Annotated in this window: 117 protein-coding genes and 2 pseudogenes (2 of these 119 running past the window's edge); 59 read left to right on the top strand and 60 right to left on the bottom strand. The window is 59.6% G+C overall.

From position 1 onward, the window contains the following. Together F2P67_RS03630 and F2P67_RS03625 are read right to left on the bottom strand one after the other, a co-directional pair. Positions 1–626: the 5' end (the start) of a ShlB/FhaC/HecB family hemolysin secretion/activation protein gene (locus F2P67_RS03630; protein ID WP_166217411.1), read on the bottom strand. 1,081 nt of this gene lie to the left of the window's left edge; 626 of the gene's 1,707 nt are visible here — the first part of the coding sequence; it begins with the start codon at positions 624–626; its stop codon lies off the left edge, out of view. Positions 627–718: 92 nt separating this feature from the next. After that, a complete protein-coding gene (locus F2P67_RS03625) occupies positions 719–1,168 on the bottom strand; it encodes a winged helix-turn-helix transcriptional regulator (RefSeq protein WP_166217409.1) in 450 nt (149 codons plus the stop codon). Between the two features lie 163 nt (positions 1,169–1,331). Between F2P67_RS03625 and F2P67_RS03620 the strand changes: the two genes are divergently transcribed. The 3 genes from F2P67_RS03620 to F2P67_RS03610 all read left to right on the top strand — a co-directional run bounded on the left by F2P67_RS03620 (position 1,332) and on the right by F2P67_RS03610 (position 4,489). Then, positions 1,332–2,150 (top strand): alpha/beta fold hydrolase, encoded by an 819-nt coding sequence (locus F2P67_RS03620; RefSeq protein WP_166217407.1) that lies wholly within the window; start codon positions 1,332–1,334, stop codon positions 2,148–2,150. A gap of 202 nt (positions 2,151–2,352) precedes the next feature. Next, positions 2,353–3,192, top strand: coding sequence for a glutathione-dependent disulfide-bond oxidoreductase (gene yghU / locus F2P67_RS03615; protein WP_166217404.1), 840 nt, complete (start codon positions 2,353–2,355; stop codon positions 3,190–3,192). Positions 3,193–3,295: 103 nt separating this feature from the next. Next, positions 3,296–4,489 (top strand): GAF domain-containing sensor histidine kinase, encoded by a 1,194-nt coding sequence (locus F2P67_RS03610; protein WP_166217401.1) that lies wholly within the window; start codon positions 3,296–3,298, stop codon positions 4,487–4,489. A gap of 15 nt (positions 4,490–4,504) precedes the next feature. On the opposite strand, the gene F2P67_RS03605 is transcribed toward F2P67_RS03610, so the two are convergent. Beyond that, positions 4,505–5,146, bottom strand: a complete 642-nt coding sequence (locus F2P67_RS03605) for a LysE family translocator (protein WP_166217398.1) — start codon at positions 5,144–5,146, stop codon at positions 4,505–4,507. Between the two features lie 130 nt (positions 5,147–5,276). On the opposite strand from F2P67_RS03605, the gene F2P67_RS03600 reads away from it, so the two are divergent. The 5 genes from F2P67_RS03600 (at position 5,277) to argE (ending at position 9,721) form a co-directional block, all read left to right on the top strand. Next, positions 5,277–5,774 (top strand): PaaI family thioesterase, encoded by a 498-nt coding sequence (locus F2P67_RS03600; RefSeq protein WP_166217396.1) that lies wholly within the window; start codon positions 5,277–5,279, stop codon positions 5,772–5,774. A gap of 201 nt (positions 5,775–5,975) precedes the next feature. Then, the gene (locus tag F2P67_RS03595; RefSeq protein WP_166217393.1) at positions 5,976–7,295 is read left to right on the top strand and encodes a flavin-containing monooxygenase; all 1,320 of its coding nucleotides are present in this window, start codon (positions 5,976–5,978) and stop codon (positions 7,293–7,295) included. Between the two features lie 58 nt (positions 7,296–7,353). Continuing rightward, positions 7,354–7,770 (top strand): RidA family protein, encoded by a 417-nt coding sequence (locus F2P67_RS03590; protein ID WP_166217390.1) that lies wholly within the window; start codon positions 7,354–7,356, stop codon positions 7,768–7,770. Between the two features lie 128 nt (positions 7,771–7,898). Then, on the top strand, positions 7,899–8,576 hold the full coding sequence (locus F2P67_RS03585) for a DUF1028 domain-containing protein (RefSeq protein WP_166217387.1): 678 nt from the start codon (positions 7,899–7,901) through the stop codon (positions 8,574–8,576). Next, positions 8,573–9,721 carry an acetylornithine deacetylase gene (argE, locus tag F2P67_RS03580; protein WP_166217384.1) on the top strand — a complete coding sequence of 383 codons (1,149 nt, stop codon included), beginning with the start codon at positions 8,573–8,575 and terminating at the stop codon, positions 9,719–9,721. Before F2P67_RS03585 ends, argE begins: the two co-directional genes overlap by 4 nt. Positions 9,722–9,740: 19 nt before the next feature. On the opposite strand, the gene F2P67_RS03575 is transcribed toward argE, so the two are convergent. After that, positions 9,741–10,652 (bottom strand): LysR family transcriptional regulator, encoded by a 912-nt coding sequence (locus tag F2P67_RS03575; RefSeq protein ID WP_166217381.1) that lies wholly within the window; start codon positions 10,650–10,652, stop codon positions 9,741–9,743. 267 nt (positions 10,653–10,919) lie between these two features. Here F2P67_RS03575 and F2P67_RS03570 point away from each other — a divergent pair, with 267 nt between their 5' ends. Further along, positions 10,920–12,335, top strand: a complete 1,416-nt coding sequence (locus tag F2P67_RS03570) for a purine-cytosine permease family protein (RefSeq protein ID WP_166217378.1) — start codon at positions 10,920–10,922, stop codon at positions 12,333–12,335. 94 nt (positions 12,336–12,429) lie between these two features. Next, complete coding sequence (locus tag F2P67_RS03565) at positions 12,430–13,053, top strand: glutathione S-transferase family protein (protein ID WP_166217375.1); 624 nt, start codon at positions 12,430–12,432, stop codon at positions 13,051–13,053. 60 nt (positions 13,054–13,113) lie between these two features. Here F2P67_RS03565 and F2P67_RS03560 read toward each other — a convergent pair whose 3' ends face one another. From F2P67_RS03560 to ptrR, 3 genes are all read right to left on the bottom strand, one after another. Beyond that, positions 13,114–13,542 (bottom strand): TOBE domain-containing protein, encoded by a 429-nt coding sequence (locus tag F2P67_RS03560; protein ID WP_166217371.1) that lies wholly within the window; start codon positions 13,540–13,542, stop codon positions 13,114–13,116. A gap of 185 nt (positions 13,543–13,727) precedes the next feature. Continuing rightward, positions 13,728–14,390 carry a M24 family metallopeptidase gene (locus F2P67_RS03555; RefSeq protein ID WP_166217368.1) on the bottom strand — a complete coding sequence of 221 codons (663 nt, stop codon included), beginning with the start codon at positions 14,388–14,390 and terminating at the stop codon, positions 13,728–13,730. A gap of 83 nt (positions 14,391–14,473) precedes the next feature. Continuing rightward, a complete protein-coding gene (gene ptrR, locus F2P67_RS03550) occupies positions 14,474–15,352 on the bottom strand; it encodes a putrescine utilization regulator PtrR (RefSeq protein WP_166217642.1) in 879 nt (292 codons plus the stop codon). A gap of 103 nt (positions 15,353–15,455) precedes the next feature. Between ptrR and F2P67_RS03545 the strand changes: the two genes are divergently transcribed. Next, entirely contained in the window at positions 15,456–16,847 is a 1,392-nt protein-coding gene (locus tag F2P67_RS03545) for an aldehyde dehydrogenase family protein (RefSeq protein WP_166217365.1), read from the top strand. Between the two features lie 47 nt (positions 16,848–16,894). Here F2P67_RS03545 and F2P67_RS03540 read toward each other — a convergent pair whose 3' ends face one another. Beyond that, a complete protein-coding gene (locus tag F2P67_RS03540) occupies positions 16,895–18,439 on the bottom strand; it encodes an MFS transporter (protein ID WP_166217362.1) in 1,545 nt (514 codons plus the stop codon). 79 nt (positions 18,440–18,518) lie between these two features. Further along, positions 18,519–19,349: an oxidoreductase gene (locus F2P67_RS03535; protein WP_166217359.1), complete on the bottom strand. Its 831-nt coding sequence runs from the start codon at positions 19,347–19,349 to the stop codon at positions 18,519–18,521. A 130-nt stretch (positions 19,350–19,479) separates the two neighbouring features. Between F2P67_RS03535 and F2P67_RS03530 the strand changes: the two genes are divergently transcribed. The 3 genes from F2P67_RS03530 (at position 19,480) to F2P67_RS03520 (ending at position 21,779) form a co-directional block, all read left to right on the top strand. After that, on the top strand, positions 19,480–20,370 hold the full coding sequence (locus tag F2P67_RS03530; protein ID WP_166217356.1) for a LysR family transcriptional regulator: 891 nt from the start codon (positions 19,480–19,482) through the stop codon (positions 20,368–20,370). Between the two features lie 126 nt (positions 20,371–20,496). Continuing rightward, the gene (locus tag F2P67_RS03525) at positions 20,497–21,093 is read left to right on the top strand and encodes a paraquat-inducible protein A (RefSeq protein ID WP_166217353.1); all 597 of its coding nucleotides are present in this window, start codon (positions 20,497–20,499) and stop codon (positions 21,091–21,093) included. Further along, positions 21,090–21,779, top strand: coding sequence for a paraquat-inducible protein A (locus F2P67_RS03520; RefSeq protein ID WP_166217350.1), 690 nt, complete (start codon positions 21,090–21,092; stop codon positions 21,777–21,779). The genes F2P67_RS03525 and F2P67_RS03520 overlap by 4 nt, the downstream gene beginning before the upstream one ends. Here F2P67_RS03520 and ydiJ read toward each other — a convergent pair. Then, positions 21,712–24,738, bottom strand: coding sequence for a D-2-hydroxyglutarate dehydrogenase YdiJ (gene ydiJ / locus F2P67_RS03515; RefSeq protein ID WP_166217347.1), 3,027 nt, complete (start codon positions 24,736–24,738; stop codon positions 21,712–21,714). The genes F2P67_RS03520 and ydiJ overlap by 68 nt on opposite strands. A 158-nt stretch (positions 24,739–24,896) precedes the next feature. Here ydiJ and F2P67_RS03510 point away from each other — a divergent pair, with 158 nt between their 5' ends. Then, the gene (locus F2P67_RS03510) at positions 24,897–25,781 is read left to right on the top strand and encodes a LysR substrate-binding domain-containing protein (RefSeq protein WP_166217344.1); all 885 of its coding nucleotides are present in this window, start codon (positions 24,897–24,899) and stop codon (positions 25,779–25,781) included. A 12-nt stretch (positions 25,782–25,793) separates the two neighbouring features. Here the strand turns inward: F2P67_RS03510 and F2P67_RS03505 are convergent, their stop codons facing one another. From F2P67_RS03505 to F2P67_RS03495, 3 genes are all read right to left on the bottom strand, one after another. Continuing rightward, positions 25,794–26,390 (bottom strand): RNA polymerase sigma factor, encoded by a 597-nt coding sequence (locus tag F2P67_RS03505; protein WP_166217639.1) that lies wholly within the window; start codon positions 26,388–26,390, stop codon positions 25,794–25,796. A 326-nt stretch (positions 26,391–26,716) separates the two neighbouring features. Next, positions 26,717–27,322: a DUF6338 family protein gene (locus F2P67_RS03500; protein ID WP_166217341.1), complete on the bottom strand. Its 606-nt coding sequence runs from the start codon at positions 27,320–27,322 to the stop codon at positions 26,717–26,719. 204 nt (positions 27,323–27,526) lie between these two features. Continuing rightward, on the bottom strand, positions 27,527–28,732 hold the full coding sequence (locus tag F2P67_RS03495) for an NAD(P)/FAD-dependent oxidoreductase (protein ID WP_166217338.1): 1,206 nt from the start codon (positions 28,730–28,732) through the stop codon (positions 27,527–27,529). Positions 28,733–29,012: 280 nt separating this feature from the next. On the opposite strand from F2P67_RS03495, the gene F2P67_RS03490 reads away from it, so the two are divergent. Beyond that, a complete protein-coding gene (locus F2P67_RS03490; protein ID WP_166217335.1) occupies positions 29,013–29,561 on the top strand; it encodes an RrF2 family transcriptional regulator in 549 nt (182 codons plus the stop codon). 75 nt (positions 29,562–29,636) lie between these two features. Here the strand turns inward: F2P67_RS03490 and F2P67_RS03485 are convergent, their stop codons facing one another. Continuing rightward, positions 29,637–29,972: a hypothetical protein gene (locus F2P67_RS03485; protein WP_166217332.1), complete on the bottom strand. Its 336-nt coding sequence runs from the start codon at positions 29,970–29,972 to the stop codon at positions 29,637–29,639. A gap of 185 nt (positions 29,973–30,157) precedes the next feature. Here F2P67_RS03485 and F2P67_RS03480 point away from each other — a divergent pair, with 185 nt between their 5' ends. Together F2P67_RS03480 and F2P67_RS03475 are read left to right on the top strand one after the other, a co-directional pair. Continuing rightward, positions 30,158–30,397, top strand: a complete 240-nt coding sequence (locus F2P67_RS03480) for a hypothetical protein (protein ID WP_065259780.1) — start codon at positions 30,158–30,160, stop codon at positions 30,395–30,397. A gap of 255 nt (positions 30,398–30,652) precedes the next feature. Beyond that, complete coding sequence (locus F2P67_RS03475) at positions 30,653–31,015, top strand: NUDIX hydrolase (protein ID WP_166217329.1); 363 nt, start codon at positions 30,653–30,655, stop codon at positions 31,013–31,015. A 4-nt stretch (positions 31,016–31,019) separates the two neighbouring features. On the opposite strand, the gene F2P67_RS03470 is transcribed toward F2P67_RS03475, so the two are convergent. The 3 genes from F2P67_RS03470 to F2P67_RS03460 all read right to left on the bottom strand — a co-directional run bounded on the left by F2P67_RS03470 (position 31,020) and on the right by F2P67_RS03460 (position 33,351). Beyond that, positions 31,020–31,262, bottom strand: a complete 243-nt coding sequence (locus F2P67_RS03470) for a DUF1652 domain-containing protein (protein ID WP_166217325.1) — start codon at positions 31,260–31,262, stop codon at positions 31,020–31,022. 110 nt (positions 31,263–31,372) lie between these two features. Next, positions 31,373–32,272, bottom strand: coding sequence for a polysaccharide deacetylase family protein (locus tag F2P67_RS03465; RefSeq protein ID WP_166217322.1), 900 nt, complete (start codon positions 32,270–32,272; stop codon positions 31,373–31,375). A gap of 131 nt (positions 32,273–32,403) precedes the next feature. After that, positions 32,404–33,351 carry an ABC transporter substrate-binding protein gene (locus F2P67_RS03460; protein WP_166217319.1) on the bottom strand — a complete coding sequence of 316 codons (948 nt, stop codon included), beginning with the start codon at positions 33,349–33,351 and terminating at the stop codon, positions 32,404–32,406. A gap of 293 nt (positions 33,352–33,644) precedes the next feature. Here F2P67_RS03460 and F2P67_RS03455 point away from each other — a divergent pair, with 293 nt between their 5' ends. The 4 genes from F2P67_RS03455 (at position 33,645) to F2P67_RS03440 (ending at position 36,807) form a co-directional block, all read left to right on the top strand. After that, positions 33,645–34,631, top strand: coding sequence for an aliphatic sulfonate ABC transporter substrate-binding protein (locus F2P67_RS03455; protein WP_166217316.1), 987 nt, complete (start codon positions 33,645–33,647; stop codon positions 34,629–34,631). Between the two features lie 62 nt (positions 34,632–34,693). Beyond that, positions 34,694–35,536 carry an ABC transporter permease gene (locus tag F2P67_RS03450; protein ID WP_166217313.1) on the top strand — a complete coding sequence of 281 codons (843 nt, stop codon included), beginning with the start codon at positions 34,694–34,696 and terminating at the stop codon, positions 35,534–35,536. Between the two features lie 48 nt (positions 35,537–35,584). Then, positions 35,585–36,265 (top strand): SOS response-associated peptidase, encoded by a 681-nt coding sequence (locus F2P67_RS03445; RefSeq protein ID WP_166217310.1) that lies wholly within the window; start codon positions 35,585–35,587, stop codon positions 36,263–36,265. Between the two features lie 269 nt (positions 36,266–36,534). Continuing rightward, on the top strand, positions 36,535–36,807 hold the full coding sequence (locus F2P67_RS03440) for a hypothetical protein (protein ID WP_166217307.1): 273 nt from the start codon (positions 36,535–36,537) through the stop codon (positions 36,805–36,807). Between the two features lie 45 nt (positions 36,808–36,852). Here the strand turns inward: F2P67_RS03440 and F2P67_RS03435 are convergent, their stop codons facing one another. The 3 genes from F2P67_RS03435 to F2P67_RS03425 form a co-directional block, all read right to left on the bottom strand. Continuing rightward, entirely contained in the window at positions 36,853–36,999 is a 147-nt protein-coding gene (locus tag F2P67_RS03435; protein WP_166217304.1) for a hypothetical protein, read from the bottom strand. 63 nt (positions 37,000–37,062) lie between these two features. Further along, the gene (locus tag F2P67_RS03430; RefSeq protein WP_166217636.1) at positions 37,063–37,374 is read right to left on the bottom strand and encodes an AzlD domain-containing protein; all 312 of its coding nucleotides are present in this window, start codon (positions 37,372–37,374) and stop codon (positions 37,063–37,065) included. Further along, positions 37,374–38,072: an AzlC family ABC transporter permease gene (locus F2P67_RS03425; protein ID WP_166217301.1), complete on the bottom strand. Its 699-nt coding sequence runs from the start codon at positions 38,070–38,072 to the stop codon at positions 37,374–37,376. Before F2P67_RS03425 ends, F2P67_RS03430 begins: the two co-directional genes overlap by 1 nt. 154 nt (positions 38,073–38,226) lie before the next feature. Here F2P67_RS03425 and F2P67_RS03420 point away from each other — a divergent pair, with 154 nt between their 5' ends. After that, positions 38,227–38,613, top strand: coding sequence for a DUF2784 domain-containing protein (locus tag F2P67_RS03420; RefSeq protein ID WP_166217298.1), 387 nt, complete (start codon positions 38,227–38,229; stop codon positions 38,611–38,613). Here the strand turns inward: F2P67_RS03420 and F2P67_RS03415 are convergent. After that, positions 38,610–39,137 (bottom strand): DUF3087 family protein, encoded by a 528-nt coding sequence (locus F2P67_RS03415; protein ID WP_166217295.1) that lies wholly within the window; start codon positions 39,135–39,137, stop codon positions 38,610–38,612. The genes F2P67_RS03420 and F2P67_RS03415 overlap by 4 nt on opposite strands. Positions 39,138–39,360: 223 nt before the next feature. On the opposite strand from F2P67_RS03415, the gene ppnN reads away from it, so the two are divergent. After that, positions 39,361–40,734, top strand: coding sequence for a nucleotide 5'-monophosphate nucleosidase PpnN (gene ppnN, locus F2P67_RS03410; protein ID WP_166217292.1), 1,374 nt, complete (start codon positions 39,361–39,363; stop codon positions 40,732–40,734). Positions 40,735–40,782: 48 nt separating this feature from the next. Here the strand turns inward: ppnN and F2P67_RS03405 are convergent, their stop codons facing one another. Beyond that, positions 40,783–42,177 (bottom strand): FAD/NAD(P)-binding protein, encoded by a 1,395-nt coding sequence (locus F2P67_RS03405; protein ID WP_166217289.1) that lies wholly within the window; start codon positions 42,175–42,177, stop codon positions 40,783–40,785. Beyond that, positions 42,178–42,741, bottom strand: coding sequence for a helix-turn-helix domain-containing protein (locus F2P67_RS03400; RefSeq protein ID WP_166217286.1), 564 nt, complete (start codon positions 42,739–42,741; stop codon positions 42,178–42,180). An 85-nt stretch (positions 42,742–42,826) separates the two neighbouring features. Between F2P67_RS03400 and F2P67_RS03395 the strand changes: the two genes are divergently transcribed. From F2P67_RS03395 to F2P67_RS03365, 7 genes are all read left to right on the top strand, one after another. Continuing rightward, positions 42,827–43,762: a DMT family transporter gene (locus F2P67_RS03395; RefSeq protein WP_166217283.1), complete on the top strand. Its 936-nt coding sequence runs from the start codon at positions 42,827–42,829 to the stop codon at positions 43,760–43,762. A 243-nt stretch (positions 43,763–44,005) separates the two neighbouring features. Then, positions 44,006–46,924 (top strand): monovalent cation/H+ antiporter subunit A, encoded by a 2,919-nt coding sequence (locus F2P67_RS03390; RefSeq protein WP_166217280.1) that lies wholly within the window; start codon positions 44,006–44,008, stop codon positions 46,922–46,924. After that, the gene (locus tag F2P67_RS03385) at positions 46,924–47,268 is read left to right on the top strand and encodes a Na+/H+ antiporter subunit C (protein WP_007910763.1); all 345 of its coding nucleotides are present in this window, start codon (positions 46,924–46,926) and stop codon (positions 47,266–47,268) included. The genes F2P67_RS03390 and F2P67_RS03385 overlap by 1 nt, the downstream gene beginning before the upstream one ends. After that, positions 47,265–48,944 carry a monovalent cation/H+ antiporter subunit D gene (locus tag F2P67_RS03380; RefSeq protein WP_166217277.1) on the top strand — a complete coding sequence of 560 codons (1,680 nt, stop codon included), beginning with the start codon at positions 47,265–47,267 and terminating at the stop codon, positions 48,942–48,944. The genes F2P67_RS03385 and F2P67_RS03380 overlap by 4 nt, the downstream gene beginning before the upstream one ends. Continuing rightward, on the top strand, positions 48,941–49,429 hold the full coding sequence (locus F2P67_RS03375) for a Na+/H+ antiporter subunit E (RefSeq protein WP_166217274.1): 489 nt from the start codon (positions 48,941–48,943) through the stop codon (positions 49,427–49,429). Before F2P67_RS03380 ends, F2P67_RS03375 begins: the two co-directional genes overlap by 4 nt. After that, positions 49,426–49,704: a K+/H+ antiporter subunit F gene (locus tag F2P67_RS03370; RefSeq protein WP_003225959.1), complete on the top strand. Its 279-nt coding sequence runs from the start codon at positions 49,426–49,428 to the stop codon at positions 49,702–49,704. The genes F2P67_RS03375 and F2P67_RS03370 overlap by 4 nt, the downstream gene beginning before the upstream one ends. Further along, the gene (locus tag F2P67_RS03365) at positions 49,701–50,063 is read left to right on the top strand and encodes a Na+/H+ antiporter subunit G (protein ID WP_166217271.1); all 363 of its coding nucleotides are present in this window, start codon (positions 49,701–49,703) and stop codon (positions 50,061–50,063) included. The genes F2P67_RS03370 and F2P67_RS03365 overlap by 4 nt, the downstream gene beginning before the upstream one ends. 152 nt (positions 50,064–50,215) lie before the next feature. On the opposite strand, the gene F2P67_RS03360 is transcribed toward F2P67_RS03365, so the two are convergent. Beyond that, on the bottom strand, positions 50,216–50,656 hold the full coding sequence (locus F2P67_RS03360) for a DUF3995 domain-containing protein (RefSeq protein ID WP_166217268.1): 441 nt from the start codon (positions 50,654–50,656) through the stop codon (positions 50,216–50,218). Between the two features lie 93 nt (positions 50,657–50,749). Between F2P67_RS03360 and F2P67_RS03355 the strand changes: the two genes are divergently transcribed. Together F2P67_RS03355 and F2P67_RS03350 are read left to right on the top strand one after the other, a co-directional pair. Beyond that, positions 50,750–51,139: a DUF2946 domain-containing protein gene (locus tag F2P67_RS03355; RefSeq protein ID WP_166217265.1), complete on the top strand. Its 390-nt coding sequence runs from the start codon at positions 50,750–50,752 to the stop codon at positions 51,137–51,139. A gap of 93 nt (positions 51,140–51,232) precedes the next feature. Next, entirely contained in the window at positions 51,233–53,365 is a 2,133-nt protein-coding gene (locus tag F2P67_RS03350; protein WP_166217262.1) for a TonB-dependent receptor, read from the top strand. 88 nt (positions 53,366–53,453) lie between these two features. Here F2P67_RS03350 and F2P67_RS03345 read toward each other — a convergent pair whose 3' ends face one another. The 3 genes from F2P67_RS03345 to F2P67_RS03335 form a co-directional block, all read right to left on the bottom strand. Beyond that, positions 53,454–54,470 carry an ABC transporter substrate-binding protein gene (locus F2P67_RS03345; RefSeq protein WP_166217259.1) on the bottom strand — a complete coding sequence of 339 codons (1,017 nt, stop codon included), beginning with the start codon at positions 54,468–54,470 and terminating at the stop codon, positions 53,454–53,456. A gap of 127 nt (positions 54,471–54,597) precedes the next feature. Next, the gene (locus F2P67_RS03340; RefSeq protein WP_166217633.1) at positions 54,598–54,795 is read right to left on the bottom strand and encodes a hypothetical protein; all 198 of its coding nucleotides are present in this window, start codon (positions 54,793–54,795) and stop codon (positions 54,598–54,600) included. A gap of 8 nt (positions 54,796–54,803) precedes the next feature. Beyond that, a complete protein-coding gene (locus F2P67_RS03335) occupies positions 54,804–55,253 on the bottom strand; it encodes a hypothetical protein (protein ID WP_166217630.1) in 450 nt (149 codons plus the stop codon). Positions 55,254–55,677: 424 nt separating this feature from the next. On the opposite strand from F2P67_RS03335, the gene F2P67_RS27710 reads away from it, so the two are divergent. Beyond that, the gene (locus tag F2P67_RS27710) at positions 55,678–55,953 is read left to right on the top strand and encodes a hypothetical protein (protein ID WP_166217256.1); all 276 of its coding nucleotides are present in this window, start codon (positions 55,678–55,680) and stop codon (positions 55,951–55,953) included. A gap of 48 nt (positions 55,954–56,001) precedes the next feature. Beyond that, positions 56,002–56,238 (top strand): DUF2789 family protein, encoded by a 237-nt coding sequence (locus F2P67_RS03325; RefSeq protein ID WP_166217253.1) that lies wholly within the window; start codon positions 56,002–56,004, stop codon positions 56,236–56,238. On the opposite strand, the gene F2P67_RS03320 is transcribed toward F2P67_RS03325, so the two are convergent. The 3 genes from F2P67_RS03320 to F2P67_RS03310 all read right to left on the bottom strand — a co-directional run bounded on the left by F2P67_RS03320 (position 56,239) and on the right by F2P67_RS03310 (position 58,783). Next, on the bottom strand, positions 56,239–56,442 hold the full coding sequence (locus tag F2P67_RS03320; protein WP_166217250.1) for a hypothetical protein: 204 nt from the start codon (positions 56,440–56,442) through the stop codon (positions 56,239–56,241). Between the two features lie 112 nt (positions 56,443–56,554). Further along, entirely contained in the window at positions 56,555–57,778 is a 1,224-nt protein-coding gene (locus F2P67_RS03315; RefSeq protein WP_425511012.1) for a methyl-accepting chemotaxis protein, read from the bottom strand. A 600-nt stretch (positions 57,779–58,378) separates the two neighbouring features. After that, complete coding sequence (locus F2P67_RS03310; protein ID WP_003225981.1) at positions 58,379–58,783, bottom strand: TraR/DksA family transcriptional regulator; 405 nt, start codon at positions 58,781–58,783, stop codon at positions 58,379–58,381. A gap of 403 nt (positions 58,784–59,186) precedes the next feature. Between F2P67_RS03310 and F2P67_RS03305 the strand changes: the two genes are divergently transcribed. The 3 genes from F2P67_RS03305 (at position 59,187) to F2P67_RS03295 (ending at position 61,871) form a co-directional block, all read left to right on the top strand. Then, entirely contained in the window at positions 59,187–60,095 is a 909-nt protein-coding gene (locus F2P67_RS03305; RefSeq protein ID WP_166217244.1) for a MurR/RpiR family transcriptional regulator, read from the top strand. Between the two features lie 61 nt (positions 60,096–60,156). After that, positions 60,157–60,762 (top strand): glutathione S-transferase, encoded by a 606-nt coding sequence (locus F2P67_RS03300; protein ID WP_166217241.1) that lies wholly within the window; start codon positions 60,157–60,159, stop codon positions 60,760–60,762. Positions 60,763–60,764: 2 nt separating this feature from the next. Next, entirely contained in the window at positions 60,765–61,871 is a 1,107-nt protein-coding gene (locus tag F2P67_RS03295) for a DNA alkylation repair protein (protein ID WP_166217238.1), read from the top strand. A gap of 149 nt (positions 61,872–62,020) precedes the next feature. Here the strand turns inward: F2P67_RS03295 and F2P67_RS03290 are convergent, their stop codons facing one another. After that, on the bottom strand, positions 62,021–63,247 hold the full coding sequence (locus F2P67_RS03290) for an NADH:flavin oxidoreductase/NADH oxidase family protein (RefSeq protein ID WP_166217235.1): 1,227 nt from the start codon (positions 63,245–63,247) through the stop codon (positions 62,021–62,023). Positions 63,248–63,321: 74 nt separating this feature from the next. Then, complete coding sequence (locus F2P67_RS03285; protein WP_166217232.1) at positions 63,322–64,401, bottom strand: saccharopine dehydrogenase family protein; 1,080 nt, start codon at positions 64,399–64,401, stop codon at positions 63,322–63,324. A gap of 195 nt (positions 64,402–64,596) precedes the next feature. On the opposite strand from F2P67_RS03285, the gene F2P67_RS03280 reads away from it, so the two are divergent. Further along, entirely contained in the window at positions 64,597–65,403 is an 807-nt protein-coding gene (locus F2P67_RS03280) for a type 1 glutamine amidotransferase domain-containing protein (RefSeq protein WP_166217229.1), read from the top strand. A 115-nt stretch (positions 65,404–65,518) separates the two neighbouring features. Beyond that, positions 65,519–66,445 (top strand): acetoacetate decarboxylase (ADC), encoded by a 927-nt coding sequence (locus F2P67_RS03275; protein WP_166217627.1) that lies wholly within the window; start codon positions 65,519–65,521, stop codon positions 66,443–66,445. 15 nt (positions 66,446–66,460) lie between these two features. On the opposite strand, the gene F2P67_RS03270 is transcribed toward F2P67_RS03275, so the two are convergent. Continuing rightward, entirely contained in the window at positions 66,461–66,940 is a 480-nt protein-coding gene (locus tag F2P67_RS03270) for a MerR family transcriptional regulator (RefSeq protein WP_071495498.1), read from the bottom strand. Positions 66,941–67,167: 227 nt separating this feature from the next. Between F2P67_RS03270 and F2P67_RS03265 the strand changes: the two genes are divergently transcribed. After that, complete coding sequence (locus tag F2P67_RS03265) at positions 67,168–67,998, top strand: alpha/beta fold hydrolase (RefSeq protein ID WP_048390108.1); 831 nt, start codon at positions 67,168–67,170, stop codon at positions 67,996–67,998. 216 nt (positions 67,999–68,214) lie between these two features. Here F2P67_RS03265 and F2P67_RS03260 read toward each other — a convergent pair whose 3' ends face one another. From F2P67_RS03260 to F2P67_RS03195, 14 genes and pseudogenes are all read right to left on the bottom strand, one after another. Beyond that, entirely contained in the window at positions 68,215–68,871 is a 657-nt protein-coding gene (locus F2P67_RS03260) for a DUF2931 family protein (protein WP_166217226.1), read from the bottom strand. Positions 68,872–68,882: 11 nt separating this feature from the next. Beyond that, positions 68,883–69,539 (bottom strand): DUF2931 family protein, encoded by a 657-nt coding sequence (locus F2P67_RS03255; protein ID WP_166217224.1) that lies wholly within the window; start codon positions 69,537–69,539, stop codon positions 68,883–68,885. 135 nt (positions 69,540–69,674) lie between these two features. After that, on the bottom strand, positions 69,675–70,328 hold the full coding sequence (locus F2P67_RS03250) for a DUF2931 family protein (RefSeq protein WP_166217221.1): 654 nt from the start codon (positions 70,326–70,328) through the stop codon (positions 69,675–69,677). Continuing rightward, on the bottom strand, positions 70,328–71,869 hold the full coding sequence (locus F2P67_RS03245) for a phospholipase effector Tle1 domain-containing protein (RefSeq protein WP_166217218.1): 1,542 nt from the start codon (positions 71,867–71,869) through the stop codon (positions 70,328–70,330). The genes F2P67_RS03250 and F2P67_RS03245 overlap by 1 nt, the downstream gene beginning before the upstream one ends. A gap of 135 nt (positions 71,870–72,004) precedes the next feature. Then, positions 72,005–72,367, bottom strand: a pseudogene (locus tag F2P67_RS03240) (DUF6124 family protein). A 358-nt stretch (positions 72,368–72,725) separates the two neighbouring features. Then, a complete protein-coding gene (locus tag F2P67_RS03235; RefSeq protein ID WP_166217215.1) occupies positions 72,726–73,244 on the bottom strand; it encodes a GNAT family N-acetyltransferase in 519 nt (172 codons plus the stop codon). 56 nt (positions 73,245–73,300) lie between these two features. Then, on the bottom strand, positions 73,301–74,119 hold the full coding sequence (gene dapF / locus F2P67_RS03230) for a diaminopimelate epimerase (RefSeq protein ID WP_166217212.1): 819 nt from the start codon (positions 74,117–74,119) through the stop codon (positions 73,301–73,303). Positions 74,120–74,240: 121 nt separating this feature from the next. Then, positions 74,241–74,456: a DUF4287 domain-containing protein gene (locus F2P67_RS03225; RefSeq protein WP_166217209.1), complete on the bottom strand. Its 216-nt coding sequence runs from the start codon at positions 74,454–74,456 to the stop codon at positions 74,241–74,243. 105 nt (positions 74,457–74,561) lie between these two features. Next, positions 74,562–75,140: a LysE family translocator gene (locus F2P67_RS03220; protein WP_166217206.1), complete on the bottom strand. Its 579-nt coding sequence runs from the start codon at positions 75,138–75,140 to the stop codon at positions 74,562–74,564. A gap of 69 nt (positions 75,141–75,209) precedes the next feature. Continuing rightward, positions 75,210–76,049, bottom strand: a complete 840-nt coding sequence (locus tag F2P67_RS03215) for an AraC family transcriptional regulator (RefSeq protein ID WP_166217203.1) — start codon at positions 76,047–76,049, stop codon at positions 75,210–75,212. Between the two features lie 99 nt (positions 76,050–76,148). Beyond that, positions 76,149–76,847, bottom strand: a complete 699-nt coding sequence (gene arsH / locus F2P67_RS03210) for an arsenical resistance protein ArsH (RefSeq protein ID WP_166217200.1) — start codon at positions 76,845–76,847, stop codon at positions 76,149–76,151. A 12-nt stretch (positions 76,848–76,859) separates the two neighbouring features. Beyond that, positions 76,860–77,330 carry an arsenate reductase ArsC gene (locus F2P67_RS03205; protein WP_166217197.1) on the bottom strand — a complete coding sequence of 157 codons (471 nt, stop codon included), beginning with the start codon at positions 77,328–77,330 and terminating at the stop codon, positions 76,860–76,862. Positions 77,331–77,356: 26 nt separating this feature from the next. Next, the gene (locus F2P67_RS03200) at positions 77,357–77,704 is read right to left on the bottom strand and encodes a metalloregulator ArsR/SmtB family transcription factor (protein WP_166217194.1); all 348 of its coding nucleotides are present in this window, start codon (positions 77,702–77,704) and stop codon (positions 77,357–77,359) included. Between the two features lie 194 nt (positions 77,705–77,898). Then, a complete protein-coding gene (locus F2P67_RS03195) occupies positions 77,899–78,783 on the bottom strand; it encodes a LysR family transcriptional regulator (RefSeq protein ID WP_166217191.1) in 885 nt (294 codons plus the stop codon). 133 nt (positions 78,784–78,916) lie between these two features. Between F2P67_RS03195 and F2P67_RS03190 the strand changes: the two genes are divergently transcribed. The 3 genes from F2P67_RS03190 to F2P67_RS03180 all read left to right on the top strand — a co-directional run bounded on the left by F2P67_RS03190 (position 78,917) and on the right by F2P67_RS03180 (position 83,173). Next, a complete protein-coding gene (locus tag F2P67_RS03190) occupies positions 78,917–80,566 on the top strand; it encodes a GMC family oxidoreductase (RefSeq protein WP_166217188.1) in 1,650 nt (549 codons plus the stop codon). A gap of 199 nt (positions 80,567–80,765) precedes the next feature. Further along, the gene (locus F2P67_RS03185) at positions 80,766–82,388 is read left to right on the top strand and encodes an MFS transporter (protein WP_166217185.1); all 1,623 of its coding nucleotides are present in this window, start codon (positions 80,766–80,768) and stop codon (positions 82,386–82,388) included. 134 nt (positions 82,389–82,522) lie between these two features. Beyond that, complete coding sequence (locus tag F2P67_RS03180) at positions 82,523–83,173, top strand: hypothetical protein (protein ID WP_166217183.1); 651 nt, start codon at positions 82,523–82,525, stop codon at positions 83,171–83,173. Between the two features lie 40 nt (positions 83,174–83,213). Here the strand turns inward: F2P67_RS03180 and F2P67_RS03175 are convergent, their stop codons facing one another. Together F2P67_RS03175 and F2P67_RS03170 are read right to left on the bottom strand one after the other, a co-directional pair. Further along, on the bottom strand, positions 83,214–83,582 hold the full coding sequence (locus tag F2P67_RS03175; RefSeq protein WP_166217181.1) for a DUF427 domain-containing protein: 369 nt from the start codon (positions 83,580–83,582) through the stop codon (positions 83,214–83,216). 219 nt (positions 83,583–83,801) lie between these two features. After that, on the bottom strand, positions 83,802–85,208 hold the full coding sequence (locus tag F2P67_RS03170) for a serralysin family metalloprotease (RefSeq protein WP_166217179.1): 1,407 nt from the start codon (positions 85,206–85,208) through the stop codon (positions 83,802–83,804). Between the two features lie 276 nt (positions 85,209–85,484). Here F2P67_RS03170 and F2P67_RS03165 point away from each other — a divergent pair, with 276 nt between their 5' ends. From F2P67_RS03165 to F2P67_RS03150, 4 genes are all read left to right on the top strand, one after another. Further along, on the top strand, positions 85,485–87,404 hold the full coding sequence (locus tag F2P67_RS03165; protein WP_166217177.1) for a DNA topoisomerase III: 1,920 nt from the start codon (positions 85,485–85,487) through the stop codon (positions 87,402–87,404). Between the two features lie 60 nt (positions 87,405–87,464). Next, positions 87,465–87,968: a GNAT family N-acetyltransferase gene (locus F2P67_RS03160; RefSeq protein WP_166217176.1), complete on the top strand. Its 504-nt coding sequence runs from the start codon at positions 87,465–87,467 to the stop codon at positions 87,966–87,968. Positions 87,969–88,013: 45 nt separating this feature from the next. Beyond that, on the top strand, positions 88,014–88,304 hold the full coding sequence (locus tag F2P67_RS03155; protein ID WP_166217174.1) for a hypothetical protein: 291 nt from the start codon (positions 88,014–88,016) through the stop codon (positions 88,302–88,304). 175 nt (positions 88,305–88,479) lie between these two features. Then, positions 88,480–88,809 (top strand): hypothetical protein, encoded by a 330-nt coding sequence (locus F2P67_RS03150; protein ID WP_166217172.1) that lies wholly within the window; start codon positions 88,480–88,482, stop codon positions 88,807–88,809. Between the two features lie 75 nt (positions 88,810–88,884). Here F2P67_RS03150 and cynR read toward each other — a convergent pair whose 3' ends face one another. Then, positions 88,885–89,763, bottom strand: coding sequence for a transcriptional regulator CynR (gene cynR, locus F2P67_RS03145; protein WP_166217170.1), 879 nt, complete (start codon positions 89,761–89,763; stop codon positions 88,885–88,887). A gap of 121 nt (positions 89,764–89,884) precedes the next feature. Here cynR and cynS point away from each other — a divergent pair, with 121 nt between their 5' ends. Both cynS and F2P67_RS03135 read left to right on the top strand, forming a co-directional pair. After that, positions 89,885–90,349 (top strand): cyanase, encoded by a 465-nt coding sequence (cynS, locus tag F2P67_RS03140; RefSeq protein ID WP_166217168.1) that lies wholly within the window; start codon positions 89,885–89,887, stop codon positions 90,347–90,349. A 58-nt stretch (positions 90,350–90,407) separates the two neighbouring features. Continuing rightward, the gene (locus F2P67_RS03135; RefSeq protein WP_166217166.1) at positions 90,408–91,067 is read left to right on the top strand and encodes a carbonic anhydrase; all 660 of its coding nucleotides are present in this window, start codon (positions 90,408–90,410) and stop codon (positions 91,065–91,067) included. Between the two features lie 155 nt (positions 91,068–91,222). On the opposite strand, the gene F2P67_RS03130 is transcribed toward F2P67_RS03135, so the two are convergent. Both F2P67_RS03130 and glsB read right to left on the bottom strand, forming a co-directional pair. Then, complete coding sequence (locus F2P67_RS03130) at positions 91,223–92,725, bottom strand: aldehyde dehydrogenase family protein (RefSeq protein WP_166217164.1); 1,503 nt, start codon at positions 92,723–92,725, stop codon at positions 91,223–91,225. A gap of 59 nt (positions 92,726–92,784) precedes the next feature. After that, positions 92,785–93,693, bottom strand: a complete 909-nt coding sequence (glsB, locus tag F2P67_RS03125) for a glutaminase B (protein WP_166217162.1) — start codon at positions 93,691–93,693, stop codon at positions 92,785–92,787. Positions 93,694–93,940: 247 nt separating this feature from the next. Here glsB and F2P67_RS03120 point away from each other — a divergent pair, with 247 nt between their 5' ends. Continuing rightward, positions 93,941–94,453, top strand: a complete 513-nt coding sequence (locus F2P67_RS03120; protein WP_166217160.1) for an HvfX family Cu-binding RiPP maturation protein — start codon at positions 93,941–93,943, stop codon at positions 94,451–94,453. A 3-nt stretch (positions 94,454–94,456) separates the two neighbouring features. Here F2P67_RS03120 and F2P67_RS03115 read toward each other — a convergent pair whose 3' ends face one another. Beyond that, positions 94,457–96,064, bottom strand: a complete 1,608-nt coding sequence (locus F2P67_RS03115; protein WP_166217158.1) for a L,D-transpeptidase family protein — start codon at positions 96,062–96,064, stop codon at positions 94,457–94,459. A 150-nt stretch (positions 96,065–96,214) separates the two neighbouring features. Here F2P67_RS03115 and F2P67_RS03110 point away from each other — a divergent pair, with 150 nt between their 5' ends. From F2P67_RS03110 to F2P67_RS03095, 4 genes are all read left to right on the top strand, one after another. Next, a complete protein-coding gene (locus F2P67_RS03110) occupies positions 96,215–96,925 on the top strand; it encodes a murein L,D-transpeptidase catalytic domain family protein (protein ID WP_166217156.1) in 711 nt (236 codons plus the stop codon). Positions 96,926–97,103: 178 nt separating this feature from the next. Then, complete coding sequence (locus tag F2P67_RS03105; RefSeq protein ID WP_166217154.1) at positions 97,104–97,361, top strand: DUF2790 domain-containing protein; 258 nt, start codon at positions 97,104–97,106, stop codon at positions 97,359–97,361. A 12-nt stretch (positions 97,362–97,373) separates the two neighbouring features. Further along, on the top strand, positions 97,374–98,045 hold the full coding sequence (locus F2P67_RS03100; RefSeq protein ID WP_166217152.1) for a heavy metal response regulator transcription factor: 672 nt from the start codon (positions 97,374–97,376) through the stop codon (positions 98,043–98,045). Then, a complete protein-coding gene (locus F2P67_RS03095) occupies positions 98,042–99,448 on the top strand; it encodes a heavy metal sensor histidine kinase (RefSeq protein WP_166217150.1) in 1,407 nt (468 codons plus the stop codon). The genes F2P67_RS03100 and F2P67_RS03095 overlap by 4 nt, the downstream gene beginning before the upstream one ends. Before the next feature lie 51 nt (positions 99,449–99,499). On the opposite strand, the gene F2P67_RS03090 is transcribed toward F2P67_RS03095, so the two are convergent. Next, entirely contained in the window at positions 99,500–100,903 is a 1,404-nt protein-coding gene (locus tag F2P67_RS03090; protein WP_166217148.1) for an MFS transporter, read from the bottom strand. Between the two features lie 100 nt (positions 100,904–101,003). Between F2P67_RS03090 and F2P67_RS03085 the strand changes: the two genes are divergently transcribed. Beyond that, on the top strand, positions 101,004–101,891 hold the full coding sequence (locus F2P67_RS03085; RefSeq protein WP_166217624.1) for a LysR family transcriptional regulator: 888 nt from the start codon (positions 101,004–101,006) through the stop codon (positions 101,889–101,891). Here F2P67_RS03085 and F2P67_RS03080 read toward each other — a convergent pair. Then, on the bottom strand, positions 101,888–102,508 hold the full coding sequence (locus F2P67_RS03080) for a cell wall hydrolase (RefSeq protein ID WP_166217146.1): 621 nt from the start codon (positions 102,506–102,508) through the stop codon (positions 101,888–101,890). The two genes, F2P67_RS03085 and F2P67_RS03080, sit on opposite strands and share 4 nt — an antisense overlap. Positions 102,509–102,708: 200 nt before the next feature. Between F2P67_RS03080 and F2P67_RS03075 the strand changes: the two genes are divergently transcribed. Continuing rightward, positions 102,709–103,560, top strand: coding sequence for a CAP domain-containing protein (locus F2P67_RS03075; RefSeq protein WP_166217143.1), 852 nt, complete (start codon positions 102,709–102,711; stop codon positions 103,558–103,560). A gap of 172 nt (positions 103,561–103,732) precedes the next feature. Here the strand turns inward: F2P67_RS03075 and F2P67_RS27705 are convergent. The 5 genes and pseudogenes from F2P67_RS27705 to F2P67_RS03055 all read right to left on the bottom strand — a co-directional run bounded on the left by F2P67_RS27705 (position 103,733) and on the right by F2P67_RS03055 (position 109,417). Next, positions 103,733–104,191: pseudogene (locus F2P67_RS27705) on the bottom strand (REP-associated tyrosine transposase). Between the two features lie 228 nt (positions 104,192–104,419). Continuing rightward, positions 104,420–104,575 (bottom strand): DUF2474 domain-containing protein, encoded by a 156-nt coding sequence (locus F2P67_RS03070; protein ID WP_166217140.1) that lies wholly within the window; start codon positions 104,573–104,575, stop codon positions 104,420–104,422. After that, positions 104,562–105,578 (bottom strand): cytochrome d ubiquinol oxidase subunit II, encoded by a 1,017-nt coding sequence (cydB, locus tag F2P67_RS03065; protein ID WP_166217137.1) that lies wholly within the window; start codon positions 105,576–105,578, stop codon positions 104,562–104,564. Before cydB ends, F2P67_RS03070 begins: the two co-directional genes overlap by 14 nt. A 3-nt stretch (positions 105,579–105,581) precedes the next feature. Then, the gene (locus F2P67_RS03060; RefSeq protein WP_166217134.1) at positions 105,582–106,985 is read right to left on the bottom strand and encodes a cytochrome ubiquinol oxidase subunit I; all 1,404 of its coding nucleotides are present in this window, start codon (positions 106,983–106,985) and stop codon (positions 105,582–105,584) included. Between the two features lie 107 nt (positions 106,986–107,092). Next, entirely contained in the window at positions 107,093–109,417 is a 2,325-nt protein-coding gene (locus F2P67_RS03055; RefSeq protein WP_166217131.1) for an FdhF/YdeP family oxidoreductase, read from the bottom strand. A 357-nt stretch (positions 109,418–109,774) separates the two neighbouring features. On the opposite strand from F2P67_RS03055, the gene moaA reads away from it, so the two are divergent. Both moaA and F2P67_RS03045 read left to right on the top strand, forming a co-directional pair. Beyond that, positions 109,775–110,773: a GTP 3',8-cyclase MoaA gene (moaA, locus tag F2P67_RS03050; RefSeq protein WP_166217128.1), complete on the top strand. Its 999-nt coding sequence runs from the start codon at positions 109,775–109,777 to the stop codon at positions 110,771–110,773. A gap of 35 nt (positions 110,774–110,808) precedes the next feature. After that, positions 110,809–111,362: the 5' portion of a bestrophin family protein gene (locus F2P67_RS03045; RefSeq protein ID WP_166217126.1), read on the top strand. 346 nt of this gene lie beyond the right edge of the window; 554 of the gene's 900 nt are visible here — the first part of the coding sequence; its start codon is at positions 110,809–110,811; its stop codon lies off the right edge, out of view.

Raw genomic sequence — 111,362 nt, 5'->3', positions numbered from 1 at the left:
TTCTTGCCCGGCGCCAGCTCCATTTTCGCCTGATTGGACGGCAAGCGATTGAGCTGATCGACCATCTGCTCGATCTCGCGCAGGTTGACCAGTTCACCGCTCTTCCCAGGGAACGTCATGGCCAGCTCGCGCTCCGAGAGCTGACTGTTTTCCGCGCCTTTCATGCCTTCGAGCTTGCCTTCGACCACCAACACTTTCAGGTGGCCGCCAGACAAATCCTGTTGCGGCAAGTAGGCGCGACTGGTGACCAGACCTTTTTCAATGTAGTGATCGGTGATGACTTTCAGCAGTTCATTGAGCTGCGGCACGCCAAGGCATTCACCGATGTAAGGCTTGAGCAGGCGCGATTTTTCATGTTCGGACAGGCTGTCGGCGCCCTTGAGCTCGATGTCCTTGATCGGGAAACAGCGGCTATCGGCGGGAGCCGTCGGTTGCGCCGGCGTGGCGGCTTTGCCGGGCAAATCCTTGAGTTCTTCGAGACGTCGCTGCTGCTCTTCGAGCAGGCGATTCTGGCGGTCGCGGATCAGGTCGGTTTCACCGGGGGTGGGAGCAGCGGAGGCAATCTGAAGCGGAGAAAGGCACAGCAAAGCTACGCACAACCTCGCCACGAGGGCGGGTGGGTACATGTTCGATCCCTCGAGACGGAAGTGACATCAAAATAGTGGCGCGATATTAGATGGCCATCATTTTGACGTCAAACTAATGTTGTAACCGCCCGTCAGTGTTCAACTGCCAATCTCGTCGCGACCTCCCCTGGCCCGAGCGTGCGCCCGTCCTCGGACATCAACTGCAGTTTGCGAATCGGCTGGCGATGCTTCGCGTCGACCATCACCGAGCCCGGCTCGCCCGGCGCGTACATGAACTCACCGCCCCATTGCGACAGAGCAACGATCACCGTCTGCAGGGCTTTGCCGCGCTCCGTCAGCACGTATTCCTTGTAAGCCCCGCCGTCAGCGGCGGGCACCGTTTGCAGGATGCCCTGCTCCACCAGTGCCTTGAGGCGGGCGCTGAGCATGTTTTTGGCGATGTCGAGGTTCTTCTGGAAATCGCTGAAACGCCGAATTCCGTCCAGCGCATCGCGAATGATCAGCAACGACCACCAGTCGCCGATCAGATCCAGTGTCCGGGCAACCGGGCACGCCGCGCCCTGCAGGCTTTTGCGCTTCACTTCAACGTACTCCTTCAAATCGGTGATCGGCCTTGCGGCTCAGGGTTGCATCATACAACTCTGCCCGACGCGGGTGACCCAGCACTTGCGTACAAGTGGCCCGTGCACATTGCGCAGATAGTGGACGCAGCCAATTCGGCCACCACCGACGCAAGGAGTTTGCATGAGCACGTTCACCACCCAAGACGGCACAGAAATTTATTACAAGGACTGGGGTAGCGGCAAACCAGTGCTGTTCAGCCACGGCTGGCCGCTCGATGCCGACATGTGGGAATACCAGATGGAATACCTGAGCAGCCGCGGCTACCGCACCATTGCCTTCGACCGCCGCGGTTTTGGCCGCTCCGATCAACCGTGGACCGGCTACGACTACGACACGTTCGCCGACGACATCGCGCAACTGATCAATCATCTGGACTTGCGTGACGTGACGCTGGTGGGCTTTTCCATGGGCGGCGGCGACGTCAGCCGCTACATCGCCCGGCACGGCAGCGAACGCGTCGCCGGCCTGGTATTGCTGGGCGCGGTAACGCCGCTGTTCGGCAAGAAAGCCGACTATCCGCAAGGCGTCGACACGTCGGTGTTCGACGGCATCAAGGCCGGGCTGCTCAAGGATCGCGCGCAATTCATCGCCGATTTCGCCGCGCCGTTCTACGGCACCAATCAGGGCCAGACAGTCTCGGACGGCGTGCTCACACAAACCCTCAACGTAGCGCTGCTGGCCTCGCTCAAAGGCACCGTCGATTGCGTCACCGCGTTCTCGCAAACCGACTTCCGCCCGGACATGGCAAAAATCGATGTGCCAACGCTGGTGATCCACGGCGATGGCGACCAGATCGTGCCGTTCGAAACCACCGGCAAACAGGCAGCGGCGCTGATCAAGAACGCAGAACTGAAAGTCTACGCCGGCGCACCCCACGGTTTTGCGGTGACCCACGCCCAAGCCTTGAATGAAGATCTGTTGGCGTTTCTCGCTCGCTGAATGCAGCGTTGGCGCTGGCGGCACTCAATCGCCATAGTGCTTCCAGCGCCAGAACATTGCCCATCGTGCGGCGCGTAATTGCCCGCGACACCTTCCGCCGGGTACGCTGGCCAGCAGTCAATCCCCCGTACCTGACCGGTCGACTTCGCGGTCACTCAAGCAGACTCAACACTCTGCGCCTTCAAACGATGAGGTTTGTTTCATGAGCAAAGCGCCCTACGTTCCGCCCAAGGTCTGGAAAAACACTGCGCCGTCCGGCGGCCAGTTCGCCAACATCAACCGCCCGATTGCCGGGCCGACGCACGACAAGGCGCTGCCGGTGGGCAAACAGCCGCTGCAGCTGTATTCGCTGGCCACGCCCAACGGCGTGAAAGTGACGATTCTGCTTGAGGAGTTGCTGGCGCTCGGGCACAGCGATGCCGAGTACGATGCGTGGCTGATTCGCATCAACGAGGGCGATCAGTTCTCCAGCGGCTTCGTCGAGATCAATCCGAATTCGAAGATTCCGGCGCTGCTGGATCGCAGCGTGCAACCGCCGATTCGGGTATTCGAATCCGGTTCGATTCTGCTGTACCTCGCGCAGAAGTTCGGCGCTTTTTTGCCTTCCGATCCTGCCGGACGCACCGAAACCCTCAACTGGCTGTTCTGGCAGATGGGCGCGGCGCCCTACCTGGGCGGCGGCTTCGGGCATTTTTATGCGTACGCGCCGGAGAAGCTCGAATACCCGATCAACCGGTTCACCATGGAAACCAAGCGTCAGCTCGACGTGCTCGACCGACGCCTCGGCGAAAGCACCTGGTTGGCGGGCGACAGCTACACCATCGCCGACATCGCTGTCTGGTCGTGGTACGGCCAACTGGTGCGCAACACCGTTTACTCGGCGGCCGAGTTTCTCGCGGCCCACGAATACACCCACGTGCAACGCTGGGCCGAGGCCATCGCGCAACGGCCTGCAGTGATCCGTGGACTGCGGGTCAACCGTACGTGGGGCGATGAAGCGAGTCAGGTGGCCGAGCGCCATTCGGCGCAAGATCTGCAGTGAAATTCCGGCGCCAAAAAGGCGTTGGTTGCGTGGGGGGCAATCTATTAGTCAGCGCTTTCGATAAACGCTACTCTCTGAGCAAAATCACCACAAAGCACCCGACATGACCCACTCAGCGTTTTCAGCCGACCTCGAAGCCATCCGCAATATCGACGCGGTGCCCGTGATTCTGAGCATGGTCAAACACCTCACGGGCATGCGCTTTGCGGCAGTCGCCAGGGTGACCGAAAAAAACTGGGTGGCCTGCGCCGTCGACGACTCCATCGATTTTGGCCTCCAGCCCGGTGGTGAGCTCGTCCTCGAATCGACAATTTGCCATGAGATCCGCCAGCATCAGCAGCCGGTGATTTTCGGCCACGCCAGCGCGCACCCGATCTTTTCGTCCCATCACACGCCCAAAACCTATGGGCTGGAGAGTTACATCTCCATTCCGATCGTCAGAGCCAATGGCGATTTTTTCGGCACGCTCTGCGCCATCGACTCGGTGCCGGCCAATCTCGACGAACCGGCCATCGCCAAAACCCTCACGCTGTTTGCCCAACTGATTGCCATGAGCCTGGACACCCAGAGTCACCTTCAGGCCACCCAGCTCGAACTCAAGGACGCCACTGAACTGGGCCGGTTGCGTGAGCAGTTCATCGCGGTGCTGGGACATGACCTGCGCACACCGCTGAGCGCGATTCGCATGAGCACCGATCTGCTGGAGAGCAGAACCGAAGAAAAGCGCTCGCTCAATCTGCTGTCGGCCATTCGCAGCAGTTCGGTGCGCATGGGCGTGCTGATCGAGAACATTCTGGACTTTGCCCGGGGACGTCTGGGATCGGGCATTCCGGTGCAGCGAACGCAAGTGGATGACCTGCAACACACGCTGCAGACCACGCTGGAAGAAATCAGGGCTTCGCATCCGCGCGCGGTAATCATTGATTCGCTGCAGGTGCCGGGGGGCGTGCATTGCGACCCGTTGCGGATCAGCCAGTTGCTCTCCAATCTACTGGGCAATGCGGTGATTCACGGGGCGAGCACGGCGCCGATCCTCTTCAACGCCTGGTCGGAGAACAACGAAATCGTTTTGTCGGTGACCAATCAGGGCACGCCGATTCCGCCGCAATTGATGCCGTTACTGTTCGAACCGTTCTCCCGAGCCGAGGCCGGACAGCGCTGTGAAGGTCTGGGGCTGGGGCTGTACATCGCCTCGCAAGTGGTGACGGCACACAACGGAACGTTGAGTGTCACCTCCAGCGCGGAATCGGGAACCTGTTTTGTGGCCAGGTTCCCCGCGCAGTTCAAATGGGTTTGAGCAAGCGCCTGAGCGTTACGCCGTTTGCCGGCGCATGGTCAGAATCGCCGCGCCGAAACCGATGAAGGTCGTCCCCACGACCCGACTGACCCAGCGCGACAGCGCCGGACGGGTAAGCACGCCTTTGGCCCGCGAGGCGAGCGCGGCGTAAAGGGTCAACGACGACACCGACAACGCCATGAAAATCGAGGTAAGGATGAAAAATTGCGGCAGCAGCGCCGCGCTCTGATCGATGAATTGCGGGAACAGTGCGGTGAAAAACATCGTCGCCTTGGGGTTGGTCACCGCCGTCAGAAACGCCGATTTATACAGCTTGATTCGCGTGGGCTGGTGTTTTTCCACGTCGCTCTGCGGGCCGTCCGGCAGCATCGGGCCTTTTTTCAACAATTGACGGATGCCCAGATAAAACAGGTAGCCGGCACCGAGAATTTTCACTGCGTTGAACAGCCATTCGGAGCTGGCCAACAGCGCGCCCAATCCCAACATGGCTGCCGCCGACAGGCAGAACAGACCACTGGCGTTGCCCAGCGACGACCAGATCGCGCTGCGTTGGCCGTGGGTCAGGCTGTTGTTGATCGCCATCAGTGTGGCCGGCCCCGGGCTGGCAATGGCAATCGCGGCAACCACGGTGAACGTCAAAATCGAGTGAGAATCCATTTTCCAGGCTCGTGAAGTGAAGGCGTCGCATGTTACAGAGCCGGCGAGCGAAAAGGCTAGCCGTCGCCCGACGTGCCAAGGCGCGCTACCATCGCGCTGACCGTTTTCACTCTTTCAGAAGGATCTCGCCATGTCCGAACCCGTTACTTCGCTGCAAGACACCGCCGCCCCCGAAGGCGTCTGCTACGGTTGCGGCGGTCGCAACCCGCACGGGCTGCACGTCAAAAGCCACTGGCACGAGGACGGTGTGCACGTGATCGCTGAGCATTTGCCTGAGGCCAAATATTGCGGCTGGCCGGACCTGGTCTATGGCGGCTTGATCGCCATGCTCGTCGACTGCCATTCCAACTGGACAGCCATGGCGTATCACTACCGCAACGAACAACGCGAACCCGGCTCCCTGCCGCGCATCGACTGCGTTACCGGCAACCTCGGGATCAAATTCATCAAACCGACGCCGATGGGTGTGCCGCTGACACTGCGGGCAACCGTCGAGGGTGAAGTCGGGCGCAAAACCCGGGTGATCTGTGAGGTGTACGCCGGTGATGTGCTCACGGCGATGGGCGATTCGGTGTTTGTCCGCGTCGATACCGGGCAACTGGCAGCAGCGGCTCACGGGCGGCAATAATTTACCGTCACGTCACAACTATTCGGCGCCTGAAAGCCCCGTTTTATATGGCTTCTGGCGCTCTGCATCAGAATTTTATCTTCACATCCCAGCTTAATAATATTTTACCGATACCCCCCCTCTCCCTAGTCTGACCTCAAGCAAAACGGACAAGCCAAAACGCGCTCCGAATCCAATTGCCTTGCTAGGAAGGATGTAGAGATGACCACCGAAATAATAAAAACAGACACGCTCGTCGTGGGTGCCGGCCAGGCTGGCGTGGCCATGAGTGAACACCTGAGCAAACTGGGCGTGCCGCACCTGGTGCTGGAGCGCAGCCGCATTGCCGAGCGCTGGCGCACCGGGCGTTGGGACTCGCTGGTCGCCAACGGTCCGGCATGGCACGACCGCTTCCCGGGGCTGGAATTCGACGACGTCGATCCCGATGGATTCGCTCATAAGGAGCGCGTCGCCGATTACTTCGAAGCCTATGCCAGAAAATTCAACGCACCGATCCGCACCGGCGTCGACGTCAAAAGCGTCGTGCGTAACGTTGGCCGTCCCGGCTTCACCGTCGAAACCAGTGAAGGCGTGATCGAGGCCAGCCGTGTAGTCGCCGCGACCGGGCCGTTTCAGCGCCCGGTGATCCCGGCGATTGCACCGCAAGACGAACGCCTGCTGCAGATTCACTCCGCCGATTACCGCAATCCGCAGCAGTTGCCGGAAGGCGCGGTGCTGGTGGTCGGCGCCGGCTCCTCGGGCGTGCAGATTGCCGATGAGCTGCAGCGTTCCGGCAAGCAGGTCTACCTCTCGGTCGGCGCCCATGACCGTCCGCCCCGCGCGTACCGCAACCGGGATTTCTGCTGGTGGCTGGGGGTGCTCGGCGAGTGGGATCAAGCGGCGATGAAACCCGGCCGCGAGCACGTGACCATCGCGGTCAGCGGTGCCCATGGCGGTCGCACCATTGATTTTCGTGGCTTGGCTCATCGCGGCATGACGCTGGTTGGCGTTACCGAATCGTTCAACAACGGCGTGGTCACGTTCAAACAGGATCTGCTCGATAACCTCAAACGCGGTGACGAAAACTACCTGGCCCTGCTCGACGCCGCCGACGCATATATCGAGCGCAACGGCCTCGACTTGCCGGAGGAACCGGAGGCTCGCGAAACCTACCCCGACCCGGAATGCGTGAAGCATCCACTGGCCGATCTGAATCTGGCCAAGGCCGGGATCACGTCGATCATCTGGGCGACCGGGTTCGCCGTGGATTACTCGTGGCTGAAGGTCGGCGCGTTCGATGACAAGGGCAAGCCGCAGCATCAGCGCGGCGTGTCCAGCGAGCCGGGCGTGTATTTCCTCGGTTTGCCGTGGCAGTCGCGACGCGGTTCGTCGTTCATCTGGGGCGTGTGGCACGACGCCAAACACGTCGCCGATCACATTGCGACCCAGCGTAAATACCTCGACTACCGCGATGCCGAGCAACGCGAAGCCGAGCTGCACTCCCCTGTCCACAACAAGGCTGCCGACACCGTCGACGCTTGATCACCCTCGTGTACCCCGGCGCCGATTGCGCCGGGCCAATTTTTCCCAGGAGTTCCCCATGAGTCAGCCCACTCACACCCGCATTCGCATGTTCAACACCAAGGACACCTACCCGAACCAGACACTGGACAACGACTTGTGCCAAGCCGTGCGCGCTGGCAACACGGTGTACGTTCGCGGTCAGGTCGGCACCGATTTCGACGGCAATCTGATTGGCCTTGGCGATCCGCGTGCGCAAGCGGAACAAGCCATGCGCAACGTCAAGCAACTGCTGGAAGAGGCCGGCAGCGACATGAGCCACATCGTCAAGACCACCACTTACCTGATCGACCCGCGCTACCGCGAACCGGTCTATCAGGAGGTCGGCAAATGGCTCAAAGGCGTGTTCCCGATTTCCACCGGGCTGGTGGTCTCGGCACTCGGGCAGCCGCAGTGGCTGATGGAAATTGATGTGGTGGCGGTGATTCCCGAGTAAATCGGCAGACCGCGTCGCGGCCTTCGCGAACAAGCCCGCTCTCACATTGAAATGCATTCCAGGGTGGGAGCGGGCTTGCTCGCGAAGAGGCCGGCAAGGACAACACATTCCTCGAAAGGAGTAAGACCATGACCTTTTCAATCGCCGCCCGTTGCGCCGACACCGGCCAGTTCGGCATCGCCATCAGTTCCTCCAGCATCGCCGTGGGCGCCCGTTGCCCATGGCTGTTGCCGGGGGTTGGCGCGGTGTCGAGCCAGAACATCACCCTTCCGTCGCTCGGCCCGGAAGTCCTCGCGCTGATGGAGCAAGGCCTCGCCCCTGACGCCGCACTGGACAAGGTGCTGACCCGCAACGGCTACAGCCAGTACCGCCAGATCACGGCAATCAACCACCTCGGCCAGACCGCGCATTTCAGCGGTGCGCAGACCCTCGGCGTGCATAACGCGGTGTCGGGCGAACAATGCGTGGCCGCCGGCAACATGCTCGCCGCACGCTCAGTGATCGAGGCAATGGTCAGCGCTTTCGAGGACGCTGAAGGCCAACTCGCCGACCGCCTGATCAAAGCCCTGCACGCCGGTCAGGCCCTCGGCGGTGAGGCCGGCCCGGTGCATTCCGCGGCGGTGGTGGTGGTCGGCGAACTGACCTGGCCAATCGTCAACTTGCGTGTGGACTGGGCCGATGAAGACCCGATCGGGCAACTGCAACAACTTTGGGATGCCTACCGCCCGCAAATGCAGGATTACATCGACCGCGCCCTCGACCCGGCGAAGGCGCCGGGCTATGGCGTGGCCGGAGACGATCGATGAACAGCATCGAACTGCTTCGGGCGCTGGTGGGGTTTGACACCACCAGCCGCGAATCGAATCTGCAACTGATCGAGTTCGTCCGGAACTACCTCGAAAGCTTCGACGTACCGTGCGCGCTGATCTACAACGAGGAGCGCAGCAAGGCCAACCTGTTCGCCACGCTTGGCCCTGCGGATGTGCCGGGCATCGTGCTGTCCGGGCACACCGATGTGGTGCCGGTCGATGGTCAGCCGTGGACTCTGCCACCGTTCGAACTCAGCGAGCGCGACGGTAAACTGTTCGGCCGTGGCACGGCCGACATGAAGGGCTACATCGCCTGCGTGCTGGCCCTGGTGCCGTCGTTGGTGAACACACCGCTGCGCATGCCGGTGCATATCGCGCTGTCTTATGACGAAGAAGTTGGCTGTCTCGGCGTGCGTTCGTTGCTCAAGGTATTGGAGCAACGCCCGGTCAAACCGCTGCTGTGCATCATCGGCGAGCCCACCGAGTTGAAACCGGTGCTCGGGCACAAAGGCAAACTGGCGATGCGCTGCGACGTGCAGGGGCATCCCTGCCATTCGGCGTACGCGCCGCTGGGTGTCAACGCCATCGAATACGCCGCTGAACTGATCGCCGAGCTAGGCCGTTTGGGTCAACAGTTGAAAGCGCCGCAGCACCACGACCCGCGCTTCGACCCGCCCTACTTGACGGTGCAGACCGGCGTGATCAGCGGCGGCAAGGCGTTGAACATCGTGCCGGCCGACTGCCGCTTCGACTTCGAAATTCGCGCCCTGCCCTCGCAGGATCCGGCCGTTGTTGCCCAGTCACTGAAAACCTACGCCGAACAACAGATACTGCCGCGCATGCGTGCCGTCAGCGAACACAGCGCTATCCGTTTCAGCGAGCTGTCGGCCTATCCGGGCCTGGCCACGGAGGCGCAGAGTGAGGCCGCCGAACTGGTCGCTGCGTTCTGCGGTTCGCGGGATTTTGGCACCGTGGCGTTCGGCACCGAGGGCGGACTGTTTGATGCGGCCGGTATTCCCACCGTGGTCTGCGGCCCCGGCAGCATGGATCAGGGGCACAAACCCGATGAATTCGTCAGCCTCGATCAGCTCAATGCCTGCGATCAGATGCTGCAACGTTTGCTGACGTTTATTCGTTCCTGAAATCGGCCCGACTGTGCCCTCAGGCGTACAGTCGGGCCAGTTCTTCGCGGCAATGATCGACAAACAACTGCACCGGTTTGGTCAGTTGCACCCGCCGCAGCCACGCCGCCGACAACCCCGACCCGGTTACGCTTTCCGCCAGCGGTACGCAGACGACTTTCTGACCGTCGTAGGTGTAGTCGCTGAATGGTTTGGTCACCAGAATCGAGAAGCCGAAACCGTTGCCGACCATGCCGCGCACCATCTCGATTGAAGGTGAGCTGAAGACAATGTTGGGGGTCAGTCCACGCTCCTCGAAGATGCTCACGAAGTAGGTCCGGCTCGGCACTACGTCGAGCAGAATCATCGGTTCCAGCACCAGGTCGTGCAGCGAAACTTTCGCTTGCTGGGCGAAGCGATGATCGGCCGCAAGCAAGGCGTAGGGTTGTTGCGCCGGCATCAGTGAAGTGGTTTCGATGGTGCTGTCGAGGTCGTGTTCGAACAGCATCGCCAGGTCGATGCTGCCGGCGGTCAGCGCCTGCACCAACTCCTGTTGCTCGCCGTCACGAATACGGATTTCCACTCCCGGCCAACGTGCCTTGAACCCGGCGATCAGGCGCGGCAGATAGAGCGGCGCGACCGTCTCGAAGCAGCCGATATCGATGTGTCCGGCGACCACATCGTTGTCGGCCAACGCGTTCTGCTCGAACTCATGAGCGACCCTCAGCAGCTCCAGAGCCTTGCGATAAAACCGCGAGCCGCTCGGCGTCAGGGAAACGCCCTGGGCGTGATGACGGATGAACAACTGCACACCGAAACTTTCTTCCAGATGCTTGATCGCGGTGGAGACCGACGGCTGGGCGATGTAGAGCTTGCGCGAGGCTTCGGCGACGCTGCCGCAATCGGCGGTGGTGACGAAGTATTTGAGTTGGCGCAGGTTGTAGGCGGCCATGGGAAACCTCCGGTAGATCAGACTGGCATCACTTTTATGGCAAAAGGACTTATCTGTGGCGAGGGGCACATCCCCATAAAAGAGAAGCCTCAACATACCGGACAGCCTTCAGACCCGGGGCATACTTTTTTTAAGGTCTGTAGCAACAAACTTACTAATTTATCTATCCCGCACCTTTGCACATGATCGCTTCAACAAGAAATGCGCCGTCCGTGTCGGCGCTTACCGAAGTACGTCCACGTACTCATCCTTGCCTTGGAGTTCGTCATGTCCACCTCTGCAACAACGTCCGCCCCGCTCATTGAAAAACACACGATAGGATACGTGCCCCCCGAAGATCGCCACGGAAAGGTCAGGGATCTGTTCACGCTGTGGTTCGGCGGCAACATCGCGCCGTTGCCCATCGTTACCGGCGCGCTGGGCGTGCAGCTGTTTCATTTGAATCTGGTGTGGGGCATCGTCGCCATTCTGGTCGGTCACCTGGTCGGCGGCGTGCTGATGGCCCTGCACTCGGCGCAAGGCCCGCAGATGGGCATTCCGCAGATGATCCAGAGCCGCGCCCAGTTCGGCTCGCTCGGCGCGCTGCTGGTGGTGCTGATTGCCGGCGTCATGTACATCGGTTTCTTCGCTTCCAACATCGTGCTGGCCGGCAAGTCGCTGCACGGCGTGGTCGACAGCGTGCCGGTGCCGGTCGGCATCGTCATCGGTGCCCTCGGTTCCGGGATCATCGGCATCATCGGTTATCGCTTCATCCACGTGCTCAACCGCATCGGCACCTGGGTGCTGGGGATCGGCATCGTCGTCGGTTTCGGCTACATCTTCACCCACATTCAGACTGAGGACTTCCTCACCCGAGGCAGCTTCAATCTGTCCGGATGGCTCGCCACTGTGTCGCTGGCAGCGCTGTGGCAGATCGCGTTTGCGCCGTACGTGTCCGACTACTCGCGTTATTTGCCCGCCGATGTGAAAGTCTCGTCGACCTTCTGGACGACCTACCTCGGTTCGGCGTTGGGTTCGAGTCTGGCGTTCATCTTCGGCGCCGTCGCTGTGCTGGCGTCCCCCGTGGGCATGGACACCATGGACGCGGTCAAACTGGCCACCGGCTCCATCGGCCCGCTGATGCTGGTGCTGTTCCTGCTCAGCGTGATCAGCCACAACGCGCTCAATCTGTATGGCGCGGTGCTGTCGCTGATCACCCTGGTGCAGACCTTCGCCTACCGCTGGATCCCGACCGCCAAGAGCCGCGCAGTGATCTCGATCATCGTGTTGCTGGCCTGCTGCTTCGCGGCAGTCGGCGCATCGAAGGACTTCATCGGCCACTTCGTCGACATGGTGTTGGTGCTGCTGGTGGTGCTGGTGCCGTGGACGGCGATCAACCTGATCGACTTCTACGCGATCCACAAAGGCAAGTACGACATCCAGTCGATTTTCCAGGTCGATGGCGGCATCTACGGGCGTTACAACCCGCAGGCCTTGCTCGCCTACGCCATCGGCATCGCCGTGCAAATCCCGTTCATGAACACGCCGCTGTACGTCGGCCCCGTGTCGGCACACATCAACGGCGCTGACCTGTCGTGGCTGGTGGGCTTGCTGGTGACATCGCCGCTGTATTTCTGGCTGGCCAATCGGGACAGCGCCTACCGTCGGCGGATGACCGGTGGCAAGTTGGCGAGCAGCCTCTGATATTGCTTCGATGAGCCCAGAAGGCCCGCCGTGTGCGGGCCTTCTGTATTGTGGTATTGATTGACGACCGACAATCACCGGACAGGGAAATCCAATGCTGCGAATCCTCGGTAAAGCTTCATCGATCAACGTGCGCAAAGTGCTGTGGACGTGCACCGAATTGCAGATTCCGTTCGAGCGTGAGGACTGGGGCTCCGGGTTCAAATCCACCGAAACGCCTGAGTTTCTCGCACTGAATCCCTGCGCCATGGTTCCGGTGATTCAGGATGGCGATTTCACTCTCTGGGAATCCAATTCGATCATTCGCTATCTGGCCACCCGCGACTGCGGCTCGCCTCTCTATCCAGCCGATGCGAAAACCCGAGCACGCATCGATCAGTGGATCGACTGGCAGGCTTCAGAGCTGAATCGCTCGTGGTCGTATGCGTTTATGTCGTTGGTGCGCCAATCGCCGAAGCATCAGGACAGCGCCGCGCTGGCCGGCGCAATTGAGCAATGGTCGCAGAACATGGCAATTGTGAATCGGCAGCTGGAATCGACCGGGGCTTACATCGGTGGCAATCAGTTTTCACTGGCGGACATCCCGATCGGACTGTCGGTGAATCGCTGGTTCGAAACGCCGCTCCAGCACCCGCACCTGCCCGCCGTCAGCGCCTACTACGACCGTTTGAATCAACGCGAAGGCTTTCGCCTGTACGGGCGCAACGGTACGCCATAAAGTAAAAAACCTCTGATCCGGGAATCGGTATCAGAGGTTTTTCTCAGCCTGAAAAACCAATCAGGCCGGCACGCCCAGAATGATGTGCGAAGCCTTGATCACCGCCGTCGCGCTGACGCCTTTGGCCAGGCCCAGCTCGGCCACGGCATCGCGGGTCACGATCGAGTACACCTTCGAACCACCGGCCAACTCGATCACCACCTCAGCGTTGACCGCACCGTCGGTGACGCTGAGCACTTTGCCTTCGAGGCAGTTGCGCGCGGAGAGGCGGATGTCGCTGGATTCGGTCATCAGCATTACCCAGGGAGCCTTGACCAGCGCGACGGCTTCTTTGCCGACGGCGATGCCGAGGCTCTTGATGCTTTCCATGGTCACGACGGCAACCAATTGCTCGCCACCGGCGAGGGTCAGCACCACTTCGGCGTTGACCGCACCCGCCTGAACCTGGCTGACCTGACCTTTGAATACGTTGCGTGCACTGACTTTCATGCTGGACGTCCTGTTTTTTGACTTTGGAGTTAGGAAGCGGCGTGCATCATCAAAGTTGCCGCTATATAAAAACAACTATAGCGCTGCGCCTTGTTGTCACGCCTGTACATAAACCCATGCATCGACTCCAGACTTTAGCAGCACTGTTGAGGGTGTCGGGGGGACGTTATGGAGGAGTACCTTGATCAGATCAGCAAATCTTCATAAAACGCGCCGAACGGACGCGACGGATGGGCGATCTGGATTTCCAGAATCCACACACCGGCATTCGGTGCCTGTTCGAAATCACCCAGATCACCGCCACGGTGAATGGCATGCGGGAAATCACTGACACGATGGCCCTTGATATTCAGGTTCAGCACCCAGCCCATCGCCTCGGCCTGATCGCTGGCATAACGGTAAAGTTCGACACCGGACACCCCCTCACGCCAGAACGCCTCGACGCGCTCGAACAGCACTTTGGCCGCCGCCGCGCAGGCAATCATCTCCGGGTCGGCACCTGTCGTGTACGTCGCCCCGGCATCGCCTTCGTGCCCTTGCCAGACCACGCCCATGTCGATGAAGAAAATGTCGTCTTCACCCAGCACCGGATCACCGTCGGAGCGCTGCTTGAAGGTCTTCAGGGTGTTGGCGCCGAAGCGGATCAACAGCGGGTGCCAGATGCGGTCCATACCCAGCTCGGCGAGAATTTCCTTGCCGCGGGCCGTGGCTTCGGACTCCAGCATGCCGGGTTTGATCACCGCGGCAATCGCGTCGACGGCTTTCCAGGTCAATTGCTGGGCGTGGCGCATCGTTTCCAGCACAAAACGTTCGCCGACGGCTTCTTTTCCGCTCAGGGCTGTGGTCATTTGCGTGTTCCTCATGGATGCGCTGTATAGTTTTTTATATTACGAAACGCCGACAAAGATACAGCCATGACACAACGTGTCAATTACTCTTCTGCACGCACCACGCCGCGCTCCTCCAGCAAGCGCACGAACATGCTCAAACTGCGCGACACCGTGCCCCGTCGCCACACCAGCCAGGTGGTCAGATAGCGAAAGTCCGCCGCCAGCGGCCAGACACTCACCGTCGCGCTGCCGGGCATGCTCTGCAGCATTTTGCGCGGCATCAGGGCCAGCCCTGCTCCGGCACTGACGCAGGCAAGCATGCCGTGATAGGACTCCATTTCGAAGATCTTGCCGGGGACGGCGGCGTCGGTGCTGAACCATTTTTCGAAGTGATGTCGGTACGAGCAGTTGGAGCGGAAGGCATAAATGCTCTCGCCGTTGACGTCCGCCGCACGCTGCACCGGCGCGTGATTGAGCGGTGCGATGATGACCATTTCCTCCTCGAAGGCCGGCACGCCTTCCAGCGTCGGGTGCAGCACCGGGCCGTCGACAAAGGCAGCGGCCAGACGCCCGGAGAGCACGCCGTCGATCATCGTCCCGGAAGGCCCGGTGGACAGGTCGAGGTCGACTTTCGGGTGCAGTTGGTTGTACGCCGCCAGCAACTCGGGAATGCGCACCGCCGCTGTGCTTTCCAGTGAACCGAGGGGAAATGCGCCTTGCGGTTCTTCACCGGCCACGGTGGCCCGGGCTTCCTGGACCAGATCGAGAATCCGCCGCGCGTATTCGAGAAAACTCCAGCCCGCCGGCGACAGGCGCAAACGGCTTTTCTCACGAATGAACAGATCGACGCCCAGATCCTGCTCCAGTTGTTTGATGCGCGTGGTGAGGTTCGACGGCACCCGATGAATTTGCGCCGCCGCCGCACTGATGCTGCCGTGCTCGGCCACGGCTTTGAAGATTTCCAGCTGAACCAGATCCACAGTCATTCTCCAATCGTGAAAGAAACGCTCTTTATTATTCAGTTTCCAGAAAACAATCGCCACCCTACTCTAGGCCCATCCACTGAACATGCAGGACGAAGCCATGAGCCAGATTTCCAGCCAGACCCACGCCATCTCGATCAACCCCGCCACCGGCGAACAGATCGGCCACTACGCGTTTGAATCCGCACAAGCCCTCGACGCCGCGCTGACCCGCGCCGCCTACGGTTTCGGCAAGTGGAAACGCAAACCCTTGCAGGATCGTTCGCGCCTGTTGACCGCTCTCGCTGGCGCGCTGCGTGAAACCGCAGACGCCATGGCGACCATGATCACCCTGGAAATGGGCAAGCCGATTGCTCAGGCCCGTGGCGAAATCGAGAAATGCGCCAAGCTCTGCGAGTGGTACGCCGAACACGGCCCGGCCATGCTCACGGCGGAACCGACTCAGGTCGAAGGCGGCAAGGCGCGCATCGAGTACCGGCCGCTCGGCCCGATCCTCGCGGTGATGCCGTGGAATTTCCCGATCTGGCAAGTGCTGCGTGGCGCCGTGCCAGCGCTGATCGCCGGCAACACCTACGTGCTCAAGCATGCGCCGAACGTGATGGGCAGCGCCTACCTGCTGCGCGACGCCTTCACCCGCGCCGGGTTTGCAGATGGTGTGTTTGAAGTGATCAACGTCACCCCGGACGGCGTTTCCAGCGCCATCGCCGACCCGCGCATCGCCGCCGTGACCCTCACCGGCAGCGTCCGCGCCGGCATGGCCATCGGTGCGCAGGCAGGTGCCGCGCTGAAGAAATGCGTGCTGGAACTGGGTGGCTCCGATCCGTTCATCGTGCTGAACGACGCGGATCTGGATGAAGCGGTGCAAGCCGCGGTGATCGGTCGCTACCAGAACTCCGGTCAAGTCTGTGCCGCCGCCAAACGACTGATCATCGAAGAAGGCGTGGTCGAAGAATTCACCCGCAAATTCGTTGAAGCGACGCGCAAACTGAAAGTCGGCGATCCGTTGGCCGCTGACACTTACATCGGGCCGATGGCGCGTTTCGATCTGCGTGACGAGCTCGATCAACAAGTGCGCGACACCCTCGAAGAAGGTGCGACCCTGCTGCTCGGTGGCGGCAAGGCTGCAGGTGCCGGCAACTACTACGAGCCGACCGTGCTGGCCGACGTCACCGACCGCATGACCTCGTTCAAACAGGAACTGTTCGGCCCGGTCGCCTCGATCATCACCGCCCGCGATTGCGCGCATGCCATCGCCCTGGCCAACGACAGCGAGTTCGGCCTGACTGCGACCATCTACACCGCCAACGTGCAACTGGCCCAGCAACTGACCAGCGAACTGGAAACCGGCGGCGTGTTCATCAACGGCTATTCCGCGAGTGATCCACGCGTGACCTTTGGTGGCGTGAAGAAGAGCGGTTTCGGTCGCGAACTGTCGCACTTCGGCGTGCGTGAGTTCTGCAACGCGCAGACTGTGTGGCTGGATCGCAAATAAAAAACATCTGTGGGAGCGGGCTTGCTCGCTCCCACAGGGATGGCGTGTTATGCCACTGCCCGTTGCGGCTCCGTGACGGTGCGATCCTTGCTCAACAGTCCCAACACCACCGCTGCTGACAGCAACGTAATAACCGTCAGGATGTGCAGCACCGACTGGAACGCCGAAGCGTAACCTTGCACCAGTCGTTCGCTGTCCAGCCCCGCCACGATGTTGATCGCATGAGCCATGTCCCCCGTGATCACACGCTGCGCCGTTTCGCCAATCAACTGCGCTTCGGCGCTGCCAGCCGCTACGTGCAGCGCACTCGCCAGATCGCTCTGCAACAGCGAAGCTAGCATCGCTGCCACGCACGCCAGTGCAATCCCCTCGCCCGCCACTCGCACGGTATTGAAAATTCCCGCCGCCATGCCGGCGCGCTCAGTCGGCACCACGCTTACCGACAAGCCATCCATCAGGCCCCACGGTAATCCGGCGCCGATACCGATCAACACCATCGGCGCTACCAGAGCGAATCTAGCTTCGCCGACGTTGTACAGACTCAGCCAGTGCAAACCCGTCGCAGCAATCAGCAAACCCACGCCGGACAATAGGCCCGCCGAGATAAAACGGGTCAGTGATGCCGCGAGCAAAGGCACCACCAGCATCGGTGCCGACAACGCCAGTAACAGCAGACCGGCATCGATTTCGCTCAATCCTTCCACGCCGATAAAACGCAGCGGCAGCATCACCACCAGCACGATGTAGCAAAAACAGGTGCCGATCGGCAGCATCTGCACACCGACGAATCGCGGAAAACGAAACAGCGTCAGGTCGAGCATCGGCCGTTTGACGCGCATCTCGACGAGCACAAAAGCCACCAGCAAAACGCCCGACAGGGCCAGCAATCCAACAATCAACGGACTGCCCCAGCCGTGCTCCGGCGCCAGGATCAGGCCAAACGTGAACAATCCGAGCATGGCACTGAACAGAACGGTGCCCGGCCAGTCGAGACCCTTGGCATCCGGGTCGCGGGTTTCGCGCATGCGCGGCAGACCGAAGATCATCGCGACAATGCCGATCAACGCGGTAAAGACAAAAATCGCCCGCCAGTTGAACGCCTCGATCAACGCCCCGGCCAGCAATGGCCCAAAGGCCAGACCGATGCCAAACGTGGTGCCAAGCAGGCTATACGCCCGCGTGCGGGCATGGCCGTCGAACTCCTGCGCCAGCGCCGCCGAGCCGCTGGCCAGTGCCGCCGCACCGGCCACACCCTGAACGGCACGCAGCACATCCAGCCAGAACACCGAAGGCGCAAGACTCTGCGCAATCGAGGCCGCGGTAAACAGCGACATACCGAAAGTGAACAGACGTTTACGCCCATAAACATCAGCTAATGCTCCCGCCGCCATCAGCAAACTGCCGAACGACAACATGAACGCATTGGTGATCCAGGTCAGCGCCGCGGGGCTACCGCCCAAGTCACGGCCAATCGCCGGTGTTGCCACCGCGCCGCCGGTAAAACTCAAGGGAAGAACCAGTGCCGACAGGCACACCGCCGCAAGGATCAGCCACTTGTCGCGCGTTCCTTGCTGCCCGGTTGAAGAAGTCATGAGGCAATCCTTTGTCAGAAAAATAGTCGTTGCGTGAAGGCACCAGTGGGAGCAAGACTGCTTTCCCTGGATCTGCCATTCAGCTTTTGAAGTCCGTGGACAGCGCCAGCTCATTCCACTCGGCCAACTCTTGCGCCACCAAGCGATTCTTCGCCTCGATGCGCGCCACGGTGTCGCTGCCCAGTGCCAGCCGTTGCGGCGGATTCGGGGCGTTGACCAGCGCCAGAATTGCTTCGGCGAATTTCTGCGGATCACCCGGTTGGGCGTGGTTGGCAGCCTCGGCGAAGGCGCGCATCTTGCCGACGGTTGCGTCGTAGTCCGGTAACACCAGCGTGGTTTTGATCAGCGATTGTTCGTCGAGAAAGTCGGTGCGGAAAAAGCCCGGCTCAACCACGGTGGCCTGAATGCCCAGCGGCGCCAGTTCCTGATGCAACGCTTCGGTGATGCCTTCGACGGCGAACTTGGTCGAGCCATAAACGCCCCAGCCCATGTACGCCTGATAGCCGCCAATCGAAGAAATATTGATGACCCGCCCGCTGCGTTGCGCGCGCAGGTGCGGCAGTACGGCGCGCGTGACGTTGAGCAGGCCGAAGACGTTGGTGGCGAACAGGCGCTCGGTCTCGCTGGCACTGGTTTCTTCGACGGCACCGAGTACACCGAACCCGGCGTTGTTGATCAGTACATCGATGCGTCCAAAACGCTTGATGCCGGCGGCGACCGCTTGATGGGCTTCGTCTTCGCGGGTGACGTCGAGGCGCACGGCCAACAGATTCGGATGATCGCCGAGGCGCTCAATGATGTCCTGCGGATTGCGGGCCGTCGCGATGACTGCGTCGCCGGCCTGCAAAGCACGTTCGGCGATGAGGATGCCAAAACCACGGGAAGCGCCAGTAATGAACCAGGTACGCATTTCAACTCCTCCTGTCAGCGACCCTGGCGACGGTGCCGGGCCTTCTCGATGAGTTGATGCGACTTTAAGGCCGTGCTACTGATGTGATAATCCCAACAAATTTGCATGACTTTGTGAAAGGCATTCACAGATGAAAACCCCTTCAGCAGCAGACCTCGCGTTGTTTCTGTGCTCCGCCCGGCACTTGAACTTCAGCAAGGCAGCCGTCGAACTGGGCCTGACGCCCTCGGCGCTGAGCCATTCGGTGAAAGCCCTGGAAAACCGCCTCGGCGTTCGCCTGTTCAACCGCACCACTCGCAGCGTGGCCCTGACCGAAGCAGGCGAGCGGCTTTACACGCGGCTGAAACCGGCGTTCCGTGACATCGACGATGCGCTGGAAGACCTCAACCATTTTCGCGAAAAACCCTCGGGCAATCTGCGTATTACCTGCGGACGCCAGGCGTGCGAACTGGTGCTGCTGCCAATTGCCAGCGAGTTTTTGCAGGCGTTCCCGGACATTCGCCTGGAGGTGGTCGAAAGCGATGCATTGCTGGACATCGTCGCCGGTGGGTTCGATGCCGGCGTACGCTTCGGCAATCGCCTTGAAGCGGACATGGTGTCGCTGCCCATCGGCCCGACAATGCGTTCGGTGGTGGTTGGCTCGCCGGCGTTTTTCCAGCGCCACGCCGCGCCGGAAAAACCGCAGGATCTGCACGCACTGCCGTGCATCCGCCATCGTTTTCCCAGCGGTTCGATGTACCGTTGGGAGTTCGAACGCGGCGGCATCGCTCAGGAAATCGAAGTCGACGGCCCGCTGACCCTCGGCGACGTCAGCCTGATGGTCGGCCCGGCGCTGCAAGGGCTGGGGCTGGCGTATGTGTTCGAAGACATGGTCAGCGAACACCTCGCCGCCGGGCGTCTGATACAGGTTCTCGCCGACTGGTGCCCGTATTACCCCGGCCTGCACCTGTATTACCCGAGCCGGCGCCATGTCCCGGCAGCGCTCAAGGCGTTCATCGACTTCAGCCGCAGCCGCCGTTAGCGCGTCGCGCACAGCCTGATCAGAAAAAATCTCGCCAACCGGTGCGCTGTAAGTTGCCCATTGGCGTCAGGCTTCTATAGTGATCAAGTCTTCCCTGCCCTTGCGGCCTGCTGTCGAGCGTTGTCCATGGTCAACACCGAACAACTGATCATCTGCGAGCACTGCGATTGTGTGTACGAAAAAGCCGTGCTCGGCAAACACCAGAAAACCTCCTGCGTGCGCTGCGGCGGCGTGTTGCAGCGCTACAACGGTTTGACGGTCGAACAGCGTCTGGCCCTCAGTTTCACCGCCGCGGTGCTCTGGCTGTTCGCCAATTTCTATCCGGTAATGAGCATCAGCATGAAGGGCCTGAAAAACAGCGCGACGCTGTGGGATTCGGTGCTGGCCTTGAGTCAGGGGCCGATCACGTTCATGGCAATGGTAGCGGCGATTTCGATCATCATCGCCCCGGCGTTTCAGTTGGTGCTGCTGATCTGGGTGTTGAGTTTCGCCCTCTCCTCGCGTCGCGCGCCGGGTTTCACCCTGTGCATGCGCTGGCTGGAAACGTTGCGCCCGTGGAGCATGCTTGAGGTGTGCCTGCTGGGCGCCATGGTGGCGGTGTTCAAACTGGCCGGGCTGCTTGATGTATTGCCCGGCATCGGCCTGTTTGCCCTGGCCGTGTTGAGCCTGATGATGATCCGCATTGCCGGCCGCGACATTCGAGACCTCTGGGACATTCTATGAAGCGACCACCGACCGCTAGCGAACTCAATCTTTGCCTGTGCCACAGCTGCGGGCTGGCCTGTGACATGAGCGATGAACCGCACCAGTGCCCGCGTTGCGAGGCGCCGCTGCACCGGCGCAAGACCAATTCACTGACTCGCACCTGGGCGTATCTGTTCGCCGCGCTGGCGTTTTATGTGCCGGCCAATTTGCTGCCGGTGATGAACACCACGATGCTCGGCAATGGCGCCGACAGCACCATCATGAGCGGCGTGCTGGAGTTCTGGGAAGGTGGCGCGTGGGACATCGCCCTGATCATTTTCATCGCCAGTATTGCGGTGCCGGGGATCAAGTTTGTGGCTCTGTCACTGTTGCTGATCAGCGTCCAGCGCGACAGCGGGTGGGCACGCCGCGAGCGTTCGAAGATGTACCGTTTCGTCGAGCTGATTGGCTATTGGTCGATGCTCGACGTCCTGGTGGTCGCGCTGGTCGCGGCGCTGGTGAAGTTCCAGGCACTGGGCGATATCGAGCCGCGACCGGGCATCCTGTTCTTCGGCATGGTGGTGGTGTTCACCATGCTCTCGGCGATGAGTTTCGACCCGCGGCTGATCTGGGACAACGTCCCCGACGATGAGCCCCTCAGCGACGCAGAACTTCGAGCAACACCTGCAGCGGGTGGCGCAACGCCTGATCCGACTGGCGCTTGACCTGGCTGCGGCAGGAATAGCCGGTGGCCAGTGCCTCACCTTTTTGCGCCGGCGCATCGATGTGGCGTGCCCAGGACTGCTCGTAGATCACCGCCGAGTTTTCACGGTTGCGCGCTTCATGGCCGTAAGTACCCGACATGCCGCAGCAACCGGTGGCCTGCGTGGCGAGTTGCAATCCGGCACGCTCGAACACTTGCTCCCACTGCCGCGTAGCCGCCGGGGCGTTGGTTTTTTCCGTGCAATGGGCCAATAGCCGGAATGGCACGGAAGTATCCTGAGGCGTCTGTTCAGGCATGACCTTGAGCAACCACTCCTGCACCAGTTCGACTTCCGGGCAGTCCTGCATGCCCGGCACTTTCAGGTATTCCTGGCGATACACCAGGGTCATTGCCGGATCGAGCCCCAGCAACGGCACACCCAGATCCGCCAGCTCACGCAGCTGCCCGGCATTGCGCAACGCGGCACGGTTAAAGGCCGACAGAAAACCCTGCACATGCAGCGGTTTGCCGTTGGCACTGAACGGCGCCAGATATACCTGATAACCCAGGCGTGAAATCAGCTCGACCAGATCCGCCAATAGCGGCGCCTCGAAGTAGCGGGTAAACGCATCCTGAACGATCACCACGCTGCGTTCGCGTTGCGCCTGAGTCAGCCGCGACATCGTCGCCAGCGTCGCCGGTTGTACCTGCCAGCGGCGCATCGCTGCATGGAAATCGAAGCGGCTGAGCAGCGGCACATCGACCATGCCGCCAAGACGTTCCAGCAACGTGCGAACAACAGCAGCGCCCATCAAACCGTTGTACAACGCCGGGATCCGCGCCATGTACGGGATGCTGTACTCCAGCGAGGCGATCAGATAATCCCGCGCCGGACGCAGATAACGCGTGTGGTACAGCTCAAGAAACCGCGAACGAAATTCCGGCACGTTGACCTTCACCGGGCACTGTCCCGCGCAGGACTTGCACGCCAGGCACCCGGCCATAGCGTCGTAAACCTCATGGGAGAAATCCGCGGCCTGCGTGCGACTGTTGCGCCAGCGCTGCCACAACGTACCGAAAAACGTCGGTCGGCGGATCGCCTCGGACAACACATCAACGCCAGCCTCGCCCTGCAGCCGCAGCCACTCGCGAATCAACGACGCGCGCCCCTTGGGTGATTGCGCACGTTCGCGGGTGGCTTTCCACGACGGGCACATCGCGTCATCAGGATCGAAGTTGTAGCAGGCGCCGTTGCCGTTGCAATGCATGGCCGCGCCGTAGTTCTGCCAGACTTTCTCGTCGATCTGCCGATCGAGTTCACCGCGCAGAGTCACTTCGTCGATTTTCAGCAGTGCCGCGCCGGTGTTGGCGGCAGTGGCGATCTTGCCGGGGTTGAACTGGTTGAACGGGTCAAACGCCGCTTTCAACGCTTGCAGCGCCGGATACAGTTCGCCGAAAAATGCCGGGGCATATTCCGAACGCAGACCTTTGCCGTGCTCGCCCCAGAGCAGGCCGCCGTAACGCTGGGTCAGCGCGGCGACACCATCGGACACCGGACGCACCAGCGCCGCTTGCTGCGGATCCTTCATGTCGAGGATTGGCCGCACGTGCAACACTCCGGCATCGACGTGGCCGAACATGCCGTATTGCAAACCATGACTGTCGAGCAGGTCGCGCAACTCGGCAATGTACTCGGCCAGGTGTTGTGGCGGCACGGCGGTGTCTTCGACAAACGGCTGCGGCCGCGCTTCACCGGCAACGTTGCCGAGCAAGCCGACCGCGCGCTTGCGCATGCCGTAGACCTTGTTCACCGCCGCGTGGCCGACCGCCAGCGTGTGCCCCAGACGTTCGACAGTCGAATCGCTGCTCAAGTGTTCGACAAACGCCTCGACCCGACGCTGCAGATCCTCGGGATCGTCGCCGCAGAACTCGACGAGGTTGATGCCCAATGTCGGCCGCTCGGCGTTTGCCGGAAAATACTCGGCAACGCCGTGCCAGACGATGTCCTGCATCGCCAGCAGCAAGACCTTCGAGTCCACGGTTTCAATCGACAGCGGCTTGAGCGCCATCAGCGCGCGGGCATCACGTAGCGCATCCATGAACCCGGCGTAGCGGATGTTGACCAGCATCGTGTGCCTGGGGATCGGCAGCACATTCAATTTCGCCTCAACCACAAAACCAAGCGAGCCTTCCGCGCCGCACAGCACGCTGTTGAGGTTGAAACGATTGTCCGCCTCGCGCAGGTGCGCCAGGTCGTAACCGGTCAGGCAGCGGTTCAGATCCGGAAAGCGTTGTTTGATCAGGTCACCCTGCTCATCAATGATCTGCCGCGCACAGCGATAGACTTCGCCGACTCGATCCTCGCGGGCACACAGTGTTTCCAGTTCACGCTCTTCCAGTGGTTGACCGTGCAGACGTTCGCCGCCGCGCAGGATCATGTCGAGTTCGAGCACATGGTCGCGGGTCTTGCCGTAGGTGCAACTGCCCTGGCCGCTGGCGTCAGTGTTGATCATCCCGCCGACCGTGGCGCGGTTGGAGGTCGACAGCTCCGGGGCGAAGAACAGTCCGGCGGACTTCAGCGCCGCATTGAGCTGGTCCTTGACCACCCCGGCCTGCACCCGCACCCAACGCTCTTCAACGTTGATTTCGAGGATACGGTTCATGTGCCGCGACAGGTCGACAACGATGCCGTCGGTCAGCGATTGGCCGTTGGTGCCGGTACCGCCGCCACGCGGGGTAATCATCACGCTTTTATAGGCCGGCTCGGCAATCAGCCGCGCCACCCGCGCCACATCGTCGGCGTCCAGCGGAAAAACGGCGGCTTGCGGCAAACGCTGATAGATCGAGTTATCCGTGGCCAGCACCACGCGACTGGCGTAATCGGCGCTGATCTCGCCGCGAAATCCGCTGATTTTCAGGGCTTTGAGGAACTGCTGGTAATCGGAAGTCAGGGCGGTGGCGGGCGACAGCTGGGCAATCATCGGTCAGGGTATCTCGGTCAAAATCAGGCCGTGTGGCGGTGAACAGTTGTACGCAACGAATGATTGCGTCAGGCTCCGCCATCTCATGTTGCCCATGTTCATTGTTGAAGGACGTCGGGACAACCGTAAATTCGACCCGCTATTAATGACTTTTACGAATGAATCCGCGAACGCTCACCCCGTCCATGTCGCTGTTGCTGGCCTTCGAGGCTGCCGCACGCCATGAAAGCTACACCCGCGCTGCTCACGAACTGTCGCTGACGCAGAGTGCGGTCAGCCGCCAGGTACAGATTCTCGAGAAGATGCTCGGCATGCGCCTGTTCAACCGCGAGGGGCGCAAAGTCGTGCTGACCGATGTCGGGCGCATGTATCAGCGCGAACTGGCTGAAGCCCTCGGGCAAATTCGCAGTGCCACGTTGCAGGCGATGGCGTTCGGTTCCGGCATCCACAGCCTGCGCCTGGCGACGCTGCCGACCTTTGGCTCGAAATGGTTGCTGCCCAGATTGAAGGACTTCTACACCGCGCACCCCGGCATGACCGTGCACCTGCATTCGCGCATCGAAGCCATCGACTTCGACACCAGCGAAATCGATGCGGCGATTTGTGTCGGTGGCGGTGAATGGCCGGGGCTGACGTCGCTGCCCCTGCACACCGAGGAACTGGTGGTGATCGCCAGCGCGCAATTGTCGGCTGCCGAACGCCAGGACGCCGAGCGTTACATCGCCGGGCAATTGCTGCTCAACGTCAGCAGCAATGCTCAGGCGTGGGCCGAATGGTTCAGCCATCACGCCCTCGCGCACCGCAGCATGCGTATTGGCCCTAGCTTTGAAATGACCTCGCACTTGATTCAGGCCGTGCGCGCCAATATTGGTGTGGGCCTGGTGCCGCGCATTCTGGTCGAGGACGAATTACTCCATGGTGAACTGCTGCAACTGGGCGAACCGATCACCAGTCGCCGCAGCTATTACCTGGTGTATCCGCCACGCAACGAAACACTGCCCTCGCTGAAAGCGTTTCGTGATTGGCTGGTGGATACGCTTTGATCGGCCTCGCCGTCATCCATCCATTTTCTGATAACTCTCAACTGCCGCAAACACGCTGAGCCGCGCCCGATGCAACAACACTCGGGTGTTGGTCAGCGAGAGATCGAGCAACTGCGCGATGTCTTCCAGCTCCAGACCCTGACGCTCGCGCAAAATCAGCACGCTGCGCTGGGTCTCGGACAAGGCATTCAGCGCCCGCTCAAGGCATTCGCACAGTTCATGCTCATGCAGCAACGCTTCCGGGGTGTCTTCGTGCCAGAGCGGCAGCCCGGCCTGCCAACTGCCGTCAGACGCGAAGCGCTCCTCGTCGAAACGATTGACCGGCAGCGGCACTTCATTACGGCGATTCTGCCCGTAGCGGCATTTTGCGGCATTCGCGGTGATGGTCAGAATCCACGTCTTCAGGCTGGATCGCCCCTGAAACCCCGCCAGCCCGCGCACCACCGCCAGCCAGGCTTCCTGCACCACGTCGTCCATATGCCGACGCCCGACAATCGCCACAGCCACCGCGCGCATGGCGCCCTGATAGCGGTTGACCAGATCGACAAACGCTTTCTGCTCCCCGCTCAACAGACACTGCAAAAACTGCAGATCGTCCGAGGGTTGCAACATCACTTCGACAGTCCCTGACCGGTGCATTCGACTGACCATCCAGAGTGGAACGCTGAATACCTGTCACCGGGGGGTGCAGGCACGGTTGCTTCTGAACTACATACGTAGCAAGGCGGGAATTGGATGCAGCGGGTTGAGTCTTTTTAGGGCACGAACGAAAACGCCGCTCGTTGAGCGGCGTTTTGATGGTTGATGGATGACTTAACGTTTTAGCGGGGGTGGTGCCTTGGATCCGCTGATCAAGGGTTTTTCCAGCGGCTTTCCGTCTGGCCCTACGAACAGGCGCTCTATATGCGGCGGCATTGGTTGCGGTGCTCTGGCGGTCATGATGAACCCTCTGATACCGGGTTGAATTCAACCCATTTAACCTTCACGGAATCTATCAGCAAAAATTCGGCAGCCATAGGCTGCACTTTGCCATCCTCGTTGAGCCAGCGCGGGTGTCTCATCAAAAATTGCCCGCTGGCGGCTTCGGGCGGCCACTCGACCGGCCAGCCTAAAACGCGCCTTTCGTCATTCAAATGCAGGGTGATGACCCGATCAAATTGGGCGAAGGCACTGAACCATTCACTGGGATAGGAAGATTGTTTCGTGACGTTTCTGTTGCGCAACCATCCATGCAATTTGTCATTTGCAGCCAAATGACAGGCAAGCAATCCAAGCAACACAGACGCGATGAACGCCCAGATTGTTTGCGCCTTGGCATCCCATTTCCCTACAGAAAAACCCTTTTCCCCGACCCATAAGCAGACCGCGCCAATTCCCAGCACCGCACCATGAATCACAAACGTGAATATCAGCGCCTGCACAATCTGGCCGAAAGTATCAGGACGCTTAAACACTGTAAGCGTGTAGAAAATCCAGGCTGAGACGAAACCGGGTATTAGGTATTGCAACAGCGGAATCACTTCTTTCACCAGATCATCCATGATCGGGAACTCCTTCAATCCAAAAAGCACTCCTGCAGAAACAACGATGCCGGCCCTAAAAAAATGGGCCGACACTCAAAAGCCTAGCGCACGCCGGAAAGAGCCCCGTGATCAAATGTCACAGTGCATTACGCATCCCGCAAAATCAGGTCAGCGCCCTTCTCCGCCAATATCAACACCGCCGCATGGGTATCGCGAGATAAATCAAGCGACCACAGGAATCATCGGATCGGCCGCCGCCAATGCAGTCACGCGGTCTGCGGCAGGCGGGTAGATCCATTGCGTGTTGATCTGAGTCTTCAGGGTTTTGCCTTCCTGCTTGACCAGTTTCACCTGACGATCCCAACCCTCGGTGTACACCGCGCCCCAGGCGCCAAGGTCCAGACAGGTGACGTATTTCGGCTGACTGTACGGCGTCGGCTCGACACCGAGAATCTGCGCGGCGACGTTGTTGCCGGCGTGACGCCCCAGCGAGATCGCGTGCTGACAGGTCATTAGCGCATAGTTGCCGATGTCGTCGGTGGCGGCGTAGGCCACGTCGCCGGTGGCAAAAATGTCGTCCTGACCGATGACTTTCAGGTGCGCATCAACGTGCAGGCGACCTTGCATGTCGCGCTCGGCCGGGATCTGCTCGGTGAGCGAACTGGCGCGTACGCCCGTGGTCCAGACCACGGTGTTCGCTTCGATATGCTGGCCGTCCGAGAGCGTCACACCGTTGGCATCGACAGCCTGCACCGACACGCCCAAACGCCATTCAACGCCCAACTCTTCACTGGCGGCGACAATCGAGTGGCTGATTTCTTCGCCCATCGACGCACCGATCTTCTGCCCACGGTCAACGATGATCACGTTGATGTCAGCCTTCTCACCAAGAATCTCGCGCAGGCGCCCCGGCATCTCGGTCGCAGTTTCGATGCCAGTGAAACCGCCGCCCGCCACGACAACCGTGTTGCGCGCCTTGCTGTCGGGAAGGTCTTTCAAGGATTTGAGGTGTGTCTCCAGACGGATGGCCGCTTCGATCTGATCGACGTCAAAGGCGTATTGCGCGACGCCCGGTGTCGCCGACTGCGCCAGACCACTGCCGCTGGCCAGAACCAGTTTGTCGTAGTGGAACGTCTGCTTCTGACCCGACGCATCGGTGTAACCGACGGTTTTTTCGGCTACGTCGATGGTTTGTGCAGCGCCCTTGATGAAGTGAACGCCGACTGCTTCGAACAGTTCATGCAGCGGTGCGGCCAGTTGATGAGCGTTCGGCTCATAAAAGCGCGGACGCACGCGCAACTCAGCCTGCGGCGCGAGCACGCTGATTTCAACGTCTTTGCGACCGTGTAGATCGACCAGTCGCGTAGCACTCAAGGCCGACCACATGCCGCCAAAACCTGCGCCGATAACCAGAATCTGCTGCTTCATTTTGTTTCTCCAGAAAACGCCCAGCGATGAGAAAGAGAAAATCGAATTCGTTTTGAGCCACTCACTGCCAACTCAATAGCGCCGACTCTATTAGTCGGACATAATTCTCACAAGTCAGATTATCCGATAGGTTTGATCGGATTTATCGATGACATCCACCCCCAAAAACCAGACATCACCTGCAGAAAGAGGGCTATTGATGCCGATAAATTGCTTTTCGAAGATTGATGACTCTGGTCTCGACTGGTAGCATTTACGACAAATCAAGTCGGACTTAACAATGTCTCTATACAGCGCAGGCGTCGAATACGGCATTCATTGCCTGGCATTTCTGGTTGGCAGCGGCGGCGATACCCGCGAAGCCAGCGTGCGCGACCTCGCCGAACTGCAAGGCGTGCCGGTGGAATATCTGGCAAAAATCTTCACCAAACTGGCCAAGAGCAAACTGGTGGTGGCCTCCGAAGGTGTACGCGGCGGGTTCAGCCTGGCGTGCCCAGCCGATGAAATCACTCTGCTCGACATCGTCAGAGCCATTGATGGACGCAAGAACATTTTCGAATGCCGCGACATCCGTGGGCGTTGCGCCCTGTTTGAAGGACAGCCGCCAGAATGGGCCATCGAAGGCACCTGCTCGATCCATGCCGCGATGATGACCGCCCAACAACGCATGGAAGAAGCCCTCTCCCAACAGACCATTCTCGACATCGCCAGAAAGGTCGGGCGCAAGGCGCCAGCAGAGTTTGGCCAGCAGGTGGAAGACTGGATTCAGGATCGACGCGAGAAAAAAGGCAATGTCGGCACCATCGCGTTGACCGATATTTCGGACTGATCTATTTGAAGAATGCGAAAAAAAAGCAGAAACCGTTGACCTGGTTTCTGCTTTTTTATGTGTCTGAAACGCTCGTTACAGGCAATCACGCACCGATTTGCGCAACGATCCGGACTTGGCCCACGGCGGCCCCTGGTACAACGACACCCGGCTGCCGTCCTTGTATTTGACGATGTCGAGAATCTCGTCCGCCGTGATAATGCTCGGCGCCGTGATGCGATAACCATTGGAAATCGACGTCTGCGAGGTCTTTGCGACATCTTGCTGCCACAACGGCAAGACACACGCGGCATAGTCCTTGGGAGCCTTGCTGCTGGTCTTGCTGACATTCGGCTCACCCGGCACCAACGACGTCGGCAACGAGCAACCTGCCAACAGAGCCAACGCCAGACTCCCGATCCATATCCGCATGGTGTTTCCCTGAACTGAAAAAACTGAATGTAGCCTGTAACCGGCTGCACATCCATCGTGGCATCGCGCCTTCGCGGCAGTCTCGACAATTTTTTACATCCGCTCAGTCCGAAGACAGACGAGCCGTGCACCGCTGCGAGAAAATGCGACTACTATTTTCTACCGAGAATGTTCCGGAGGTGATCATGCGGCTCAATGAATACGAACACGAACTTCAGCGCGACCTGCAAAGCGTCGCATCGGACCTGAGATGGTCGGCCGTCGACCTTAAACGTATCGCCGAGCAATTGCGCAAGTCCGGCAACGAAGCGGACGCGCAGACGGTTCTGCGCTCCTGCGAAGTCCTGCAAAGCGATGAAGAACGCCTGCAGCTGTACGCAAGGGAAGTCAAAGCGCGGGCCATCAGCCGCACCAAAGTCCACTGACGCGCTCGCGAGCGCCCCGACAAAAAGCCCCGGCAAACCGGGGCTTTTTCATTCTTGGCAACCGACGGATCTTGTGACTTTTTCCACGCATCGCGCGTTTTTTGTAACCGCCCACCACCTTGAGTGAGACCGGTCAGGGCCGGCACTTTTCACTCAGGCGCAGGCTCCACATCCTGACGGAACCTTTGAATACAGGCCCGGCTCGTATATTGCAGTTTTATTTCTACTTAATGACAAGCAGCAAAACAGGTAAAGATGAAAGTACGCGCCACCGTCATTTGCGAACAGGATCGACACGTGCTCCTGGTGCGCAAACCACGCTGTCGCTGGGCATTGCCCGGCGGCAAGGTCGAGCCGGGGGAGACCCGGGCGGCAGCGGCCGTGCGCGAATTGCAGGAAGAAACCGCGCTCAACGCCGAGGACGTGTTGTACCTGATGGAGCTGGAAAGCGGCGGCACGCGGCATCATGTCTACGAGGCGTCAGTGCTGAACATTGACGAGGCGCGTGCGCAAAACGAAATCATCGAGTGCATCTGGCATCCGCTGGATGCGGTGCAGAATCTGAATATCAGCGAAGCAACGCTGCGGATTGTCAAAGCCTTTCAACGGCGTTTATGAACGCTCAACCGGCGAAGGCTCGCCGCCCTGCGCTCATCTCCGTGCGCAGCTCACCGATGAAGTTGGAAATGTCACGGATGGTGACGAGGTGCTCCGGGGAAACGCCATTGAGCAATAACTCCACGCGCCCGCTCTGTGGCTCGTACACCTTGATCTGCAGCAGCCCCTGCGTGGAGGGAACGCAGTCGCACTTAAACGCCGGAAACCCGGATTCAACAATGCGGCAGATCTCGGCGATGGCAAGCATGGACGGACGCCTCGCAGGCGAAAATCAATCGATCCGTAGAGCATAGATGAGCAATTTGTACCGCGCCCGGCACAAAACTGTTAACCCGATCACAACTTTCACGCGACCACTCAGTGCGCATCGTGATCCCAAATCCAGTTCCAGATCCCCGGCAACTGTACTGGCTCAGAGCTTTTTTCCACCGTCCGCGCCAATGCGGCTTTCTCAAGTGCTGCGTGATCGTTGTAGAACGGTTTGTCCGCCAGTTTCACCCCGGTGGCAGCGGCGCTGTCGAGCAGAATCTGCAGGTATTCACGGGTATGCCGCGCGGTGTAGCGATTGAGGTCGTGAAAGGTCACGATCACCGGGATCACGCCGTCTACGCTCGGAAATTCGCCCAACGCAATGCGCTCACGAACTTCCGACAATTGCCGCAACATGTTTGCCCGGCGTCGCGGACTCGCGTTGAAGCCCCAGATCTTGCCGTCATTGGCACTCACATCCGTCAACAACACGTGTAAACCATGCTGCTGATAAGCGGCGAACGTACGTTTGTCGTAGTTCCAGAAAGGCGGGCGCAGCAGTGTCGGTGGCGCACCGGTGATGGCGGCGATGTCCGCTGTGCCGTTGCTTAGCGATTCTTCGAGTTCTTCAGGATCGAGCGAGCGATGGTTGGTGTGCCAATGGGTGGCGGTGTGGAACGCGATAATGTGCCCTTCGGCAAACTCGCGACGCATGATGCCGCGACCAATCTCGCTATTACCTGCCCTCGGCGCACGGGTCTGCACGAAGAAAATCGCTTTGATGCCCGGTTGCAGCGGGTTGTCCTTGAGGCTGTCGAGCACCTGTGCCGACGGATTCCAGAAGCTCGAAGCGCTGGGGCCATCATCGAAGGTCAGCAAAAAACGCACCGGCGCCTGAGCCTTCAGGCGCGTTTCGGTTTGCGCGGTCATTTCGATGGGCGCAGCGATGCAGCCAGCCAGCCCGAGGGCCACGGCTGCTGCACAAAAAAGTCTGAAACCGGAATTCATGTTTTGCCTTGAGCCCGACCATGGCGGTCACGTTGTCGATTGGCAAAACTCCCTCGCCCTTATCCATCCCTGCGCTCCGAACTGCGAGCCGAGGTTGGATAAGGTACACAGGGTTTGGTTCCAGCGCTCGCTCAGTGAGCCAAAGCCTGCGTAAACGAGGCGTCGATAATCCCCGCCGTGGCCAACGGTGCCGGCAGCGCTTTGACCTTGAACAGGAAGTCGGCGGTGCTCTGCAGATCCGCAGCAGCCTGTTGATCAACCGGGCCAACCGTCATGTGCGCCTGACGCAACCAGTGCCGCGAAACCTGCTGATCCAGATTGGCTTTCTTCGCCCACAGGTCAGCGTAGTCATCAGTGTGGTGATCGACCCAAGCGCGCGCTTGCTTTAAACGCGCGAGAAAGTCGGCGATCGCTTCACGCTTGCTGTCGATGGCGGGTGTAGACGCCGCAATCGCACTGAGCCCCGGCATCAGGTTCTTCGCCGTGAGAATCGGTCGCGCCCCCGAGAACACGATCTGCTGGGAAATGTACGGTTCCCACACCGGAAAGGCGTCGATGCTGCCCCGGGGTAACGCAGCCGCGGCATCGATCGGCATCAGCTTGACGAAGTCCACGTAGTTTTCGGGCAAACCGCCCTGCTCCAATGCGCGCAAGGTCAGTTGCTGACTCCAGGCGCCGGGCCAGTAGGCGACTTTTTTGCCTTTGAGATCGGCAATGGTTTTCACCGGCGAGTCTTTTGGCACCAGCAACGCGATGGTGTCCGGATTCTGTCGCGAGACCCCGATCAGCTTCACCGGCGCTTGTTTGGCCGCCAGAAACAGAAAACCCGAATCACCTAAAAAACCCAGATCCAGCGAACCGGTTTGCAAGGCTTCGGCAAGCGGCGCGGCGGCCTGAAAGTGTTTCCAGTCGACACTGTATGGCGCGCCTTTCAGCACGCCGGACGCTTCTATCGACGCGCGAATATTGTAGTAATTCTGATCACCGACATGCAGGACGACCGGCTCGGCCGCGTAAGAAAGTGGCGATGCAAACAAGGCAGCGGTCAGTGCGCTGCGTAGGAAACGAGAGAGCTTCATGACGAGTCCTGCGAATGGGAATGCATAGACCATAACGCTCTTAATGTATGGCTTAGAAATTCTAATAAAGCATAAGCTCATCACCGCCGACTTTGACTGTTCGCCCCGCAACAGTGGCTTGCCAGACTGTTTGCCACGCAACACTTGCAGTCACTTTCAACGCCCCGAGAGCGCCGTAAAACGGCACTTTGGCGCACATGGCACAGAGCCTGCAATATTCCATTCATGCAGGAAGCATTCGACAAAAATATCTTTTTGGACATAAGAAACCTGTGCCTCTGCCGGAGCGCTCCATGAAATCGTTAGCCTCTTTTTCTCGTCTTAAATTGCTGTTCATCGCCAGCGCAATGGCCCTCAGCCTGCAACCGCTGGCCCACGCCGCTGAAACGGCGCCAGCGGAGGTGCACCTCGACTACACCTATTACTCACCGGTCAGTCTGGTGCTCAAACATTTCGGTTTCCTCGAAAAAGCCCTGCCGCAGACCAAAGTCAGCTGGGTGTTGAGTCAGGGCAGCAACCGCTCGCTGGAATACCTCAACAGTGGCGGCGTCGATTTTGCTTCCAGTGCCAGCCTCGCTGCGGTGCTCAGCCGCGCCAACGGCAGCCCGATCAAATCGGTTTACGTCTACAGCCGCGCCGAATGGACGGCATTGGTGGTGCGCAAGGATTCGCCTTACCACGCCGTGGCCGACCTCAAGGGCAAAAAAATCGCCGCCACCAAAGGCACCGATCCCTACCTTTTCACATTGCGCAGCCTGCAACAGGCCGGGCTGAAAAAGGACGACGTCGAACTGGTTCACCTGCAACACCCGGATGGCCGCACCGCGCTGGAAAAAGGTGACGTCGATGCCTGGGCCGGGCTTGATCCGCACATGGCCGCCAGCCAGGTACAAGCCGGCTCGCGCCTGCTCTATCGCAACCCGGCGTTCAACAGTTACGGCGTGGTCAGCGTGACCGAGCAGTACGCCAAGGAGCACCCGCAAACCATCGACACCGTCATCAAAGCCTATGAACAGGCGCGCGAATGGGCGCTGAAAAATCCTGAAGAGTTTGCCAACCTGCTCGCCAAGGAATCCGGGCTGCCACTGGACGTCGCGAAACTGCAACTGTCGCGCACGGATCTGAGCAGCCCGCAACTGACGGCCAACGACGTGAGTGCGTCGAAAGCGGCGGCGCCGATCCTGGTCTCCGAAGAACTGGTGCGCCGCGGCGTGAATGTCGATCAAGTCATCGACCAATTGCTCGACAGCGGTGTGCAGCAAGCCGTCGCCCGCCAGTAATCGACCAGCCTCGACGATGGATCCGCGCCTGTCGCGGATTCGTTGCGAGCGGAGCCAAAGTCATGACCAGCCACAATAAAAACCTGCCCGCGCGACCTGCCCTGTCGCGGCAGCGACCCGCCACGTTCAACCCCATCTGGCAGCGTCGCGGCAAAGGCTTTGCGCTGCCCCTGCTGATCGTCATTGCTCTGGAAATAATCGTACGTATCGGCTGGCTGCCGTCCTACCAGATGCCGGCACCGAGTGAGATTGCCCTGACCCTCACCGATCTCGCCGAAGGCGCGCTGTGGAAACACATTGGCGCCAGCCTGATCCGCGTCTTGCTGGGGTTCGCTATTGGGGCCGGACTGGCGCTGATTTTTGCCGCGTGGGTCGGCCTGAGTCGCGAGGCCGAAGCCTATCTAGAGCCGACTTTCGCGGCGTTGCGTGCAATTCCGAGTCTGGCCTGGGTGCCGTTGTTGTTGCTGTGGCTGGGCATCGACGAAACCTCGAAGATCGTTTTGATCGCCATCGGCGCGTTCTTTCCGGTGTACGTCAACGTGGTCGCGGCGATTCGCAACATTGATCGCAAACTGGTGGAGGTCGGCCGCATTTATGGCTTCAGCCGATTGCAACTGGTCAGGCGAATACTCTTGCCTGCCGCGCTGCCCGGCCTGTTCACCGGGCTGCGCAGTGGCATGAGTCTGGCGTGGATGTTCCTTGTGGCCGCCGAACTGATCGCCGCGACCAAAGGCCTCGGTTATCTGCTCAGCGACGGGCGCGAAACGTCACGGCCGGACATCGTTCTGGCAGCGATTATCGTCCTCGCCTTGCTGGGTAAACTCAGCGACGGCTTGCTTGCCGCCCTCGAACGGCGCGCGCTGAGATGGCGCGACACGTTCACCGGTCAGAGCGCGCGGGATTGAATGCCGGGCAGCGACTACGCTGAACACGTCCAATCAGAGATTTCGGCCATGTGCGGAAGACTCTCGCAGTACCGTGGCATTCACGACTTTGTCGCGGTGCTGAGCATTCCCGATGCGCTGATCAACTACGTTGGCGACGCTCCGCTGGCGCACTACAACGCAGCGCCGACAACTACGCTGGCCGTCCTGCATCAGCATCAACAGCGGGTTTACGCACACGCCTTGCGCTGGGGCTGGCGCCCGCACTGGGCGAAGGATCGCGCGGCGCCGATCAATGCGCGGGTGGAAAAAGTCGCCCATGGTGCGTTCTTCCGGGCGATCTGGCGACACCGCTTGATCGTACCGGTCGACAACTGGTTCGAATGGGTCGATGCCGAGGACAACAGCCGACAACCCTGGCTGATTCGTCGGACGGATCACGGGCCGGTTTTCTGCGCCGCCATCGGCCAGTTTCCGACAACCGAAACGGCGTCTCGAGACGACGACGGTTTTGTCATCATTACCGCCGACAGCGCCGGTGGCATGCTCGACATTCATGATCGCCGACCAGTGGTATTCAGTGCCGAACGGGCGCGGGAATGGCTTGATCCGGCGACACCCGCCGAGCGCGCCGAACAGATGGCGCTGTTTGAAGGTGAAAGCAGTGAGGCCTTCGAATGGCATAAAGTCGGCAAAGCTGTCGGCAACGCACGCAATCAGGGGGCGGAATTGATTGAAAAGGTCGCTTAAATAGTTTTGGTGCTCGCCCGTTTAAAGAATTGAAAGCGCTGGCCAGTGACAGCTCAGCGTTACAACCGGTGTTTCAGTCACGAGACAGCAAAGTTGAAACAGTCGTTCGATTGAACACACCGCTTGTCTGACATTTCAACCGTCATACATACATTTAGATGCACTACGGATAGCATGCGCGCCGCATTTCCGATTGGTATACCAGTTGACCAAAGAGTCAACAAATCAGGAATCCCCAACAACTTCTACAAGCCTTGCAGAGAAATAAGTTGCGCGACGATTTTGCAATCAAACAGGTCGGTGGCCTGGAGTGTATTTATCTGTCCATGACAGAACGCTTTGAACTCGACTGTTTTATCGGCCACTACATCAAGACCCGAAACCTGCGTACCGTTCCCGACATCGATCGCATCCTGCGCACCACCCTCGAGGGGTATCACGGCCACCCGCCGGTGATGGTCAACGAGCTCAATGCGTGGATCGACAAAACCTTGGGTTATCGGGCTTCGCACCCCGATTTCACGCAGTTGGACGATCTCTGAAACAACAAAAAGCCCCGCACTTGCGGGGCTTTTTGTTTGCGCTGTTCAAGGTTTCAGCGGACGTTCCTGATCACGATCGGACAGCTCTCGACTGTCGTCGTGCTTCCAGGTCTGCTCCCGGTGTTTTTCCCGCTCAATCTCTTCTTCGCTCGGTTCATCGTCCTCTTGCGCACGCTCTTTCTCAGTCGCCATTTCCACCTCACTGTTGCAAGAATCCATGATCCTTACAGCGTAGATCAGATTTCATCAGACAACTTACAACCACCAACGCAATACAAAGAAAAACGCCATGCTCAACAACATGCTGAGTAAGGTGTTACGGGTATAAATCACCAGTGCAATCGCCACCAGCGAACTAAGCAGATAAGGATTATCCCAATGTAAATTCAGCTGTTTGTCGGGCATGAATACAATCGGTCCGCAAATGGCGGTCAGCATTCCCGGCACCGCAAAGCCGAGGAATTGCCGCGCATTGCTGCTCAAACGCACCGGCAAGCGCGGCTCGAGGAACACGTAACGGTTGAGGAACACCAAAATCCCCATCCCGACAATCACCGCCCAAACCATCATGTGCGCTCCTCGTACAGCTTGTTGCAGATAAACCCGGCAGTCATGCCCGCCAACCCCGACAACACCAACGCCGAGCCCCAGTGCCAGTAGCTGAACAGCACCGAGCAAAACAACGACACGGCCACACACACCACGGTGGGCATGTTACGCACGACCGGGGTAATCAACGCGATGAAAGTGGCAGCAATCGAGAAATCCAGGCCCAAATGCTCCAGCCCGGGAATACTGCTGCCGAGGACGATGCCAGCCAGGGTGAACAGGTTCCAGGCGATATAGAACGTCAGCCCGACACCCAACGCGTACCAGCGATTGAACTGCTGACGGTCATGCTGACTGGTCAACGCAAACAATTCGTCAGTCAACAAAAAGCCCAGACCGATGCGCCAGCGTCCCGGCAATGGCGAAATCACTGAACGCATGCTCATCCCGTACAACAAATGCTGTGAGGTCAGCAGCAACGTGGTCAGCAGAATCGAAAAGATCCCGGCACCGCCCTTGAGCATGCCGATGGCCACCAACTGCGCGGCACCGGCAAAGACGATGCTCGACAAGCCCTGCCCTTGCAGTGGCGTGAGGTTGGCTTCAATCGCCATGGAGCCGGCCAGCAGCCCCCACGGCGCCGTCGCCAACGATAACGGCATGATCGCCGCAGCGCCGCGAAGAAAAGCACTGCGCGGCATAAGTGAGTCAGACATAACGCTCTTCAACCGAGGAAACAGCCCGGGACTTTGCCAGTAAATGGCCGACGCTGGCTTGAACAATCTTGCGCAATTGCGCTAAATCGCCCCCGCTCCCAAACGCCGTCCGGCGTACCATGGGAGCCATTCACAAATGCGTCAGGGAGACGACATGCTGTACCGAATCGCAGCCGACGGGCTGGTGCTGTTTCATTTGTCATTCATTCTGTTCGTGCTGTTCGGCGGCCTGCTGGTGCTCAAATGGCCACGCTTGATGTGGTTGCATTTGCCGGCCGCCGCCTGGGGCGTGGCCGTCGAGGTGTTGCACCTGACCTGCCCGCTCACGTATTGGGAAAACCTGATGCGCCACGCCGCCGGGCAAACCGAGTACGCCGGCGGCTTCATCGAGCACTATATCTGGCCGATCATCTACCCGGCCGGGCTGACCCCGCAGATACAACTGGTGCTCGGCAGCGTGGTGCTGGCGGTCAACTTGCTGGTCTATGGGCGACTGATGCGCCGCTGGAGACTGCGCCGCGCCAGCCGCATTCCGTTTTAACGCGAAGCCGCTTTCAACCCATCCAGCCAGGCGGGATCCAGGCGTTTCTGCTCGATATCGAGACCGAGCGCCTGCATCCTCTCCTTATGCGCCTCGACTTCCCGCCACAGTTGCCCATGATCACTGGAGTTGCCGTCCAGTTCATGCATCTGCGTCAAACCCAAGTGATAGAAACGCAATACTTTCATCGCGGTCGGATCGTTGTGCTGCACCGCCGCCGTCACTCGATGCATTACATTGGTCACGCTCATCAGGCTGCGCTTGAGCCGCCAGCTGTAGACGGCCGGCGCCATCCACGTCTGATTCCAGAAGCGCCCGCGCAACAGCGCAGCGGTCAGCAGAAAGGCGAGGAACACGCCGCCGACATTGAAACGCAGGTTATCGCCGCCGGGTTCGCCGAACAGCGCCACCGCGACGCTGGAAAACAACATTGCCAGCACCAGAAACAGCACGGCGATAATGATCGTGCTGCGGCGGGTCTGCTGGCGAAAGGTGGCGGCGTCCATCGGCTGAATCTCGAACATCACGAATGACTTCCTTGAGTGACAAAACGGGCAACGGAAAAAACCGCCCGGCGCATTATCGCATCGAGCGGGGATTTAGCTATGCTGGGGCTCCTTTTCATCTTTTCAGCGTCCAACGGGGACATGGCGGTATAGCGCAGATCGTGCCATCTTCATTCATGGATACACACTATTCGGATGCCATCGCCTAGTCTTGAGATGACATCGTTTTAAGGATCATTGCATGACCCAACGACACGTAATCAACGCCTCGGTCAGCCCGAAAGGCAGTCTGGAAACCCTTTCTCAACGTGAAGTTCAGCAACTGAGCGAAGCCGGATCCGGCAGCACCTACACCCTCTTCCGCCAATGCGCCCTGGCCATCCTCAATACCGGCGCCCATGTCGATAACGCCAAGACCATCCTCGAAGCCTACAAGGACTTCGAAATCCGCATTCACCAACAGGATCGCGGTGTGCGCCTGGAGCTGCTGAACGCTCCGGCCGACGCCTTCGTCGACGGCGAAATGATCGCCAGCACCCGTGAAATGCTCTTCAGCGCCCTGCGCGACATCGTCTACACCGAAAACGAACTCGACAGCCAGCGCATCGACCTGAGCACGTCTCAAGGCATCAGCGACTACGTCTTCCACCTGCTGCGCAACGCCCGCACCCTGCGCCCGGGTGTCGAGCCGAAAATCGTCGTCTGCTGGGGTGGTCACTCGATCAACACCGAAGAGTACAAATACACCAAGAAAGTCGGCCACGAACTGGGCCTGCGCAGCCTCGACATCTGCACCGGCTGCGGCCCGGGCGTGATGAAGGGCCCGATGAAAGGCGCCACCATCGCCCATGCCAAACAGCGTATTCACGGCGGCCGCTACCTCGGCCTGACCGAACCGGGCATCATCGCCGCCGAAGCGCCGAACCCGATCGTCAATGAGTTGGTGATCCTGCCGGATATCGAAAAACGCCTGGAAGCGTTCGTACGGGTAGGCCACGGCATCATCATCTTCCCGGGCGGCGCCGGTACCGCCGAAGAGTTCCTCTACCTGCTGGGCATCCTGATGCACCCGGACAACGCCGGCCTGCCGTTCCCGGTGATCCTGACCGGGCCGAAACATGCCGCGCCGTACCTCGAACAGCTCGATGCATTCGTCACCGCGACCCTCGGCGAAGCGGCAAAACAGCATTACGAAATCATCATCGACGATCCGGCAGAAGTGGCGCGGCAGATGACTGCCGGCCTGAAAGCGGTGAAGCAATTCCGTCGCGAGCGCAACGACGCGTTCCACTTCAATTGGCTGTTGAAGATCGACGAGGGCTTTCAGCGCCCGTTCGACCCGACCCACGAAAACATGGCCAATCTCAAGCTGCACCGCGACCAGCCACCGCATGAACTGGCGGCCAACCTGCGCCGGGCGTTCTCGGGGATTGTGGCCGGCAACGTCAAGGACAAGGGCATCCGTTTGATCGAGGAGCACGGGCCGTATCAGATCCGTGGTGATGCGGCGATCATGCAACCGCTGGATCTGCTGCTCAAAGCCTTCGTCGCCCAACACCGAATGAAGCTGCCGGGCGGCGCGGCGTATGTACCGTGCTACCGCGTGGTGGCCTGATCTTATCGGTGGCCATATCGCGGGATCTCCCGCGATATGGCCACAACCTTAATCCGACAACCGCACCGCCAACGCCTTGGCCTGCAACGCCACATCCGTCACCGCCGTACTCTCCCACCACATCCCGCGCAGCGGTGGCCCCATGGCGAACAATCGAGTCGCCGGGCGCCCTTCGGCATCCAGCACCGCGCCATCCGCCGTCGTCGCAATGCCCAATGCCAGAGGTCCCGGTTGCACCAGGCCTCGGGCCAGCAATTGCTGCGGTAATGGTTTTGCAACCCGTCGCCAGTCGTATTCGATCCCGCTGGAATTGATCAGCGCCGCACCGTGAACCACACAGGTTTCAGACTCACCGCGACGGCGAAGTCGAATACTCACCCCGTCCTCCGCGTTCGGCTCAAGCCCCTTGAACGACGCAGCCTGAATCCGCAATCGACCCTCTCTGTGTAACCGCTCGACCAACCTCGCACTCAGCGGCGGTGAGCGATGGTGATGACTTTCCCACCACGGCCGCACATGCCGTACGAATTGTCGACGCTGCACGTCAGTCGCCTGACTCCACAACTGGGCGATGTGCACGCGAACCGTGTCCAGCGGCGCCTGCCAATCGATGCCCTGCGCGATGGCATCCCGACAGTGCCGACGTAATTCGCGCAGCAATTGTCGCGGCGTGCGAATGCTTTGATCGTTGCCCAGAAAATCCTCCCAGGCCGGCGGCTGACGGCGCACATGCGGGAGCAAGCCGTGCCGGGAAAATACCTCGATCGGCCCACGATGGCCGGCCTGTTCGAGTGACACCACGGCATCGACCATGGTCAGACCGGAACCGATGATCAGCACGGTCGCCTGCGGATCGAGTTGGCGCATAGCCGCAACATCCCAGGGATCGAGGGCCGCGGCGTTGAGTCCGGAGGATTTTTTCTGCGCCGTCCGCGCGGCAGCAAACATGCCGGTGGCGATCACCGCGTGGCCGCCGTGCAATTCCCGGCCTTCACCCAAGGTCAGCTGCACCGCGTCAGCAGTGGTCTGCACATCAACGACCTCGGCACAGACGTGCTCAACGGTCGAACCGTATTGCGCACCAACGCTCCGCGCCTCGGCGAGACGTTGCTGTACGTACACACCGAACAATCCACGTGGCGGAAAAAGCTCACTGACCGGCACCTCCTGCTCGGCTGATTCGGGCCAGCCACCGCCAGCGATGTGCGCGGTCAGCCATTGCGTCAAATCATCAGGGTTATCCGGATCAACGCTCATTCGCGCCGCGTTGCCGTTGAGCGTGTGGCCCAGCTCAATCGCGCTGTAGGCCTCACCTCGACCGAGTTCGACACGCGGCTCGACGATCACAATCTTCTTTCGCCCCGGCAGGCGCAGCAATTGCACCGCCAGCAGGGTGCCGCTGAGGCCGCCGCCGATGACCAGGATGTCTGCGTTCGGATTCATTCAAATCACCACGTTACGAACAAAGCGCGCCGCCACATCCCCGTCATTGCGATAGGCATGCGGCTGATTGCTGGCGAACATGTAGAACTCACCGGTGCCGATATGCTGCGGCTGATCACCGAGCATCAACGTCAGACAGCCTTCGAAGACATAGATCTGCTCGCTCCAGCCGTCGGCATCCGGTTGCGACGGGTAGACTTCGCCCGGTTGCAGGCACCATTCCCACTGCTCGACTTCGCGAGTGGCGGTGGCTTTGGACAGCAGCACCGCTTTGCTGCCGGGGATCACGCCGGCCCATGCCACTTCATTGATTCGGCTTGGATCGCGGGCATCCGGCGCCTGGATCAGATCGCTGAACGCCACGTCGAGTGCTTCGGCAACGCGGTCCAGGGTGGTGAGGCTGACATTCTTTTCGCCCGCCTCGATGGCCACCAGCATGCGCCGGCTCACGCCAGACTTTTCTGCCAGCGCGGTCTGGCTCATGTCGGCGGCATGGCGCAGCCGCCGGACATTCTGGCTGACGTGTTGCAGGACCGAAGCCCGTTGCGTTGAATCTTTGTGCACTATATTGCTCACTCGCTGAGGTTGGGCAGTATACTGCGCAACGTTGGGCGCATTGTGCGTCCTGTCTTTTATAGTGCGCAAGGTCATGACGTCCGTGAACAGCCCCCAAACACCGCTTCGCTTCAACCGCTTCAGCAAGGCCGAGTGCGTGCTGGTGCTGATTACCATGGTTTGGGGCGGCACGTTCCTGCTGGTGCAACACGCGATGACCGTGAGCGGCCCGATGTTCTTCGTCGGTCTGCGCTTTGCCGCAGCAGCGAGCATTGTTGCGCTGTTTTCCTGGCGGCATCTGCGTGAATTGACCGTGTTCGAATTCAAGGCGGGTGCCTTTATCGGTGTGGCGATCATGCTCGGTTACGGCTTGCAGACGGTCGGTTTGCAAAGCATTCCGAGCAGCCAGTCGGCGTTCATCACCGCGCTCTACGTGCCTTTCGTGCCCTTGCTGCAATGGCTGGTGCTGGGGCGGCGGCCGGGGCTGATGCCGAGCATTGGCATCATGCTGGCGTTTACCGGGTTGATGCTGTTGTCGGGGCCGTCAGGGGCTTCGTTGAATTTCAGTCCCGGCGAGATCGCCACATTGATCAGCGCCATTGCGATAGCCGCCGAAATCATTCTGATCAGCACCTACGCCGGTCAGGTCGATGTGCGCCGGGTGACCGTGGTGCAACTGGCGGTGACCTCGGTGTTGTCTTTTCTGCTGGTGGTGCCGACCGGTGAATTGATTCCGGATTTTTCCTGGACATTGCTGGTGACCGCGCTCGGTCTGGGCGCAGCCAGTGCGGCGATTCAGGTCGCGATGAATTGGGCGCAGAAGAGCGTTTCGCCGACCCGGGCGACGTTGATCTATGCCGGTGAGCCGGTGTGGGCCGGGATTGTCGGGCGAATTGCCGGCGAGCGGTTGCCAGCTATTGCGCTGGTGGGCGCCGGTTTGATTGTGGCGGCGGTGATTGTCAGCGAGCTGAAGACCAAGGGTAAGAGTGCCGAAACAGAGGCTGAGCTGGAGCAGGAAACTCAGGGTTGATCCGCAACATCCTCTGTTTCTGACCCACCGCCTTCGCGAGCAAGCCCGCTCCCACACTGGGAATGCATTTCCAATGTGGGTGCTTGCTCGCGAAGGGGTCATTTCACACAACATCCCTCTACCTGAAACAATGCCAAACAGTTAATTCCAGACTACTTTGTAGGATTCTGAGACATCCTGGCGTTTGGTGATCGGGGAGCTGGCACGTATGATGCTTCACAAACTTCCGCAGATTAGAAGCCTATGTCCCTGATAGTTCTACTGCTTCTGCCATTCGTTGGCAGCTGTCTGGCAGCGGTGCTGCCACACAACGCGCGTAACACCGAATCCCTGTTGGCAGGTCTGGTCGCTCTGATCGGAACGATCCAGGTCGCGCTGTTGTACCCGCAGATCGCCCATGGCGGCGTGATCCGCGAAGAATTCATGTGGCTGCCCAGCCTCGGCCTGAACTTCGTTCTGCGCATGGATGGCTTCGCCTGGTTGTTCTCGATGCTGGTGCTTGGCATCGGCACGCTGGTTTCCTTGTATGCCCGTTATTACATGTCGCCGGATGATCCGGTGCCGCGTTTCTTCGCGTTTTTCCTCGCGTTCATGGGCGCCATGCTCGGTCTGGTGATCTCCGGCAACCTGATTCAAATCGTGTTTTTCTGGGAGCTGACCAGCCTCTTCTCATTCCTGCTGATCGGTTACTGGCACCACCGCGCCGACGCCCGGCGCGGCGCGTACATGGCGTTGATGGTCACGGGTGCCGGTGGATTGTGCCTGCTGGCGGGGGTCATGATTCTCGGCCATGTCGTCGGCAGCTATGACCTGGACAAGGTCCTGGCCGCCGGCGATCTGATTCGCGCACACGCCCTCTACCCTATTCTGCTTCCCCTTATCCTCATCGGCGCACTCAGCAAAAGTGCCCAGTTCCCTTTCCACTTCTGGCTGCCCCACGCAATGGCGGCGCCTACTCCGGTCTCGGCTTATTTGCATTCGGCGACCATGGTCAAGGCCGGGGTGTTCCTGCTCGCACGCCTGTGGCCGTCATTGTCCGGCAGTGAAGAGTGGTTCTACATCGTCAGCGGTGCCGGCGCGTGTACGCTGTTGCTTGGCGCCTATTGCGCGATGTTCCAGAACGATCTCAAAGGACTGCTGGCCTACTCGACCATCAGCCACCTCGGCCTGATCACCCTGTTGCTGGGCCTGAACAGTCCGCTGGCCGCCGTCGCCGCCGTGTTCCACATTCTCAACCACGCCACATTCAAGGCTTCGCTGTTCATGGCGGCGGGGATCATCGACCACGAAAGCGGCACCCGCGACATCCGCAAACTCAGCGGTCTGATCAAACTGATTCCGTTCACCGCGACGCTGGCGATGGTGGCCAGCGCCTCGATGGCTGGCGTGCCGCTGCTTAACGGCTTTCTGTCGAAAGAGATGTTCTTCGCCGAAACCGTGTTCATCAACGCTACCGCGTGGGTCGAAGCAGCGCTGCCGATCGTGGCGACCATCGCCGGTACGTTCAGCGTGGCCTACTCGCTGCGTTTCACCGTCGACGTATTCTTCGGCCCAGCGGCCACCGATCTGCCGCACACCCCGCACGAACCGCCGCGCTGGATGCGTGCGCCAGTCGAGTTGCTGGTATTCACTTGTCTGGTCGTGGGGATTTTCCCGGCGCAAGTGGTCGGCCCGCTGCTCGCCGCCGCTGCACTGCCCGTGGTGGGTGGCGCGCTGCCGGAATACAGCCTGGCGATCTGGCACGGCTTGAACGCACCGATGATCATGAGCCTGATCGCCATGTCCGGTGGCATCGTCGTTTACCTGTTGCTACGCAATCAGCTCAAGCGCGGTCGCTTCAAATATCCGCCGCTGGTGGGCCGCTTCAACGGCAAGCGCCTGTTCGAGCGCAGCCTGGTGGTGGCGATGCGCATGGCGCGTCGCATCGAGCGACGCCTGGGCACCAAACGTCTGCAAATGCAGCTGTTCCTGATGGTACTCGCTGCGGTACTGGCCGGCCTGATCCCGATGCTGCACAGCAGCCTGAGCTGGGGCGACCGGCCGAAGATCCCCGGTTCCATCGTATTCGTGACGCTGTGGCTGCTGGCAATCGCCTGCGCCCTCGGCGCGGCGTGGCAGGCGAAGTACCACCGTCTCGCCGCCCTGACCATGGTCAGCGTCTGCGGCCTGATGACCTGCGTAACCTTCGTCTGGTTCTCCGCCCCGGATCTGGCGCTGACGCAACTGGCGGTCGAAGTCGTCACCACCGTGCTGATTCTGCTTGGCCTGCGCTGGCTGCCCCGGCGGATCGAAGAAGTCTCGCCACTGCCGAGCAGCCTGCGCAAGGCGCGGATTCGCCGTCTGCGCGACTTGCTGCTGTCGATTGCCGTCGGTGGTGGCATGGCCCTGCTGTCTTACGCAATGCTTACGCGGCAGACCCCGAACGATATTTCCTCGTTCTACCTCAGCCGAGCGATGCCCGAGGGCGGCGGCAGCAACGTGGTCAACGTGATGCTCGTGGACTTCCGTGGCTTCGACACTCTCGGCGAAATCACCGTGCTGGTTGCCGTGGCATTGACCGTTTTCGCCCTGCTACGACGCTTCCGCCCGCCGAAAGAAAGCCTGCAACTGCCGGCGCAACAACGTCTGCTGGCACCGGACGTGGTCACCGATCTGGTCAACCCGCGCTCGGCCAGTGACACCGCGCTCGGCTTCATGATGGTGCCGGCGGTGCTGGTGCGTCTGCTGCTGCCGATTGCGCTGGTGGTGTCGTTCTACCTGTTCATGCGTGGCCACAACCAGCCGGGCGGCGGTTTTGTTGCCGGTCTGGTGATGTCGGTGGCGTTCATCCTGCAATACATGGTCGCCGGCACGCAGTGGGTCGAGGCGCAAATGAGTTTGCGGCCACTGCGCTGGATGGGCACCGGGTTGCTGTTCGCCACGGCCACCGGCCTCGGTGCGATGGTCGTCGGTTATCCGTTCCTGACCACGCACACCTGGCATTTCGCCTTGCCGGTGCTGGGCGAGATCCACGTCGCCAGTGCGCTGTTCTTTGATATCGGTGTGTACGCCGTGGTGGTGGGCTCGACCCTGTTGATCCTGACCGCCCTCGCCCACCAATCGGTACGCGGTCACAAGACTGCGTCGTTGCCCAAGTCCGTTGCCGTCAAAGGAGCCGTCTGATGGAAGAAGTCATCGCAATCGCCATCGGCGTCCTCGCGGCATCCGGCGTCTGGCTGATCCTGCGGCCACGGACGTTTCAAGTAGTCATGGGCCTGTGCCTGCTGTCGTACGGCGTCAACCTGTTTATCTTCAGCATGGGCAGCCTGTTCATCGGCAAGGAGCCGGTGATCAAGGACGGCGTGACGCAAGACTTGCTGCACTACACCGACCCTCTGCCCCAGGCACTGGTGTTGACCGCGATCGTCATCAGCTTCGCCATGACTGCACTGTTTCTCGTCGTTCTGCTCGCCTCGCGCGGCTTGACCGGCACCGACCATGTCGACGGCCGGGAGCCTAAAGAATGATGGCGATGACTCACCTGATTGCCGCACCGATTCTGCTGCCGCTACTGACCGCCGCGATCATGCTGATGCTCGGCGAGAAGCATCGTCCGTTGAAGGCAAAAATCAACCTGTTCTCCAGCATCCTTGGCCTGTTCATTTCGGTGATGTTGTTGCAATGGACGCAAACCACCGGCATACCCGGCTCGATTGGCGTGTACCTGCCGGGCAACTGGCAGGCACCGTTCGGCATCGTCTTGGTCGTTGATCGCCTGTCCGCGCTGATGCTGGTGCTGACCGGAATCATCGGCGTCAGCGCCCTGCTCTTTGCGATGGCGCGCTGGGACGGTGCAGGGTCGAGCTTCCACGCGTTGTTCCAGATTCAGTTGATGGGCCTGTATGGCGCGTTCCTGACCGCGGATCTGTTCAACCTGTTCGTGTTTTTCGAAGTGTTGCTGGCCGCCTCTTATGGCCTGTTGCTGCACGGCTCGGGTCGCGCGCGAGTTTCGTCGGGCCTGCATTACATCTCGATCAACCTGCTCGCCTCGTCACTGTTCCTGATCGGCGCGGCGCTGATTTACGGCGTGACCGGCACCCTGAACATGGCCGATCTGGCGCTGAAGATTCCGCTGGTGCCGGAAGCCGACCGTGGTTTGCTGCACGCCGGTGCAGGGATTCTCGCGGTTGCGTTTCTGGCCAAGGCCGGCATGTGGCCGCTGAACTTCTGGCTGGTGCCGGCCTACTCCTCGGCCAGCGCGCCGGTCGCAGCAATGTTCGCGATCATGACCAAAGTCGGCGTGTACACCCTGCTGCGTCTGTGGACGTTGCTGTTCTCCGGTCAGGCCGGGGCTTCGGCATTCTTCGGCGGTGACTGGCTGATTTACGGCGGCATGGCGACCATGGCCGGCGCCGCCGTGGCGATTCTCGCTGCGCAGCGCCTGGAGCGCATGGCCAGTCTGAGCATTCTGGTGTCTGCCGGGATTCTGTTGTCGGCGGTCGGTTTCGCCCAGCCGAACCTGATCGGCGCCGCGCTGTTCTATCTGGTCAGCTCGACGCTGGCACTGAGCGCGCTGTTCTTGCTGGCCGAATTGATCGAACGCTCACGGTCGGCCAACGAAATCCCGCTGGAAGACGAAAGTGAACTGCTGCCGCGACCGCAGGAATCCCTGCAACCGCCCAAAGGCATCAACCTCGATGACGAGCAGAAAGCCGTCGTCGGCCAGGTGATTCCGTGGACGATGGCGTTCCTTGGCCTGAGTTTCATTGCCTGCGCATTGCTGATTATCGGCATGCCGCCACTGTCGGGGTTCATCGGCAAACTCAGTCTGATCGGCGCGTTGCTCAATCCGTTGGGCCTCGGCGCCGGCGAGCCGGTATCGAACGCGGCATGGGCGTTGCTGGCGCTGTTGATTCTGTCCGGGCTGGCCGCGCTGATGGCGTTTTCACGGCTGGGTATCCAGCGTTTCTGGACTCCCGAGGAGCGCCCGTCACCGCTGCTGCGCAAACTCGAATGCGCGCCGATCTTTCTGTTGCTGGGGCTGAGCATCGCCCTGACGTTCAAGGCTGAGCCGCTGCTGCGTTACACCCAGGCCACCGCCGATGCGCTGAACAATCCGCAGCAATACGTCATGGCCGTGCTCGGCACCCGCGCCGTCCCGAGCCCGGAAGCCCGGACCGCGTTGCTGGAGGTGCAACCATGAACCGTCTGTTTCCTGCGCCATGGCTGTCGCTGGCCTTGTGGGTGTTGTGGCTGGCACTGAACCTGTCGGTCAGCCCGGGCAATCTGTTGCTGGGCGCCATTCTGGGTTTCTGCGCGCCGCTGATGATGCGCAAACTGCGCCCGAAGCGCGCGCACATTCGCAATCCTATGGCGATCCTGCGCTTGTTCTTTCTGGTCGGGCGCGACGTGGTGATTTCCAACCTGGTGGTGGCCTGGGGCGTCCTCAACGCCGGTCGCCGGCCACCGCGCTCGCGCTTCGTCAAAGTGCCGCTGGATCTGCGCGACGCACACGGTCTGGCCGCGCTGTCGATGATCTGCACGGTAGTGCCGGGCACGGTGTGGTCGGAGCTGGCGCTGGATCGCAGCATTTTGTTGCTGCACGTCTGGGATCTGGATGACGAGGCGCAGTTCATCCACCACTTCAAGACCGCTTACGAGCGGCCATTGATGGAGATTTTCGAATGAGCCCACTGCTGTCGAACGCGATCCTGCTGACGCTGTTTCTGTTCTCGCTGGCCATGGTGCTGACCCTGATTCGTCTGTTCAAGGGGCCGTCGGCACAGGATCGGGTACTGGCGCTGGATTACCTGTACATCGTCGCCATGCTGATGATGCTCACCCTGGGCATTCGTTATTCCAGTGACACGTACTTCGAAGCGGCGCTGCTGATCGCGCTGTTCGGCTTCGTCGGCTCGTTTGCCCTGGCGAAATTCCTGCTGCGTGGCGAGGTGATCGAATGAACGCGGAACTGTCTCTGTGGGTTGAGATTCCAGTGGCGATCCTGTTGGTACTCAGCGGCGTGTTTGCGTTGATCGGTGCGACCGGCCTGCTGCGCATGAAGGATTACTTCCAGCGCATGCACCCGCCAGCCCTGGCTTCGACGCTGGGCGCGTGGTGTGTCGCGTTGGCCTCGATTATCTGCTTTTCGGCACTCAAGTCCGGGCCGGTGGTGCATGCCTGGCTGATCCCGATCCTGCTGGCGATCACCGTGCCGGTGACCACGTTGTTGCTGGCGCGGGCAGCACTGTTCCGCAAGCGCATGGCCGGCGATGATGTGCCAGCCGAAGTCAGCAGCCGGCGGACTGAGAGCGGCAGTTAGTCCAGCGTTCTTCAGCGTCTGGACTGGCCCCTTCGCGGGCAAGCCCGCTCCCACAGGTTTTGTGTTGTGAATGCAATTGTGTGAACACCTCCAACCACGGTGGGAGCGAGCTTGCCCGCGAAGAGGCCCGCCCAATCAGCACAACCATCCGCTCAAACCCAGGCCACCGCCAACAATCCCGCCCCGAGCATCAGGCACAGCGGCGAATACACCCACGTATCCAGCCGCGCAAACCGTGAACCCTTCACCTCCTTGAAAAAACCCACCAGATTCGAATCGCCGATCGCCCGGGCAAACATCAACAATGCAATCGCGCTGATTACCCATTGCAACGCCTTGTGATGTACCGCCGGAAACCACCAGCCCACCCGCATGCACACCAGCGCAGCAATCGTCAGCAGCCCTGCAGCCACCACCAGCGTGATCCAGCCTGATGGCTTGAACGCCGGACGCAACGTCGCGACAAACCCGTCCACCGGCACCTGCGGCACTACCACCGCTGCCGCCCACTGCCCACCCAACGCCCAATACACATGTATCAGGCTGATCACCGCGAAAATGGTCACCAGCCATTGAGCCAACACAAAGGTCATGGTTGAAATCCTTGAAAGGGATTTGAACAAATCATCCTAGTCGGCATTTTTTGAAGTGCACGACCGATCAGCGGTACGGTAAAGTGCCGCCCCATGAAATTCTCCCGTACCGACCGCTCACTGATGGCCTGGATGCTCTATTGCTGCGTCCTGTTCAACGTGTTCGCCTGCAGCATCGGTCACGGGCAAATGGTCGGCATGCAGCTCAACGGCATCGGCGGCCAGTTCTGTACAGTCGACCCGGCGACGCAAGCACCACTGGCCTCCAACCCCACCGAAGAAAAACTGCCGACCCTGTCCAAAGCCTTCGGTTGCCCGTTGTGTTCCGTCGGTGGCGGTATGGGGCCGGCGTTCAACTCCAGCCTGACGCTGGCGATCCTGCCGGAGCAACACAGCCCGCCGCTGGCCCCTATCGTTAGCGCCGACCTCCCTGCCCGCTTTACCTGGCCCTCAGCCAACCCTCGTGCCCCTCCGCTCGCCTGAGTGTTTTTTGCCTTTTTGATTGTTCAGCCCACTGCGCCAACGCGCGGCGTTTGCCTGTGCGCTGACTCCTAGACAAGCATTCAGGATTTAACAATGAAACAACTCACTTTGCTGGCGAGCCTGTGCGGCTGCCTGTCCGTCAACGTCTGGGCGCAATCCACCGTGGATCTGGCGCCGATCACCATCGATGGCGAGTCCGGCAGCGAGCCGGGACTGAGCCTCGACCAATCCAGCGGCATGGCCTCGCGCCTCGGCTTGAGCGTGCGCGACACACCGGCCTCGGTGGCCATCGCCAATCGCAACGACATCGAACGCCACGGTGCGCAGAACTTCCAGGACGCCGCCAACACCTTGCCCGGGGTCAACGCCAGCGCACCGCCGGGATTTGGTGGTTTCGTCTCGTATCGCGGCTTCACCAGCAGCCAGATCACGCAGATGTTTAACGGCATCAACGTTTCCGGTGGCCTCGCACGGCCGGTGGACGCGTGGATCTATGACCGGGTCGAATTGGTCGGCGGCCCATCGTCATTGATCAACGGTGCCGGTTCGGTGGGTGGCTCGTTGAACTACGTGACCAAACTGGCAACCCGTGATGAACAGGCTGTTGAAGGCCGGGTCAGCTACGGCACCTACGACACCACCGAGACCGCGTTCGGCCTCAACCATGCGTTGACCGACCCGAGCGCTGATGTGCAGCACTACGCACGACTGGACGTCAGTCACAACACCAGCAACGGTTACATCGATCGCCAGGAACGCGATGCCTGGAGCGTGGCGTTCTCGTTACTCAGTGACCTCACGCCCGACTTGTCGCACACCCTTGCCCTGGAATATCAGGACGAACACGAAGACAGTCCGTACTGGGGCACGCCCGTGCTCAACCCCAAGGCCGGCGAGTTGAAAATCGATAAACACAATCGCTTCAACAACTACAACGTCGAGGACGGCCGTTATGAGCAGCGAACGATCTGGGTGCGCTCGATCATCGATTACCGGATCAACGACAGCACCACCCTGCGAAATACGCTGTATCACCTCGACAGTCAGCGCGATTACCGCAACCTCGAAACCTACCAGTACAACGCCAACAACACCGCTGTAAACCGTTCGACGGCGTATCAGGTCAGGCATCAAGGTGAGCAGAACGGCAACCAGTTCGAACTGCGCCACGACAATACGTTGTTCGGTCTCGACACCACGTGGTCAGGCGGATTCGAGTACAAGGTCAACCAGACCACCAACTCGCCGCTGAACGTCAAAGGGGCCAGCACGGTCGACCCGGACAGCTACCGGCCGGGGCACTTCTACGACATTCCCGGTACTGACCCGAAACTGATCAGCGACAAAACCAACGAGGTCACCACCAAAGCGCTGTTCGCGGAAAACCGTCTGGCGCTGACCGACAAACTGTCGCTGCTCACCGGCCTGCGTTATGACGACATTGACCTCGATGTCACCAACCACCGCAACGTGACCGCGACCAACCCCAAACACCTCAAGCGCAGTTGGGAGCCCGTCACCGGGCGTGTTGGCCTGACTTACCAATTCATTCCGTCTGCCAACGTCTACGTGCAGTACAGCACCGCCGCCGAACAACCGAACGGCACGCAGGACTTCGACGTTTCGACGGGCAAACAATGGGAAATAGGCAGCAAGTTTGATTATCTGAACGGGCGAGGCTCGGCGACGGTGGCGGCGTACACCATCGAGCGCAAGGATTTCGCGGTGACCGACCCGCTGGATCCGACCAGCAGCATACCGGTGGGCCAGCAGACGTCGAAAGGTATCGAGATTGCCAGCTCGTTGCGGATCACCGACAAGCTACTGGCCGAGGGCAACTTTGCCTGGGTCGATGCGCAGTACGACGACTTCACCGAGAAAAACGCCGCCGGGGTGGTGGTGTCACGCAAGGGCAACACGCCGACCAATGTGCCAGACAGGGTTGGCAATCTGTGGCTGACTTATGATTTTTCGCCGCAATGGCAAGGTGGAGTCGATGCGCGTTATGTGGCGTCGGTGTACGCCGACTCCGCCAACACCATGACTGTGCCGTCTTACACGTTGTTCGGCAGCTTCCTCAGTTACAAGGTCGACTCGCACACCACCGTGACCGGACGGGTGCGTAACCTGACCAATGAGGTGTACGCCGAATTTGCGCATGTTTCGCCGGCGTATTACCTCGGTACGCCACGAACCTTTGAGTTAGCGGTACAAACGAAGTTTTAAAAGCTTTGCGAGCAAGCCCGCCCCCACAAGGGAATGCATTCCAACTGTGGGACCGGGCTTGCCCGCGATGAGGCCAGCGGCATCAAATCTATTTCAAATCGGCCGAAACCTTATCCGCCACATCCTTCGGCAACCACGCCTGCCACACATCCGGATGCGCCTTCATGAAAGTCACTGCCGCATCCCGTGGTGCCGTATGCTTCTCGCTCATCTCCGCCAACGCCTTGTTCAATGGCTGAATGGGGAAATCCACCTTGCTGAAAAACGCTGCGATCTCCGGATATTGCTTCTGAAACGGCGTGGACACGCCAATCGACAGCTTTGAAGCCAGCGAGCGGGTCGGTTTCGGATTGGGGTTATCGGCGTCGGTCAGGGTCTTCCAGGCTTCGGCATCGAACGGTGGCTCCTCCAGTTGCACCAGTTTGAATTTACCCAGCAGCGGCGTCGGCGACCAGTAATAGAACAGTACCGGTTTACCGCGACGGATCGAAGAACTGATCTCGGCGTCCAGCGCCGCGCCCGAGCCACTGCGGAAATTGGTGAAGTCATCCTGCAAGCCATACGCCGTCAGCTTCTGCTTGTTGACCACTTCCGAGGTCCAGCCGATCGGGCTGTTGAGGAAACGGCCCTTGCTCGGATTTTCCGGATCCTTGAACACGTCCTTGTATTTTTTCAGGTCACTGACACTACGCAGATCCGGCGCCAGTGGCTTGATGCCTTTGGCCGGATCGCCCTTGATCACGTATTCCGGCACCCACCAGCCTTCGGTGGCACCCTTGACCGTATCGCCGAGGCTGGCGACTTTGCCTTCCGCTTCAGCCTTGACCCAGACAGGGCTGCGCCCCGCCCACTCTTCGCCAATGACTTGAATGTCGTTGTTGGCCAGCGCCGTTTCCAAGGTGATAGTGGTGCCCGGTAGTGTGTCGGTCGGCAGTCCGTAGCCCTTTTCGACGATGATCCGCAGGACATCGGTAATCAGACTGCCACTTTCCCAGTTCAGGTCGGCGAAATGGATCGGCGCTTGTGCCGCGTTCACCGCAGGCGCCCCTGCCAGCAAACCCAATGTCGCCAACCCCAGCGTCAGCAACCGTCGAAATCCGTTCATGCTTTGCACCTCGTGCTGTTCACAGCAATAGCAGGATGGCCTGAGAGAAGACCGCAAGCCTCTGAATACTCAGTCAACTGACTGTAGCCGAGGTTCCTGCTTTTTCCGGATGCAAACCCGGGCGAGGTTACGATTCAGACTTTTCCTGCAAGCTTTGCAGCTCGCGTCTGACCATGCTGGCGTATTCCGCCGGGCGCAAAGTGTATATCTGCGAAGCCACCCACCCCAGCCAGGCACCTTGCATGTCGGCCTTCGCGGCGAACAACCGTCGGGCCGCCTCGCGGGCGTTGTCGAGGTTTTGCGAATGGAAATCGGCGCGACTCAAGGCACCGGTCACTCGCTGGCCTTGAAGGTCACCAGCTCACCCTTGCGCCATTTGGCGGCTTTGCCCGTCACGGCTTTGAGAGTTTTGGTCAGGCCTTCCTGCAACTGTTGATTCGCAGCGAAAACCGTCACCACGCTATGACCTTCCTTGAACAGGATCGCGTGGCCATCAGCGGTATCGACGAAGGCGTAATCACCCAGGCCATACACCGTCAATTTGATTTCGCGAAAACGGATGTCCATCTTGCCGCCTTCACGGCTGGGCAGGACCGATGCGCTGAAATGATCGCCAACCTTGAGCTTGAGCCCGGGTTTGTCATCGACAACCAAGGCACTTTCAGTATCGATTTCGGCGACGTAAATGCCTTCGGCGTTTTGCTCGGTGATGTAAACAAAACGCGATTGGAACAACTTGACCAGCTTTGCACGCAAATCACCCAGCACGAACAAAGCATGCATATCGAGATTACTGACTGCCAAAGAAACATCCCCAGATCTGAAAAAACCGCGCACGGAAAACACGCACGGCAAAAAAAACGGCAAGGCCGATGGAACTGCCAATTGACTCTTATAAAAGCCCGAACCGGGCAGACTGCTCATTTATCGCGAGGTTCGTAAGACTACTGGAATGTCACCCGCGAAACTCACTCCGATGTCGCCAAACCTTGAAGGAAAAAGCCTCAAGGCTTGCCAGAGAAAGCTGACTACGAACTTTAGGGAAAATTCTCACGAAAAAAAGCACTTTTCCGACATATCGCCCGTGAAAAATTGCTTTAGATAAGCCCTGTCGTCAACAGGTACTGGCGATTCTAGAGCAGCGATGCTCATTCCGACTACCCGAAACGGCCTGTAAATATCGGCCGACCGATGAAAAGGACTTCATATGTGCACTCTGACTCACTTTGCCCGACCCACTGCTGCCCACAACAATTCGCCTTTCGCACTGCATGTCTACGACGTAATCGACTTGCCAGACACGACCCCACCCGCGAACACGCCGCGTTTTCAGGTGGTTCCGGCCGGTAATGCCTTCTTTCATATCAAGGAACTGTCGACCGGTCGTGTCAGAGGTTTCCGCGAAGATCACAACGAAGCCTGCGCCCTTGCGCGTTCTCTTGAGTCGAAGATCGAACTCCTGTGCACCGGTCGCCTCAGATAAAGAGAGTGATCGACGGCGCCACCGTGGCGCAAACCCAAGGAGTAAACGATGCAATTGCCTACCTACGACCTGAAAACCCTGTTCGATCAACTGGGATTGCCCTCCGAAGGCAGCGCTATCGATGACTTCATCGGGGCACATCCGCTGGACGCCAACACCAAACTGATCGATGCCGACTTCTGGTCTGCGCAACAGGCGCAGTTGCTCAAGGAATGGTTACGCGCAGATGGTGAAGAAGCGGTTGTTGTCGATGAGTTGAATGTGCGCCTGCACGACGGCAAGTAATCAATGCAGGCTCTCGCCCGGCTCGATGTTCAACTGTTCGAGCCAGGCAGCTTTGCACTCTTCGGCCTCATCGCGGCTGGCGAATGCCGTTCCGCGACGTTCGCCGTTGAGCAACACGACCCAACAGACACTCTGGCCCATCGCACGCAAACCGGCGGGCACGCCGCTGCCAATCATCACCGCGACATCGACTCTGCACTGCATGCTGACCTCTCGACTTCATTAGCTACCTAACTAAGTAGGCAGATTAATGCTTTCTTTCGAGTGGAAACAGCAAGCACCGTGCACAGATTCGTTGCAGCAACGGTAACAATGATCAGCGCGGCTTTTCCGGTTTGTAGCCCAGACGCAACCCACCCCAATGCCGGCCCTTGATCATGATCGGCACCGACAGGTCATGCATCAGCTCGCCCGTGTCGCGGGTATAGGTTTGCAGCAGCACCGGTTGCTGATGGCTGCCACAACGAATCCCCGTACGATCAGCGAACTTGCGCTTGGTGCGATTGTTCACCGCATTGGCGAGCACATCCCCGGTCAACGGCTGACTGAACGCCTGATTGTGCGTCGGCACATACCCCTGCTGCGTGCAGGCAATTGCAAACACCAGCCCTTCATGTCGCGGCAGCAACGGCTCCTGAATTGCCGGCAAAACCTGGTCGGTGTAACGATCGAACCGGGTCTGAAACCTGGCCGGTTGGGTATTCGGGATCGGCTGATACTGACGGTCGAACAGATCTTCAAGACTGATCCGCCCCTGTTCGACATCCGCTTCAAACCGCGCAGCAATCTGCCCCGCACCTTCGCGAGCCAGATCGTAAATACGCTGGTGATAGTCATCCAGGCCAACCTCGGCCAGACGCTCACTGATGGTTTCAGCCTGCCCTTCCATCTGCACCGCCGCGTCCGCGAGCCGGCGAGTCTGCTGATCGCTGATCGCAAGATCGCTACGCATCTGTTCGATGGCTTTAAACAGACTGTCGAGTTGTTCGCGATTGGTCTCCGCACCACGGGCGATTTCACCGACCTGTGTTTCCACTCCGGCCGCCAGGCGGGCAATGTTTTCCAGATGCTGGCCGGTGTGCTCGACTTGTTCGACGCCGGTGTGCAAGTCGCTGGACAGCTCGCGAATCTGCTCCACCACTTGCGCCGTGCGCTGCTGAATGTCAGCGACCATTTCACCGACCTCCCCCGTCGCCGATGCCGTGCGCGCCGCCAAACCGCGCACCTCGTCCGCCACCACGGCAAACCCGCGACCATGCTCGCCGGCCCGCGCCGCTTCAATCGCTGCGTTCAACGCCAACAAATTGGTTTGACTGGCAATCGACTGAATCACCAGGGTCACGCGCTGAATGTCGTCGCTGCGCACACTCAGCGCTTCGATCAGTTCCCGGCTGGCGTTGGCACGTTGACTGAGTTGATGCATGCGTGAGATCGAATCAATCAGTTCGGTTCGCCCGGCCGCGCTGCTGTGATGCGCCTCGCTGGCAGCCGCCAACGCTTCACGACTGAGTTGCGACGTCGCGTGTTCGGTGGCAATCATCACCTCGGCATTGCTGACGATGCGGGCCGCTGCATCGAGTTGCGATTCGAGTTTGCTCGCCAGCTCCTTGACCGAAAACGCCACGCCTGCCGCCGATAAGGCGTTATGACTGGTGGTGTAGGAAAGGTCGCGGGTCAGCTCGGAAATGGCGCTGCCAGTGTCGGCAGGCTGTGCATCGGGGACGGCTCGGGAGCGCAGGCGCGGCAGCCAGACAATCAGTATCGCCAACGGCATGCCAACGTACAGCGACCACTCGGCCAACGTCATGCCGGCCAACAACAGCATCAGGGCGATGCTTTGCAGGGTCGGTGCGATCCAGCGGTTTTTCGGCAAAAGCACTGGTGCAGGCAAAGCCCCAACCAGAGATCCATCTCTCGTCATATCAACACCCCACGCTTGTTCTCATTGTTGTGACTGCATTAAACGCCACTACAACGCCATTATCCATGGTCCATTAGTCGTGGGGTCTTGCAGCAGGTCAAAGGAACGGCTCGGGAAATATTGCGGACGATAAAAAGCTTCGCGGGCAAGCCATCTCCCACAGGTTCAATGCAAAACCTTGTGGGAGCGAGCTTGCCCGCGATGGCAGCGCCTGAGTTATCAGGCCTGGCGCTGGTGCTTGTCGATCTGCTCGTGACGCTCTTGAGCTTCGATGCAGTACTTGGTGGTCGGGCTGATCAGCAGGCGTTTCAGGCCAATCGCCTCGCCGCTGTCGTCGCACCAGCCAAAGCTGTCTTCCTTGATGCGCTCAAGGGCTTGTTCCAGTTGCGGCAGCATGCGCTGGTCGCGATCAATCGCGTTCACCAGCCAGGTGCGCTCTTCTTCGACCGAAGCCGCGTCCGCCGGGTCGGCCGGGGTGTCCAGGCTCTCGATGGCGATACGGTTTTGCTCAATGCGCTCGTGGGTTTCGACTTTCATGTTCTGCAACAGCTCAGTGAAGAAAGCGTGTTGCTCGGCATTCATGTAGTCATCTGCCGGCATGGCCAGCAACTTGTCCTTTGTCATTGATATCTCTATAAAAAAACGTGCATTAAGGCGAATTAGGGAGCGTTTCGGCAAACCGTGTCCGGTCGTCGAAAAGGCATCGTTTATTGCAAACGCCACCCGGCACTCAATTTACGAGGGGCGGCAGTCTAAGGCCCGTTTGAGACCTCAGCAACTGTAAATACTGGGAATTTGTCCGACAAGGCCAGTAAACAGCTCTGACACAGGCACCATGGCGGTCATCGGAGTGCGTTTATAGCAAGAAATTCAGTCGAGCGGCTGTATATAGAAGACAAACGGCTAACCCGGCGGCGCTTTGTCGCGTTTTTTCTTCGGACACTGCATCGTTTCAGCACGGCAGGCCTGGCGCAGGCCCACTAATATCAGGGTCCCAGCGTGATTTAATCAGCCTGAAGGATGCCCTATGCCCCGCCCCGATCTGCCGGCCAACGACGAGCCCACCCTCGCCAGTCCCCCGATCAATGCCGAGCGTCTGCTGCAAGTGATCACCGACGAATATGAAACGCTGCCGCGCCAGCTCAAACGCATCGCCGGCTACATGAGCCAGCAGAGCGACCGGATCATGGTCGACCGCATCAGCGACATCGCCCGAGAATGCGAAGTGCACCCGTCCGCCATCGTGCGCTTCTCGCAACGCTTCGGTTTCAGCGGGTTCAGCGAAATGCAGGCGCTGTTTCGCACCGCCTACACTCACAAAGCCTCGCCGGTGCAGAACTATCAACAACGCATCCGCAGCCTGATTGCCAACCCGTCACAGGAAACCAGCGACGGCGACCTCGCTCGCGAATGCATCGACGCCACTCGCTCGGGCATCGAACGCCTGGCCCGCGAACTCGATGACGTCGCCTTCGAAAAAGCCGTCGACCTCATCGTCAACGCCGACAACATTTATGTCGTCGGCGTACGCCGCTCCTTCGCCGTCGCCGATTACCTCGTTTACAACTTGCAACACACTCACAAGCGCATTCACCTGGTTTCCGGCCTTGGCGGCAGCTATCGCGAACAAATGCGCAGCGTCCGCGCAGGCGATCTGGTCATCGCCATCAGCTTCACTCCTTACGCCAAGGAAACCCAACACTGCTTGCGCTACGCCCGCCAGCAACAGGCCAACACCCTGATCCTCACCGACAGTCACGTCTCGCCACTGGCCAAACGGGCCAACAGCGTGTTGCTCGTCAACGAAGGCAGCGCCCTCGCCTTTCGCTCATTGAGCGCGACGCTGTGCTTGTGCCAGGCGCTCTTCGTGGCGGTGGCGTATCGGCTGGGACTGAATGTCGAGGAGATTCATGAGCAGGCTGGATTCGACGACTGACATTTCCTTCAAGCTCGGCTAGGTTATGCCTTCCCACCGGTTCGACTTGAAGGAACGCGTCATGAAACTGATCGGCATGCTGGACTCCCCTTACGTACGCCGCGTGGCGATCTCCGCCAAACGCTTGGGTATCGACCTCGAACATGAGGCGGTCTCGGTGTTCCGCCACTTCGAGCAATTCCAGCAAATCAACCCGGTGGTCAAGGCGCCCACGCTGATTCTCGACGACGGCGTCGTTCTCATGGACTCGACCCTCATCCTCGATTACCTCGAAGCCAGTTCCGGCAAAAACCTCGTGCCAAGCGATCTGAAACAACGCGCTCAGACCCTGCGCCTGATCGGCCTCAGCCTCGCCGCTTGCGAAAAAGCCGTGCAGCTCTACTACGAGCGCAACCTGCGCCCGGCCGACATCCAGTTTCAGCCGTGGGTCGAACGTGTCGAAGGCCAACTCGCCGCTGCGTTCACCGCCCTCGAACAAGAACTCGAAAAGCACGGTCTGCCCACCGACGGCACCCTGACTCAGGCCGGCATCAGCCTCGCCGTCGCCTGGAGCTTCACCGACCTCGTCGTCCCCGACCAGATCGACGCTGCGCGCTACCCGCACATCGCCCAATACACCGCCTACGCCGAAACGCTTGAAGCGTTCGTCAGCACACCGATGACCTGATCATGAGCGCAAGTGAAACCGCCGCACCGGCCCTGAAAGAAATTTTCAACGCCGAACGCCTGCAACACATCGCCAACGAAATGAGCGCCGTGTACCCAGCGTTTAAGGCCAAGGCTTTTTTGAAACACGCCAATCAAGGGCTGTCTGACCTGTCGGTGATGCAACGCATGGCCCGCATCAGCGAAAGCCTGCACGCTGTATTGCCGCTGGGTTACGAAGACTCGCTCGACGTACTTTTCGATCTCGCCCCACGCCTGAACAGCGGCTTTGTCAGCATGTGCCTGCCGCACTACGTCGCCAGTTACGGCGCGCATGCGTTTGATGTTTCGATGGACGCGTTGAAGTACTTCACCACCTTCGGCTCCTCCGAATTCGCCATACGCCACTTTCTGCGCAGCGACCTGGAGCGCTCGCTGGAACTGATGCACGACTGGGCACGGGACGAGAACCACCATGTTCGACGCTTGGCCAGCGAAGGCAGCCGCCCTCGCCTGCCGTGGTCGTTCCGGTTGGAATCGGTACAGGCTGACCCGAGCCGGGCGGCGGGAATACTCGACCGGTTGAAAGCGGACGAGAGTTTGTACGTGCGCAAGTCCGTGGCCAACCATTTGAATGACGTTACCAAAGAGCACCCGGAGTGGGTGCTCGACGTTATTGAAGGCTGGTCGCTTGAGAACAAACATACGGCGTGGATTGCCAGGCATGCGTTGCGAAGTTTGATTAAACAGGGAAATTCTCGAGCACTGACGGTGATTGGTGCAGGAGCGAAGGCTGAGGTCGAGTTGCTGGACGTGAAGGTTGAGCCGGCCGTTGTGCGGCTGGGCGAGACGATAACTTTGTCATTTACCGTGAAGTCCACCGTCGCGCATGAACAGCGGCTGGTGATTGATTATGCAATCGACTATGTGAAGGCGAATGGCGGGGTTTCGGCCAAGGTTTTCAAGTTGAAGACGGTGGAGTTGGCGGGGTTTGAGAGCGTGGTTGTGGGGCGGCGGCAGGTGATTAAGGACTTTACGACGCGGAAGCATTTTCTTGGGCTGCATGGCGTGAGGGTGATGGTGAATGGGGAGGTGTTGGGTAGCACTGGATTCAATATTGTTGCTGGATGATGGTGCGGATAAATATGGTAGAGATGGCGCTGTTTGGATAAATGGTGAATCGCGTGCAGGGCTGCTTTCGGCCAATAGCGGACGCTCCTGCTAGTAATGACCGATACGACAAAACTTAGCTCTTCAAATACAAAACTTACCGGCGCACATTAAACGGTTTCCACCCACCGTCGATATTGACGAGTGCGAAGTGCCATACCGAGCTGTTGCAGGATAAGCGCACGCAGCGGTGAAACGTTCGGATCGGGCTTTTTCGCGCGACTCAGCTTGCGCAACTGAAACTTCACTACCGCCATGTTTGCCAAGGATGCGATGGCTTTATTTTTCCAGGTAATCGGCGGCAATTGCGGAGCATTGTCTTTGCCCAGCAGCCAGTCCCGAGGCAAGTTGGGATCGATGGCTAACGCTGTTCCGATCCCAACCATATTAACGCCGCTCTGCACGACGTTTTCCGCCACCGCGCGGCGACGTATACCACCGGTGACCATTACCGGCATTCTGGCAACTGTTTGGATATCACGGGCGAACTCGACGAAGTAGGCTTCGCGAGCCAGCGTGCGACCATCGCGCGCCTCCCCCTGCATAGCGGGCGCTTCATAACTGCCTCCGGATAATTCCACCAAATCCACACCAAGGCCATTGAGCAGCTCAACGACCTTCTTCGCATCATCGGCGGTAAACCCTCCCCGCTGGAAATCGGCGGAGTTGAGCTTGACCGCCACTGCGAAATCCGCAGAAACCAAAGCCCTGACCGCCTTGACGATTTCGATTAACAGGCGCGCCCGATTTTCTAGGGAACCGCCCCATTCGTCCGTCCTTTGGTTGGTCAACGGCGAAAGGAACTGGCTCAACAAATAGCCATGCGCAGCGTGGACCTCCACGCCGGTGAACCCGGCTTGTTCACCGAGGCGCGCGGTATTCGCAAAGCGCTGGATGACCTCCTTAATCACGCCGGAGGTCATCGCGTGAGGCGTAGCGAAACGCTTGGACAGTTTGCCCAAATCCAGCGGCACGGCCGACGGTCCCCATGTTTTTTGCCCAAGATTGGACTGCATCTGCCGCCCTGGGTGGTTGATCTGCAACCAGAACTGCGCACCGCCGGATCGACCAATACGTGCCCAACGCTTGAACTTAGCCAGTTGCTGATCGTCCTGCAAAACTACGCCACCCGGTCCGGTCATGGCGCGGCCGTCGACCATCACGTTGCCGGTGATGATCAGGCCTGCACCACCATCGGCCCACGCTTGGTAGAGACGCATCAGTTCTTCGGAGGGTGCCTGATCGGCGTCCGCCATGTTCTCTTCCATGGCGGCTTTGGCGATTCGGTTCTTGATAGACGAACCGTTTGGAAGCATCAGGGTGTCGAACACATTCATGGGGCAGTCCTCATTTGGATATGAGTCCACCTTAAGATTGAAGTCAACTTTAAGGTCAACATCTTTTTTCCGAATCAGTCGATGTTCATCGCGCCAGATCCTGGCAATTGCGTCACCAGCTCAGCACCTAACAACAGTGCGGGTGTGTAAGCCCCGCCAGTCGGACGCATTTGCAACAGGTAATCAACCACCGCCAATGCAGCGTCGATCGTCAGGCTGTAGACGTTCGCGGTATGCAGGCGCGCGGTTCTGCACTCACCACGGGCGTTGCGAGCCTCGCCCCAAACATAGGTGCCTTGATCTGCGCGTTTTTCCTGATCTGGACCGACCACGGTTTTTCCAATTCGTGCTTTGAGCAACCGCTGCACAAACGACAAACCCAGCAACGGACGAATCCAATTAGCAAACCGGGCGCCGCGGATCATGCCTGCGGAACCAGGGATGAAAACTTCGATGTTGGCAATGCCGGTGGTGTGCCAAGCAGTAGAAACGTCGCCCCATGGAATAGTCATTGCCAGCTTTTCTCCGGCACCAAAGTCGATGCGACGCACCCGGTAGGCCAGCGGCACCGAGGTGATTTTGCCGTCACGGCGAACCTTGCCACCCTGCGCCATACCCTCAATTGAAGTCTTGGCAGTGCCGGGCGAAAAACTTGAGCGCGAATCAAAACCCAATGCCAGATGCGTGGCATCCGGCATCGCATTTTTCAATGCAGCGGCTACACAGTCCGTAGGAACCACATCGAAACCGACGCCTGGGCAAATGACCACGCCAGCCGCCCGCGCACGTTCATTCAGGGATTGAGCGTGCTCGAATACGGCAATCTCGCCAGTGATATCCAAATAATGTGCATTGGCACGCAAGCATGCTTCCATCATCGGAACGGCGGTCGCTGAGAACGGCCCTGCACAATGCAGAACCAAGCCATGGCCTTTGATCTGAGCAAGTAAACGTACTTCGTCTTCGAGTCCAAACACCCGAGCTTCAAGACCCAACTCCCGCGCCAGGGCTTCAACTTTGTCTCGGCTACGTCCCGCCAGCACAGGTTTAAGCCCACGTTTTACAGCATCACGAGCGATCAACTCGCCGGTGTAGCCGTTGGCTCCATAAATCATCCATTTCATCTGCGTATCAAAGTTGTCTTGCTGACTCATGCATGGCTCCCGAGTGGATTAGTGACGAGCGTTATGGCCTTGCTCATTCAGCATCAGACGCTAGCGTTAAAGTCAGGTTGAGGGTCAAGTTGAAGCGAGCAGCTACCAGTGGAAATTATTTGCAGAGGCGGGGGTTGACCTTAAAGCGAGGTTTAAGGTGAGCATGCGCCGACCTGCTTGATTGATGGAACCCGGATGATGCTCAAGACCTTTGTTTCTTATGCGTTGGTACTGATAGGTAGCGCTTTCATGACATTTGCAAATGCTGACACCGCCCCTTCCACAATGACTGCCAAGAATCGCCAAATTCTGGTGATTCTGACCAACCACTCCAGCTATCCCTCACGAACCGATACGACGGGGTTGTGGCTGACTGAGCTGACGCATTTCACCGACGTAGTGGAGGCAGCTGGCTACAGCACAGTTTTTGCCAGTCCCAAAGGCGGTGCGGTGCCTCTAGATGAGCGCAGCCTCGGTTGGCTGTACATGGACAAGGCCGCCCGAGAGCATTTGCAGTCCCCTGCCTTTCGCGCTCGCCTGCAAAACACACTGCCGATCGCCGATGTCGATCCGTCCCAGTTCAGCGTCATCTATTTCACCGGGGGCCATGGGGTGATGTGGGACTTCCCCAATAATCCCGACCTGCGGCGTGTCGCCGAAACTATCTACAACCAGGGTGGCATCGTCTCGGCCGTCTGCCATGGCGTTGCGGGTCTGTTGGATCTGAAGGATGAACAAGGCCAGTTGATCATCCAAGGGAAGAACATCACCGGTTTCTCTGATCGCGAAGAGCTGTTCTCCGGCATGAAAAGCCAGGTGCCCTTCTTCCTTGAGGACAAGTTGGTGAGCCAAGGTGCGCGGTACCGCAAGGGCTGGCTGCCATTCACGTCATTCGCCATCACTGATGGAAGGCTTGTCACCGGCCAAAACCCTCAATCGCCCAAAGCCGTAGCTGAAGCCGTGATGGCGGTGCTCTCTGGCGACAACAACGTAGCTCGCTGAACCCTCAAGTAGTTCCCACCACCCGGAGAAAGACCGATTGAAACTTGCAAGCGCCGTAGCAACAGGATTGCTGTTCAGCTCAATTGCCAACCATGCGTTGGCGGGGACGCCTGAAATGCTCAGCCCGAATGAAAGCAACACAATCGATATCGCAGGCCATACAGTGCCAGTCGTCAAGGGCGGTCTGTATGACCGTTATCGCTCGAACCCGCCCTTGTCGGTGATTGCAGCAGAACTGCCAGGTGTTGATTTGAGCTGGTTCAAGGGACTGGAAAAGCACAAGGTCGACATCGGCTTCGAGTCATACTCCCCGAACTTTTACTACCAGAACAGTCGGGTAACGGCTGTCTACACGGCCGACCTGGACGCACTTCGGGCATTGATGCCGCCAGAAGTATTGGCAACCGTACACCCCTTGCAGGTCTGGCCAGGCCGCGGTCTGATTGCGTTTACCGCGTACACCTATGAACATTGTGATAACGACGCCTATAACGAAGTTGCCGTGTCGATCATTACCAACAAGCCAGGCAAAGCCAACCTAGGTCCGTTCACTCTTATTGGCCAATCGATGTCTGGCGACTTCTGGGGCTATGTGCTCAAGCTGCCGGTCAATACCGAGCTTGCACGGGTGCGCGGTGTCGTCGGTTACAACCTGCCTAAATGGCTGACCGGTATTGATCGCAAAGAGGATGCCCAGTCTGTGGTCTATGACATCACCGACAGCCAGACCGGCAAAGTCGACGTGTCCTTCAAAGCGAAGAAACTCGACAACCTCTCTCGCGATGTCGACATCGTCACCAGCAGCTTCACCAATCTCGATCATCAGGGCCAACTGGCATACGGGTATGCGGTTTCCCGCCAGCTCAGTCACGGCTCCAGCCGCGACGCTGATTCGGCCACCCTCACGCTGGGCGACGGCAGTCTGTCGAATTACCTCCGTGCCCTGAAGCTGGGGAAAATGATGAAGTACGAATACGTGCCAGAGTTCCAGAGTGCGCTTTATGCGCCCAAGCCACTCGCCAGCCTGATTGGCGAGCGCTGAGACCTTTTGCGCCTGTCAGGCTCCGGAAGCCTGACGGGTGTGTTTTTTTGTAGAAGACGTTACCGCGGGCCTATCTGAAGCTTTGCCAACCCCCTCTTCACGCAGACGATTTATCAGCATTTGAGCATTATCCCCACACGCCATGCCCTCGGGTTTATCTTCGATGCCCTTGATGACGAGCAGAAGTTGAGCTTTGTTTTGTGCTAGCCGCTCCTGCAAAACGCTGATTTCTTCCACCTTTTGCTTGAGTCCAGTGAGCAACTCGTCGTGCCGCCAGCCACTGGCGTTCATCGGCATCAGTTGCCGAATCTCTTCCAATGAGAAACCTGCCGCTTGTGCGCCGGTGATGAGTTCCAGTACCCATTCGGTATCGGGCGCGTAGTCCCGGTAGCCATTGGCCTTGCGCTCAACGGAGCTGATCAAGCCACTGGCCTCATAGAAACGGATGCGTGACGGTGCCAGTCCGCTGATTTTCGCCAGTTCGCCTATTCTCATACATCACCCTGAAAAATCTATTGACCTTAAAGTTGACTTTAAACCTAAAGTCATCGAGTGGCCAAGCGCAACGTGTGACTTGGTCGTCATGGCGTTCGCGAGTAAGCGCAGGCTAATCCAGCAACGCACTCTGAACTGCCTACCGGAAGGGCTGCATGTTGTTAACTCAAGGCCATGATCGGAACGCTATTCGATGAAGGCCTCCACTTCATTCAGGAGATACGAACATGGGGTATGTCACTACAAGAGATGGCGTTGAAATCTTCTACAAAGACTGGGGGCCACGCGATGCCCAGGTCATCTTTTTTCACCACGGATGGCCACTGAGCGCGGATGATTGGGACGCGCAAATGCTCTTTTTCCTGGGTGCCGGTTACCGGGTTGTAGCACACGATCGGCGCGGTCACGGGCGATCCAGCCAGGTCTGGGATGGACACGACATGGACCACTACGCCGACGACGTCGCGGCCGTAGTTGATCACCTGGGTGTACAAGGCGCAGTTCACGTCGGGCACTCCACCGGCGGCGGTGAAGTCGTTCACTATATCGCTCGCCATGGCGAAGACCGCGTCTCGAAAGCGGCCATCATCAGTGCCGTGCCACCGCTGATGGTCCAGACACCGACCAATCCTGGCGGCCTGCCGAAGTCAGTGTTCGACGACTTGCAGGCACAACTGAAAGCCAACCGGGCACAGTTTTATCACGACGTTCCTGCAGGGCCTTTCTATGGCTATAACCGCCCGGGTGCAAAGACCTCCGAGGGCATTGTCTTGAACTGGTGGCGACAAGGCATGATGGGATGTGCACAGGCACACTATGACGGGATAGTGGCGTTTTCTCAGACCGACTTCACCGAAGACTTGAAGAGCATCAAGATCCCCGTCCTGGTAATGCATGGTGATGATGACCAGATCGTGCCTTATGAAAATGCAGGGGTTTTGTCGGCCAAACTTCTGCAAAACAGTACGTTGAAAATCTACCCGGGCTTCCCTCATGGAATGCCGACAACCAACGCCGAGACGATTAACGCAGATCTGCTGGCATTCGTGCGGAGCTAAAAAATGGGGCGGGTTAATCCCGCCCTTTTTCCCCTTGCGACTCCAAGATCAGATTTTGAATTTCGCAAAGTGCATAAGAAATGCGTTAAGTGATTGTCCGCTATTGGCCGTAAGCCGCCCTTCATTGAAACGACCTTTGATGCAACAGCTATGAAAGATGTTGACCCAATGCAAAGGCACTGAAGACAGGCAGAAGAACTATATCCTGCTTCTCTCCTACCAACTCCCGTAAGGAATGCCGTACTTGTCGATGTAACGCTTGGCCTTTTCACTTACGGGATACGCGTAGCGCCCTTCGTTTTTTCCTTGGCTCGGCCCTAACGGCTCGAGAATGGCTTGGGCTTTGCCCACTTTGATTGGACGGTGACAGGAATCTCGAACAAAAACTTGCACAACACCACCGGGAGCCAGGCCCAAGTAAATAGATGCGCTATAGCTGGCCTGTTGATCGGGAGTTTCAGGGCAGCGCTGATTAACAGATTCAATCATCTGCTCTCTCGCCTTTTCAGGCACATCCACCCAAACCTTATACGTCTGCGATTCAACAATCGATTGCCAACGAACGTAAATTCGTTTTGGCAACTCAGCGCCAATCACCGCTTTTGCAGCAGCGCCGACAGCATGCCAGCCTCGGGCAGACTCGTTACCGTTCTCTGGCTCCCCGCCTGCGGCTGTGCCACCGCCTGTGCGCGTGAACAGCTTGCCATTTATGTCCTCGACGGCGCTGTCCTCTACCCATACTTTCATGTAGTACGGTTCGGTGAAGGCGAGCTCCCATCCGCTGGATTTCGGATCGTTTTTGGCTGATAAAGGCTCATTGGCCTGACAAACTGTGGCCGATAACATGCAAAGTATCGAGATGATTTCCTTCATTGCTCGAGGATTTACCAACTCCCGTAAGGAATGCCGTACTTGTCGATGTAGCGCTTGGCCTTTTCACTCACGGGATAGGCGTATTTACCTCCGTTCTGTCCCAGCTCTGGGCCCAGTGGTTCCAGCTCAGCTTGAGCGCGGGCGACTTTAATTGGGCGTCGACATAGGTCTCTAACCCACACCTGCACAACACCACCTGGAGCAAGTCCCAAATAAACGGACGCCATGAAACGCGCTGTTTTATCGGGTGTTTCCGGGCAGCGCTGATGGGTAGACGTAACCATCACTTGCCTGGCATCCTCTGGAATATCTACCCAAGCCCGGTAGGTCTTTTGCTCTGGTATTGATTGCCAGCGTACAAAAATCCGCTTGGGTAATCCTGCGCCGATCACAGGTTTCCCTGTACCTCCGACTCCAATCCAGCCGCGAGCAGACTCCGTATTATCATTTGGCTCTGCACCGCTGGCGTTCCCTCCCCCGGCTCGTAAAAAGGTCTTACCGGTGATGTCTTCCACGGCACTGTCTTCGACCCAGACATTCATGAAATTGGGTTTGATAAACGCCAACTCCCACCATGGGTATTTGGGATCTCTTTCACCGGAATTGGAACTGGTGGCGTGACAGCCGGTGAAGACCAGAATGCAAAAAAAGGCTACGAGCAATCTCATTACCACAGCTTCCAGTCAGCTACGTGAGGATGCTGCACACGAATGCCGTCCTCGGTTGGTGCGTTGATGAGATGTGGATGTATTCATTCTCAATAATTGTTCTTCTAGGGATAAGGGGACTGATTTATTTGCTCACTACCAACTTCCATAGGGAATTCCGTATTTCTCGATATACCGCCTTGACTTCTCACTAACGGGATACGCGTAACGCCCTTGGCTCTTACCCTGACTTGGCCCTAAAGTCTCGATCTCTGCCTGTGCTCTGGCCACTTTGATCGGATGGTGGCACTCGTCTCTGACCCAAACCTGTACAACACCACCAGGCGCCAGACCCAAATAGACCGATGAAATATAGGTGCCTCGCTGCTCTGGTGTTTTCGCGCAGCGCTGGGCGACTGAAGTCTTCATCAGTTGCCTGGCTTCTTCCGGTATATCCACCCAGGCCCGATAGGTCTGAGGCTCTACGATGGATTGCCAGCGGACAAAGATTCGCTTCGGTAAATCAGCGCCCACCACCGCTTTTGCGGACGCGCCCACTCCGTCCCAGCCTCGGGCCGACTCAGTACCATCTTCTGGGTACCCGCCCGATGCAGAACCTCCACCCGTGCGCAATAACGTCTTGCCCTTAATGTCTTCCACTGCTGTGTCTTCCACCCAGACCTTCATGTAGTTGGGTTCGGTAAAACCGAGTTCCCACCATGGAGATTTAGGGTCGTTCTTCGCTAAAAGCGGGCCGGCGTTACAACCGACCATGAACAGCATGCACAGTACGGCTGCAAATAGCTTCATTACCAAAGCGTCCAGTCAGGTACGTGAGGGTGCTTTACTCGGATTGCATCTTCCGTGGGGGCATTGATGTAAACAGCTCTGATGCCGCTTCCATCTCTCCTTCCAAGCGGGTGATTCCAGTTGGCGGACGTGTGAATGTACTTGAGTTTTAGCATTTGCTCCTCCTCTGGCGTGGTGCTGTAGTCGCCGGAGACAAAACGATCGCACATAGGCCGAAGTTCTTCAGGAACGGCGAAGTCCGGCGTCTCGGGAATGTCGTCGAAGCGAACGCCTTTAGCTTTGGCAAGTTGATGCATCACGCGCAGGCTCACTCTCGACAGTAATCCGCTCACCGGACGTTTGAGTTGAACGGCGGCATAGACCCGTTTGCCTCGAGGACTCAGCCGATCCTGAGGACTGTTCGGCATCAGCAATGGAGCTGGAGTAACTATCTCCAGCATTTCGGAAGGCCAGCCGTTCGCTAGCCACTGATTTCTCACATTGACCGCGTCTTGGTATATCGATGTAGTGGTGACATCCGCGTAGTTGCCGACTTCTAGTGTTTGCATTGGGCTAACGAGCACGCATTCTTCAGCCTCTTCGAGGTAACCCCCGCCCACATCGGAATGCACTCCTGGCAAGACAATTTCCGGATGATCCATAGCTACTCGATTGAGTGCAAAATTAGCCCTGCATTCGTCACGCGCAGCCAACTGCACAACATCGGTGAAATAGCGTCGGTCGAGGTAAAGTTTGATTCCCGTTGCGACTGCACTTTTGATGTTGCCTAAATTGGACCATCCAGCAATCGACGGTACAGTGTCGAACAACCCAATGAAGCCCATGTTGATATCGCTGTGGTATTGATCGACAAAGGTCGAAATGAAGGCATCGGACTTACTGCGGAAAATCTCGCCCAAAGGACCTTGTTTGCCACGCACGATTTCATTGGCAAAATGTCTGGCGGCTGCCGCACCGCGACTGAAGCCAAAGGTATCGAAGGTCAACGAAGTAATTTCACTTCCGGGATTTTTATCCAATACCTCATTGATACGCTGTTCGATCAACGTGAAAGAAGATTGAACGCGCCCGGCAACACCGGTTTCGCCACGTCCGGTACCAGCGCCGAATTTACTGTCCTCTTCGCCTGATCGGGTACCTATGCCTTCGACGTAGACCATACCGAAAGCTTTCTTTCGTGGCCCCTCCCCCTCAGCCAGTCGTGGTGCCTCATACAGTTCGCTCAGCTTTTTGACATTGCTCACGTCGTTGCCGTAGCTGCTATCCGGATCGCTCATATACGGCTGGCAACTGGCCGGAATATCCTGCGGTGCAATCGGATGTTGCGCACCACACAGCAATCCAGCCGCCGTGTTGTTCGCGTTATTTCCAGTTCCATCGAAGAACACACCAATGCGCAGCGCGATGCCGATTTTCTGAGGCTCGGGCGCAGGTGCTTTCCCATGTTTCTCATATTCAGCCCAACGCTGGGCATGGATATCGACGGGTTTGGCTTCTTCGTAGCGATGGTTTTTCGGGGGGTTGGGGACGTAGCCGCTCAATCCTTGATTCCTTGTTCCGATCCTTGAACGGCCCGAAGGGTGACAGTCGGGGCTTGGGGGTGCAAGCCGTGGCCCTGTGCCAGCCCCGCTGATAAATCTGGCCGGGACGAGGGTTTGTCTCGTCCCGGTGGGTCGCTATTCAGCCAGTTCGACCTTGTCCAAGGCCCGATTGACGGCGAGTTCGCCGAGCATCACGACCTGTGCATTACCCAGTAATGTTTTGCGATGGGAAACATCCAGCAATGCTGCGAAGTCGTTGAGCATGGTGGTGGCGGAGCCGAGGGACTCGCTGGCGTTGGCCAGCAGCGATTCAGTGTCTTAGGCCGGGTTGGCGAGGAACATCGGCTCGGGATTGTTGGTGCTGGCCATGATCTGGCTGGCCGGGAGCAGGTAATGGTCGAGGGCGCGTTCGGCGGCTTCGTGGAGCTTTTTCGAGTCGATGGATTCGTAGGGGGATGCGGGGTCGGTTTCCGGGGGATTGGGTGTTGGTTTGATCATGGTGAAACTCCTGATTGTTGATTAGGAGCTACCGGCATCACTTGCAGATGATGGGTGGCAGCTGTGCGCGGGTCTGCAAGACCGGGAAACCAGGAACCCGGCAGACCCGAAGGTCTCCCGCACAAAGCTGCCATTAAGCGGACACGAATGAGCGTCCTTTTGGCAGGGCTGTACGACTGGTTTTCCGGCGGGCTTGCAGACCCGATCACTGATGAGCAGTGACGGGATTCAAGGTACGGGGGGCGTTCCAGACGCACAAGCCGGCGGATTCTGGCTTAGTCGTAGGCAACGGCGCAAGGCGTTGTAGGCCTCGGCCAGCTACTGGATGCCTCATTTAAACAGTGGTGTTTTTTTGTGTTTATTTTGCCCGTTGAACGCGAAACACCAGGCTCGGCGCTTTACCCGGCACATCATCCAGCTCACCAAAGCGGCGCATGCCGATCTTCTCCAGAACGCGGATGGACGCCTCATGATCAGGCCGCACCAGCCCGAACACTTCAGGCAAACCGAGGTGATCGAACGCGTGGGTCAGCGCTGCTCTCGCGGCCTCGGTTGCATAGCCGCGGCCCCACGCTTTAACGGCGAACCGATAGCCGAGGTTGATAACCGGTTTTCCCAGATAGTCATGGGCCGCGACGCCGGCGAATCCGATGACTTTGTCAGGGGTCTGAGCGCTGCTGATCGCCCACCATCCGTAACCGTGGGTGGCCCAGTGTTGCAACCAGCGCCCCAGCAGCGATTCGGCCTGGGCGATGTCGGTCATGGGGCCGGATGGATTGAACAGATTGGTTTGCGGGTCGCCGAAGATTGCGAATACCACGGCGAGATCCGTGTGCTGCGGGCGTCTGTAGGTCAGGCGAGAAGCGGTGTCTGGCATTGTCAAAGCCTTGGGGTTTCGGCGGTTCAGCAGGTTTTCGGCTGCGCAATCTCACGTCATTTGGAGAAGAGTTGGCTGTCCGGAAGGCTGCCTGAAAAACTGGCCTCCACCGGGCCGCTGAGTGTGACCGAGCCTTGGCGATCCCAGTGAACGGTGACAGGGCCGCCGTCACATTCGACTTCAACGGTGCTGTCCAGAAAGCCACGGCGGATGCCGTTGACAGCCGCGCCACACGAGCAGGAACCCGAACCGAGCGGGATTCCGCCACCCCGCTCCCAGATACGCAGACGGATGTGCTGGCGGTCAAGGACTTGCACAAAGTGAACGTTGGTTTTGTGGGTAAACAACGGGTGGGTTTCCAGACGTGGGCCAAGTGTGGCGATGTCGAGAATGCTCAGGTCGTCGACGAAAAACGTGCAGTGCGGATTGCCCATGCTGCACGCGGCGGGGTCGCCTGGCAGAGGCAATCTGAGGGTGTCGACGGCCTGCGCCAACGGAATGTCTGCCCAACCGAACAGCGGCATGCCCATGTCCACTGAAATCGCGCCGGTGGGTGAGCGTTCGCAGGTCAATAGGCCACGTCGGGTTCGCAGGGTGATCGAGGTGCGGCCGGCTTCGCGCATCAGACGGTCGGCGGCGCCGCGAGTGGCGCTGCCGCACACGTCGAGCGCGGAGCCATCGGCGTTCCAGAATTCCAGGCGTGCGTCAGCATCCGCGCAATCGAGCACCATCGCGAGCTGGTTGAAACCGATACCGCGATGACGATCACCCAGACGCCGGGCGAGTTGACTGGTGACGGGGTTGTCGCTGTTGCGTGCGTCGATCAGCACGAAATCATCGCCGTTGGCGTGCATCTTGTGAAAGGTGAGCGGCATTGATTGCGCCTCGGCCAAGCTTCATGTTGATCAGCGCCGATCGCCCTGCGGACAATGGCAAACGGTTTTGACGTCTTGGGCTTGCACGGGCCTGTGCGTGAAGTTCATCGCTGCCCTGCCCTCACTTCTTGCCAGCGGCCAAATGATGGGCGACCAGCGCGTTGGCATGCCCGTGGCCCATGCCGTGTTCCTCCTTGAGCCACGCCACCAGTTCCATGTGCTTCTTGTCGGTGATGCTGGCGAGCAGGTTCAGCCAGTGGTCGATGGGCTGGCCGTATTTCTTTTCAATCGAAGGAAAGTACGACGCCGGGCCTTTTACTTTGGTGTCTTCGGTCATGCTGCAAGCTCCCTCTGGTCGCGACGGAGAGTCGGCGGACGCTCCTTGTCGGCATGCCATAGAGTGGACGCGAAGTCGGATTCCGGCAACTCCCCGCCGGGCCAGTCATCCGTGCAAAACCGCTGTCGCCGACGAGATCACCAACAACATCGCCAGAGTCCGGTTCAGCCAGCGCAACTGCAGCGGATTGCTCAGCCAGCGCGCGGCGCCCCGACCCAGCAATGCCCAGACGGCAAGGCACGGCAGCGACACCAGAAAGAACGCCAGGCACAGTGCGTTCAAGCCTTGCCCTTGCGCGGTGAACACGCTGATCACGGCGATGGCCATGAACCACGACTTGGGGTTTACCCATTGCAGAAACGCTGCACCGATCAGGCCCATTTCAGCCTTTTCTTGCGCTGCAGAAGTAGCAATGGGCGTGACCGGCGCGTTGAAAATCTGCCACGCCAGCCACAGCATCCAGCACAAACCGAGACCGCTGATGACCGGGCGTACAGCGGGCAGCATCAGCGTGCTGGCGCCGGCACCGGCGACCCAGACCAGCGAAGCGGCGCCCACACCGGCACCGAGGATGATCGGCAGGCACGGGCGCCAACCGCGTCGGGCGCTGGTGCTGAGGACGATCAGGTTGGTCGGCCCCGGGGTGATGGAAGCAACGAAAGCGAAGAGGATGAAGGCAAGCATGGTACGGCCCTTTGGGAAGTCAGGGGCCTACTGTGGCGATTGCGGGGCGCGGCGGTCTTGAACGTTTGTTCAGCGGCGGATGATACCGGTGGCGCGTTGCTGATAGGCGCCCGGAGTGATGCCGTAGGCGCGCACGAACCAGCGGCCGAGATGGCTTTGATCGGCAAAACCCAGTCGGCTCGCGACGTCCACCGGTTGCACGCCGGCAGCGAGCATCTGCCGGCCACGGCTGAGGCGCAACTGGATCAGCCAGGCGTGCGGCGCCAGGCCATAAGCCGCCTTGAACGCACGGGTCAGGCGAAAGCGGTCGGTGCCGCAGACTTGCGCCAGGGTGTGCAGGCTGATGTCTTGCTCATGGTAGGCCATCAAATAATCCCGGGCCTGCCGGGCGATCAACGGCGCACGGCTGTCGGCAGGCATTTGCGGCCGCCGGTACAAATGCCCGGCCAGCCGCTCGAGAAACGCATCCAGCGCCACATCACGAACCATGCGCACGTCCTGCTGATGCAGCGCATTGAACGCAAACAACGTGGCGCGGGCCAGTTCCGGATCATCGTTGAGCACACTGCCGATGCCGGGCAACCCGCTGCCGTAACGGCCCAGGTGCACGCCGTCCAGCGCCTGTTCCAGCCAGGCCGGCTCGATGTACAACATGCGGTAGGTGAAGCCGTCGGGGCTGGGCGCATCGCCGTCATGAATGTCCCCCGGCTCAAGCATGAACACCTTGCCCGGCGTGCTGTCATGCCGTGCCCGACGACTGTTGAACCGCTGCACTCCCTGCTCGGTGAAGCCGATCAGGTAGGTTTCATGCCAGTGCGGATCGTACGCGTGCGCGTGCCCGGCAAAATGCGCGTGCAGGGTTTCGATGCCGGTTTCCCGGTCGTGGGTGAGGTTGATCCAATTGCTCATAGCTTGATTACGGTGATGGGCTGGGGCCAGTAATCCACAATTGGCGAATCGAGGCTAGAAGGTTTGTGCAACGTTCGTCAGCTGAGTCCGCCGGTTACTTCAGATCGACCGCTGGTTGACCCGCGCCATCAGTTGCTCGGCACTTTCCTTGCGCTCCGAATAGCGATCGACCAGAAAATCCTGACGGCCGCGCAGCAGCACCGTGAACTTCACCAGCTCTTCCATCACATCGACGACGCGGTCGTAGAACGGCGACGGTTTCATCCGTCCGGCCTCGTCGAATTCCATGTAGGCCTTCGGCACTGAAGACTGGTTGGGGATGGTGAACATGCGCATCCAGCGGCCCAGCACGCGCAGTTGATTGACCACGTTGAATGACTGCGAGCCGCCGCAGACCTGCATCACGGCCAGGGTTTTGCCCTGAGTCGGGCGAACCGCGCCCAACTCCAGCGGAATCCAGTCGATCTGCGCTTTGAACACCGCCGACATGGCGCCGTGACGTTCCGGCGAACACCAGACCTGACCTTCCGACCACAGCACCAGATCGCGCAGTTCCTGCACCTTGGGATGGTCGACCGGTGCATCATCCGGCAGCGGCAAACCGGACGGGTTGAAGATGCGCGTCTCGGCGCCGAAGTGTTCCAGCAGACGTGCGGCCTCTTCTACCAGCAAACGACTGAAGGAGCGTTCGCGGGTTGAGCCGTAGAGCAACAGAATGCGCGGTTTGTGTTCGCCTGAAGCCGATGCTTTCAAGTTGTCGAACAGGGTTGGATCAAGATTGGGCAGATGCTCGGACATCAGGATTTCTCCTTAAAGCGTGCCGATGCGATCGAGCTCGCGCTTGAGCTCATCGCGGCTGAGGCGGTTGAAAGGCAATTGGATAAAGGCTTTGCAGCGCTGTTCGATGCGCGCCAGCGTCGCGCGGAACGCGGCGTCTATCTGCGTTTCATCACCACTGACTTCGGAAGGATCTTCCAGTCCCCAATGGGACTTCAGCGCCGGGCCGAAGTACACCGGGCAGGTTTCGCCGGCGGCTTTGTCGCAGACGGTGATAACGATGTCGGGCGGGTTTTCTTCGAAAGCGTCGTTGCCCTTGCTGTGCAGGCCTTCGATGGCAATTCCGGCCTGTTGCAACGTCAGCAGACTGCGCGGCAGAACCTGGCCCTTGGGAAAACTGCCGGCACTCAGGGCTGTGAATCCCGCTGGCGCCAAATGGTTGAACATGGCCTCGGAAAGGATGCTTCGGCAACTGTTGGCCGTGCACATGAACAAGACTTGCATGGGTTACTCCTGCCTCAGTTCGACATTCAGCAACACGCGGCTTCGCGCACAGGACGACCGTCCATGTTCTGCAGGCGCGAAGCGTTGTCTTTGAGCCAGTCGGCGTTGGCCTTCGACGTCACTTGCAGGATCTGGTGAACCCATTCCGGCAGATCCGGATTGAGGCGGTAATAGACCCATTGCCCCTGACGGCGATCAAGCAGCAAACCGTTGCTGCGCAACTGCGCGAGGTGGCGGCTGATTTTCGGTTGGCTGTCGTCGAGGGCGCACATCAGCTCGCAGACACAGAGTTCGCCTTGATCGGCGATCAGCAGGGTGGCGCGGACGCGTGTTTCGTCGGCCAGGCTTTTGAAGACTTCGTGGGGCGTGATCATGAGACCGCCTCTGAACATATGGAAAACCGAATATACGGACATCCATATATTATTCAACCCCGGATTTGATCTGCACCGAAGAACCCTGTGGGATCGCGCGTGCTCGCGAAGGCGTCCTGTCAGGCAATATTTTTGTCCCAGAACTACCGCATTCGCGAGCAAGCCCGCTCCCACAGGGTTTGATATAAGTCGCATTATCCGCGTAACAGGCTCTGCTCGGCTTCACACAGACCCACGACGTAATCCCAGACCACCCGCAACCGCACCGATTTGTGCAATTCACGCCGGGTGCTGATCCAGTAACTGCGTTCGATGCTTTCATCCGGCAGCAACGCAACCAGCTCCGGGTCGGATGCAGCCATGTAGCAGGGCAACACCGCAATGCCCAACCCTGAGCGCGCCGCCTCCTGCTGGGCGATGACGCTGGTGCTGTGGAAGACGACGCGAGGACTGCGGCAGAAGCTGTTAAGGAACATCAACTCCTGGCTGAACAACAAGTCGTCAACATAACCGATCCACGCCTGCCGCCCGAGGTCTTCACGGCTGCGCAGCGGCGGCGCGTTGTCGAGGTAGTGCTGGCTGGCGTACAGCGCGAGGCGGTAGTCAGTGAGTTTGCGTGTGACCAGCATGTCCGCCGCCGGACGCTCCAGATGAATGCTGATTTCCGCTTCACGGTTGAGGATGCTGACGAAACGCGGCACGGCGACCAGCTCCACTTCCAGCCCGGGATAGCGTTCGAACAGGCCGATCATGCGACTGGCGAGAAACTTGATGCCCAGCCCCTCGGTGACACCCACGCGAATCTTGCCCAGCGGCGCGGTGGACTGGGTGATTTCTTCCTGCGCCAGTAGCGCGACGTTTTCCATGGCTTCGGCGTGCTTGAGCAGCGCCTCCCCCGCCGGTGTCATCTCATAGCCTTGGGCATGCTGGACGAACAGCGCGGTGCCGAGGCTTTTTTCGATGGCCTCGATATGCCGGGCGACGGTGGCGTGGGTGGTATTCAAGCGGCGTGCAGCGGTGAGCAGGCGCCCGCTGCGTTGCAGCTCGAGAAAAAACCGCAGGTCGTTCCAGTCGAACATGGCGAGTCCTTGTCAGCTATGGTCATTCAAGGCTGTTTAAAAACGCACAGCGGCTGCGCAAAAACTAACATTCTTTTGACGAAAGCTAACAACTAGAGTGTCCGACAATAAAAACAAAAAGCGAGGTCAGGGAATGCAGACTTCCCTCGATGAATACGACTACATCGTGGTCGGCGCCGGCCCTGCCGGGTGCCTGCTGGCCAATCGGCTATCGGCGGATGCGCAACAGCGCGTGCTGTTGCTCGAAGCCGGCGGGCGCGACAATTATGCGTGGATTCATATTCCCGTCGGTTACCTGTTCTGCATCGGCAACCCGCGCACTGACTGGTGCTTCAAGACCGAAGAGCAACCGGGCCTCAATGGTCGCGCCCTGAGTTATCCGCGCGGCAAAGTGCTCGGCGGCTGCTCGTCCATCAACGGCATGATCTACATGCGCGGCCAGGCCAGCGACTACGACGGCTGGGCTGCCGAAGGCAATCCGGGCTGGGCCTGGAACGATGTCTTGCCGCTGTTCAAACAAAGCGAAAACCACTTCGCCGGCGCTGCTGAATTTCACGGTGCCAAGGGTGAATGGCGGGTCGAGCAGCAGCGGCTGTCGTGGCCGATTCTTGATGCCTTTCGCAGCGCGGCCGAACAAAGCGGCATCGCCAGCATCGACGACTTCAATCAGGGCGACAACGAGGGCTGCGGCTACTTCCAGGTCAACCAGAAAGCCGGGGTACGCTGGAACGCGGCCAAGGCCTTTCTCAAACCGGTTCGCGACCGGGCCAATCTGACGGTGCTGACCGGGGTCGAGGTGGATCGCGTGTTGCTCGAAAACGGTCGCGCCTCGAAGGTCAGCGCGCGTCACCAAGACGTGCTGAAAAGCTTCAAGGCCCGCAAGGAAATCATCCTGTGTGCCGGCTCCGTAGGTTCGCCAGGCATTCTGCAGCGCTCGGGGATTGGCCCGCGACCGCTGCTCGAACGCCTCGGCATCGGCGTGATTCACGAGCTGCCGGGCGTCGGCGGCAATCTGCAGGATCACCTGCAACTGCGGCTGATCTACCAACTGGAAAATGCCCGCACGCTCAACCAGATCGCCGGCAGTGTGTGGGGCAAGATGGGCATGGGCCTGCGTTATCTGTATGACCGCAGCGGGCCGCTGTCGATGGCGCCGAGTCAGTTGGGCGCGTTTGCCCGGTCCGGGCCGGAGCAGACGTCGGCGAATCTTGAATACCACGTACAGCCGTTGTCACTGGAGCGCTTCGGCGAGCCATTGCACAGCTTCCCGGCGTTTACCGCTTCGGTCTGCGATCTGCGTCCGCAGAGCCGTGGCCGCATCGACATTCGTTCGGCGGATCCGCAGGACGCGCCGCTGATTCAGCCCAACTATCTGAGCCATCCCGAAGACCTGCGCGTGGCCGCCGATGCGATCCGTCTGACCCGACGCATCGTCAGCGCGCCTGCCCTGCAAGCCTACAAGCCCGTCGAATATCTACCGGGTGACAGCCTGCAAACCGAAGCACAACTGCACGAAGCGGCGGCGAAAATCGGCACGACGATTTTCCATCCGGTCGGCACCTGCCGCATGGGCAATGACGGCGAGGCCGTGGTCGATGCGCAGTTGCGCGTGCATGGCGTACCCGGTTTGCGTGTTGCCGATGCGTCGATCATGCCGCGCATCACCTCGGGCAACACCTGTTCGCCTACGCTGATGATTGCCGAGAAGGCTGCGCAGCTGATCCTCAACCCGCCAACAAGGACCCCAACCCAAAAACCCGAACTCACCGCAGCGCCTACATGAATTCGCGCTCGACACAGCCCCCTCTGTGGGAAGGGACTTGCTCCCGAAAGCGGAGTGTCATTAACCGATGATGTAGCTGACACGGCCCTTTCGGGAGCAAGCCCCCTCCCACAGAAGCAGCAGATTCAAGGCATCGCGCATCACCCGGACACGCAACACCAGTGGAACAACAAAAACAATCACTGTGAGGGATACCGATATGTCAGAACACGCTCAGCCGCTGGACGCCGCGAGCGGCGCCAGCACCAGCAATGCCACGCAGAAAGTCATCTTCGCCTCATCATTGGGGACGGTGTTCGAGTGGTATGACTTCTTCCTCTACGGCGCCCTCGCGGCGGTGATCAGCAAGCAGTTTTTTGCCGGGGTCAACGACACCACGGCGTTCATCTTCGCGCTGATGGCCTTCGCCGCCGGATTTATCGTGCGGCCATTCGGGGCGCTGGTGTTCGGTCGGTTGGGGGACATGATCGGGCGTAAATACACCTTTCTGGCGACCATCATTCTGATGGGCGTGGCGACATTCTGCGTGGGCCTGTTACCGACGTACGCGAGCATCGGCATTGCTGCGCCGATCATTCTGGTGGTACTGCGCATGCTTCAAGGCCTGGCGCTCGGTGGCGAATACGGCGGCGCCGCGACTTACGTGGCGGAACACGCGCCCATCGGTAAACGCGGTTTCCACACCAGCTGGATTCAGTCCACCGCCACCCTCGGCCTGCTGCTGTCGCTGCTGGTGGTGCTTGCCTGCCGCTATTTCACTGGCGACCAGTTTGAAGTCTGGGGCTGGCGGATTCCGTTCCTACTGTCGATTGTGCTGCTGGGCATTTCCACCTGGATCCGCCTGAGCCTGCACGAGTCACCGGCGTACCTGAAAATGAAGGAGGAAGGCAAAACTTCCAAGGCGCCGATCCGCGAATCCTTCGGCAAATGGGAAAACCTCAAAGTCGTGCTGATTGCGCTGTTCAGCATCAACGCCGGGCAAGCAGTCACGTTCTATGCGGCGCAGTTCTACGTGCTGTTCTTCCTCACCCAGTTCCTGAAAATGGACCCGGCGGTGGCCAACACGCTGCTGATCATCAGCGTGGTGATCGGCGCACCGTTCTTCATCATTTTCGGTTGGCTGTCGGACAAGGTCGGGCGCAAACCGGTGCTGATGCTCGGTCTGCTGCTGGCCACCGCGCTGTACTTCCCGATCTTCAAATCCCTGGCGCACTACGCCAACCCGGCAATCGATCAAGCCAGCCGTCAGGCGCCGATCACCGTGCTGGCGGATCCGGCGACCTGCACGTTCCAGTTCGATCCGGTCGGCAAAGCCAAATTCGACAGCCCGTGCGACAAGGTCAAAACCTTCCTGGTCAAGCAAGGCCTGCCCTACTCCAGTGCCGCCGCGCCGGCCGGCAGTGGCGTGCAGGTGAGCATCGGCGACGTGAAGATCGATGGCTACGACGAAGCGGCATTGCGCGGCGCCGTCACCCTGGCCGGCTACCCGCAACAGGCCGATCTGCAGCAGATCAACAAACCGATGATCGTTGCGCTGATTGTCGCGCTGATTATCATCTCGGCCATGTGCTATGGCCCGCTGGCGGCGCTGATGGTCGAACTGTTCCCGACGCGCATCCGCTACACCTCGATGTCGCTGCCGTACCACATCGGCAACGGCTGGTTCGGCGGATTTCTGCCGACGGTGTCGTTCGCGCTGGTGGTGTACACCGGGGACATCTTTTACGGGCTGTGGTATCCGGTGCTGATCACCGGGGTAAGCCTGGTGGTGGGGATGATTTGCTTGCGTGAGACGAAGAATATCGATCTGGACAAGAACTGAGGGCTGCATCCGGTCCGCTTCAGGTATCGCCTTGAGGCGGACTTTTCATGTCATCTTTCGACGTCGACAGAGTGATGGCTTTTAAATATCATTCGCGCCCGTTCAACGTCGTCATATGACAAGGATCAGTCTCAATGAATAATCAGTACGTGCGCATTTCCTGCCCAACTCTCCAGCCTCTGGAACCGGTCATGCAGAGCTGGATAGCCTGCACCGAAAACTACATCCGCGTCTGGGATGCAGATGACCTGCCTTACTGGTACAACGAACAGGCCAACGTCAGCATTTTGGCCGGCGCTGCATGGAAAGCCGACTGGACCGCCATTGAGGAATACCAGATCAGCAAGATCGCGACCGAGGCCAGTGAAAAAACCACCTCGATCGGTCGCAACGACTTGTACATAGCCAACGCTGAATGGGGCTATTGCATTGAAGCCAAGGTCTCCTATGTCGCCATCGGTGATTTGCTGAATGCGCAAAAACGAATTCTCGAAAAATGCGCCTTGGCCAAAGACGACGCCCGTCGGCTCAACTACCACGAACCCCGCCTGGGAGCCGTTTTTATTGCTCCCCACTCGCTGGGAGCCGAGGCCAGTCCTGAACAAATCCAGGCCTTCAAGGAAATGCTCCATGCCTTGCCCAGTGACGCGCTAGCCTGGGTTACCCCGGACAATGCACAGAAAACCCGCAGCCATGACAACAAACATTACCCGATGGTGGCTCTGCTTATGGTGAAGGCCGGAGCAAACCAGGCATTGTCGGGACGACAAAACACAACCAAATAAAGAAAGGGCTTGTCGATCATGACGAGCCATCGCCTATGCTTCAAACCTCGGGCTTGATCACCTCGAACTTCACCTGATCGGGATAGAACGCGACGTAGTTTTGTATGTCCTTGACCGACACTTTCGGATTCTCGTAAGTCCACACCGCATTCGCGCCCTCATGCCCCGGCACCTGCAGACTGAAGTAGTTGGCATCGCCCTTGTACGGGCAGTAACTGGTGTGGTCGGTGCGGGCGAAGTATTTTTCGTCGATGTCTTCGCGCGGCACGTAATACACCGGCGGGTAGTTGGCCTCGTTGAGAATAAGCACGTGGGAGGAGGCGGCGACCTGAATGCCGTGGAATTTCACCAATAGACAACCTGACAGTTCTTCCAGAGCGATGACGGGGCTGGGGCCGGTGCTTTTCATGAGGTTCTCCTGAGTACAGCGAAGAGACCGCTTCAGGTATAGCTCATGTGCCCGGTTCAGGGTGGATTCACAGCCGAACGGCCCTGCTTTCTCCCCCTGTGGCGAGGGGATTTATCCCCGCCGGGATGCGCAGCAGCCCCAAAATCTGCATCCGAGGTGTATCAGTGCAGATATCAGGGCCGCTTAGCGCCGGCGATGTTTTGTTACATCTCCTTCAGATCAGGCAACAACATCCGCCACCACCGCCTGCCCCACCACGCCCACCGCAAAGTCCACCGCCCCTTGCCCCGTCAGGTCAACGAGCAGCGTGGTCTGATTGCTCTGCGCGTAATAGGTCAGAATCGCGTCGCCTGCATGCCCGGTGAATCCGCTGACAAAGTTCAGCGACGCCGTACCGGTGGCAAACCCGGCAATTCCCGACAGATCGATTTTGTCCAGACCACTGGCGAAATCCATGATCCAGTCCGGCTGGTTATTCGTCGAGTCGCTGGCCGCGCCGAACACGAAAGTGTCCGCGCCCTCGCCGCCCCACAGCACATCGGCGCCGCCACCACCGTAAAGGATGTCGTTACCGGCCCCGCCGAACAGATTGTTGACCGCCGCATTACCGATCAACAGGTCATTGCCCGCGCCGCCCACGGCGTTTTCTACGGTCACCCCGTAGGCAATCGAGACGTTACCGACCAGACCGCCGACGTCTGAGAACGAGCCTTCATTGAGGTTGATCTTCTGGTTCTGGTTGAAACCGGAGAAGTCCAGCCAGTCATTACCACCGCCGTCCCACACCGAAAACACCACTTTCGACGACGCCGACGTCGCGCTGTAGTAATCGCGACCGGCGTTGGAGTTGAAGCCGTAATGCGTGTCATCGGCGCGGGTTGCGTAGTTGGCGCCATACAGTTTCTGCACGGCAACGATGTCGTCCATCAACGGCGCCGAGGCGTAGGCGCCGCTGCCGTCCTTGCTGAAGTTCTGCGCGGTGTTGGCTTCGCTCCAGTAGCTCATCAGGCTGTAGCCACGGGTGTCTTCGGCGTACTTGGCATCGGCGTAAGTCGGGTTGCCGTTGCCGGCGTTGTAAGCGCCCGGGTGCGACAGGCCGAGGGTGTGGCCGATTTCATGGGTCAGGGTCTGGCGCCCGTAGTTGTTGGTGTCCGGGGTCTTGTTGACCTGATATTGGTTGTTGATCAGGTACCAGGACTGGCCGTCATAACTGCCACCGCTTGGCAAATAGGCGAAGGCTGCGCCGCCGGTGCTGACGTCGTAGTTGCCGAACGTCATGTGACCGTCGCCGCCGCTGCCTTCGGCGAACGTGACTTTGGCGACGTCGGCCCAGGACTGCATGGCCAGCACGGCTTGCGCCTTTTGCAGCGCACTGAACTCGCTGAAGTTGCCGAGTTTCGGGTTGTAGTTCGCCGGTTTTTCGGTCAGGAAACTGTAACTGAGGCTGATCTTGCCGTCGCCATTCTTGTCATGCCACGACAGGTTTTTGCGCAGGATTTCATCGGCAGCCTGGTCAGCGGTAAGCGACGGTTTGCCATTGACCAGACCGACGCCACGGTCATACAAGTGGCTGAACGTGTCGACTGCGTCGTAGGCGCTGCTGGTGGCGGATTTGGCTTTAGCCATGGGTACGTCCTTGTTTCAGAGTAGTCAGTGTCCGACAGACCACGGCGATCTCCTGGCGAGACCGTCCTGTCTCTCGCGTGGTTGAATCGCCGAAAAACCTGACACAGCCACACACCGGGCGCTAATCAATTTCTCGATAGCGCCATCCAGCGTCCCCGTTCTGCCCGTCATTTGTCGCAATGCTTTTTATCTGTATATCCATACAGATAAAAGTTGCCCCGTGGCGCAACTCCAGCCATTCTGTGCACCTCGCAAGATTGATCGACGATGGTGGTTATGCGGCTGTACCTCTGTGAAAAACCCTCCCAGGCCAAAGACATTGCGGCCGTGCTCGGTGCCCGGCGCCGGGGCGACGGCTGCTGGCTGGGAACAGACGTCACAGTGACGTGGTGCATCGGTCACCTGCTCGAAACCGCGCCGCCGGACGCCTACGACGCGCGCTATAAACGCTGGGTGCTGGCGGATCTGCCGATCATTCCCGAGAAATGGAAAATGACCGTCAAACCGCGCACGGCCAGCCAGTACAAAGCAGTGAAACGTCTGCTCGGCGAGGCCAGCGAACTGATCATCGCCACCGACGCCGACCGTGAGGGCGAAATGATCGCCCGGGAACTGGTCGAGCATTGCCGCTATCGCGGGCCGATCCGCCGCTTGTGGTTGTCGGCGCTGGACGAAGCATCGATCCGCAAGGCACTGGCCGCATTGAAACCGGGGGCCGAGACCTTCAGCCTGTATCACTCGGCGCTGGGCCGTTCGCGGGCCGACTGGCTGATCGGCATGAACATGAGCCGCCTGTTCACCCTGCTCGGTCGCCAGTCGGGCTATCAAGGCGTGCTGCCGGTGGGTCGAGTGCAAACGCCGACACTGCGGCTGGTGGTGGATCGTGACCGCAGCATCGCCGATTTTGTCCCCGTGCCGTATTGGGCAATCGATGTACAACTGTTGTACGACGGCACGCCGTTTACCGCGCAGTGGCGAGCGCCGTCAGACGTTTGTGACGATCAGGATCGTTGCCTGAATCAGGCACTGGCGCAGCAAGCGGCGACCGCCATCAGCAGCGCCGCCAGCGCCCGGGTAGTCAAGCTGCGTACCGAGCGCATGCGCGAAGTGGCGCCCCTTCCCTTCGATCTCGGCACCTTGCAGGAGGTCTGTTCAAAGAAGCTGGGGCTTGGCGCACAGGAAACCCTCGACATCGCCCAGGCACTTTATGAAACCTACAAAGTCATCACTTATCCACGCAGTGATTGCGGTTTTCTGCCTCTGAGCCAGCACTGCGAGGCCCCGGCGATTCTCGCAGCGTTGCGTCAGGCCGACCCGAGCCTCGAAGCACTGCAAGGGTTCCTTGAGCCGCAGCGTCGTTCCCGGGCGTGGAACGATGCCAAGGTCAGCGCCCACCACGGCATCATCCCGACCGCTGCGGCAAAGAACCTTGAGCGTCTGAGCGGCAAACACCGTGCGGTCTACACACTGATCCGCGCGCGTTATCTGGCGCAGTTTCTGCCCAACCACGAATACGATCGCACCCAGGCCGATTTCGACTGCGCCGGCGAAGCGTTGCGCGCGGTGGGCAAGCAGATCGTCGAACCTGGCTGGAAACGCGCGCTGCCGGAAGCGCTGGCACCGGCCAAGGGTCGCGAAGCCCCGGCACCACAAACCTTGCCGGCCTTGAGCCAAGGCATCGACTGCGCTGTGGCGCAGGTAAATCTCAAGGATCTTTGGACGCAACCGCCCAAGCCGTACACCGAGGGCGATCTGATCAAGGCAATGAAGAACGTCGCGAAACTGGTGGAAGATCCGCTGCTCAAACAAAAGCTCAAGGACACCACCGGCATCGGCACGGAAGCCACCCGAGCGTCGATCATTCAAGGCCTGCTGGATCGCGGTTATCTGGTGAAGAACGGCAAGGCACTCGCCGCGACACCCGCCGCGTTCAGCCTGATCGATGCGGTGCCCCGCGCCATTGCCGACCCCGGCACCACGGCCATTTGGGAACAGGCGCTGGACATGGTGCAGAGCGGCGAAATGAGTCTGGAAGAGTTCGTCACCAAACAAGCGGCGTGGATGAGCAAGCAGGTGACGCGCTGTTCCGCCCTGAGCCTGACCATCAGCGGCCCGCCGCCAGCCGGCAAGGCTGCCGCGCCGTGGAAGAAAAAACGCAAAACAACCCGAAGCCCAGCCAAACGCAGCGCCAAATAATTCTGCTTGCTGCGATCTTGAGTCCACACTGATGGGATACCAATACCGGAAGCCGCCGAAATGCCCAACATCGAACTGCACGCCGCCCAGCGCGACGACCTCGATACCCTCGAGAACCTTATGCAGTTCTACATGCACGATTTCAGCGAATGGCTGCCGCTGAAACTCGCCGAACATGGCTTCTTCGCCATACAACCCAAAGACGACTACTGGCGCCACCCGGCAACCCGACCTTTCCTGATCCGCGTCGATGGCGAACTCGCCGGTTTTGCCACCGTAGACAACCAGACCCACCTCGACACCGCCGAACACAACATCGGTTATTTCTTCCTCGCTCGGCGCTTTCGTGGCCAAGGCGTCGCGCAGTTTGTCGTCTCTGCCCTCTTGAGCAAAATCCCCGGTCAATGGCAGATTTTCCATATCGACGCCAACCTGCCAGCGCAGCGCTTCTGGGCCAGGCTGATCCCTGAATTGAGCGGCGGCGCATTCACTTTGCAGCAGCGCGTAGTGGACGGTTATCCGTGCACGTTCTTTTGCCTGCACACGCCTTTTTCCGTTGCCTGAACGGATCCTTTCTCATTCCAAAACGGCTTTGTCCGACAATATGTAGTGCGCAAAAATATTCGCTACAAAACCGTTGACGGCGTCGTTTTGCTTTTGCATGATGAAGACGTTCCCCGATCGGGAACATTTGGTAACACGCTTGAGCAAGCTCGTCTGACCGCCGAGTTGTTTTTTCCGGATACACGCTGCCCACAAGGCAGATTGAAGAAGCTGACCTGGCCTGAACGTCCAGTACAAGGACGAGAAGCGCTGGCGAAAATTCTCAAGACGCTTGTGGTCGACCCTGAAAACGTCGTCAAGGAGCCTCCCGGTTTTCGCTGCTTCTCTTCGTTGTGACGCTATTGCGTAGCAGTTATCCAACACGACTACATGCAACAGATGCATGACCCCGTACTTCACACGGGCGAGCGCTGACGTCCTGGTTTCGGTGCCAGGGATCAACTAACCGATGGGCTACCTGTATTAGCGAATCAACTTTGAAAGATCACCAGACTGGTCAAGGGGCAATATCATGAATCTGAACAATCAACCTACTATCGAAGAACTGGCTCGTATGTTCGCTGCGCAAAAAGACAGCCACGACAGCCATATTCTGTGGATCAGCAAGTCGGGCCAGGTGCATATCGATTGCCTGTCGCCCCATGCTGGTGAAGAAGAGTTCGACCAGAACAACCAGAACCTGCTGGCCCGCCTGAAGATGTACCGCCGCGGCCACGGCTATGTCGGCAAGAAAGCCGCGGCCGACAAGGACTTCATCGGTAATGTTCTGCAAACGCTGAAACAGGCGTGGGACTCGATGCAGAACAAAAACGAAGTTCGGGTGATTGACCGGTTCTTCTGATTGACCACGTCAATAATTGAAAGGGCCTGCTTCTTGAAAGGAAGCAGGCCCTTTTTTATATCCGGCATTTACTGATCAAACTCTGTTTTCCAACAACAGATCCACAAAAGCCAGCGCCGCCGCACTGTGATAATTATTCCTGCGCCGCAACACTGCCGCACCGCGCTGCGGCGCTTCGCTTGCCACCTGCAACTTGCGCAATGCCCGGTCTTCGCTGGCGATCGCCTCCGGCAACATCGTTGCCACGGGCGAGCAGCGCACCACCTCCAGCAACGTACTCACCGAGTTCACTTCGATACGCACTTTCGGTGTGATGCCATGCTGACGAAAATACTCATCCACCGACAAACGTGTAATGAAGTCCGGCGCCAGCAACGCAAAGTCCAGCGAAGCGATGTCATCCGCCGTCAGCACTGAAATGCTGTCGTACAACAGATGCTCGCGCCCGACCACGATCCCCAGGGTTTCGGTGAACGCCGGAATGCACTCGATATCCGTACTGCGTACCGGAGTGAACGCGATGGCGATATCCAGTGAGTCATTCACCAGCCCCGCCTCGATGTCGTCCATCGACAACTCGAAAATCTGCAGGTGAATCCCCGGATAACGCGCCGCAAAATCGCGCACCAGCGGCCCGACGAGATAAGCCATGAACGTCGGCGTCATCGCCAGTCGCAGGTTGCCCCGGGACAAGTCCTTGACGTCGTGCAAGGCGCGCTTGCCCGCTTCCAGCTCCACCAGCACCCGTCGCGCGCATTCGATGTAGGCCTCACCGGCATCGGTCGGCTTGACCGAACGCGAGGTGCGGTCGAACAGATCCACGCCCAGGCTTTCCTCCAGTTGGCGGATCTGTTGTGACAGGGTCGGCTGCGACACATGCAGCGCCTCGGCCGCACGGGTGAATCCGCCGTGATCGGCAACGGCCAGCAGATAACGCAAATGTCGCAGCAACATGGGAGTTCACCACCTATAGGCTGTACTTATGCGATGCATTGTATATCGGTCTTGGACGCTATGGATCAATCGGCAGAAGATCAGTCCCACACAGCAAGCCAACCCCGAAAGGAGAGACACCATGCAATCGCAAGCCTACAACGACAGCCGCATCGCCCTGACCACTCGCGCTCTGGACGCCAAGGCTCAAAAGAATCTGTCCTGGCAGCAAGTGGCTGACGATACCGGCCTGAGCGTGGCCTACGTCACCGCCGCCCTGCTGGGTCAACACCCTTTGCCGAAAGCCGCCGCTGAAGTGGTCGGTGACAAGCTGCAACTGAGCGCCGAAGACGTCGCCGCCCTGCAAATCATCCCGCTGCGCGGCAGCCTCGACGGCGTGCCGACCGACCCGACCATCTACCGTTTCCACGAGATGATCCAGATCTACGGCACTACCCTTAAAGCGCTGGTTCACGAGCAGTTTGGCGACGGCATCATCAGTGCGATCAACTTCAAGCTCGACATCAAGAAAGTCGAAGACCCGGAAGGCGGTTCCCGCGCCGTGGTCACCCTCGACGGCAAGTTCCTGCCGCTGCGTCCGTTCTGATCCATCCGGCCCGCACCGCGCGTGCGGGCCTTCCGATCTCCCTGAAGAGGACATGCCCATGAAAGCTCTGATCGACGGTTTCCTGAAGTTCCAGAACGAAGCGTTCCCGCAACGCACCGAACTGTTCAAACACCTGGCCACCACCCAAACCCCTGGCACCTTATTCATCACCTGTTCCGACAGCCGTGTAGTGCCGGAACTGCTGACCCAACAAGAACCCGGCGAGCTGTTCGTGATCCGCAATGCCGGCAATATCGTGCCGTCCTACAGCCCATATCCGGGCGGCGTATCAGCGACGGTGGAATATGCGGTGGCGGTGCTCGGGGTGACCGACATTGTGATCTGCGGACATTCCGATTGCGGCGCGATGACGGCGATTGCCCAGTGCAAATGCATGGATCACCTGCCCGCTGTCAGCGGCTGGCTGCAACACGCCGAATCGGCAAAAGTGGTGAACGAGGCGCGGCCTCATGCCGACGACGCGGCGAAATTGAGTTCGATGGTGCGCGAGAATGTGATCGCGCAATTGGCAAATATCCAGACTCATCCGAGTGTGCGTCTGGCGCAGGAGAAAGGTCAGCTCAACCTGCATGGCTGGGTGTACGACATCGAGACGGGTTCGATTGATGCGCTGTCCGCCGACCGCCGCACGTTTGTGCCACTGGCCGAGCAACCGGCGACCTGCGCTGTCCACGCCAAAGCCGCCGACGCTGCCTGAACCAATACCCACTTAATAGATGAACTCTTGTGGCGAGGGGATTTATCCCCGTTGGACTGCGCAGCAGTCCCTGCTCTTTTAAGTCAAAAGAGGGGCTGCTGCGCAACCCAGCGGGGATAAATCCCCTCGCCACAGGGTACGTGTAATAACAGGTGTCAGCGTTTTACGCTGAGGTCGACCTGACTCATCCGGCTACGCACCGTAAACACGCCATCCCCCGAAAGAATCGCACTGCGTGCAAACAACCGCCCGCTCTCCCAGTTCGAAAGTCCCAGTTCAGGCTTGTTCAACGCATACTGGCCGTCGACCCAACGGGTGATCCCGTTGCCCACGAACGGCGCATTGACCGCGTTGTAAAAACGTTCCTGAACCTGTGCATCTTCACTGATCAGCGACACGGTGAACTGCGGACTGTAACGGTTGAACAAGGCGATCGCCTGATCCAGATCGTCCACGATCATCAGGCTGACTTCCGGGGTTTCTTCCCATTCCCACTCGCGCTCCAACGCTGACTCCGCCAGTGGCTCAGCCTGGGCTTCGGTCTGATAACCCTCGGCGCGATAGACCTCGACCGTCGCGTTCAGCCATTCACCCGGCAGGCAACTTTCACTGCCTTCGACGATGTGCAATTTGCAGCCCTGCCCGCGCGCGGTGCCGGCGTCTTTCAAAGCCTCGAGGAACAGCGGCACCAATTCCGCCGTGCGGGCGCGCTGGATCAGGCAGACGTTCAGCGTGTTGCACACCTTGCGATCCAGCGAGTTGCGCACCACTGCCGCGAAACGTCGGGCATCGGCGTCACGATCGGCAATCAGCCACGCACCGCCGGTGCCGTGCAAACTGACGGCGGTGCCGGCCTGCTGAGCGATGCTGCCCAACTGACTGACCGCACGCCCCGAGCCACGCGCCACCGCCAGCGACAGGCGCCGGTCAGCAAACATCGCCCAACCCGCGGCGTGGTTGACGCTTTCGACCAATGACACCGCCCCGGCCGGCAGACCGGCATCGGCCAGTGCCGGGTTGAGTGCGTGAGTGACGATGGCTTGCGCGGTGCCCAACGCGTCGCTGCCAATGCGCAGCACCGCTGTGTTGCCGGTACGCAGGACGCCAGCCGCATCAGCGAACACGTTGGGGCGACCTTCAAACACGAAGGCGACGATGCCCAGCGGCGACACCACTTGCTCAACTTTCCAGCCATCATGTTCGACACTGCTGATGACTTTGCCACGCGTTGGCGCAGCATCACGCCAGGCGCGCAGGCCGGCGATCATGTCGCGGCGCATGCGTTCGTCCGCCAGCAAACGGGTGGTGGAGCGGCCGCGAGCCTTGGCCCGTTCGATGTCGGCCAGGTTGGCCGTTTCGATCTGCGCCCAGCACGCCTGGGTTTCCAGGCGTTGGGCGAAGCGGTCGAAGAATTGGCTGATGGCTTCATCGGAAACGGCCGACAACGCGGTAAATGCCGCTGCTGCCCGCTCGATCGCAACCGATGCGGCGTGTTGATCTGCCACGGGAATCAGCAACAGCTCGCCAGTTAACTGCTCGACCAGAAGGTGATCGCCGGGTCGAAAGCGTTCGGCCAGTTCGGGGCTGACCACGGTGACGCGGTTACCGGCGAAAGGGATCGGCGTGCCAGCGACTAGACGTTCGAGCGCAAGAGACATGAAGCGGATTCACCATGCAGGGAGCGGCCGGAAAATGTATAGGGGCGGCCCATCGTTGTCTAGAACACCGACCAGCCAATCCGCGAGCTAAGCATTTCCAGCGCCGCCATCCCCGCCAACGAATTCCCCGCCGCATTCAGCTCCGGCGACCACACGCACACCGTGAACTGACCCGGTACCACCGCGACGATCCCGCCACCGACGCCACTCTTGCCCGGCAGACCGACGCGATAGGCGAAATTGCCGGCCTCGTCATACAGGCCACTGGTGGCCATGATCGAGTTGACCTGTTGGGTCTGGCGCCGGGTGAGTATCTGCTCGCCGCTGTGTTTGCAGAAACCGTCGTTAGCCAGAAAGCAGAATGCCCGCGCCAGGTCGACACAGTTCATGCGCAACGCGCAGTGGCTGAAGTAACTGCGCAGCACCGCTTCGACGTCGTTGTGGAAATTGCCGAACGATTGCATCAGGTACGCCATCGCCGCGTTGCGCGCGCGATGCTGATATTCGGAGTCGGCCACTTTGCCGTCGATCATGATTTGCGGATTGCCCGACAGGCGCCGGACAAAGTCGCGCATCGACAACGTCGGCGCGGCAAAGCGTGACTGGTTGATGTCGCAGATCACCAGCGCACCGGCATTGATGAAGGGATTACGCGGACGACCGCGTTCGAATTCCAGCTGCACCAACGAGTTGAACGGCTGACCCGAAGGCTCGTGGCCGAGGCGCTCCCAGATTGTTTCGCCGGAATGCTCGATGGCCTGCACCAGGCTGAACACCTTGGAAATACTCTGCACCGAGAACGGCGTTTCAGCGTCGCCCGCGCAATACATTTCGCCGTCGTTGCCGTACACGGCGATGCCCAGTTGATTGGCCGGCACAGTGCCGAGGGCAGGAATGTAGTCAGCCACTTTGCCTTGCCCGATCAGGGGCCGGACAGCGTCAAGGATCTCGTTCAACAGCGCTTGCATGCCGGGTTCCGAAGTCTCGCCCCATGGGATCGCGGGGACACTGGGGCTAGACGCTGCGCGACGTAATCGCATCACACCTTGCTGACACGGCACGCTCCCACCCAGTTGGTGTGTATCGCAATGTATATGGCAATGGCGCAGACACAACGAGCCTGCAAACCCATCGGTCCGCGACACATCCCCGATACACCCCGACGCTGAAATACGCCGGTCGAATCACTTCCCCCCATTGCACCGGAGCACGCCCATGACCACTCTCTCTAACACCTTCAAAATCCTGCACCTGAGCCTCGACCGCGCCGGCCTCTGGCTTGCGCCGCTGACGTTGCGGCTGTTCATTGCCTGGGAATTTTTCGAGTCGGGGCTGGAGAAGTTCAATGGCCAGAACTGGTTCGAAGACATCCAGGACCGCTTCCCGTTTCCCTTCGATCATCTGCCGGCCACGCTGAACTGGGAGTTATCGATGTGGGCGGAACTGATCTGCGCCGTGGCGATTCTGCTCGGCTTCGCTACGCGTTTTTCAGCGATCTCGCTGATCGTCGTCACCGTCGTCGCCACTGCTGCCGTGCATTGGCCGGCGGACTGGTCGACCCTCGGCGAACTGGCCCAGGGTTACGTGATCACCAACAAAGGCTTCGGCAACTTCAAACTGCCGGCGATCTATCTGGTTGCGCTGTTGCCGCTGGTGTTTGCCGGTGCCGGCAAGTTGAGTGTCGATGCGTGGCTGGCGCGGTTGTGCTGGAACCGCGCCAGACGCTGACATTCAGTGCGCGCGATCCAGCCCCGCGAGCAGCGCGTTGTCGCGGCTGTAAATGTCCGGCGCATACTGCACACGCCCGCTGCTGTCGACTTGCGCCGTCCAGTAAGTCATCAGGATCGGCACCGGCGCGGCGAGGCGAAATTCGTGGGTGGTGCCGGTGGCGAGCAAAGTGTCGGTGCGGGCCTTTTCTGCCGAGGTGAGCAGCAGATCGCGCAACTTCATCGGATGCTCGACCCGCACACAACCTGAGCTGAAGGCCCGTGGCCCCTTGTCGAACAGCGCCTTGCTCGGCGTGTCGTGCAGATACACCGAGAACGGATTGGGGAACCGGATGACCATTTGCCCCAACGGATTGCGCGGCCCCGCGTCCTGACGCAAGAGGATATTGCCGGGGTTGTCCCAGTCGATATCCGCCGCTGCCAACGGCTGCCCGTTGGCATCGAGTACTTGCAGATTCTGGCGGCTGAGGAAGGTCTGATCCTTGCGGATTTCCGGCAGTTTGTCTTCCTTCCAGATCGTCGGCGGCACAGTCCAGGTCGGGTTCAGGGTCAGGCGCGTGACGCGGGACTTGAGCAGCGGGGTCTGGCGCTCGGCACGCCCGACCTGAGTGCGGGTCTGCCACACCGGCACACCGCCCTGATACAGGGTCAGTTCGGCGGCGGCGACGTTGACCAGCAAACCGTCCGGTTCCATGTCCTGCGCCAGCCAGCGGAACCGCTCGAGGTTGACCCGCAGTTGTTCGCGGCGCGTCAGCGGGCTGATGTTGAGTTCGGCAATCGTCCCCGGCCCGACCACGCCGTCAGCCTGCAACGAATGGTTGGCCTGGAAGCTTTTCACCGCCTCCACCAACACCCCGTCGTAAGCATCGCCGGGCGTGCCGACCATGTTGTGCAGATAGCCTTCGTTGTACAGACGCCGCGCCAGTTCCGGCACGCGCTTGTCGGCCATGTCCGGGCGCAGCAGCGGGCCGTTACCGACTGACTGCCATTGCGGCAATGCCTGCAACCGTTGCGAGGCGTAGAGGTGACGCAGATTCTGGTACTGCGCCAGACGCGGACGCGCTCGCTCGAACGCGCCGGGAATATCGTGCATGCCCGGCACGGCTATCGCCAGCAGCTCGGCCTGACGATCACGCGGACTGTCGTCGGCGTGCCACAGCGGTTCGAAATGCGATTGCAGCAACCGGCCGTAATGCAGGTCCTGCAGGGCTTGCAGGTAGTAGCGGCTGATCTCGATGTCGGCGCACAACTCGCCGTCCTGCGGCGCACTGATTGCTGCCGGGTAGCGCTTGGGATTGAGGCCATCGTCGGCCAACAACTGCAACTGCCCGTGCAGGGTCTGCAACAGATCGGGTTGGGCGGTCCACACCGGCAGCCAGTCCTGCTGCTGGTAGAACGCCTGCAATTGCTCCAGCGCCGCACCGTTGAGGTTCGCCGCAATCGCCGGGCATGCCTGCGGCAGACCGATCAACACGGCCTGAAACGGGCTCTGCGGCTCAACCGGCAGCTCCACCGGCAAGGTCGGCAACGCCGGCAGCGTTGCTTCGGCAGTCGCGACCAACGGCACAGCGAGCAAGCAAATGCTCAAGTAAGATGCGCATTTTTTGAACAACTGCTTTACTCCAATCCATGGCCGTCTCGATGACGGTCAACCTTACATCAGGTGCGGTGAACAGTCAGGCTCGATCTACCGGGTCTGCCGGGGACGACTGGACGTCAGGAGCCAAAGTGCCAATGAGTTGCCAGTGAGGACACTTTTCACATGTTGACGTTTTTGCGCCGACTTTTAGTGACGGCTGCTGCGCTTGCAGTGACCAGTCAGGTTTTTGCCGCCGGCACCTCTTCGCCGGTTCTTTACACCAGCCTCGCGCACGCCGCGCCGGAACTCAATCCCCAGGCGCTGAAAGGTGCATTGAACGCCATGCAATGCGCGATCAATAACGGCGCGAAGCAGTCCCGCCACCTGGCGATCATCGATTATTCGCAACCATCCACCGCCCGCCGATTGTGGATCTTTGACCTCAACCGGAAAAAACTGGTGCTGCGCGACCTCGTCGCCCACGGCTCCAATTCAGGGGAAAACTTCGCCACGCAGTTTTCCAATCGTGAAGGCAGTTATCAGTCCAGCCTCGGCCTGTTCCGCACGCAGGAAAGCTACCTCGGCACCCATGGCTATTCGTTGCGCATGGACGGCCTCGAGCCCGGTTTCAACGACATGGCCCGTGATCGCGCCATCGTCATTCATGCCGCCTCCTACGTGAACCCGTTGTGGAGCAAGCGTCAGGGTCGCATCGGCCGCAGCCAGGGTTGCCCGGCGGTGCGCCCGCAAGTGGCGAAGCAAGTGATCGACAAGCTCAAGGATGGCCAGTTCATGTTTTCCTGGTACCCGGATCAGCGCTGGCTGAAATCTTCGCCGTACCTGAACTGCCAGCCGCAGCAAGTGGCGAGTATCCTGAGTACCCACGCCAGCTGATCGATCATTGCAAAACCTGTGGGAGCCAACCCGCTCCCACATTGGGTTCTGCCCGGCGCAGCATTTTCGTTTCATTACAGTTTTGTCATTCAGTTGTCGGTTTGCCGTGCGGATCGCTCGGTAGCCTGAAGTTGTTCCGGCGCACTGCCGGCCCACTTCAACCACTGAGTGACCCATCATGAAAACCCTGATCCTCGCCTTCTCTGCCCTCCTCGCCAGCGGTTCGCTGTTCGCCGCTTCGATGCCCGACACGGCGGTCATCCATGACAAAAACGGCTTCTACGTCAATCTGGATGTCGACAAAGTGCTGTCCAGCACCGATATTTCCCAGGCGTGCGGCGTGGTTCCGGCGAAACTCAACTACCTCGACCATCAGGGCCGCGAACATGTGCTGGACTATCAAGTACAGGGTAGCGGTTGCATCAATGACCATTGAGACTGATCGCCGATGAATATTCTGGTTGTCGAAGACGAACCCAAGGCAGGCAACTACCTGCTCAATGGCCTGCAGGAGCTGGGCTACAGCGTGAGCCTGGCCCGCGACGGCGCCGATGGTCTGCACCTGGCGCTGGAGCACAGCTTCGACGTGATCGTGCTGGATGTGATGATGCCGAAAATGGATGGCTGGGAAGTCCTGCGCCGGCTGCGCAAGGAAGCCGACACGCCGGTGCTGTTCCTGACCGCGCGCGATGACATCGCCGACCGTGTCAAAGGCCTCGAGCTGGGCGCCGACGATTACCTGATCAAGCCGTTCTCTTTCGCCGAGCTGGTGGCGCGCCTGCGCACCCTGACCCGACGCGGGCCGATCCATGAAGACGAACAACTGCAAGTCGCCGACCTGCAAATCGACGTGCTCAAGCGCCGCGTGACCCGCGCCGGCGTGCGGATCACCCTGACCAACAAGGAATTCGCCTTGCTGCAACTGTTCGCCAGCCACACCGGGCAAGTGCTGTCGCGCTCGCTGATTGCCTCACGGGTGTGGGACATGAATTTCGACAGCGACACCAATGTCGTCGATGTCGCCGTACGGCGCTTGCGGGCGAAAGTCGATGATCCGTTTCAACTCAAGCTGATTCACAGCGTGCGCGGTATCGGCTACCGCTTCGATACGCAGTCATGAAAATCATCGGCAGCTATTCGCTGACATTGCGCCTGGCGCTGGTCTTCGCCGTGCTCGCCTTCGTTTCGCTGGCCGGTCTTGGCGTGGCGCTTTACAAAGAGCTGGAAGAGCAACTGACCCGTCGTGACGACATTCAACTGGTCAGCCGCATCGATCAGTTGCGCACCATCCTCAACGACAGCAACACGCTGGAGTTGATCAAGCACAAACCGGCGCTGTTCCAGAACATGCTCGGCACCCGCGAAGCGTTGCTGACCATTGGTGCGCCGGGCCAACCGCCGCTGCTGGTGGTCAACCCCGGCAATCTGGCACTGCCGAGCGTGCCCGCAGTGCCGGTGGAGCATGTGATGGCCCTCAATGACGTGCAGCACCTGCCGAGCATCAACGGCGTGCCTTTTTCGGCCGTGGCGGCGAGCATCGACTCCGGCGATCTGGGCAATCTGCAAGTGCTCATCGGTAAGCTGATGAGCGAGCGCACGGCGATGCTCGCCAACTATCGGCTCAGCGTGTACGGCCTCGCGTCACTGGCGGCGATTGTCCTTGCGCTGGTCGGTTGCCTGCTGGTCTATCGCGGTTTATTGCCGTTGCGCCGACTGGCGAAACACGCCCACGGGATCGGCGTCGGCAACCTCAACGAGCGCCTCGCCAGTGCAGGCGCACCGCGAGAATTGCAGCCGATGATCGAAGCGTTCAACGCCATGCTCGATCGCCTCGCCAAGGGTTTTGCGCAGTTGAGCCAGGTGTCCACCGACATGGCTCACGAACTGCGCACGCCAATCAACAACCTGCTCGGCGAAACCCAGGTCGCCCTGCAACAGCCGCGCAGCTTCGACGCCTATCAGCAGTTGCTCGCCTCCAATGTCGAAGAGCTGGAGCGACTGACGCGGATGCTCGACAACATGCTGTTTCTGGCGCGCACCGACCCGGCCAGTGCCTTGAGTCAACGCCAGGAACTGGATGCGGCCGACGAGATGCAACGGATCGCTGATTATTTCGAAGGTCTGGCGGCGGACGTCGGCATGTGCATCGAGGCCCGGGGTCACGGTGTGGTCTGGGCCGAACCGATGCTGCTGCGCCGGGCTTTGGCCAATCTGTGTGCCAACGCGATCAAGTACGGTGCGGCGGACTCGAAGGTGCAAGTTGAAGCGATTGCCGAAGCGGACGGCAGTTATCTGCGAGTGCGCAATCTGGGCACGACGATCCCGGCGGAACACTTGTCGCGATTGTTCGAGCGTTTCTACCGCGTCGATCAATCCCGCGAACGCTCGGCGCAATCCAACGGCCTGGGGCTGTCGATTGTCGCGACCATCATGCAACTGCATCACGGCCGCTATCGGGTCAGCAGCGAGAATGGCCAAACCTGCTTCGAACTTTTTTTCCCTGCCCGTCAGCCACGGGATTGATAACCAGCACAGTTCCCCTGTGGGAGCGGGCTTGCTCGCGAAAGCGGTGTGTCAGTCAGCAGAAACTTTGCCTGTACGGGCCTCTTCGTGAGCAAGCCCACTCCCACAAGTAACCTGTGTTCGGCTGATGATCAGGGCCCCGCCCATCAATGCCGCCGCGACGCCGAAGGTAATGTGCAAACTGCTGGCGACCACCGCAGCGGGCGCCTGAGTCGGATCACCGCTGGCCACGGCAAACACCGCGCCCATCGCCGCCGCACCAGTGATCAGACCCAGGTTGCGCGCCAGCCCGAGCAGTGCGGAGACCACCCCGCGCTGATCCTGACTGACTCCGGCCATCATCCCGGTGTTGTTGGCGGCCTGGAACACGGCATAACTGGCGGTGAGCAAGGCGATCGGCAGGAGGTAACCCGCTAGCCCCGAACTCATCGGCAACAGTGCCAACAATCCGCACGCAACGACCATCCCGAACAACCCGCCGGGCACCATCCGCTGTGCACCAAAGCGATCGACCAGACGCCCCGCCGGCACACCGCCGAACGCTGCCACCAACGGCCCCAGCGACAGCACCGCCCCCACCGAGGCCGTGGCGAGACCCAAGCCGTGGCTGAGATAAAAAGGCCCGACCACCAGCGTGGTCATCATCACGCTCGCCACCAACAGCGTCAGTAACAGGCTGCCGGCAATGCGCGGCTCGGCGAACAGCGACAGGCGAATCAGCGGTGACTTCGCACTCATTTCCACCCAGACAAACGAGACGCCGCCCAGCAGGCTGATTACCAACAACGTCCAGGTAAATGCCTTCAGGGTCATGGCCAACGCATACGCCGCCAGGGTCATCACCAGCAGCAACGTACCGAGGTGATCGAACCCCACCGGTTTGCCGCTCGGCCGATCCGCCGGCACATAGCGATAAACCAGCCAGAGGTTGAGCAGGCCCAGCGGCACATTGATCAGGAAGATTGCCGGCCAACCCGCTTGCGCCAACAGGCCGCCGCCCAGCGCCGGCCCGAGCGTGGTGCCGATGGCCGACACAGTCCCGAGCAACCCCATGGCGCTGCCCGCTCGCGCCTTCGGCACCGCATCGCCGACCAGCGCGACCGTCAAGGCCAGCATCATTGCTGCGCCAAGGCCTTGCAGCGCCCGTGCGCCGATCAACCACCACAGCTGCGGGGCGAGCGCGCAGAGCAATGATGCTGCGGTAAAAACTCCGATGCCGATCAGCAGCAACCGGCGCCGTCCGAACAGATCGCCCAGACGCCCTGCGCTGACAATCAATGTGGTGATCGCCAGCAAGTAGGCGATGACGATCCATTGAACCTGCTGAAAACTCGCGTCGAAGGCCGAGGCCAAACTGGGCAACGCGGCGTTGGCGATACTGGTGTCCAGCGACGGCATCAGCATCGACAACGCCAGACTGACCAACGCCCAGCGTGAAGCAGTAAGTGTAGACATGACGGCTCACTCGCAATGGATATGAGCCTAGCCTGAGCCTCGACATGCCAAGGCGCAAGACGCATGCTTTGCACTCGATACCTGCATGGAACGCCATGTCATGAACACGCCGGATCTGAACTTGCTGATCACCCTCGACGCGTTGCTCAGCGAAGGCAGCGTCGCTCGCGCCGCCGAACGCCTGAACCTCAGCCCGTCAGCGATGAGCCGCGCCCTCGCCCGTTTGCGCGAAACCACGGGCGATCCGTTGCTGGTGCGCGCCGGTCGCGGTTTGGTGGCAACGCCTCGTGCGCTGGACCTGCGTGAACGGGTCGGGCCTCTGGTGCAAGAGGCGCTGGGCATGCTGCGCCCGGTCCACGTGCTCGACCTTGGCCAGTTGCAGCGCACTTTCACCCTGCGTAGCAGTGACGGTTTCGTCGAAACCTTCGCCGCCGCCCTGCTCGCGCGTATCGCCGCAGAAGCTCCCGGCGTGCGTCTGCGTTTTGTGCAGAAAACCGATCAGGACAGCGCACCGTTACGCGACGGCCGGGTCGATCTGGAAACGGGCGTGATAGGCGACACCACCGACGACAGCCTGCACAGCCGCATTCTGTTTCACGACCAATTCATTGGTGTGGTGCGTGCAGGTCACCCACTGAGCACCGGCAAAGTCAGCGCCAAGCGCTTCGCGGCGGGCAGGCATGTGCACGTTTCGCGGCACGGACGGGATATCGGGTTGGTGGACGAAGCCTTGCAGGCGATTGGACTGACGCGCGACATCGTCACCCTGGTGGGCGGGTTTTCGGCGGCATTGGCGCTGGTGCGCGACTCCGATCTGATCGCCACGGTGCCGCAGCGTCATACCGAAAAACTGCGCAGCGATCTGCACAGTTTCACCCTGCCGCTGACGTTGGCGCCGATCAGCGTGTCGATGCTCTGGCATCCGCGCATGGATGCCGATCCGGCGCACCGCTGGTTGCGCGATTGCGTGCGGCAGATCTGCGCCTAACGCGCATCGCCGCCGGCGGGTTTGTAGAAGAGGAACTTGGCCGTCTCGGCGGTCTTGGTGTACTCCTTGGCCCAGCCCGGATGAACATTGCGGTCGTGGAAATACAGGGCGCCGTGAGTGCGATCCTTGAGCTGGCGGTTCAACGCCTTACCGGCGATTTCCTTGGCCAGCGCATACTCGGCATCCTCTTTGACTTGATCCGGCTTACCGTCGCACCACCAGGAAAACTGGCAACTCTTGGTTTCCGAACCTTGTTTGACAACCGCGCAAACGGTGTCGGGAAACCCTTCATGGCCGAGGCGATTCATCACCACACTGGCCACGGCTTCCATTTCCGGGGTGTCCTTGCCCTTGGCTTCCCAATAGATACTGCGCGCCAGACAGGTGATCGGATCGTCCAGTGGTGCAGCGCCTGCCGGGTCTACCGCTTGTACTTCGGTCGAGGTAATCGCTTCGGATTTAGGCGCTGGCGGCGCGTTGGGTTTATCGGCAGCTTTCTCTTCCAGCACCTGGGCTTTTTCTTCAGCCTTTTCCTTGATCGGGGCTTGATCGGTGGCCGATGCCACGCCGGTCAGCAGGGTTAACACAAGACAGCAAAGCAACCCGTTCAATCGCATGTTCGATTCTTCCGGCAGCGCCCGAGGCGGGCAAGGTGTTTCGTGGTTGAGACGCCCGGCTCCCGGGGTCTTCGCAGAGTGTAGACGGCAATTTCGCCGGCAACGTTCCGCAGAAAAAACCACCGCATGAAGAAAAAGACATTGCACCCACCGGGGGCCTTTCGCGCATCATGGGCGCACTCAGCCCAAGGGAGATTTCCATGCGCTTCATGCCATCCGTTTTGCGTCTTGCCGCGTTGTCCGTGGGCGTTGTGCTGGCCATCCCGGCGCTGGCCGGCGATGAGTCGCAATTGATCGAGTCGATCAACAACTACCGCAGCCAGCCGCAGCGTTGCGGGAGCCAGGCGTCGAATGAACTGCCACCGCTGTCGGCTGATCCACGCCTGAGATTACGCGCCAGCGGCGCTGTCGATCTGCAGCAAGCCATGGCCAGTGCCAGTTACCCGATGGTCAATGTGCAGGCAATCACGCTTAACGGCCCGCGTGATGCGACGTCGGCGATGAAGGCGATTCAGGAAAGTTTCTGTCAGGTGGTGCTCGACCCGCAATTCGTCGATATCGGCGTCAGCCGCGACGACCGTGACTGGCGCATTGTGCTGGCTCGGCCGCTGCTGACGGCGAAACTTGGCGATGCGCAAAGTGAGGGGCAGAAGTTGCTGAATGAAATCAACGTCGCTCGCAGCCAGCCGCGTCAGTGTGGTGGTCAGGCTTTCAGCGCTGCCGCACCGCTGGCCTGGAACGCGACACTGGGCACGATTTCCCAGGATCACAGCCGCAACATGGCCAACAACAATTACCTGGATCACAAGGATCGCGACGGCCGCACCCCGGGTGATCGTGCGGAACTGGCCGGTTACAGTGGCCAACTGGTCGGCGAAAACATCGCCGCTGGGCAAGACACGGTGCACAAAGTCGTCGAAGGCTGGCTCGCCAGCCCCGGCCACTGCGCCAACCTGATGAACCCGCAATACAAAGAACTTGGCGCCGCCTACGCCACCGACCCGAAAAGCAGCGCGGGGATCTACTGGACGGCGATGTTCGGTGCCCAATAATTCTTTAGTGACAAACACCACGGGAAATCGTTTGTGGATGGAGGACTTGGGTCTGCTCAGAATCCAGAGTGGGAGTGAGCTTGCTCACGAAGAGGCCTGCACATCCAACATGGATGCGGCCTGACCTGCCGCCTTCGGGAGCAAGCCCCCTTCCCACCGTAAAACAGAGCGGTCAAATCCAGATCGCATCCCATGACGGACAGTCGCCAAGCTTTTCCACCAGCCCTGCCCTCAATGGATTTGCCACTACATATCGAGCCAGCTTCACCAAGTCTTCTTCCCGTCGCAGTGCTCGGTCATGGAAACCTTCCTGCCAGAGGCTTCCGCTTCGACCGGTTGCCAGGTTGACAGATCGAGCACTCAAGGATTTGGCCTGACACATTAATTGGCCAAGCGATCCTTTGTGCAACTGGATCAACTAGTGGAAATGATCAGGCATGACCACCCACGCCAAGGTTTCGGCGAAGCCCTCTTCTTGTGCTTGCCTGAACTGATTCACAACCAACCGGCCGAGCCTGTAATCCATGAAAACCGGTTCTCGCCCAACAGTACTGACGGTTAGAAGATATATCCGGTTTTCTTCACTATGACGGCCAATTCTCAGTCGATGTGATGCAAAACGATCGGGCATTCCATTGCCTTTTTCATGATTAGGTTCAGGGAAAGGCTAGTTCAGCGAGCAAGATGCACTGCCGATGTTTCTTGGCAGAATGTGTCTGCGTTTTAGTACGAAATATGGGAGTGGGCTTGCTCACGAAGAGGCCTGTACATTCAACATGGATGCTGACCGACCTGCCGCCTTCGGGAGCAAGCCCCATCCCACAAGGGGTTTCGCGGTGTACTTGAGAGTTCAGTTTCTTCAGTGGGTTCTCATCCCCGCCGCGTACATGGCCAGTTTCAGCAGGCTCGCGACGACCGCGAGTGACACGACGCTGCCCAACCAGATCAACAACAACCAGCCCAAGCGCTTGTACCAAGGGCTGGATGTGACTTCACGCGAATCAATGGTAGCCATCACCAATCCTCACTTTGCCGCGAAATACGTAGTAGCTCCAGAAGGTGTACATCAGGATTACCGGCAGGATGAACAGAGCGCCGATCAGCGCGAACAGCTGGCTGGATGGCGGTGACGCTGCCGCCCAGATGCTCACCGACGGCGGGATGATGTTCGGCCAAATGCTCAACGCCAGACCGATGTAGCCGAGGAACATCAACACCAGCGTAAACATGAATGGCCAGTGCGTATGACGCTGACGCAGCGTGCGCAGCAGCCCAAACAATGCCAGTAGCGCCAACAGCACCAACCCGGAAAATACCATCAGATGCCCATGGCTCGACCAGCGTAAGGCCAGCTCCGGATGCAGTTGCAGCGTCCATACGCCAATCACCACCACCACCGCCATCAGCAACCACGCCAGCGGACGAGTGAACAGGCGCATCCGCGATTCGATCATGCCTTCGGTCTTGACCAGCAACCAGGTGCTGCCGAGCAGCGCGTAAGCAACCACCAGACCAACGCCGCACACCAGCGGGAACGGCGCCAGCCAATCGAGACCGCCACCGGCAAACTGCCGATCCACCACGGGGATGCCCGACACATACGCGCCGATCACTACACCTTGAGAGAACGTCGCCAGCAGCGATCCACCGATGAACGCCTTGTCCCACCAATGACGTTTTTGCGGCGAAGACTTGAAGCGAAACTCGAACGCCACGCCGCGGAAGATCAGCCCGCAGAGCATCAGGATCAGCGGCAGGTACAGCGCCTCCAGAATCACCCCGTACGCCAGTGGAAACGCGCCATATAGCGCCGCGCCACCGAGCACCAGCCAAGTCTCGTTACCGTCCCAGACCGGTGCGACGGTGTTCATCATCACGTCGCGTTCCTGCTCGTCGGCGATCAGCGGAAACAGAATACCCAGACCCAGATCGAAGCCGTCCATGATCACGTACATCATCACCCCGAAGGCGATGATCACTCCCCAGATCAACGAGAGATCGATACCTTGAATACCCATGACTCAATGCTCCTTCAGGGGGGCGATCGCCGCCGAGATTGGCCGGCGTGGCGTTTGTAATTCATCGCCCGCAGGCGGGTGTTCGTGATGCGGTTGCGGGCCCTTGCGCACCAGTTTCATCATGTAGCCGATGCCCACGGTGAACACCGAGCAATAGATCACCACGAACAGCGCCAGCGAGGTGCTCATCTGCGCCACCGAGTGGTGAGACGCGGCATCGTGGGTGCGCATCAGGCCGTAAACCACCCACGGCTGACGTCCGACTTCCGTGGTGATCCAACCCGCCAGCAAGGCAATCAAGCCGCTAGGCCCCATCAGCAACACCAGACGCTGAAAACCGCGATGGCCGTAGAGCTTGCCGTTACGCCGCAGTGCCAGACCGAGCAAGCCCACCAGAATCATCAACATCCCCAGCCCCGCCATGACCCGGAAGCTCCAGAAAATGACGGTCGAGTTCGGCCGGTCTTCTTTGGGGAAACTCTTCAGTGCCGGGATCTGTTTGTCGAGGCTGTGGGTGAGGATCAGGCTGCCCAGGTACGGGATCTCCAATGCATATCGGGTTTTCTCCGCGTCCATGTCAGGGATACCAAACAGCACCAGCGGCGTCGGGCCGTTGTCGGCGTTTTCCCAGTGGCCTTCGATGGCGGCGATTTTCGCCGGTTGATGCTCCAGCGTATTCAAACCGTGGGCGTCACCGACCACGGCCTGAATCGGCGCAACGATCAGCGCCATCCACAACGCCATGGAAAACATCTTGCGCACGGGCGCCGTGTCGTTGCCGCGCAGCAGATGCCAGGCAGCCGAGGCGCCGACGAAGAACGAAGTGGCGACAAACGCCGCAATTGCCATGTGCGCCAAGCGGAATGGAAACGAGGGGTTGAACACGATCGCCAGCCAGTCCAGCGGCATCACCCGACCGTCGACGATTTCAAAACCCTGCGGCGTCTGCATCCAGCTGTTGGAGGCGAGAATCCAGAACGTCGAAATCAACGTACCGATGGCGACCATCACCGTGGCAAAGAAGTGCAAGCCCCGGCCGACGCGGTTCCAGCCAAACAGCATCACCCCGAGAAAACCGGCCTCGAGGAAGAACGCAGTCAGCACTTCATAGGTCAGCAACGGCCCGGTGATGCTACCGGCAAAATCCGAAAAGCCGCTCCAGTTGGTGCCGAACTGATACGCCATGACCAGCCCCGAGACCACGCCCATGCCGAAGTTGACGGCAAAGATCTTCGACCAGAAGTGATAGAGGTCGCGGTAAGTGTCGTTATGGGCTTTCAGCCACAGGCCTTCGAGTACCGCGAGGAAACTCGCCAGGCCAATGGTGATCGCCGGGAAAATAATGTGGAACGAAACCGTGAACGCAAATTGAATTCGCGCCAGGTCCAGTGCCTCCATGTTGAGCATGATGATGTCCTCATCAAGGCTGAAAAAGCGGCAGCACGAACCCGGGCCACCGCCAGGCGCGAGCGCCTGCAGCCAGTCAAATTGCCAATGTTTTTATGCGCCGCGGGTTACGCCAGCGACGACGGGATCAGGTTGCTGAACTTGGCGGCTTCGAGGCGAATCGCGACGAATTTCGAGGTCGGCGTGTAGGTGCGGTCGCCGTAGCTTTCCAGCGGCACCAAAGGATTGGTCTCCGGGTAGTACGCCGCTGCTTGCCCGGGTGGAATGTCGTAGGCGATCAGGGTGAAACCGCCGACCCGACGCTCACGCGCGTCATCCCACAGCGCCACCAGATCGACCTTCTGTCCCGGCTCGAAACCGAGTCGCTGGATGTCCTGTTCGTTGGCGAAGATCACGTCGCGCATGCCGTAAACCCCGCGATACCGGTCGTCGAGGCCGTACAGCGTGGTGTTGTACTGATCGTGAGAACGCATGGTTTGCAGGATCAGATGTGGCTTGACCGGCAGGTTGCGCACGCCTTCGCTGATCAGGTGTTCCGGCAACACGCACGGGGTGAATTGCGCCTTGCCGGACTCGGTGTTCCAGACTCGATCCGCCGCGTCGTTGCCGAGGTGGAACCCACCGGGTATCAGCAGTTTCTCGTTGAAGTTTTCGAAGCCCGGAATCACGTCGGCAATCAGGTTGCGAATGCGCCCGTAATCGCCCACCACCCACTCCCAGTCGATGGGGTGTTTGCCCAGGGTTGCGGCAGCGATTCCGGCAATGATTGCCGGCTCGGATTTCAAGTGCGCCGACTTCGGTTTCAACTGACCGAATGACAAGTGCACCATGCTGAACGTGTCTTCGACCGTCACGCCTTGCGGGCCTTCGGCCTGAATGTCGATGTCGGTGCGACCCAGGCACGGCAGGATCAGGGCGTCGCGACCGGTGACCAAATGGCTGCGGTTGAGCTTGGTGGCGATGTGCACGGTCAGGTCGAGTTTGCGCATGGCTTCATGAGTGCGCGGGGTGTCCGGCGTCGCTTGCGCGAAGTTGCCGCCCAGGCCGATAAACACCTTGGCTTCGCCACGTTCCATCGCACCGATCGCCATCACCGTGTTGTGTCCGTGCATGCGCGGCACTTTGAAGTTGAAGCGTTCCTCCAGCGCATCCATCAGGGCTTTCGGCGCCAGTTCGTTGATGCCCATGGTGCGGTCGCCCTGCACGTTACTGTGCCCGCGAACAGGCGACAGCCCGGCGCCGGGACGACCGACGTTGCCGCGCAACAGTTGCAGGTTGATGACTTCCTGCAGGGTCGGCACCGAGTGCACGTGTTGGGTCAGGCCCATGGCCCAGCACATGATCACGCTTTTCGCGCGGCCATACATGCGCGCCGCCAGTTCGATGTCGTGCAGCGGTACACCGGATTGCTCGACGATGTGTTCCCAGGACGTCGCATCGACTTCGGCGAGATAGCTGTCGAGCCCAGAGGTGTGCTCGGCAATGAACGCATGGTCGAACACCGCTTCACCACCGCTCGCCTGAGCTTCACGTTCCCATTGCAGGAGGAATTTGACCATGCCGCGAATCATCGCCATGTCGCCGCCCAGGGCCGGGCGGAAGTACGCAGTGTTGGTCGCCTCCCAGCCGTTGCTGAGCATTTCGAGCGGGTTCTGCGGGTTCTGGAAACGCTCCAGACCGCGCTCTTTCAGCGGGTTGATGCACACCACTTGCGCACCACGCTTGACCGCTTCGCGCAGCGGTTCAAGCATGCGCGGGTGATTGGTGCCGGGGTTCTGGCCGATGACAAAAATCGCGTCGGCGTGGTGCAGATCCTCGTAAACCACCGTGCCTTTGCCGACGCCGAGGGTCTCGCCCATGCTCACCGCACTGGCTTCGTGGCACATGTTCGAGCAGTCGGGAAAGTTGTTGGTGCCGAACGCACGAACGAACAACTGATAGAGAAACGCCGCCTCGTTGCTGGCCCGGCCGGAGGTGTAGAACTCGGCCTCGTGGGGTGATTTCAAACCTTTGAGGTGTTCGGCAATCAGCGCGAAAGCATCGTCCCAGCTGATTTCCACGTAGCGGTCGACCCGTGCGTCGTAACGCATCGGGTGGGTCAGGCGGCCCTGATATTCCAGCCAATAGTCGCTCTGTTCAGCCAGGCTCGACACCGTGTACTTGTTGAAAAACGCCGGATCGACCAAGCGCCCGGTCGCCTCCCAGTTCACCGCTTTCGCGCCGTTCTCGCAGAACTTCAGCATGCTCGCACCGGGGGCCTCGCCCCACGCGCAACCCGGGCAGTCGAAGCCGCCGTTCTGGTTGGTCTTGAGCATGGCGCGAATGTTTTTCAGGGCGTTCTCACTGCCCAGCCAGCTCTTGGTCAGGCTGATCACGGCGCCCCAACCGGCAGCGGCACCTTTGTAGGGTTTGTAACGGTCGACTTGTGACATGGGACTTCTCCATGACGATGCACACAGGCATGAACCTGATCGGGTTTAAACAGCGACGGCCTACTTTCAGCGATAAAAAGCGGTCGTTTCATTTGCCGGAAGAAGCATATGAACCGTTACAAAATGTTGTCCAATCGCTATTTATGACCACATTATCGAAGGCATCTATCACCGGATAAAACCCTTTAAATTCGGCGAGTTGCGCAACTAAGCACGCCATAAAACGAGAAAATCATTTCATCATCGACCGCATCAATCAGCCATTCACTAAGAGTGATTGGACGCTTGCCAAAGTTGCTCATAACCTGCGTCCACTCCCTCCGTTAAGTGCGGAATTTTCACTCCTGCGAGGCTGTCATGTCAGAGCGCGTCTTGATCGATGGTTACAACCGCCGCGTCGATTACCTGCGCATGTCGGTGACCGACCGCTGCGACTTCCGCTGCGTGTATTGCATGGCCGAAGACATGCAGTTTCTGCCGCGCCAACAGGTGCTGACGCTGGAGGAGATCTTCCAATTGGCGCAGAGCTTCGTGGCGCTGGGCACTCGCAAGATCCGCCTGACTGGCGGCGAGCCGTTGATTCGCCCGGGCGTGGTCAAGCTCTGCGCGCAGATCGCCGCCCTGCCTGGCCTGCGTGAGCTGTGCCTGACCACTAACGGCTCGCAGCTCGGCAAACTCGCCGCGCCGTTGTTCGACGCCGGGGTCAAGCGCCTGAACATCAGCCTCGACAGCCTCGACCCCGAACGCTTCAAGCAACTGACCCGCACCGGCGATCTGGCGCAGGTGATCAACGGCATCGATGCCGCACGCGAGGCCGGTTTTACCCGCACTAAACTCAACTGCGTGGTGATGCAGGGCCGTAACGATCACGAGATCAATGATCTGGTGCGTTTCGCCATCGACCGCCAGCTCGACATTTCCTTCATCGAGGAAATGCCGCTGGGGATCATCAGCGAGCACAGCCGCGCGGAGTCGTTTTTTTCAAGCACCCAGGTACGCGAGAAAATCGCCGAGCGCTACACGCTGATCGACTCGGCGGAATCGACCCAAGGCCCGTCGCGCTACTGGCGACTGGCCGAAGCCCCGGACATTCGCCTGGGTTTCATCTCGCCGCACAGCCACAACTTTTGCGGCACCTGCAACCGCGTGCGGCTGACCGTCGAGGGGCGTTTGCTACTGTGTTTGGGTAACGAGCATTCGATGGACTTGAAAGCGGTACTGCGCGCCCATCCGGGGCAACCGCAACGGCTGGAGAAAGCCATCATCGAAGCGATGAAACTCAAGCCCTATCGGCACCATTTCGAGGTGAACGACGACGTTCAGGTCGTGCGCTTCATGAACATGACCGGCGGCTGATCCGCCTCCTCCATGCTTAACCGGGATCGCACAGCATGATCGTCAGACCCAAGGTCAACCAGTTCGCCATTCTCTTCACCCTCAAGGGGTCGATCGCCAAACGCATTGCCATGCGCACCTTGATGGTCACGCTGCTGGCCTCGGCCATTGTGCTGATCGAAATCCTCCACCCGAGCAACTTCACCAAGGTCAACGCCACGCCGTTCACCCTGCTCGGGTTGTCGCTGTCGATCTTCATGAATTTTCGCAACAACGCCTGTTACGACCGCTGGTACGAAGCGCGCAAGGCGTGGGGCGAAGTGATCGTGCACATTCGTTCGGTGATTCGCGAAACCCACGTCATCCGTGACTCCGTGCAGCGCAAACCGTTGTTGCTTAATCTGTGTGGGTTTGCGCACTCGCTGAATGCGCGGTTGCGCCGGGAAAACGAAGCAGCGGCGAGCCGTGTGTGGATCACTCCGCAACACGATGCACAGGTACCGGACTACAGCGGGCGCATCCTGCAGCAGGTCGGCCAGCAGTGCTCCGACCTGCATGAAAGCGGTGAACTGAGCGAGTGGCGCTACATGCTGCTGGCCAATCACCTGAC

This window comes from Pseudomonas atagonensis (assembly GCF_011369485.1).
Lineage (GTDB): Bacteria > Pseudomonadota > Gammaproteobacteria > Pseudomonadales > Pseudomonadaceae > Aquipseudomonas > Aquipseudomonas atagonensis.
The sequence above is the reverse complement of the archived record's forward strand: the minus strand, read 5'-3'. Positions and strand labels throughout refer to the sequence as shown.

Excerpts from the sequence above, each read along its gene's own strand:
- F2P67_RS03620 (WP_166217407.1), top strand. The coding sequence starts at position 1,332 with ATGAGCACGTTCACCACCCAAGACGGCACAGAAATTTATTACAAGGAC.
- yghU (WP_166217404.1), top strand. The coding sequence starts at position 2,353 with ATGAGCAAAGCGCCCTACGTTCCGCCCAAGGTCTGGAAAAACACTGCG.
- F2P67_RS03610 (WP_166217401.1), top strand. The coding sequence starts at position 3,296 with ATGACCCACTCAGCGTTTTCAGCCGACCTCGAAGCCATCCGCAATATC.
- F2P67_RS03605 (WP_166217398.1), bottom strand. The coding sequence starts at position 5,146 with ATGGATTCTCACTCGATTTTGACGTTCACCGTGGTTGCCGCGATTGCC.
- F2P67_RS03600 (WP_166217396.1), top strand. The coding sequence starts at position 5,277 with ATGTCCGAACCCGTTACTTCGCTGCAAGACACCGCCGCCCCCGAAGGC.
- F2P67_RS03595 (WP_166217393.1), top strand. The coding sequence starts at position 5,976 with ATGACCACCGAAATAATAAAAACAGACACGCTCGTCGTGGGTGCCGGC.
- F2P67_RS03590 (WP_166217390.1), top strand. The coding sequence starts at position 7,354 with ATGAGTCAGCCCACTCACACCCGCATTCGCATGTTCAACACCAAGGAC.
- F2P67_RS03585 (WP_166217387.1), top strand. The coding sequence starts at position 7,899 with ATGACCTTTTCAATCGCCGCCCGTTGCGCCGACACCGGCCAGTTCGGC.
- argE (WP_166217384.1), top strand. The coding sequence starts at position 8,573 with ATGAACAGCATCGAACTGCTTCGGGCGCTGGTGGGGTTTGACACCACC.
- F2P67_RS03575 (WP_166217381.1), bottom strand. The coding sequence starts at position 10,652 with ATGGCCGCCTACAACCTGCGCCAACTCAAATACTTCGTCACCACCGCC.
- F2P67_RS03570 (WP_166217378.1), top strand. The coding sequence starts at position 10,920 with ATGTCCACCTCTGCAACAACGTCCGCCCCGCTCATTGAAAAACACACG.
- F2P67_RS03565 (WP_166217375.1), top strand. The coding sequence starts at position 12,430 with ATGCTGCGAATCCTCGGTAAAGCTTCATCGATCAACGTGCGCAAAGTG.
- F2P67_RS03560 (WP_166217371.1), bottom strand. The coding sequence starts at position 13,542 with ATGAAAGTCAGTGCACGCAACGTATTCAAAGGTCAGGTCAGCCAGGTT.
- F2P67_RS03555 (WP_166217368.1), bottom strand. The coding sequence starts at position 14,390 with ATGACCACAGCCCTGAGCGGAAAAGAAGCCGTCGGCGAACGTTTTGTG.
- F2P67_RS03545 (WP_166217365.1), top strand. The coding sequence starts at position 15,456 with ATGAGCCAGATTTCCAGCCAGACCCACGCCATCTCGATCAACCCCGCC.
- F2P67_RS03540 (WP_166217362.1), bottom strand. The coding sequence starts at position 18,439 with ATGACTTCTTCAACCGGGCAGCAAGGAACGCGCGACAAGTGGCTGATC.
- F2P67_RS03535 (WP_166217359.1), bottom strand. The coding sequence starts at position 19,349 with ATGCGTACCTGGTTCATTACTGGCGCTTCCCGTGGTTTTGGCATCCTC.
- F2P67_RS03530 (WP_166217356.1), top strand. The coding sequence starts at position 19,480 with ATGAAAACCCCTTCAGCAGCAGACCTCGCGTTGTTTCTGTGCTCCGCC.
- F2P67_RS03525 (WP_166217353.1), top strand. The coding sequence starts at position 20,497 with ATGGTCAACACCGAACAACTGATCATCTGCGAGCACTGCGATTGTGTG.
- F2P67_RS03520 (WP_166217350.1), top strand. The coding sequence starts at position 21,090 with ATGAAGCGACCACCGACCGCTAGCGAACTCAATCTTTGCCTGTGCCAC.
- ydiJ (WP_166217347.1), bottom strand. The coding sequence starts at position 24,738 with ATGATTGCCCAGCTGTCGCCCGCCACCGCCCTGACTTCCGATTACCAG.
- F2P67_RS03510 (WP_166217344.1), top strand. The coding sequence starts at position 24,897 with ATGAATCCGCGAACGCTCACCCCGTCCATGTCGCTGTTGCTGGCCTTC.
- F2P67_RS03500 (WP_166217341.1), bottom strand. The coding sequence starts at position 27,322 with ATGGATGATCTGGTGAAAGAAGTGATTCCGCTGTTGCAATACCTAATA.
- F2P67_RS03495 (WP_166217338.1), bottom strand. The coding sequence starts at position 28,732 with ATGAAGCAGCAGATTCTGGTTATCGGCGCAGGTTTTGGCGGCATGTGG.
- F2P67_RS03490 (WP_166217335.1), top strand. The coding sequence starts at position 29,013 with ATGTCTCTATACAGCGCAGGCGTCGAATACGGCATTCATTGCCTGGCA.
- F2P67_RS03485 (WP_166217332.1), bottom strand. The coding sequence starts at position 29,972 with ATGCGGATATGGATCGGGAGTCTGGCGTTGGCTCTGTTGGCAGGTTGC.
- F2P67_RS03480 (WP_065259780.1), top strand. The coding sequence starts at position 30,158 with ATGCGGCTCAATGAATACGAACACGAACTTCAGCGCGACCTGCAAAGC.
- F2P67_RS03475 (WP_166217329.1), top strand. The coding sequence starts at position 30,653 with ATGAAAGTACGCGCCACCGTCATTTGCGAACAGGATCGACACGTGCTC.
- F2P67_RS03470 (WP_166217325.1), bottom strand. The coding sequence starts at position 31,262 with ATGCTTGCCATCGCCGAGATCTGCCGCATTGTTGAATCCGGGTTTCCG.
- F2P67_RS03465 (WP_166217322.1), bottom strand. The coding sequence starts at position 32,272 with ATGAATTCCGGTTTCAGACTTTTTTGTGCAGCAGCCGTGGCCCTCGGG.
- F2P67_RS03460 (WP_166217319.1), bottom strand. The coding sequence starts at position 33,351 with ATGAAGCTCTCTCGTTTCCTACGCAGCGCACTGACCGCTGCCTTGTTT.
- F2P67_RS03455 (WP_166217316.1), top strand. The coding sequence starts at position 33,645 with ATGAAATCGTTAGCCTCTTTTTCTCGTCTTAAATTGCTGTTCATCGCC.
- F2P67_RS03450 (WP_166217313.1), top strand. The coding sequence starts at position 34,694 with ATGACCAGCCACAATAAAAACCTGCCCGCGCGACCTGCCCTGTCGCGG.
- F2P67_RS03445 (WP_166217310.1), top strand. The coding sequence starts at position 35,585 with ATGTGCGGAAGACTCTCGCAGTACCGTGGCATTCACGACTTTGTCGCG.
- F2P67_RS03435 (WP_166217304.1), bottom strand. The coding sequence starts at position 36,999 with ATGGCGACTGAGAAAGAGCGTGCGCAAGAGGACGATGAACCGAGCGAA.
- F2P67_RS03430 (WP_166217636.1), bottom strand. The coding sequence starts at position 37,374 with ATGGTTTGGGCGGTGATTGTCGGGATGGGGATTTTGGTGTTCCTCAAC.
- F2P67_RS03425 (WP_166217301.1), bottom strand. The coding sequence starts at position 38,072 with ATGTCTGACTCACTTATGCCGCGCAGTGCTTTTCTTCGCGGCGCTGCG.
- F2P67_RS03420 (WP_166217298.1), top strand. The coding sequence starts at position 38,227 with ATGCTGTACCGAATCGCAGCCGACGGGCTGGTGCTGTTTCATTTGTCA.
- F2P67_RS03415 (WP_166217295.1), bottom strand. The coding sequence starts at position 39,137 with ATGTTCGAGATTCAGCCGATGGACGCCGCCACCTTTCGCCAGCAGACC.
- ppnN (WP_166217292.1), top strand. The coding sequence starts at position 39,361 with ATGACCCAACGACACGTAATCAACGCCTCGGTCAGCCCGAAAGGCAGT.
- F2P67_RS03405 (WP_166217289.1), bottom strand. The coding sequence starts at position 42,177 with ATGAATCCGAACGCAGACATCCTGGTCATCGGCGGCGGCCTCAGCGGC.
- F2P67_RS03395 (WP_166217283.1), top strand. The coding sequence starts at position 42,827 with ATGACGTCCGTGAACAGCCCCCAAACACCGCTTCGCTTCAACCGCTTC.
- F2P67_RS03390 (WP_166217280.1), top strand. The coding sequence starts at position 44,006 with ATGTCCCTGATAGTTCTACTGCTTCTGCCATTCGTTGGCAGCTGTCTG.
- F2P67_RS03385 (WP_007910763.1), top strand. The coding sequence starts at position 46,924 with ATGGAAGAAGTCATCGCAATCGCCATCGGCGTCCTCGCGGCATCCGGC.
- F2P67_RS03380 (WP_166217277.1), top strand. The coding sequence starts at position 47,265 with ATGATGGCGATGACTCACCTGATTGCCGCACCGATTCTGCTGCCGCTA.
- F2P67_RS03375 (WP_166217274.1), top strand. The coding sequence starts at position 48,941 with ATGAACCGTCTGTTTCCTGCGCCATGGCTGTCGCTGGCCTTGTGGGTG.
- F2P67_RS03370 (WP_003225959.1), top strand. The coding sequence starts at position 49,426 with ATGAGCCCACTGCTGTCGAACGCGATCCTGCTGACGCTGTTTCTGTTC.
- F2P67_RS03365 (WP_166217271.1), top strand. The coding sequence starts at position 49,701 with ATGAACGCGGAACTGTCTCTGTGGGTTGAGATTCCAGTGGCGATCCTG.
- F2P67_RS03360 (WP_166217268.1), bottom strand. The coding sequence starts at position 50,656 with ATGACCTTTGTGTTGGCTCAATGGCTGGTGACCATTTTCGCGGTGATC.
- F2P67_RS03355 (WP_166217265.1), top strand. The coding sequence starts at position 50,750 with ATGAAATTCTCCCGTACCGACCGCTCACTGATGGCCTGGATGCTCTAT.
- F2P67_RS03350 (WP_166217262.1), top strand. The coding sequence starts at position 51,233 with ATGAAACAACTCACTTTGCTGGCGAGCCTGTGCGGCTGCCTGTCCGTC.
- F2P67_RS03345 (WP_166217259.1), bottom strand. The coding sequence starts at position 54,470 with ATGAACGGATTTCGACGGTTGCTGACGCTGGGGTTGGCGACATTGGGT.
- F2P67_RS03335 (WP_166217630.1), bottom strand. The coding sequence starts at position 55,253 with ATGCATGCTTTGTTCGTGCTGGGTGATTTGCGTGCAAAGCTGGTCAAG.
- F2P67_RS27710 (WP_166217256.1), top strand. The coding sequence starts at position 55,678 with ATGTGCACTCTGACTCACTTTGCCCGACCCACTGCTGCCCACAACAAT.
- F2P67_RS03325 (WP_166217253.1), top strand. The coding sequence starts at position 56,002 with ATGCAATTGCCTACCTACGACCTGAAAACCCTGTTCGATCAACTGGGA.
- F2P67_RS03320 (WP_166217250.1), bottom strand. The coding sequence starts at position 56,442 with ATGCAGTGCAGAGTCGATGTCGCGGTGATGATTGGCAGCGGCGTGCCC.
- F2P67_RS03315 (WP_425511012.1), bottom strand. The coding sequence starts at position 57,778 with ATGATTGCCACCGAACACGCGACGTCGCAACTCAGTCGTGAAGCGTTG.
- F2P67_RS03310 (WP_003225981.1), bottom strand. The coding sequence starts at position 58,783 with ATGACAAAGGACAAGTTGCTGGCCATGCCGGCAGATGACTACATGAAT.
- F2P67_RS03305 (WP_166217244.1), top strand. The coding sequence starts at position 59,187 with ATGCCCCGCCCCGATCTGCCGGCCAACGACGAGCCCACCCTCGCCAGT.
- F2P67_RS03300 (WP_166217241.1), top strand. The coding sequence starts at position 60,157 with ATGAAACTGATCGGCATGCTGGACTCCCCTTACGTACGCCGCGTGGCG.
- F2P67_RS03295 (WP_166217238.1), top strand. The coding sequence starts at position 60,765 with ATGAGCGCAAGTGAAACCGCCGCACCGGCCCTGAAAGAAATTTTCAAC.
- F2P67_RS03290 (WP_166217235.1), bottom strand. The coding sequence starts at position 63,247 with ATGAATGTGTTCGACACCCTGATGCTTCCAAACGGTTCGTCTATCAAG.
- F2P67_RS03285 (WP_166217232.1), bottom strand. The coding sequence starts at position 64,401 with ATGAGTCAGCAAGACAACTTTGATACGCAGATGAAATGGATGATTTAT.
- F2P67_RS03280 (WP_166217229.1), top strand. The coding sequence starts at position 64,597 with ATGATGCTCAAGACCTTTGTTTCTTATGCGTTGGTACTGATAGGTAGC.
- F2P67_RS03275 (WP_166217627.1), top strand. The coding sequence starts at position 65,519 with ATGCTCAGCCCGAATGAAAGCAACACAATCGATATCGCAGGCCATACA.
- F2P67_RS03270 (WP_071495498.1), bottom strand. The coding sequence starts at position 66,940 with ATGAGAATAGGCGAACTGGCGAAAATCAGCGGACTGGCACCGTCACGC.
- F2P67_RS03265 (WP_048390108.1), top strand. The coding sequence starts at position 67,168 with ATGGGGTATGTCACTACAAGAGATGGCGTTGAAATCTTCTACAAAGAC.
- F2P67_RS03260 (WP_166217226.1), bottom strand. The coding sequence starts at position 68,871 with ATGAAGGAAATCATCTCGATACTTTGCATGTTATCGGCCACAGTTTGT.
- F2P67_RS03255 (WP_166217224.1), bottom strand. The coding sequence starts at position 69,539 with ATGAGATTGCTCGTAGCCTTTTTTTGCATTCTGGTCTTCACCGGCTGT.
- F2P67_RS03250 (WP_166217221.1), bottom strand. The coding sequence starts at position 70,328 with ATGAAGCTATTTGCAGCCGTACTGTGCATGCTGTTCATGGTCGGTTGT.
- F2P67_RS03235 (WP_166217215.1), bottom strand. The coding sequence starts at position 73,244 with ATGCCAGACACCGCTTCTCGCCTGACCTACAGACGCCCGCAGCACACG.
- dapF (WP_166217212.1), bottom strand. The coding sequence starts at position 74,119 with ATGCCGCTCACCTTTCACAAGATGCACGCCAACGGCGATGATTTCGTG.
- F2P67_RS03225 (WP_166217209.1), bottom strand. The coding sequence starts at position 74,456 with ATGACCGAAGACACCAAAGTAAAAGGCCCGGCGTCGTACTTTCCTTCG.
- F2P67_RS03220 (WP_166217206.1), bottom strand. The coding sequence starts at position 75,140 with ATGCTTGCCTTCATCCTCTTCGCTTTCGTTGCTTCCATCACCCCGGGG.
- F2P67_RS03215 (WP_166217203.1), bottom strand. The coding sequence starts at position 76,049 with ATGAGCAATTGGATCAACCTCACCCACGACCGGGAAACCGGCATCGAA.
- arsH (WP_166217200.1), bottom strand. The coding sequence starts at position 76,847 with ATGTCCGAGCATCTGCCCAATCTTGATCCAACCCTGTTCGACAACTTG.
- F2P67_RS03205 (WP_166217197.1), bottom strand. The coding sequence starts at position 77,330 with ATGCAAGTCTTGTTCATGTGCACGGCCAACAGTTGCCGAAGCATCCTT.
- F2P67_RS03200 (WP_166217194.1), bottom strand. The coding sequence starts at position 77,704 with ATGATCACGCCCCACGAAGTCTTCAAAAGCCTGGCCGACGAAACACGC.
- F2P67_RS03195 (WP_166217191.1), bottom strand. The coding sequence starts at position 78,783 with ATGTTCGACTGGAACGACCTGCGGTTTTTTCTCGAGCTGCAACGCAGC.
- F2P67_RS03190 (WP_166217188.1), top strand. The coding sequence starts at position 78,917 with ATGCAGACTTCCCTCGATGAATACGACTACATCGTGGTCGGCGCCGGC.
- F2P67_RS03185 (WP_166217185.1), top strand. The coding sequence starts at position 80,766 with ATGTCAGAACACGCTCAGCCGCTGGACGCCGCGAGCGGCGCCAGCACC.
- F2P67_RS03180 (WP_166217183.1), top strand. The coding sequence starts at position 82,523 with ATGAATAATCAGTACGTGCGCATTTCCTGCCCAACTCTCCAGCCTCTG.
- F2P67_RS03175 (WP_166217181.1), bottom strand. The coding sequence starts at position 83,582 with ATGAAAAGCACCGGCCCCAGCCCCGTCATCGCTCTGGAAGAACTGTCA.
- F2P67_RS03170 (WP_166217179.1), bottom strand. The coding sequence starts at position 85,208 with ATGGCTAAAGCCAAATCCGCCACCAGCAGCGCCTACGACGCAGTCGAC.
- F2P67_RS03165 (WP_166217177.1), top strand. The coding sequence starts at position 85,485 with ATGCGGCTGTACCTCTGTGAAAAACCCTCCCAGGCCAAAGACATTGCG.
- F2P67_RS03160 (WP_166217176.1), top strand. The coding sequence starts at position 87,465 with ATGCCCAACATCGAACTGCACGCCGCCCAGCGCGACGACCTCGATACC.
- F2P67_RS03150 (WP_166217172.1), top strand. The coding sequence starts at position 88,480 with ATGAATCTGAACAATCAACCTACTATCGAAGAACTGGCTCGTATGTTC.
- cynR (WP_166217170.1), bottom strand. The coding sequence starts at position 89,763 with ATGTTGCTGCGACATTTGCGTTATCTGCTGGCCGTTGCCGATCACGGC.
- cynS (WP_166217168.1), top strand. The coding sequence starts at position 89,885 with ATGCAATCGCAAGCCTACAACGACAGCCGCATCGCCCTGACCACTCGC.
- F2P67_RS03135 (WP_166217166.1), top strand. The coding sequence starts at position 90,408 with ATGAAAGCTCTGATCGACGGTTTCCTGAAGTTCCAGAACGAAGCGTTC.
- F2P67_RS03130 (WP_166217164.1), bottom strand. The coding sequence starts at position 92,725 with ATGTCTCTTGCGCTCGAACGTCTAGTCGCTGGCACGCCGATCCCTTTC.
- glsB (WP_166217162.1), bottom strand. The coding sequence starts at position 93,693 with ATGCAAGCGCTGTTGAACGAGATCCTTGACGCTGTCCGGCCCCTGATC.
- F2P67_RS03120 (WP_166217160.1), top strand. The coding sequence starts at position 93,941 with ATGACCACTCTCTCTAACACCTTCAAAATCCTGCACCTGAGCCTCGAC.
- F2P67_RS03110 (WP_166217156.1), top strand. The coding sequence starts at position 96,215 with ATGTTGACGTTTTTGCGCCGACTTTTAGTGACGGCTGCTGCGCTTGCA.
- F2P67_RS03105 (WP_166217154.1), top strand. The coding sequence starts at position 97,104 with ATGAAAACCCTGATCCTCGCCTTCTCTGCCCTCCTCGCCAGCGGTTCG.
- F2P67_RS03100 (WP_166217152.1), top strand. The coding sequence starts at position 97,374 with ATGAATATTCTGGTTGTCGAAGACGAACCCAAGGCAGGCAACTACCTG.
- F2P67_RS03095 (WP_166217150.1), top strand. The coding sequence starts at position 98,042 with ATGAAAATCATCGGCAGCTATTCGCTGACATTGCGCCTGGCGCTGGTC.
- F2P67_RS03090 (WP_166217148.1), bottom strand. The coding sequence starts at position 100,903 with ATGTCTACACTTACTGCTTCACGCTGGGCGTTGGTCAGTCTGGCGTTG.
- F2P67_RS03085 (WP_166217624.1), top strand. The coding sequence starts at position 101,004 with ATGAACACGCCGGATCTGAACTTGCTGATCACCCTCGACGCGTTGCTC.
- F2P67_RS03080 (WP_166217146.1), bottom strand. The coding sequence starts at position 102,508 with ATGCGATTGAACGGGTTGCTTTGCTGTCTTGTGTTAACCCTGCTGACC.
- F2P67_RS03075 (WP_166217143.1), top strand. The coding sequence starts at position 102,709 with ATGCGCTTCATGCCATCCGTTTTGCGTCTTGCCGCGTTGTCCGTGGGC.
- F2P67_RS03070 (WP_166217140.1), bottom strand. The coding sequence starts at position 104,575 with ATGGCTACCATTGATTCGCGTGAAGTCACATCCAGCCCTTGGTACAAG.
- cydB (WP_166217137.1), bottom strand. The coding sequence starts at position 105,578 with ATGGGTATTCAAGGTATCGATCTCTCGTTGATCTGGGGAGTGATCATC.
- F2P67_RS03060 (WP_166217134.1), bottom strand. The coding sequence starts at position 106,985 with ATGCTCAACATGGAGGCACTGGACCTGGCGCGAATTCAATTTGCGTTC.
- F2P67_RS03055 (WP_166217131.1), bottom strand. The coding sequence starts at position 109,417 with ATGTCACAAGTCGACCGTTACAAACCCTACAAAGGTGCCGCTGCCGGT.
- moaA (WP_166217128.1), top strand. The coding sequence starts at position 109,775 with ATGTCAGAGCGCGTCTTGATCGATGGTTACAACCGCCGCGTCGATTAC.